Origin of the sequence: Salinicola sp. JS01, from assembly GCF_030284585.1 — a bacterium.
Classification (GTDB): Bacteria; Pseudomonadota; Gammaproteobacteria; order Pseudomonadales; family Halomonadaceae; genus Salinicola.
Genome location: NZ_CP127244.1, coordinates 2863268 through 2978610, shown reverse-complemented (window position 1 = coordinate 2978610; position 115343 = coordinate 2863268). Strand labels below are relative to the sequence as shown.

98 protein-coding genes and 2 pseudogenes (2 of these 100 running past the window's edge) are annotated in these 115343 nt (G+C 65.7%); 55 read left to right on the top strand and 45 right to left on the bottom strand.

The features are described 5' to 3' along the window. Positions 1–705 carry the 5' portion of a CoA-acylating methylmalonate-semialdehyde dehydrogenase gene (locus QO259_RS13645; RefSeq protein ID WP_285950367.1) on the bottom strand. 795 nt of this gene lie to the left of the window's left edge, so 705 of the gene's 1500 nt are visible here — the first part of the coding sequence; its start codon is at positions 703–705; its stop codon lies off the left edge, out of view. A 235-nt stretch (positions 706–940) separates the two neighbouring features. On the opposite strand from QO259_RS13645, the gene QO259_RS13640 reads away from it, so the two are divergent. Beyond that, on the top strand, positions 941–1915 hold the full coding sequence (locus QO259_RS13640; RefSeq protein ID WP_285950366.1) for a LysR family transcriptional regulator: 975 nt from the start codon (positions 941–943) through the stop codon (positions 1913–1915). A 21-nt stretch (positions 1916–1936) separates the two neighbouring features. On the opposite strand, the gene QO259_RS13635 is transcribed toward QO259_RS13640, so the two are convergent. After that, positions 1937–2317: a tautomerase family protein gene (locus QO259_RS13635; protein ID WP_285950365.1), complete on the bottom strand. Its 381-nt coding sequence runs from the start codon at positions 2315–2317 to the stop codon at positions 1937–1939. A 108-nt stretch (positions 2318–2425) separates the two neighbouring features. Between QO259_RS13635 and QO259_RS13630 the strand changes: the two genes are divergently transcribed. Together QO259_RS13630 and QO259_RS13625 are read left to right on the top strand one after the other, a co-directional pair. After that, on the top strand, positions 2426–3313 hold the full coding sequence (locus QO259_RS13630) for a LysR substrate-binding domain-containing protein (protein ID WP_207032633.1): 888 nt from the start codon (positions 2426–2428) through the stop codon (positions 3311–3313). Positions 3314–3489: 176 nt separating this feature from the next. Continuing rightward, complete coding sequence (locus QO259_RS13625; RefSeq protein ID WP_353057330.1) at positions 3490–3771, top strand: amidase family protein; 282 nt, start codon at positions 3490–3492, stop codon at positions 3769–3771. A 21-nt stretch (positions 3772–3792) separates the two neighbouring features. On the opposite strand, the gene QO259_RS13620 is transcribed toward QO259_RS13625, so the two are convergent. Next, positions 3793–4695: a LysR family transcriptional regulator gene (locus tag QO259_RS13620; RefSeq protein WP_285950364.1), complete on the bottom strand. Its 903-nt coding sequence runs from the start codon at positions 4693–4695 to the stop codon at positions 3793–3795. A 138-nt stretch (positions 4696–4833) separates the two neighbouring features. On the opposite strand from QO259_RS13620, the gene QO259_RS13615 reads away from it, so the two are divergent. Then, entirely contained in the window at positions 4834–5589 is a 756-nt protein-coding gene (locus tag QO259_RS13615; protein ID WP_285950363.1) for an SDR family oxidoreductase, read from the top strand. 7 nt (positions 5590–5596) lie between these two features. Here the strand turns inward: QO259_RS13615 and QO259_RS13610 are convergent, their stop codons facing one another. From QO259_RS13610 to QO259_RS13595, 4 genes and pseudogenes are all read right to left on the bottom strand, one after another. Further along, on the bottom strand, positions 5597–6838 hold the full coding sequence (locus tag QO259_RS13610) for an MFS transporter (RefSeq protein ID WP_285950362.1): 1242 nt from the start codon (positions 6836–6838) through the stop codon (positions 5597–5599). A 259-nt stretch (positions 6839–7097) separates the two neighbouring features. Then, the gene (locus QO259_RS13605; protein WP_285950361.1) at positions 7098–9095 is read right to left on the bottom strand and encodes a methyl-accepting chemotaxis protein; all 1998 of its coding nucleotides are present in this window, start codon (positions 9093–9095) and stop codon (positions 7098–7100) included. 341 nt (positions 9096–9436) lie between these two features. Beyond that, a complete protein-coding gene (locus QO259_RS13600; RefSeq protein WP_285950360.1) occupies positions 9437–10507 on the bottom strand; it encodes a 2,3-butanediol dehydrogenase in 1071 nt (356 codons plus the stop codon). Between the two features lie 30 nt (positions 10508–10537). Then, positions 10538–12338: pseudogene (locus tag QO259_RS13595) on the bottom strand (NAD(P)/FAD-dependent oxidoreductase). A 369-nt stretch (positions 12339–12707) separates the two neighbouring features. On the opposite strand from QO259_RS13595, the gene QO259_RS13590 reads away from it, so the two are divergent. Together QO259_RS13590 and QO259_RS13585 are read left to right on the top strand one after the other, a co-directional pair. Then, positions 12708–14828, top strand: a complete 2121-nt coding sequence (locus tag QO259_RS13590) for a sigma-54-dependent Fis family transcriptional regulator (RefSeq protein ID WP_285950359.1) — start codon at positions 12708–12710, stop codon at positions 14826–14828. Positions 14829–15058: 230 nt separating this feature from the next. Continuing rightward, the gene (locus QO259_RS13585) at positions 15059–16300 is read left to right on the top strand and encodes a M48 family metallopeptidase (protein ID WP_285950358.1); all 1242 of its coding nucleotides are present in this window, start codon (positions 15059–15061) and stop codon (positions 16298–16300) included. Between the two features lie 63 nt (positions 16301–16363). On the opposite strand, the gene QO259_RS13580 is transcribed toward QO259_RS13585, so the two are convergent. Next, complete coding sequence (locus QO259_RS13580; RefSeq protein ID WP_285950357.1) at positions 16364–16825, bottom strand: winged helix-turn-helix transcriptional regulator; 462 nt, start codon at positions 16823–16825, stop codon at positions 16364–16366. Positions 16826–16967: 142 nt separating this feature from the next. On the opposite strand from QO259_RS13580, the gene QO259_RS13575 reads away from it, so the two are divergent. The 6 genes from QO259_RS13575 (at position 16968) to QO259_RS13550 (ending at position 22896) form a co-directional block, all read left to right on the top strand. Next, positions 16968–17579 (top strand): NAD(P)-dependent oxidoreductase, encoded by a 612-nt coding sequence (locus tag QO259_RS13575; protein WP_207032593.1) that lies wholly within the window; start codon positions 16968–16970, stop codon positions 17577–17579. A gap of 127 nt (positions 17580–17706) precedes the next feature. Then, a complete protein-coding gene (yghU, locus tag QO259_RS13570; RefSeq protein ID WP_285950356.1) occupies positions 17707–18567 on the top strand; it encodes a glutathione-dependent disulfide-bond oxidoreductase in 861 nt (286 codons plus the stop codon). A 227-nt stretch (positions 18568–18794) separates the two neighbouring features. Then, positions 18795–20150, top strand: coding sequence for a dicarboxylate/amino acid:cation symporter (locus QO259_RS13565; protein WP_285950355.1), 1356 nt, complete (start codon positions 18795–18797; stop codon positions 20148–20150). A gap of 50 nt (positions 20151–20200) precedes the next feature. Further along, positions 20201–21382 carry an N-methyl-L-tryptophan oxidase gene (gene solA / locus QO259_RS13560; RefSeq protein ID WP_285950354.1) on the top strand — a complete coding sequence of 394 codons (1182 nt, stop codon included), beginning with the start codon at positions 20201–20203 and terminating at the stop codon, positions 21380–21382. Next, entirely contained in the window at positions 21379–21861 is a 483-nt protein-coding gene (locus QO259_RS13555) for a nucleoside deaminase (protein ID WP_285950353.1), read from the top strand. Before solA ends, QO259_RS13555 begins: the two co-directional genes overlap by 4 nt. Positions 21862–22476: 615 nt before the next feature. Further along, positions 22477–22896, top strand: coding sequence for a transcriptional regulator (locus tag QO259_RS13550; RefSeq protein ID WP_207032576.1), 420 nt, complete (start codon positions 22477–22479; stop codon positions 22894–22896). A 20-nt stretch (positions 22897–22916) separates the two neighbouring features. Here the strand turns inward: QO259_RS13550 and QO259_RS13545 are convergent, their stop codons facing one another. After that, on the bottom strand, positions 22917–23048 hold the full coding sequence (locus tag QO259_RS13545; RefSeq protein WP_285950352.1) for a hypothetical protein: 132 nt from the start codon (positions 23046–23048) through the stop codon (positions 22917–22919). Positions 23049–23227: 179 nt separating this feature from the next. On the opposite strand from QO259_RS13545, the gene QO259_RS13540 reads away from it, so the two are divergent. Continuing rightward, on the top strand, positions 23228–24691 hold the full coding sequence (locus QO259_RS13540; RefSeq protein ID WP_207032572.1) for a catalase: 1464 nt from the start codon (positions 23228–23230) through the stop codon (positions 24689–24691). 180 nt (positions 24692–24871) lie between these two features. Here the strand turns inward: QO259_RS13540 and QO259_RS13535 are convergent, their stop codons facing one another. The 7 genes from QO259_RS13535 to QO259_RS13505 all read right to left on the bottom strand — a co-directional run bounded on the left by QO259_RS13535 (position 24872) and on the right by QO259_RS13505 (position 35629). Continuing rightward, the gene (locus QO259_RS13535) at positions 24872–26524 is read right to left on the bottom strand and encodes a methyl-accepting chemotaxis protein (protein WP_285950351.1); all 1653 of its coding nucleotides are present in this window, start codon (positions 26522–26524) and stop codon (positions 24872–24874) included. A 300-nt stretch (positions 26525–26824) separates the two neighbouring features. Then, positions 26825–28465, bottom strand: coding sequence for a methyl-accepting chemotaxis protein (locus QO259_RS13530; RefSeq protein ID WP_285950350.1), 1641 nt, complete (start codon positions 28463–28465; stop codon positions 26825–26827). Between the two features lie 241 nt (positions 28466–28706). Further along, positions 28707–30263, bottom strand: a complete 1557-nt coding sequence (locus tag QO259_RS13525; RefSeq protein ID WP_285950349.1) for a methyl-accepting chemotaxis protein — start codon at positions 30261–30263, stop codon at positions 28707–28709. Positions 30264–30716: 453 nt separating this feature from the next. Continuing rightward, on the bottom strand, positions 30717–32348 hold the full coding sequence (locus tag QO259_RS13520) for a methyl-accepting chemotaxis protein (RefSeq protein WP_285950348.1): 1632 nt from the start codon (positions 32346–32348) through the stop codon (positions 30717–30719). A 334-nt stretch (positions 32349–32682) separates the two neighbouring features. Then, positions 32683–33795, bottom strand: coding sequence for a nucleoid-associated protein (locus QO259_RS13515; RefSeq protein ID WP_285950347.1), 1113 nt, complete (start codon positions 33793–33795; stop codon positions 32683–32685). 74 nt (positions 33796–33869) lie between these two features. Further along, on the bottom strand, positions 33870–34631 hold the full coding sequence (locus QO259_RS13510) for an ABC transporter permease (protein WP_035470535.1): 762 nt from the start codon (positions 34629–34631) through the stop codon (positions 33870–33872). After that, positions 34628–35629, bottom strand: coding sequence for an ABC transporter ATP-binding protein (locus tag QO259_RS13505; RefSeq protein WP_285950346.1), 1002 nt, complete (start codon positions 35627–35629; stop codon positions 34628–34630). The genes QO259_RS13510 and QO259_RS13505 overlap by 4 nt, the downstream gene beginning before the upstream one ends. Positions 35630–35867: 238 nt before the next feature. Here QO259_RS13505 and QO259_RS13500 point away from each other — a divergent pair, with 238 nt between their 5' ends. After that, positions 35868–36482, top strand: coding sequence for a BPSL1445 family SYLF domain-containing lipoprotein (locus QO259_RS13500; RefSeq protein WP_207032547.1), 615 nt, complete (start codon positions 35868–35870; stop codon positions 36480–36482). 96 nt (positions 36483–36578) lie between these two features. Here the strand turns inward: QO259_RS13500 and QO259_RS13495 are convergent, their stop codons facing one another. Further along, complete coding sequence (locus QO259_RS13495) at positions 36579–37307, bottom strand: YebC/PmpR family DNA-binding transcriptional regulator (protein ID WP_207032537.1); 729 nt, start codon at positions 37305–37307, stop codon at positions 36579–36581. Between the two features lie 245 nt (positions 37308–37552). Here QO259_RS13495 and dbpA point away from each other — a divergent pair, with 245 nt between their 5' ends. The 3 genes from dbpA to QO259_RS13480 all read left to right on the top strand — a co-directional run bounded on the left by dbpA (position 37553) and on the right by QO259_RS13480 (position 40991). Then, on the top strand, positions 37553–38968 hold the full coding sequence (gene dbpA, locus QO259_RS13490) for an ATP-dependent RNA helicase DbpA (protein WP_285950345.1): 1416 nt from the start codon (positions 37553–37555) through the stop codon (positions 38966–38968). A 43-nt stretch (positions 38969–39011) separates the two neighbouring features. Beyond that, the gene (locus QO259_RS13485; RefSeq protein WP_207032535.1) at positions 39012–39869 is read left to right on the top strand and encodes a PA4780 family RIO1-like protein kinase; all 858 of its coding nucleotides are present in this window, start codon (positions 39012–39014) and stop codon (positions 39867–39869) included. Positions 39870–39983: 114 nt separating this feature from the next. Continuing rightward, the gene (locus tag QO259_RS13480) at positions 39984–40991 is read left to right on the top strand and encodes a zinc-dependent alcohol dehydrogenase family protein (protein WP_285950344.1); all 1008 of its coding nucleotides are present in this window, start codon (positions 39984–39986) and stop codon (positions 40989–40991) included. A 120-nt stretch (positions 40992–41111) separates the two neighbouring features. Here the strand turns inward: QO259_RS13480 and QO259_RS13475 are convergent, their stop codons facing one another. Further along, on the bottom strand, positions 41112–41954 hold the full coding sequence (locus QO259_RS13475) for a transporter substrate-binding domain-containing protein (protein ID WP_285950343.1): 843 nt from the start codon (positions 41952–41954) through the stop codon (positions 41112–41114). Between the two features lie 284 nt (positions 41955–42238). On the opposite strand from QO259_RS13475, the gene QO259_RS13470 reads away from it, so the two are divergent. The 4 genes from QO259_RS13470 (at position 42239) to QO259_RS13455 (ending at position 45030) form a co-directional block, all read left to right on the top strand. Beyond that, positions 42239–42781 carry a DinB family protein gene (locus tag QO259_RS13470; RefSeq protein WP_285950342.1) on the top strand — a complete coding sequence of 181 codons (543 nt, stop codon included), beginning with the start codon at positions 42239–42241 and terminating at the stop codon, positions 42779–42781. 90 nt (positions 42782–42871) lie between these two features. After that, positions 42872–43774 (top strand): mechanosensitive ion channel family protein, encoded by a 903-nt coding sequence (locus QO259_RS13465; protein ID WP_285950341.1) that lies wholly within the window; start codon positions 42872–42874, stop codon positions 43772–43774. A 255-nt stretch (positions 43775–44029) separates the two neighbouring features. Further along, positions 44030–44647 carry a hypothetical protein gene (locus QO259_RS13460; protein WP_207032521.1) on the top strand — a complete coding sequence of 206 codons (618 nt, stop codon included), beginning with the start codon at positions 44030–44032 and terminating at the stop codon, positions 44645–44647. Positions 44648–44739: 92 nt separating this feature from the next. After that, positions 44740–45030 carry an antibiotic biosynthesis monooxygenase gene (locus QO259_RS13455; RefSeq protein WP_233076541.1) on the top strand — a complete coding sequence of 97 codons (291 nt, stop codon included), beginning with the start codon at positions 44740–44742 and terminating at the stop codon, positions 45028–45030. A 273-nt stretch (positions 45031–45303) separates the two neighbouring features. Here the strand turns inward: QO259_RS13455 and QO259_RS13450 are convergent, their stop codons facing one another. Continuing rightward, complete coding sequence (locus QO259_RS13450) at positions 45304–46203, bottom strand: LysR family transcriptional regulator (protein ID WP_285950340.1); 900 nt, start codon at positions 46201–46203, stop codon at positions 45304–45306. Positions 46204–46303: 100 nt separating this feature from the next. Between QO259_RS13450 and QO259_RS13445 the strand changes: the two genes are divergently transcribed. The 9 genes from QO259_RS13445 to QO259_RS13405 all read left to right on the top strand — a co-directional run bounded on the left by QO259_RS13445 (position 46304) and on the right by QO259_RS13405 (position 56433). Next, complete coding sequence (locus QO259_RS13445; RefSeq protein WP_285950339.1) at positions 46304–47884, top strand: NADH-quinone oxidoreductase subunit L; 1581 nt, start codon at positions 46304–46306, stop codon at positions 47882–47884. Continuing rightward, complete coding sequence (locus QO259_RS13440) at positions 47884–50388, top strand: YbcC family protein (RefSeq protein WP_285950338.1); 2505 nt, start codon at positions 47884–47886, stop codon at positions 50386–50388. The genes QO259_RS13445 and QO259_RS13440 overlap by 1 nt, the downstream gene beginning before the upstream one ends. A 645-nt stretch (positions 50389–51033) precedes the next feature. Further along, the gene (locus QO259_RS13435) at positions 51034–51876 is read left to right on the top strand and encodes a hypothetical protein (protein WP_285950337.1); all 843 of its coding nucleotides are present in this window, start codon (positions 51034–51036) and stop codon (positions 51874–51876) included. A 122-nt stretch (positions 51877–51998) separates the two neighbouring features. Further along, entirely contained in the window at positions 51999–53126 is a 1128-nt protein-coding gene (locus QO259_RS13430; RefSeq protein ID WP_285950336.1) for a hypothetical protein, read from the top strand. A 76-nt stretch (positions 53127–53202) separates the two neighbouring features. Continuing rightward, the gene (locus QO259_RS13425) at positions 53203–53580 is read left to right on the top strand and encodes a hypothetical protein (protein ID WP_285950335.1); all 378 of its coding nucleotides are present in this window, start codon (positions 53203–53205) and stop codon (positions 53578–53580) included. 187 nt (positions 53581–53767) lie between these two features. Then, on the top strand, positions 53768–54244 hold the full coding sequence (locus QO259_RS13420) for an HIT family protein (protein WP_285950334.1): 477 nt from the start codon (positions 53768–53770) through the stop codon (positions 54242–54244). Between the two features lie 91 nt (positions 54245–54335). Then, complete coding sequence (locus tag QO259_RS13415; protein ID WP_035470087.1) at positions 54336–54959, top strand: LemA family protein; 624 nt, start codon at positions 54336–54338, stop codon at positions 54957–54959. 52 nt (positions 54960–55011) lie between these two features. Further along, positions 55012–55779: a TPM domain-containing protein gene (locus QO259_RS13410; protein WP_285950333.1), complete on the top strand. Its 768-nt coding sequence runs from the start codon at positions 55012–55014 to the stop codon at positions 55777–55779. 18 nt (positions 55780–55797) lie between these two features. Further along, positions 55798–56433: a TPM domain-containing protein gene (locus QO259_RS13405; RefSeq protein WP_285950332.1), complete on the top strand. Its 636-nt coding sequence runs from the start codon at positions 55798–55800 to the stop codon at positions 56431–56433. A 144-nt stretch (positions 56434–56577) separates the two neighbouring features. On the opposite strand, the gene QO259_RS13400 is transcribed toward QO259_RS13405, so the two are convergent. Further along, entirely contained in the window at positions 56578–57993 is a 1416-nt protein-coding gene (locus QO259_RS13400; protein ID WP_285950331.1) for a DEAD/DEAH box helicase, read from the bottom strand. 351 nt (positions 57994–58344) lie between these two features. Between QO259_RS13400 and QO259_RS13395 the strand changes: the two genes are divergently transcribed. The 3 genes from QO259_RS13395 (at position 58345) to QO259_RS13385 (ending at position 60182) form a co-directional block, all read left to right on the top strand. Beyond that, entirely contained in the window at positions 58345–59499 is a 1155-nt protein-coding gene (locus QO259_RS13395) for a glycerophosphodiester phosphodiesterase (RefSeq protein WP_285950330.1), read from the top strand. A gap of 108 nt (positions 59500–59607) precedes the next feature. After that, positions 59608–59901, top strand: a complete 294-nt coding sequence (locus QO259_RS13390; protein ID WP_035474190.1) for a cupin domain-containing protein — start codon at positions 59608–59610, stop codon at positions 59899–59901. A 68-nt stretch (positions 59902–59969) separates the two neighbouring features. Next, the gene (locus tag QO259_RS13385; RefSeq protein ID WP_285950329.1) at positions 59970–60182 is read left to right on the top strand and encodes an SEC-C metal-binding domain-containing protein; all 213 of its coding nucleotides are present in this window, start codon (positions 59970–59972) and stop codon (positions 60180–60182) included. Positions 60183–60200: 18 nt separating this feature from the next. Here QO259_RS13385 and QO259_RS13380 read toward each other — a convergent pair whose 3' ends face one another. Next, positions 60201–61118: a LysR family transcriptional regulator gene (locus QO259_RS13380; RefSeq protein ID WP_285950328.1), complete on the bottom strand. Its 918-nt coding sequence runs from the start codon at positions 61116–61118 to the stop codon at positions 60201–60203. Between the two features lie 263 nt (positions 61119–61381). Here QO259_RS13380 and QO259_RS13375 point away from each other — a divergent pair, with 263 nt between their 5' ends. From QO259_RS13375 to QO259_RS13340, 8 genes are all read left to right on the top strand, one after another. After that, complete coding sequence (locus QO259_RS13375) at positions 61382–62902, top strand: ABC transporter substrate-binding protein (protein WP_285950327.1); 1521 nt, start codon at positions 61382–61384, stop codon at positions 62900–62902. Between the two features lie 173 nt (positions 62903–63075). Further along, complete coding sequence (locus tag QO259_RS13370) at positions 63076–63993, top strand: ABC transporter permease (protein ID WP_285950326.1); 918 nt, start codon at positions 63076–63078, stop codon at positions 63991–63993. Positions 63994–64003: 10 nt separating this feature from the next. Beyond that, a complete protein-coding gene (locus tag QO259_RS13365) occupies positions 64004–64951 on the top strand; it encodes an ABC transporter permease (RefSeq protein WP_285950325.1) in 948 nt (315 codons plus the stop codon). Next, positions 64951–65973, top strand: coding sequence for an ABC transporter ATP-binding protein (locus tag QO259_RS13360; RefSeq protein WP_285950324.1), 1023 nt, complete (start codon positions 64951–64953; stop codon positions 65971–65973). Before QO259_RS13365 ends, QO259_RS13360 begins: the two co-directional genes overlap by 1 nt. Continuing rightward, entirely contained in the window at positions 65970–67010 is a 1041-nt protein-coding gene (locus QO259_RS13355) for an ABC transporter ATP-binding protein (protein WP_285950323.1), read from the top strand. The genes QO259_RS13360 and QO259_RS13355 overlap by 4 nt, the downstream gene beginning before the upstream one ends. A 54-nt stretch (positions 67011–67064) precedes the next feature. After that, positions 67065–68489 (top strand): M20 family metallopeptidase, encoded by a 1425-nt coding sequence (locus QO259_RS13350; RefSeq protein ID WP_285950322.1) that lies wholly within the window; start codon positions 67065–67067, stop codon positions 68487–68489. Then, positions 68486–69664: a M20 family metallopeptidase gene (locus tag QO259_RS13345; protein WP_285950321.1), complete on the top strand. Its 1179-nt coding sequence runs from the start codon at positions 68486–68488 to the stop codon at positions 69662–69664. The genes QO259_RS13350 and QO259_RS13345 overlap by 4 nt, the downstream gene beginning before the upstream one ends. 267 nt (positions 69665–69931) lie before the next feature. After that, the gene (locus QO259_RS13340) at positions 69932–70309 is read left to right on the top strand and encodes a diacylglycerol kinase (RefSeq protein WP_035474178.1); all 378 of its coding nucleotides are present in this window, start codon (positions 69932–69934) and stop codon (positions 70307–70309) included. A 25-nt stretch (positions 70310–70334) separates the two neighbouring features. Here the strand turns inward: QO259_RS13340 and QO259_RS13335 are convergent, their stop codons facing one another. Further along, on the bottom strand, positions 70335–70931 hold the full coding sequence (locus QO259_RS13335; RefSeq protein ID WP_285950320.1) for a nucleotidyltransferase family protein: 597 nt from the start codon (positions 70929–70931) through the stop codon (positions 70335–70337). Further along, entirely contained in the window at positions 70921–71892 is a 972-nt protein-coding gene (locus QO259_RS13330; RefSeq protein ID WP_285950319.1) for an XdhC family protein, read from the bottom strand. The genes QO259_RS13335 and QO259_RS13330 overlap by 11 nt, the downstream gene beginning before the upstream one ends. Before the next feature lie 598 nt (positions 71893–72490). Here QO259_RS13330 and QO259_RS13325 point away from each other — a divergent pair. Continuing rightward, on the top strand, positions 72491–72967 hold the full coding sequence (locus QO259_RS13325; protein ID WP_285950318.1) for a MarR family winged helix-turn-helix transcriptional regulator: 477 nt from the start codon (positions 72491–72493) through the stop codon (positions 72965–72967). Between the two features lie 54 nt (positions 72968–73021). On the opposite strand, the gene QO259_RS13320 is transcribed toward QO259_RS13325, so the two are convergent. Continuing rightward, positions 73022–74179, bottom strand: coding sequence for an SIR2 family protein (locus QO259_RS13320; RefSeq protein ID WP_035474172.1), 1158 nt, complete (start codon positions 74177–74179; stop codon positions 73022–73024). Between the two features lie 62 nt (positions 74180–74241). Continuing rightward, the gene (gene nadC, locus QO259_RS13315; RefSeq protein WP_285950317.1) at positions 74242–75126 is read right to left on the bottom strand and encodes a carboxylating nicotinate-nucleotide diphosphorylase; all 885 of its coding nucleotides are present in this window, start codon (positions 75124–75126) and stop codon (positions 74242–74244) included. 140 nt (positions 75127–75266) lie between these two features. On the opposite strand from nadC, the gene QO259_RS13310 reads away from it, so the two are divergent. Together QO259_RS13310 and QO259_RS13305 are read left to right on the top strand one after the other, a co-directional pair. Then, positions 75267–75455, top strand: coding sequence for a hypothetical protein (locus tag QO259_RS13310; RefSeq protein WP_035474170.1), 189 nt, complete (start codon positions 75267–75269; stop codon positions 75453–75455). Positions 75456–75457: 2 nt separating this feature from the next. After that, positions 75458–76930, top strand: coding sequence for a sodium:solute symporter family protein (locus tag QO259_RS13305; protein WP_285950316.1), 1473 nt, complete (start codon positions 75458–75460; stop codon positions 76928–76930). On the opposite strand, the gene QO259_RS13300 is transcribed toward QO259_RS13305, so the two are convergent. After that, entirely contained in the window at positions 76925–78136 is a 1212-nt protein-coding gene (locus QO259_RS13300) for an MFS transporter (protein WP_285950315.1), read from the bottom strand. The two genes, QO259_RS13305 and QO259_RS13300, sit on opposite strands and share 6 nt — an antisense overlap. A 213-nt stretch (positions 78137–78349) precedes the next feature. Here QO259_RS13300 and QO259_RS13295 point away from each other — a divergent pair, with 213 nt between their 5' ends. Then, positions 78350–79744: a carbohydrate porin gene (locus tag QO259_RS13295; protein ID WP_285950314.1), complete on the top strand. Its 1395-nt coding sequence runs from the start codon at positions 78350–78352 to the stop codon at positions 79742–79744. On the opposite strand, the gene QO259_RS13290 is transcribed toward QO259_RS13295, so the two are convergent. Beyond that, positions 79734–80717, bottom strand: coding sequence for a GlxA family transcriptional regulator (locus tag QO259_RS13290; protein WP_285950313.1), 984 nt, complete (start codon positions 80715–80717; stop codon positions 79734–79736). The two genes, QO259_RS13295 and QO259_RS13290, sit on opposite strands and share 11 nt — an antisense overlap. Positions 80718–80957: 240 nt before the next feature. After that, on the bottom strand, positions 80958–83144 hold the full coding sequence (katG, locus tag QO259_RS13285; RefSeq protein ID WP_285950312.1) for a catalase/peroxidase HPI: 2187 nt from the start codon (positions 83142–83144) through the stop codon (positions 80958–80960). A 271-nt stretch (positions 83145–83415) separates the two neighbouring features. On the opposite strand from katG, the gene glnE reads away from it, so the two are divergent. From glnE to QO259_RS13270, 3 genes are all read left to right on the top strand, one after another. After that, positions 83416–86361, top strand: a complete 2946-nt coding sequence (gene glnE / locus QO259_RS13280) for a bifunctional [glutamate--ammonia ligase]-adenylyl-L-tyrosine phosphorylase/[glutamate--ammonia-ligase] adenylyltransferase (RefSeq protein WP_285950311.1) — start codon at positions 83416–83418, stop codon at positions 86359–86361. Positions 86362–86507: 146 nt separating this feature from the next. Beyond that, positions 86508–87125, top strand: coding sequence for a YrbL family protein (locus QO259_RS13275; protein WP_285950310.1), 618 nt, complete (start codon positions 86508–86510; stop codon positions 87123–87125). A 28-nt stretch (positions 87126–87153) separates the two neighbouring features. Further along, positions 87154–87591, top strand: a complete 438-nt coding sequence (locus QO259_RS13270) for an acetyltransferase (protein ID WP_285950309.1) — start codon at positions 87154–87156, stop codon at positions 87589–87591. A 118-nt stretch (positions 87592–87709) separates the two neighbouring features. Here the strand turns inward: QO259_RS13270 and trhO are convergent, their stop codons facing one another. The 4 genes from trhO to QO259_RS13250 form a co-directional block, all read right to left on the bottom strand. After that, positions 87710–88651 (bottom strand): oxygen-dependent tRNA uridine(34) hydroxylase TrhO, encoded by a 942-nt coding sequence (gene trhO / locus QO259_RS13265; RefSeq protein ID WP_207032403.1) that lies wholly within the window; start codon positions 88649–88651, stop codon positions 87710–87712. Positions 88652–88800: 149 nt separating this feature from the next. Further along, entirely contained in the window at positions 88801–89334 is a 534-nt protein-coding gene (locus QO259_RS13260) for an FMN-binding negative transcriptional regulator (protein WP_285952779.1), read from the bottom strand. Between the two features lie 117 nt (positions 89335–89451). Then, positions 89452–90210: a GNAT family N-acetyltransferase gene (locus QO259_RS13255; RefSeq protein ID WP_285950308.1), complete on the bottom strand. Its 759-nt coding sequence runs from the start codon at positions 90208–90210 to the stop codon at positions 89452–89454. A 58-nt stretch (positions 90211–90268) separates the two neighbouring features. Further along, positions 90269–90739: a GNAT family N-acetyltransferase gene (locus QO259_RS13250; RefSeq protein ID WP_285950307.1), complete on the bottom strand. Its 471-nt coding sequence runs from the start codon at positions 90737–90739 to the stop codon at positions 90269–90271. 88 nt (positions 90740–90827) lie between these two features. On the opposite strand from QO259_RS13250, the gene pdxR reads away from it, so the two are divergent. After that, on the top strand, positions 90828–92333 hold the full coding sequence (gene pdxR, locus QO259_RS13245; protein ID WP_285950306.1) for a MocR-like pyridoxine biosynthesis transcription factor PdxR: 1506 nt from the start codon (positions 90828–90830) through the stop codon (positions 92331–92333). Positions 92334–92339: 6 nt separating this feature from the next. On the opposite strand, the gene QO259_RS13240 is transcribed toward pdxR, so the two are convergent. Then, positions 92340–93707, bottom strand: a complete 1368-nt coding sequence (locus QO259_RS13240; RefSeq protein WP_285950305.1) for a mechanosensitive ion channel family protein — start codon at positions 93705–93707, stop codon at positions 92340–92342. 133 nt (positions 93708–93840) lie between these two features. Next, the gene (locus QO259_RS13235; RefSeq protein WP_285950304.1) at positions 93841–94344 is read right to left on the bottom strand and encodes a YchJ family protein; all 504 of its coding nucleotides are present in this window, start codon (positions 94342–94344) and stop codon (positions 93841–93843) included. 284 nt (positions 94345–94628) lie between these two features. Here QO259_RS13235 and QO259_RS13230 point away from each other — a divergent pair, with 284 nt between their 5' ends. Beyond that, positions 94629–95342 (top strand): DUF3581 family protein, encoded by a 714-nt coding sequence (locus QO259_RS13230; RefSeq protein ID WP_035474140.1) that lies wholly within the window; start codon positions 94629–94631, stop codon positions 95340–95342. 137 nt (positions 95343–95479) lie between these two features. Further along, positions 95480–96349 (top strand): ion transporter, encoded by an 870-nt coding sequence (locus QO259_RS13225; RefSeq protein ID WP_285950303.1) that lies wholly within the window; start codon positions 95480–95482, stop codon positions 96347–96349. A 260-nt stretch (positions 96350–96609) separates the two neighbouring features. On the opposite strand, the gene QO259_RS13220 is transcribed toward QO259_RS13225, so the two are convergent. Further along, positions 96610–97641, bottom strand: a complete 1032-nt coding sequence (locus QO259_RS13220; RefSeq protein WP_285950302.1) for a histone deacetylase family protein — start codon at positions 97639–97641, stop codon at positions 96610–96612. Positions 97642–97924: 283 nt separating this feature from the next. Here QO259_RS13220 and QO259_RS13215 point away from each other — a divergent pair, with 283 nt between their 5' ends. Continuing rightward, a complete protein-coding gene (locus QO259_RS13215; protein ID WP_035474136.1) occupies positions 97925–98266 on the top strand; it encodes a zinc ribbon domain-containing protein YjdM in 342 nt (113 codons plus the stop codon). A 65-nt stretch (positions 98267–98331) separates the two neighbouring features. Then, entirely contained in the window at positions 98332–98823 is a 492-nt protein-coding gene (locus tag QO259_RS13210) for a GNAT family N-acetyltransferase (protein ID WP_207032364.1), read from the top strand. Between the two features lie 132 nt (positions 98824–98955). Here QO259_RS13210 and QO259_RS13205 read toward each other — a convergent pair whose 3' ends face one another. The 8 genes and pseudogenes from QO259_RS13205 to QO259_RS13170 form a co-directional block, all read right to left on the bottom strand. Beyond that, positions 98956–99744, bottom strand: a complete 789-nt coding sequence (locus QO259_RS13205) for an ATP-binding cassette domain-containing protein (RefSeq protein WP_207032363.1) — start codon at positions 99742–99744, stop codon at positions 98956–98958. After that, positions 99741–100799, bottom strand: a complete 1059-nt coding sequence (locus tag QO259_RS13200; protein ID WP_285950301.1) for an ABC transporter permease — start codon at positions 100797–100799, stop codon at positions 99741–99743. Before QO259_RS13200 ends, QO259_RS13205 begins: the two co-directional genes overlap by 4 nt. 231 nt (positions 100800–101030) lie before the next feature. Continuing rightward, a complete protein-coding gene (locus tag QO259_RS13195; protein WP_285950300.1) occupies positions 101031–102053 on the bottom strand; it encodes a sugar ABC transporter substrate-binding protein in 1023 nt (340 codons plus the stop codon). Positions 102054–102290: 237 nt separating this feature from the next. Beyond that, positions 102291–102743, bottom strand: coding sequence for a cyanase (gene cynS / locus QO259_RS13190; RefSeq protein ID WP_035474127.1), 453 nt, complete (start codon positions 102741–102743; stop codon positions 102291–102293). Positions 102744–102795: 52 nt separating this feature from the next. Next, a complete protein-coding gene (locus tag QO259_RS13185) occupies positions 102796–103608 on the bottom strand; it encodes a formate/nitrite transporter family protein (protein WP_285950299.1) in 813 nt (270 codons plus the stop codon). Between the two features lie 125 nt (positions 103609–103733). Next, complete coding sequence (locus QO259_RS13180) at positions 103734–104228, bottom strand: nitrite reductase small subunit NirD (RefSeq protein ID WP_285950298.1); 495 nt, start codon at positions 104226–104228, stop codon at positions 103734–103736. Continuing rightward, positions 104225–106812 (bottom strand): annotated as a pseudogene (gene nirB, locus QO259_RS13175) (nitrite reductase large subunit NirB). The gene QO259_RS13180 and the pseudogene nirB overlap by 4 nt, the downstream one beginning before the upstream one ends. Then, positions 106809–108119 carry an NAD(P)/FAD-dependent oxidoreductase gene (locus QO259_RS13170; protein ID WP_285950297.1) on the bottom strand — a complete coding sequence of 437 codons (1311 nt, stop codon included), beginning with the start codon at positions 108117–108119 and terminating at the stop codon, positions 106809–106811. Before QO259_RS13170 ends, nirB begins: the two are co-directional and overlap by 4 nt. Positions 108120–108738: 619 nt before the next feature. On the opposite strand from QO259_RS13170, the gene QO259_RS13165 reads away from it, so the two are divergent. Together QO259_RS13165 and cobA are read left to right on the top strand one after the other, a co-directional pair. Next, on the top strand, positions 108739–111606 hold the full coding sequence (locus QO259_RS13165; RefSeq protein WP_285950296.1) for a nitrate reductase: 2868 nt from the start codon (positions 108739–108741) through the stop codon (positions 111604–111606). Next, positions 111593–112501, top strand: coding sequence for a uroporphyrinogen-III C-methyltransferase (cobA, locus tag QO259_RS13160; protein WP_285950295.1), 909 nt, complete (start codon positions 111593–111595; stop codon positions 112499–112501). The genes QO259_RS13165 and cobA overlap by 14 nt, the downstream gene beginning before the upstream one ends. 130 nt (positions 112502–112631) lie before the next feature. On the opposite strand, the gene QO259_RS13155 is transcribed toward cobA, so the two are convergent. Both QO259_RS13155 and QO259_RS13150 read right to left on the bottom strand, forming a co-directional pair. Beyond that, positions 112632–113999 (bottom strand): NarK family nitrate/nitrite MFS transporter, encoded by a 1368-nt coding sequence (locus tag QO259_RS13155; protein ID WP_285950294.1) that lies wholly within the window; start codon positions 113997–113999, stop codon positions 112632–112634. 353 nt (positions 114000–114352) lie between these two features. Continuing rightward, positions 114353–115343, bottom strand: the 3' portion of a protein-coding gene (locus QO259_RS13150; protein WP_285950293.1) for a nitrate regulatory protein. Its footprint extends 284 nt past the window's final position; only the last 991 of its 1275 coding nucleotides appear in the window; the start codon falls outside the window, past its right edge; the stop codon is at positions 114353–114355.

Genomic DNA, 115343 nt, shown 5'->3' with positions numbered 1-115343 from the left:
GTAGACATACTCGGCGATCGGGGTCGAGCCGACGAAGCTGACCGCCTGCACGCGCGGGTCGGTGAGCAGGGTGTCGACTGCCTCCTTGTCGCCGTTGACCACGTTGAGCACGCCATCGGGCAGCCCCGCTTCGCTGAACAGCTCGGCGATGCGCAGGGTCGAGGAAGGGTCTTTCTCCGACGGTTTGAGTATGAAGGTGTTACCCGCGGCGATGGCGATCGGGAACATCCACAGCGGCACCATGGCCGGGAAGTTGAACGGGGTGATGCCGGCGCACACCCCGAGCGGCTGCATCAGCGAGAAGGAGTCGATGCCGGGGCCGACGTTGAGCGAGTGTTCGCCTTTCTGCAGATGCGGCATGCCGCAGGCGAACTCGACCACTTCCAGGCCGCGGGTCAGCTCGCCCTTGGCGTCCGAGAACACCTTGCCGTGCTCCTGGGAGATCAGGCGTGCCAGCTCGTCGCTGTGCTGCTCCAGCAGCGTCTTGTAGTTGAACAGGATGCGCGAGCGCTTCAGCGGTGAGAGCGTCGACCAGCTCTCGCAGGCGCGGCTGGCGGCGTTGATGGCGTATTCGACGTCATCGCGAGAGGCCAGCAGCACCTCCCCGGACTGGGCGCCGGTGGAGGGATTGAACACCGGGCTGGTGCGGGTCGAATTCAGCGCGACGCGCTGGCCATCGATGAAATGCGTGATGGGTGCAGACATGGGGCAGCGTCTCCGAGGCGTGAGTCAATGGGTCTGCGTGCGGCCAACGGGGGCGGCGGCCGGCACGGGAGTGAAAAAGTGTGCTGTGGAGTAGCCTGCGGCAGGAGCAGAGCGTCAAGCAATCCCGGTATGCTTAAGGTCACTAAAGCATTTGGTTAACCTTCGGCGCGTCGGCACCGACGCAGCGGCGGCGTAATGCGGGGCTGGGAAAAAGAACAAAGGAGAGGAGCGGGGCATGAGCCAGCGCAGAATCACGCTGATGGGGCAACTGGGCGACGTCGACCTGCGCCTGCTGCGGATCTTTCGCAAGGTGGTGGAGTGCGGCGGCTTCTCGTCGGCTGAAGTCGAGCTCAATATCAGCCGCGCGGCGATCAGCATGGCGATGGGCGACCTGGAGACCCGGCTATCGATGCGCCTGTGCCAGCGCGGACGCAGCGGTTTCCGGCTGACCAGCGAAGGGCACGACGTCTACGAGGCCACGGTGCAACTGCTGGCCGCGGTGGAAGACTTCCGTACCCGGGTCAACGGCCTGCACTCGCGCCTGACCGGCGAGCTCAACATCGGCATCACCGACAATCTGGTCACGCTGCCCGACATGCAGGTGACCGAGGCGCTGCGTGCACTCAAGGCGCGCGGCGACAACGTGCACATCAATATCCGCATGGCCCCGCCCAACGATATCGAGATGGCGGTGCTCGGCGGCAGCCTGCACGCGGGCGTGGTGCCGGAGCTCAAGCGCGTGCCGGGGCTCGACTACCTGGAACTGTACGAAGAGCAGTCGGCGCTCTACTGCAGCGACCGGCACCCGCTGTTCGCGTGCCAGGCGCCGAGCGTCGACCAGATCGCCGGCCACGACGCAGTGGTGCCCTCCTACGCCCAGACGCCCGAGATCAAGCGCGTGCACGAAGCGCTCAAGCCGATGGCCTCGGCCACTGATCGCGAGGGGGTCGCCTTTCTGGTGCTCACCGGCAGCTACATCGGCTTTCTGCCCACCCACTACGCCCAGCGTTGGAGCGATCACGGGCGCATGCGGCGCCTCGTTACGGACACTTCCGAGCACGCTACTCGTTACGAATATTCCACCCGCTACGAATATTCAACTCGCTACTATGCCATCACCCGCAAGGGGCGCCCGCCTAACCTGGTGCTGGAGAGCTTTCTGGAAGAGCTCGAGGCGTGTCTGGCGCGGACGCGGGGCGAGGCCGGTTAACGGGGCCGAACGCGGTCTGACCTAAGCGTACTGCATGCCGCCGTTACCGAAAGACCAGTTGTGGCGGTCTGTTTCGAGCAGATTGATGAAGACGTCTTCCGGCCTGAGTCCGGGGGACGCGCTGAGGTTTTGCGTCAGTTGTCGATAGAGCGCCTGCTTTTGAGCCGAATTGCGGGTGTTACTGCAGGCGATCTGTATGATCACCAGGTCCTGGCTTCGCGCGATGTCCAAATAGTCGGGGCTACAGTCGAAGTCGTCTTCATCGTGTTGGTGAACCAGAATGAAACGATCGCTTTCCGGCACTTCGAAGGCTTCGCGAAGCGCCGCGTAGACGCCGTCACGAATGGCTTGCAGATACGCGGCGTCTTTTCCACGGCGCAGTGAGATACGGACGAGTGGCATGATGATCTCCCGAAGAGCGAGGGTTGACGCCTTCGACATTAGCGCTTGACCATGATCCTTAATATCGAAATTAATAGGATTGAATATCCATGATTTCGGGATTTTGATGTGCGCCGAATTGCCTTTGATCCTGACGTATTGCGCAGCTTCGTCCTGGGGGCTGAGCTGGGTAGCTTCACCAAGGCTGCCGAGCGCCTGAACCGCTCGACCTCTGCCGTGAGTGCTCAGCTGAAACGCCTCGAGGAACAGACGGGTACGCCCCTGGTGAAGAAAGCGGGGCGTGGCCTGATGCTCACCGAACAGGGCGAGCTCATGTTGAGCTACGCGCGGCGACTGCTGGAACTCAACGACGAGGCTGCGGCGGCGATCTGTGGTGAGACGCTCGTAGGGCGTATCCGTCTGGGGTTGCAGGAGGATTTCGGCGAGCGTCTGTTGCCGGGGGTACTGGCGCGTTTTTCTCGCGCGCATCCGAACCTGCAGATCGCGGTGCGCGTCGCCAGCAACGGGCAGATGAAGGATGACATTACCCGGGGCCGTTTGGATCTGGCACTGGCCTGGCAGGGAGAGGGCGAGTTGCTCGATGGTGAGATGCTCACCCGCGTCCCCATGACCTGGATCGGCCCGTCTTCCGCTGACGGGCCGATGCCGCTTGCGGCGCCGCTGCCGCTGGTGGTGTTGGAGGGGCCATGTCTGCTGCGCCAGGCAGCCCTCGATGCCCTGGACAGGGCGGGAATTTCCTGGCGCATTGCGTTCAGCAGCGCCAGTCTCGCCGCCACTTGGGCCGCCATCGCGGCGGGGCTGGGCATCGGCCTGCGTACACCACTGTGCTTGCCCCCGAGCGTGCGTGTGCTGGAGGCATCGGCGGCCGGGTTGCCGGCGCTGCCGCATCTGGGACTCTCGCTCTACTGTGCCGAATCCGCCCCCACGCTTGCCGTCACCCGGCTGGCGGCGATCATCCGGCAGCATATTGAGGCGTTGCCTTTGGCTCGCTCATGAGTCCGCGTGCCGATTCATCCGGCCGTACCAGAAGTGGCGATTTTGGGGCGACAAGCTGTGCATCACGCCGCCCCATGATTGACTTCGGGTCGGCGTGGTTTATGGGCGTGTGGCCTAGCCTGAGGTGAGGGCGTCTGCCGGTGAGCGTGTCTCCTGGCGCTTGGCGGCGACACTGACTGCTGGTCACGCCCACGCTGCCGCTGGCCCCTTTCGCCGCCGGACACGAGGTGCCACCGGGAAGCGACTACGTCGACTGGGTGGATTGGACCCCGTTCAGCTACCCCTTCAACCTGACCCAGCAGCCGGCAGCATCCATGCCCTGTGGGCTCGATGATCGGGGCCTGCCGGTGGGGCTACAACTGGTGGGGCCACGCTATCGTGATGATCGGGTGATGGCGGTGGCGCGTCTATTGGAAACACGCTTGCCGCGTCTGACGCCACCGATGGCGCATGCATGAGAGATGGGCGCCGTCGGCCGCTCAGGCGGGAAAGCGCGCTGCGTAGAGCTCGCTCACCCAGTCGACGAACACCCGCACCCGAGCGGCGAGCTGGCGTCGCTGCGGGTAGACCGCCCACAGCGTCAGGCGCGGCTTCTCCCACTCGCTAAGTACCTCTTCGAGCACACCCTGGGCCAGCTGCTCCTCGATATGAAAGCGCGGTAGCTGGATCAGCCCGCAGCCCTGGCGGGCGGCTTCCACGTAGCTGCCGGCGTCGTTGACGGTGAGCCAGCCGCCGGCGGCGAATCCTTGTATTCGCCCGTCGATGCGCAGATCGAGGGTGTCGTCCGCGGCGTTGCTGCCGGAGAAGAAACGCACCACCTGATGATCACGCAGTTCATCCGGGTGGTGGGGCCGGCCGGCTCGGTCCAGATAGGCGGGGCTGGCGCAGATCGCTTGGGGCAGCTCGGCGAGCCGGCGGCCGATCAGGCTGGAGTCCACCGGTTCGCCGGCGCGTAGGGCGCAGTCGATGCCTTCACCCACCAGATCGACGCGGCGGTCGCCGCTGGTCAGCACCACATCTAGCTTGGGATAGCGTGCGCGAAACGCCTGGATATGGGGCAGTACGATGTGCCGCGCGTGCACGCCGTGCATCTCGACGCGCAAGGTGCCGGCCGGGCTTGCGGCGACCGGGCCCAGCGCCGCCTCCGCCTCTTCGAGTTCGGCGAGCAGCTGTACGCAGCGTTCGTAGAAGGCCGCGCCCTCCGGGGTGGGGTGCACCTGACGCGTGGTGCGCGCCAGCAGACGGGCACCCAGACGCGCTTCGAGCTGCTGGATGGCTAGGGTGGCTGTGGCGCGTGGGATGCCGAGGCCGTTGGCGGCGCGGGTGAAGCTGGCGGTCTCGACGATACGGGTGAACAGCGTCAGGGCGTCGAAGCGGTCCATGGTGATTGTTATGTCAGATTGAATGGTGTTGCCAGTATAGCGGTGATTATTTCCCGCGGATGAATCTCGATACTGGTGCCGCAGGCAATACCCCTGTCGGACATACGTCCCTGATATCGCTATCCAAGGAGCCAGATCATGCGTCATGCCAATACCCCACATACCGATCAACGGGTGGCCATCGTCACCGGCGGTTCCCGCGGCATCGGCCAAGCCGTATCGCTGAAGCTGGCGGCCGACGGTTTCGCCGTGGTGGTCAACTATGCCGGTAATACTCGGCGCGCCGAGGAGGCCGTCGCAGAAATAGAAGCCGCGGGCGGCCGGGCGCTGGCGGTACAGGCCGATATCGCCGACCCGGTGGCGGTGGAACAGCTGTTCGCGGCCACCCATGAAGCGTTCGGTCGTCTCGACGTGGTGGTCAATAGCGCTGGTGTGCTGGAGATGGGGCAGGTGACCAGCGACAACCTGGCGATTCTCGACCGTACCCTGGCGACCAATCTGCGTGGCAGCTGGCTGGTGATGGCCAGAGCCGCCGAGAGCCTCAGCGAAGGCGGGCGCATCATCGCCTTCTCGTCGTCGGTGCTGGGCAAGTCGTTCCCCGGCTATGGCGCCTATATCGCCAGCAAGGCCGGCGTCGAAGGGCTGGTGCGGGTACTCGCCAACGAGCTGCGCGGGCGCGGGATCAGCGTCAACGCCGTGGCACCGGGGCCGGTGGCCACCGAGATGTTTCTTGCCGGCAAGAGCGACGAGCAGGTCGCCAATATCGCCGCGCTGTCGCCGTTCGAGCGCCTGGGTGAGCCAGAGGAGATCGCCGATGTCGTGGCCTTCCTCGCCGGGCCCCAGGGGCGCTGGGTGCATGGCCAGATCCTGCGCGTCAACGGCGGCATGGTGTGAGCGCGATTCAGGTCGTCTCTTGGGTGGGCTGACGCTGGCGACGGCGGTGCGTTTCGAGCATCAGGCGTGCGCCGATCGCCGCGGCGACGAGCCCTGACACGGCGCCCACCCCGAGGGCCCAGCGCGGGCCGGCGTGATCGGCAATGGCGCCGACGATGGGTGCACCGACCGGCGTGCCGCCCATGGTCACCGCGATCCGCAGCGCCATGATGCGCCCGCGCATCATCGGTTCGGTAGCGAGCTGCATCAGCGCGGTGGCCGCGGTCATGAAGGTCAGCGCGGAGAGGCCGATGAGCGTCAACGCCGCGGCGAACAGATAGGCGTTGGGGGCGAACGCTGCCACGCCACAGAAGAGGCCGAAGCTCAGGGTGGCGATGCACAGCAGGCGTATCCGCGGGCGCTCGCGCCGGGCGGCGAGCAGCGCGCCCACCACCGAGCCGACCGCCAGGCAGGAGGTCAGGAGCCCATACTGGCCGGCATCGCCGTGGAAGACGCTGACCGACATGGTCGAGATATAGATCGGGAAGTTGAAGCCGAAGGTGCCGATCAAGAACAGCATCAGCAGGATCGCCATCAGGTCCCGGCGCCGCCACACGTAGCGAAACCCCTCGGTCAGGCCGCCGGCCTGGCTCGGTGGACGCGGGGTCGGGTAGAGCTCGCCCACGCGCAGCAAGCATAGCGACCCCAGCACCACGGCAAACGAGATGGCGTTGACGATGAACACCCAGCCGGTGCCGATCGCTGCAATCAGCAAGCCGGCCACCGCTGGGCCCACCATGCGTGCGGCGTTGAACGAGGTGGCGTTGAGCGCCACCGCGTTGGAGAGGTACTTCTCGCCGACCAGATCGTTGACGAAGGTCTGGCGCGCCGGGGCATCGAAGGCGCTGACGCAGCCCAGCCCCAGGGCGAAGGCGTAGACCTGCCACAGTGTGACCACGCCGGTGAGGGTGACCACACCGAGCCCCAGCGCGAGCAGGCCGAGCAGCGCCTGAGTGAGCAGAATCAGGCGGCGCCGGTTGCAGCGGTCGGCGGCGTAACCGGTGAGGGGCAGCAGCAGTAGCTGGGGGCCGAACTGCAGCGCCATGGTGATCCCCACGGCGCTGGCGTTGTGCTGGGTCAGCACGGTGAGCACCAGCCAGTCCTGGGCGACGCGCTGCATCCAGGTACCGGTGTTGGAGATCAGTGCGCCGGCGGCCCACAGGCGGTAGTTGTAGACCCTGAGCGACCGGAACAGCCGTTTGTCGCTCATGGACGGAGCTCTTGCGGTGGCCCGCGCCGTGGCACGTGTCGGTTTACGTGGGCGGGATGGATAGTCGAGGCCGGCCGGCCCGATACGGGGATGACGATGGTACGGCACTCCTTGTCGTTCGCGACCTGGCATTCACGAACCCGGACACGTCACTGTGTCCGGGGCGGCGACCGACTGAGCCGGCCGCTGGGTCGAGTCTCTTATCACTATTCCGTTATCACTAGTCCGTTATCACTATTCTCTTATGAGGTTATCAGAATCACGCGATGGCGGCTTGCGCGAGTGCCTCGCGGCGGGGGCGCTCGGCGCGCGTCTCGGATAGCGCGGTGGGCATCGGCTGCCCATCGTCGCCGAGGCTGAAATGCTCGACCCTGACCACCATGTCGCTGGCCTGTTCGTTCAGCGAGCGGCTGGCGGCGGCGACCTGTTCGACTAGAGCGGCGTTGTGCTGGGTGACCTCGTCGAGCTGCGCCATGGCCTGGTTGATCTGCTCGATACCGCCGGACTGCTCCGTGGCGGCATGCGAGATATCCGTCACCAGCGACGACACCTGATCGATGCGCGCGACGATCTCGGTGAGGGTGTCGTGGGTCGTCGAGACCAGATCGTTGCCGCTGTCGATGGTGGCGACGTTATGGGCGATCTGCTCGCGGATCCGCTGGGCCTCGCCGGCACTGCGGCTGGCGAGTTGGCGTACTTCGCTGGCGACCACGGCGAAACCCTTGCCGTGCTCGCCGGCGCGGGCGGCTTCGACCGAAGCGTTCAAGGCCAGCAGGTTGGTCTGGAAGGCGATGTCGTCGATGGCGCCGACGATGGTGGTAACGGTCTGGTTGGCACTGTGGATGGCCTGCATGGCGTCGCGCGCCTGATTGGCGATGCCCTGGGCCTGGACGGCCTGTTCGGCGACCTGGGTGGCCAGGGTTCGCGCCTCGGCGGCGTGCTGGGCGGTGTTGTGCACTGTCGAGGTGATCTGTTCCATGCTCGAGGCGGTCTCCACCAGCGATGCCGACTGCTCTTCGGTGCGTTGGGCCAGGTCCTGATTGCCCTGGGCGATCTCATCGCTGGCCCGATCGATGGAGCGGGCATTGCCGCGAATCCCGGCGACCAGGGTTTGCGTTTCCTCGGTGGCGCGATTGAACGCCCGATAAAGGCTAGCCAGTTCGTCGCTGCCGCTTGCCTCGAGACGCTGCGTCAGGTCGCCGCCGCGGGCGTTGATGGCCTGCAGGTTACGCGTCAGCGGCCCGAGGATACTGCGCACGACGAGCAGCGCCAGCGTCAGGGTGAGCAGCAGAACGCCCAGGGCCACGGCGATGTAAACCCACAGGGCGATGCGTGCCGCGGCGCGTAAGTGATCGGCCTGCTCGAGAATACCGGATGCCGCGGCGTCCTCGGCCTGCTTCAGGCGGTCGAGCTTGACGGTCTGCCAGTCGAACCACTGCTGCGGGTCGACGCCGAAGCCACCCTGGCTGGCGCGATCGATGACGAGCTGGCGCAACTTGTCGAGGCGCTCGATCTCGGGGCCGGAAAGCGCCTGACGGTAGCGTTCGACGAGTGCCGGGCGGGCCAGCACCTGGAAGCTGTCCAGGGATGCGGCTTCGGTGCCCAGCAGGCGCAGGAAGCGGCGGTAGGTGGCGTCCGCCATCCGGTCGGCGGCGAAGGTATTGGTCAGCAGGGCGCGTTCGATCCCCGCCAGGTCCTTGGCTTTCAGCAGTTCATGGTAGGCGGTCAGGCGTCTGGCGATATCGGCATTGCTGGTCTGGTGGGCGAGCTGGCCGGCCAGCCTTATCAGCGCATTGTCGACCCCGGTGTAGTAAGACAGGGCCTGGGCGAGCGGGACCTTCAGGGTATCCACGCGTTGGCGCATGGCCGAGAGTTCGCCGAGATCCCTCTCCGCCTTGGTGAGGCTGTCGTCGGCTGCCTGACTGAGCTGCTGGCGGTCGATCGTGGTCAGCGTGTCGAGTAGGCGAGTGACTTGCTGATCGGACGCGCTGCGCTGTGTTTGCAAACGCTTGCCGAAACTTTCCCCCTGGCTGCCGAGGAAACCAGCGGTCATCCCGCGTTCGCGCTGCAGCTCGTGTACCAGATTGCCCGCCTGCTGGGCTAGCGAGGTGAAGGTATGGAGCCGGTCCATGCCCGTTGCGACCCGTTGGCGATCGATCGCGCCGTCGACGGCGAAATAGAGCATCGCCAGGATGGGGAGTGCGAGCACCAGCAGGAATTTGCCCTTCACCGAAAGGTATTGCACGACTTGCCTCATGATAGAGATTCCCTATTGTTTTTCAGCTTTTGGATATGGCGGTAGGGAGAGGCGTGCTTATCGTTTTTATGAGTATTTGTTTGTTTTTTTGACTGCTATCGGCTGGATTTTTGAACACTTGAACCGGTCCAGCTTCGCGCGTCATTCGCGAAGGTCGCGACTGATGCGCATACAGGGCGGTAGGCGTATCTCGGAGTGTGGCCAAGAGCGATGCGCGGAGCGCCCAGTGGGCGGAATGTGCCCACGCTAACGGCGAGAGAAGCGTAGCAGCGGCGAATGCTGAGGATGGGCGAGCGTGGCCTCGCTCCACACGCCAAAGCCACGCCCGTCGGTGCCTCGGCTCAGGCGCTGGGGTTTACCAGGATCTTCACCTGCGCCTTGTCGGCGAGTAGCGCCTCGAACCCCTGGCTGACCACGTCATCCAGGGCGATGCGCGCGGTCACCAGATCCTCGGCGCGGTAGTAGCCCTGCTGCATCAGCGCGATCACTGCGGGGTAGATATGGCGATAGGCGATGATGCCCTTGAGCGTGCGCTCCTGGATCACCAGTTGGTTGGGATGGATCGCCGCCTCCGACTCCCAGATGCTGACGATCACCGTCTCGCCACCGGCGTGGGTGCTGGCGATCGCCTGGTTGAGTACGGCGGGCAGGCCGGTGACCTCGAAGGCGATGTCGAAGCCGCCGTTACTGGCCGCCATGAGCCGCTCGACGATGTCGCCTTCCGTGGGATCGTGCACGACCGCGCCCAAGTCGCTGGCGCGCTGCTTGCGCGCGGCGGAGACCTCGACTGCGTGAATCGACGCCGCGCCAGCGGCCTTGAGCGACTCGATCACCATCAGCCCGATCGGCCCGGCGCCGAACACCACCGCGCTGTCACCCGCCTTGAGCGAACTCTGACGCACCGCGTGCAGGCCGACCGCGGCGGGCTCGACCAGCGCGCCCTGCTCGAAGGAGAGCCCATCGGGTAGCCGATGCACCATGTGCTCGCCGACCACGGTGTACTCGGCGAAGCCGCCGCCACCGCCGGAGAGCCCGTGGAAGCCCAGCTGCGGGCTCAAGTTGTAGCGCTCCATCAGATAGGCGCCGTCGCGGTGGGGCGAGAGAATCGGCTCGATCGCCACCCGGTCGCCCACCGCCACCCGGGTCACCGCGCTGCCCACCTCGACCACCTCGCCGGCGAATTCGTGACCCATGACGATGGGCGCCTGGTCGTGACTCAACGGGTGTGGCGCATCCACCGGAATGAAGATCGGCCCGGCGGCGTACTCGTGCAGGTCGCTGCCACAGATGCCACAGGCGGCGACCTTCACCTTGACCTGGTGCGGGTCGTCCAGGATCGGAACCTCGATCTGTTCGACGCGAATATCGCGCGCCTGGTACCAGCGGGCCGCCTTCATGTGCTGTTCACTCATGACGTCTCTCCTGCTGCTGTGGTTTGGCGATCACGCCAGGTGATGGACCGGCTGCAATCCGTAGACCGGTGTCTCGATACCTTCGAGACGTGCCTTCAGCTGCAGCGCCAGATAGTGCGAGTAGTGGCGTGACTGGTGCAGGTTGCCGCCGTGGAACCACAGCGCCGGCTGCTGGGTCGGCTTCCACATGTTGCGCAGCTCGCCCTCCCAGGGGCCGGGGTCCTTGGGGGTGTCCGAGCCCATTCCCCAGCACTTGCCGACCTTGTCGGCGACCTCCTGCGAGATGATCTTGGCCGCCCAGCCGTTCATCGAGCCGTAGCCGGTGGCGTAGACGATCAGATCGGCGGGCAGCTCGCGGCCGTCGCTCAGGCTCACCGAGTGGCGGTTGATCCGGGCCACGTCGACCCCGCTGCAGAGCTTGATCTCGCCGCTGGCGACCAGTTCGCTGGCGCCGACGTCGATGTAGTAGCCGGAACCGCGGCGCAGGTACTTGAGAAACAGGCCCGAATCGTCGGCGCCGAAGTCGAGCAGAAAGCCCGCGCGTTCGAGACGCCGGTAGAAGTCGGCGTCCTGCTCGCGGATGGCGTCGAAGGCGGGGCGCTGGAAGTCGGGCAGCAGGCGGTAGGGGATCGAGGCGAAGATCAGGTCCGCCTTGTCGGTGGTGATGCCATTGGCCCGCGCCTCCTCGGAGTAGAGCGGGCCGAGGGCGTGCTGCATCAGCGAGTCGGATTTGACGATATGGGTCGAGGAGCGCTGCACCATGGTGACGTCGGCGTCGTTCTCCCACAGCGCGGCGCAGATGTCGTGGGCCGAGTTGTTGGCACCCACCACGACGACCTTTTTGCCGCGGTAGGCATCCGGCCCCGGGTGCTGGCTGGAGTGGTGCTGCTCGCCGGCGAAGTCCTCGGCCCCGGGAAAGTGCGGCACGTTGGGGACGCCGGACATGCCGGTGGCGAGCACCAACTGCTTGGGCCTGAGCGTCAACGGCTCACCGTCGCGCACTACCTTCACTGTCCATTCACCGCTGGCTTCGTCGAAGCTGGCGCTCTCGCACTCGGTACTGGACCAGTAGTTGAGCTCCATTACCCGGGTGTACATACATCTCCAGCCAGTCGCCGATCTTGTCCTTGGGCGCGAACACCGGCCAGTTGTCCGGGAAGGGCAGATAGGGCAGGTGGTCGTACCACACCGGGTCGTGCAGGCACAGCGACTTGTAGCGCTTGCGCCAGGCATCTCCGGGGCGTTCGTGCTTGTCGATCACCAGGGTCGGCACGTTCATCTGGCGCAGACGCGCGGCGAGGCCGATGCCACCCTGGCCGCCACCGATGATCAGACAGTAGGGCTGGCGGGTGATGCCCAGCTCGGCGGCTTCGCGCTCACGCGCCTCGCGCCAGGTCTCGCGCGTCTTGTTGGCGCCGTGCTCGGCACCCTTGGGGCGGTTGCGGCCGCGCGGCTCGGGGTAGTCCTGGAGCGCCTGCATCGTGGTCAGCAGGGTCCAGCACTGGCCCTCCTTGAGGCGCAGCAGCCCCTTGCCAGTGGCGACCCCGGTGGCAAAGGTGAACCAGGCTTCGATCACACCGTCGCTCTCGCTGGCTTCGCCGTCGAGCTGCCACTGGCTGGGGGCGGTACGCGCCAGGGCGGCCTCGAGCATCGCGGCGATCTCGGCGCGGCCCTCCAGGGTCTTCAGATTCCAGGTGAAGGCGACCAGGTCGCGCCAGTAGCCGTCGGCACGAAACAGCGCGGTGGCGCGCGGAATATCCCCGGCGCGCAGGGCGGCGTCGAAATCCGCCAGCCACTGTGCGGCCTGCTGGGTCGGGGTAGATGCGGGCATGGTCTGCTCCTGTTATTGCTATGGGATGTGGCGCACAGGGCGCTCGGCTCAACGCTTTGCAGCGCGCGTGCCAGACCGTGCTAGTGCTTTGGTCTTATGATTCAAGTGGCTGATAAAAAGGCATTTTGCGGGAAGGGCGGTCAGGTCGAGGGCGCGGCACGAGCGCGCCGATGGTGCGGGTGTAACGCCGGGGCGTCATAGCTGTAACGTCGCCTGTGACAGCTGTCACGTCGGGCAGTGCCGCTGCGACCAACGGACAAGGGCGTCAGCCAGCCGCGAGAGCGTAGTCTGGAGACCGGACTGGCCGTCGCGCGCCGGCTTGGCGCACAGGCGCGGGCTGGCAGCAGGCCATCGGCAGGAGGCGTCGGTATGGAACTCGGCTTGACCAAGGCGGGCAGGTTCGAACAAGCGCAGCGTCAGCACATTGCGGCGGTGGCGCGTCTGGGTGAGGGGCGCGAGGCGTTGGCAGGGCGCGAGATCATCCAGCGCTCCTGGCGGCGCTGCGTCGATGATTACCGGCTCGACCCCAGCCGCCCGCAGCCGGTACGCGTGCTGACCCAGGAGGCGCTGGTCGACTCGCGCGAGCCGGTCGATGAGCTCCTGTATGTGGCCCGGGCCGGGGTCGACCAGCTCTTCGCCCAGGTCGCGCCGATGGGCTATGTCCTGCTGCTGACCGACCGGCACGGAGTCACCGTCGACTTCCGCGGTCATCCAGCGCAGGATGCCGCGCTGCGTCGCGCCGGGCTCTATCTCGGCGCCGACTGGGACGAGCGCCATGCCGGCACCTGCGCCGTAGGCACCTGCATTCATGAGTCGCGCGCCCTGACCTGCCATCAGCGTGAGCACTTCGACGCTACTCACATCGCGCTCACCTGTACCGCGGCGCCGATTCATGACCCCCAGGGGCGGCCTATCGCGGTGCTCGATATCTCGGCGCTGCAGTCACCGCGTGGCCTGGAGAGCCAGAGCTTTGCGCTGCCGCTGGTCACGCTCTATGCGCGGATGATCGAGGACGCCTACTTCCTGCATCGCTACCGCGATACCACCATCCTGCGCTTCGATACCACCCGTGCCTTCGTCCATTTCAATGGCCGCGGGCTGCTCGCCTTCGACCCACAGGGGCGGGTGCTCGCCGCCAACGGCGAGGGCCGGGCGCTGATCGACGCCCACGCCCGGCGCACGCCGCCGGCACCGATCTGGGTGACCCAGCTGTTCGAGGCCGAACTCGATGATCTGCTGGCGCTACCGCGCTGCGAGCCGGACCAGCTGCGCGCCCTGCGCCTGCGTGCCAGCGGCGATATCCGCTTCGCTGCGCTGGTCGAGCCGCGTGGTGGGCGTGCGCGGCAGCGTGACGCGGCGACGACCGGCACCATGAGAGACATGGCAAGTGGCATCGCGACGGACATTGCGAGGGACATTGCGACGGACATGGCGACGGACATGGCGAGTGACGTCGCCACCGCGTCCCACGATCGGGTGGCGCCCATCTCGACGCCGGCGCTGGATCGCCTGGCGGGGGACGACCCGGCGATGCAGCGGCTGCTGGGCCTGGCCCGGCGGCTCTGCCGGCAGCCGCTCAATGTGCTGATCCGAGGCGAGACCGGCACCGGCAAGGAGCTGCTGGCGCGCGCGCTGCACGCCAGCGGCGACCGTGCCGGAGGCCCCTTTGTCGCGGTCAACTGCGCGGCGATACCCGAGTCGCTGATCGAGAGCGAGCTGTTCGGCTATCTGCCCGGGGCCTTTACCGGCGGCAACCCCAAGGGCATGCGCGGTCTGATCCCGCAGGCCGACGGCGGCACGCTGTTCCTCGACGAGATCGGCGACATGCCGCTGGCGCTGCAGAGCCGTCTATTAAGGGTGCTGGCGGAGCAGGAGGTGATGCCGCTGGGTGCCGAGCGGCCGGTCAAGGTGGCGCTGCGGGTGGTCACCGCTACCCATCGCGACCTCGCCGCGCTGATCGCCGAGGGCCGCTTCCGCGAGGATCTCTACTACCGCCTCAACGGCGCCGAGCTGGTGTTGCCACCGCTGCGCGAGCGCGCCGACCGTCGCTATCTGATCCAGCGTCTACTCGCCGCGCTGGGCGCCGAGCAGGGCGTCTCGGCACCTCTGCGTGGCGACGCCATGAACGCGCTGCTCGACGCCCCCTGGCCGGGCAATGTGCGCCAGCTCAAGAGTGCCTTGGCATTCGCCCTCGCCACCCGCGAGGGGGAAGCGATCACCGTGCACGACCTGCCCGAGGGCTGCCGCGCCGATCGGGGCGCAGCGCCACACTTCTCCCCGACATCGGCGACACCCACGACGCCCCCGTTGAGGCATGACAGCGACGACGCGCCGACCGAGGCCGAGTCACTGGCGCGTGCTCTGGCCCAGGCGGGCTGGAACGTCAGTCAGGTGGCGCGCCAGTTGGGCGTGTCGCGGCCGACGCTCTACCGGCGCATGCGCCGCCATGGGCTCGTCCCGCCCAACCGGCGCGAGGCGCTCGGCGACTGAGGCGCAAGCCTTTCGGCGACTCACTGACGCTTCGATGTCATCGTTCGTCGCGCTCGCCGCCGCGTCACCATTTTGCCCTGGAATATTGCCCAAAGCTCGGGATACGATTCAGCGCGGTGCGATATGCCGCGCTCGCTTGGGTGCTTCTCATACGCGGCTGATGACGATTCTGGTGGTGTCTCCGAGCCGACGCCGCCACTCAAAAAGAATACGAAAACAAGGGAACATTGATGCAATTTTCTCTGATTTATCCGGGGGAGCGGCGACGCTTCGCTGTGCTCATGGTGATTGCCGTCACGCTTTGGGCGTTGCTCTTTGTCGCGTCGCTGGGCTTGGTATTGGTCTATCTGTTGTTCATCTGGGTGGGTGCTCTGTTCGTGCAGTCTGCGTTCATCTCCACGATCCGTGGCAATGGGGTTCGCATTAGCGCGCAGCAGTTTCCGGCGCTGGCGGCGGATGTCGAAGACTGCTGCCGGATCGTGGGCATAGAGCGGCCGCCGGAGGCCTATCTGCTGCATGCCGATGGGCTGTTCAATGCGCTCGCTACCCGCTTCCTGCGTCGCCACTATGTGGTGCTTTACTCCTCGGTGGTCGATGCGCTGGAAGATCGTCCGGAAGCGCTGCGCTTCTACATCGGTCACGAGCTGGGGCATATCCGGCGCGGGCATCTGAGTAAAGGGCTCGTGGTCGCGATCGCGGCCTGGTTGCCGCTGCTGGGCGCTGCTTACCGCCGCGCGTGCGAGTACACCTGCGACCGGCACGGGCTGGCCTGTTGCCCGGACCCGGACGCGGCCTTCGCCGCCATGTCGGCGCTGGCGGCTGGCGGTTCGCGCCACGCCAACCTCGATCTCGAGGTGTTCGCCGCCCAGCGCCACGACGTCAAGGGGTTCTGGGCCTCGCTGAACGAGCTGATCGGCGACTACCCCTGGACCGCCAAACGGGCCCACGCGATTCTCCAGCTCGCCCGGGGTGAGACGCCTTCGCAGCCACGCCGCCATCCGCTGGCCTGGTGTTTCGCGGCATTCTGCCCGCGGGTTCCCGGGCTCGGTGGCGCCGGTGCGCTGGTGTTCGTGGTGATCATCGCCGTCGCGGCGGTGTTCGGCGTGCAGGCGTTTCAGCAGTATCAGGCCAAGGCGCAGTTGACGCGCTTCATCGAACAGACCGACCCGGATCGGGAAGCGCTCACCGCTTTTGCGCTGCGCGAAATGGAGTGGCCCTCGACGCTGGATCAGTTGGGGATCGTCAGCCGCCACAGCGATACCGCCGTACCGGCCACGCTCGAACTCGGCAGCGAGGGTGAGCTCGAATACACCTTCGCCGGCGGTCGGCTGGCGGGCCAGAGCCTGACCTTGAACCCTTACCCGCGCTTCGACGCACAGGACGAACTCGACGGCATGACCTGGGTCTGCATGAGTGACACCCTGGTGCCGGACCCCGTACCCGAGCACTGCCTCGGGGAGACGTCGCCTTAGATCCCCTCTCCTTTTAGACCACCTCTCCCGAGCGCCGGCCAATGACCGCGTATTCTCCGGCGCTCAGCGCTCTATAGCTCGCTGGTAGCGCTCGCGCGCTGCGTTCACTTCAGGCTGATGCTGTTCGGCCCAGGCGACCAGGGCGGCGACCGGCGTCAGCAGCGAGCGGCCGAGATCGGTCAGGGTGTATTCGACCCGAGGAGGTACCTCCGGGTACACCGTTCGCGTCACCAGGCCATCCTGCTCGAGCTGCTTGAGCGTGCGCGACAGCATCTGCTTGGAGATATCGCCGATCTCCCGCAGTAGCGCATTGAAGCGGCGGGTGCCGGGGGCCAGGCACTCTAGCACCAGTAGGCTCCACTGATCGCCGATCCGGTCGAGCACGTCGCGGATCGGGCAGGGCTGGGCGAACGTCTGCGTCTCGGAGACGTCGGGTGAAGGCGTATCTGACGGGAGCGCTCGGTCGCTCGTGGGGTGTCTCCTCGTGATCGGGATGGCGACCGGAATCTCGATAATGGCAGCCATGGCGGTGGTCATAGGTCAGTCGGGTGTGACCGGGTCAGGCCGGCGTGACTTCTTGTGAGAGGGGTAAAACTCGCATAGATTCTGCTTCACGGTCCAGTTTGTAGACCCATGTCCTCTACTCGACTCATCGAAGGAAGAACCCATGGCCAAGATTGCTCTGATCGGTGCCTCCGGTAATGCCGGATCGCGCATCCTCGCCGAACTCGCCGCCCGCGGCCATCAGGTGACGGCGATCGCCCGCCACCCCGAGAAGATCGCCCAGCATGAGGGTGTCTCGCCGGTCGCCGGCGATGCCAACGATCGCCAGGCGCTAGCGGCGCTGCTCGCTGGGCACGACGCAGTGATCAGTGCGGTGCATTTTGTCGCCAGCGACGTCGAGACGCTGCTCGGCGCGGTTCGCGATGCCGGCGTCAAGCGCTATCTGGTGGTCGGCGGTGCCGGCAGCCTGGAGGTGGCGCCCGGTCAGCGGCTGATCGATCAGCCGGACTTCCCCGAAGCCTACCGCGCCGAGGCGGCCCGAGGTGGTGAATTCCTCGAGCGGCTGCAGGCGGTGACGGATCTCGACTGGACCTTCCTCTCGCCGTCCGCCGAATTCGTGCCCGGCGAGCGTACCGGCCGCTTCCGGCTGGGGCAGGATACGCTGCTGACCTACGCGGAGGGCTCACGCATTTCGTTCGAGGACTATGCCATCGCCCTGGTGGACGAGCTGGAAACCCCGCGCCATATACGTCAGCGCTTCACCGTCGGCTACTGAAAAGCGCGATCGAGGATGGCCGTGGGCGTGGCGCTTCGATCACCGCCCCTCGATCGCAGGCCATTAACCAGCTACCTTTCTTCACACAGGCGCTTCGCGCGCTATCGACCAAGAGTGGAGAAGTTGCATGAGTGACACTGGCTATACGCCCCCCAAGGTCTGGGAACCCAAAGAGAGCGGCGGCAAGTTCGCCAGCATCAACCGTCCGGTGGCCGGGCCCACCCACGAGAAAGCGCTGCCGGTGGGCAAGCACCCGTTCCAGCTCTACTCGCTGGCCACCCCCAACGGGGTCAAGGCCGGGGTGATGTTCGAGGAGCTGCTGGCACTGGGCAAGGACGCCGAGTACGACGCCTGGCTGATCAATATCGGTGAGGGCGATCAGTTCGGCAGCGGCTTCGTCGAGGTCAACCCCAACTCCAAGATCCCGGCGCTGATGGACTACAGCGGTGACAAGCCGCTGCGGGTCTTCGAGTCCGGTTCGATCCTGCTGCACCTGGCGGAGAAGTTCGGCGCCTTCCTGCCGCAGGACACCGCCACGCGGGTGGAAACTCTCAACTGGCTGTTCTGGCAGATGGGCAGCGCGCCCTATCTGGGTGGCGGTTTCGGCCACTTCTACGCCTACGCGCCGGAGAAGCTGGAGTATCCGATCGACCGCTTCACCATGGAGACCAAGCGCCAGCTCGACGTGCTCGACCGGCGTCTGGCCGAATCGCGCTATCTTGCCGGTGACGAGTACACCATCGCCGATATCGCCAACTGGTCCTGGTATGGTCAGCTCGCCCTGGGACGGCTCTACGATGCGGCGGAGTTCCTGCAGGTCGAGAGCTACACCCACGTGCAGCGCTGGGCCAAGGAGATCGACGCACGCCCGGCGGTGCAGCGCGGGCGGATGGTCAACCGTACCTTCGGCGAACCGTCCAGCCAGCTCCACGAGCGTCACGACGCCAGCGATTTCGATACCCGCACCCAGGACAAGCTCGGCGGTTGAACCCACCGCGTGTTCGCTGACGACCCGGCCTCCTGGCCGGGTTTTGCGTATCCGGGGCTGCGATCCCGAAGCCGGTCAGGGTTGACTGCCTAGATTGGCGATCGGCGTTGGCGGCCGGGTGGAATATACGTCGATAATGTATCCATACGGTCAGCGGCTCGGCTGTTGCGTGCCGCTGCGGTCCGCCTCTCGCGGGACGCTCGTCATCCCACCATCAAGGCTTGCTCATGACGTCACTCTTTCGCGCTTATCTCGATGCTTCTCTGATTCTGCGTGTCACCATCGCCCTGGTGCTGGGCCTCGCTGCCGGCCTGCTGGGCGGCGAAACCCTGGCCGCCTGGGTGGCGCCGCTGGGCGATCTGCTGCTGCGCTTGCTCAAGTTCCTGATCGTGCCGATCGTGCTGTTCACGCTGATCGTGGGGATCAATCAGGCCGAGCTGGGGCGGCTCGGGCGCATGGGTGGCAAGGTGTTCGTCTACTACGTGGTGACCTCGGCGCTGGCGATCGTGGTCGGGCTGGCCGTTGCCTCGCTGCTCTCGCCGGGCAGTGGCATGACCCTCGATGACAGCGCCAGCGTCGCGGTCCCGGAGAACCCCGGTATCGTCAGCGTGCTGCTGTCGATCGTGCCCAGCAATATCGTCGCCGCGCTGGCGGAGCCCAATCTGCTGGGGATCATCTTCACCGCCTTCGTGTTCGGGATCGCGCTGCTCAAGCTGCGTCAGCGCGGGGCGGCTTTCAAAGATGCGGCCCTCGAGGACGCGGCCCAGGCCGACGGCGATGGTCGTTCAGATGAAAAGCCCCGGGCCGATGAACAGGCTCGGTCCGATGAAAAGAACCAGGGCGAGCTGGCGGAGAAGCTCTATGGCGTGATCGAAGGGCTCAACGCGATGACCATGAAGGTGATGGCCGGGGTGCTGCAGTTCGTGCCGATCGGGGTCTTCGCCATCGTCACCGGCACCGTGGCCAAGCAGGGGCTGGGCACGATTCTCTCCCTCGGCAGCATGGTGCTGGTGCTCTACCTGGCGCTGGCCGTGCATCTGCTGCTCTACTGCGTTCTGATGAAGAGCTTCGGGGTGCCTCTCGGGGCCTTCTTCCGCGAGGCGCGCACGCCGATGGCGACCGCCTTCGCCACCCAGAGCAGCAGCGGCACGCTGCCGCTGACGCTCGACGCGGCGCAGCGTCTGGGGCTGCCGCGCAGTCTCTACGCCTTCAGCCTGCCGCTGGGGGCGACCGTCAACATGGACGGCGCCGCGATCCGTATCGCGATCTCGGCGGTGTTTGCCGCCAACGTGGCGGGTATCCCGCTCGATCTCACCGACATGCTCGAGATCGTGCTGATCGGCACGCTGACCTCGATCGGTACCGCCGGGGTGCCGGGGGCGGGTATCGTGATGATCGCCACGGTGTTCGCCCAGGTCGGCCTGCCGATCGAGACGGTGGCGCTGCTGACCTCGATCGATGCGCTGGTGGGCATGGGCTGCACCGCGCTAAACGTCACCGGTGACCTGACCGGCAGTGCGATCATTGCGCGTAGCGAAGCGCGCTCGAGCGACGCGGCGGTGGCTCAGGAGTCGGCGGCCTGACGTCGGATAGGCCCACGCCGTCCCCCGGTTGTGAAAGGACAAGATAAGGCATGACACAGGTGACACACTCGGAGCTGCTGATCATCGGTGGCGGCAGTATGGGGCTGGCGGCGGCCGATCATCTCGCCGCCAGCGGGGTGGAGTCGGTACAGGTGCTGGATGCCCACGACCCGCCCCACGATCAAGGCGCCCATCATGGCGAGACGCGGCTGATCCGGCTCGCCTATGGCGAAGGCGGTGGCTACGTGGCGCTGGCCCAGCGCGCCTGGGCGGGCTGGCAGCGGCTCGAGCGCGAGACCGGCGAGTCGCTGCTGTTGCCGACCGGGGTGCTCAACCTCGGCCCGGCGACCGCGCCCTTCATGCGTCAGGTCGCGGCCAGCGCGCGCGACCATGCGCTGCCGCTGGAGCAGCTCGATGGCCCCGGGGTGGCGCAGCGGTGGCCCGGCTGGCGCGGCGGGCGTGGGGCGCTGAGCGAGACCCATGTCGGCGCCTTCGAGGCGCGTGCCGGGGTGCTGCGGGTCGAGCGTATCCTCGCCTGCTGGCGCCAGCGTCTCGCGCGTCAAACCGGCGTGGCCCTGGCCACCGGCGCACGGGTGGTCGCGCTCGAGGCGCTACCGGCGGGCGGTTACCTGGCCCGCTGCGCCGATGGCCGCTGTTTCGGCGCCCAGCGCGTGCTGGCGGCCTGCGGCCAGCATCTGGCCGGTCTATTGCAACCGCTGGGGGTGACGCTGCCGCTGACCCGGGTGCGCAAGACTTTCGCCTGGTACAGCGCGGATGCGCGCTATCAGCGCGAGCGTTTTCCGGGCTTCAGCCTCACCGACGACGAACTGGGCATCTATTACGGTTTTCCCGATATCGACGGTGCCGGGTTCAAGATCGGCCGCCATGACGCGGGCCAGCCGCTGGCGCCGGGAGAGCCGCTGCTGGCGTTCGGCGAGCATCCGGATGACGTCCCCGAGCTTGCGCAGGTGATCGCGCGCTATCTGCCCGGCGTCGGGGCGCTGCGCCACGGCGCCGTATGCCAGTACATTCGGACTCCCGACGAGCACTTCCTGATCGACGAGCCGCTACCGGGGCTGGTGGTCGCTGGCGGTTTCTCCGGCCACGGCTTCAAGTTCGCGAGCGTGATGGGCGAAGTGCTCGGCGAGTGGCTATCACGCGGCACGCGGGCGCCCGAACTTGCCGCCTTCGGGCTGGCACGCTTTTCCATCCCCAGTGAGGAGAACGCATGAGTGATAGTGATATAGACCAGGCGCGCTTCCTGGCGCGCGCGGTGGCCTTGGCCGAGGCTGCGCTGGAGGCCGGCGACGAGCCCTTCGGCAGTGTGCTGGTGAGTGACGCCGGCGAGATATTGGCCGAGGATCGCAATCGCATCTCCGGCGGCGATGCCACCCGCCATCCGGAGTTCGCTCTGGCGCGCTGGGCGGCGGAGAATCTCTCCCTCGAAGCGCGCGCCGCGGCTACCGTCTACACCTCCGGCGAGCACTGCCCGATGTGCGCTGCGGCGCACGGCTGGGTGGGGCTGGGGCGGATCGTCTACGCCAGTTCGGCAGCGCAGCTGATGACGTGGCTCGGCGAGCTGGGCCAGGCGGTGCCACCGGTGGCGCCGCTGCCGATCACCGCGGTGGTCCCCGGGCTCCAAGTCGAGGGGCCCGTGGCCGGGTTCGACCAGCAGGTACGTGCGCTGCATCGGCGTCGTCACGGCCACTGACGGCCATGCTTTTCCTCGGGCCGGCGATCTGCCGGCCCGATACGACTGAAGTCATTCCCTCCTGCGGCCGATGAGCCTTAATGGCCTATCGGTTCTTCAGCCTGGCGATCTGTGGGCTCGCTCCCGGCCTTTTCGTGAGTCGTCCAGATCTCGATGAAGGCGACCTGATGGCGATATCGCGTGGAGCTTTGTCAGCGATACGCCGCCACTCTGTCAGCAATACGCCAGCACTCTGTCAGCGATACGCCAGAACTCTGTCAGCAATATGCCAGCACTGTTTCGATCGTTGTGCTGCCAACTCTCCCGCTGATGCTTGCGACGAAGTCGCGGATTTGTGGTGTCTACGTTAAATCTCTCTAAGCTGACGAACGCGTCACGCCGCACCTTCACCTGCAACCAGGACTGACCGGCGCTGGATGAGCGCATGCCGTATCGGGGGACGCTGTGACAGAACAAACCTTCGTCGCGGTGAGAACGCTCTCGCATCGCAGTCACGGTGCATCAGTGGGCGCCGGGCAGCGCGCCTATGAGCCGTATCTTCGTTTAATCGACACTTTAATGACTGGTTAAACAGAGATGCAACTGAATTTTAATTAATGGTTCAAGTTATCTCACATGGATGAAAAGACCTTGTTTGCCGAGCGCTTGAAAGCGGCACTGATCTCGGCTGGGTACGAGCCACGCCCCTCGGTACTGGAGCGGGAGTTCAATCTGCGCTACTGGGGCTCGCCGATGACGTTCCAGGGCGTCAGGCGGTGGCTACGCGGTGAGTCGATCCCTGCCCAGGACAAGCTTCAGGTGCTGGCAGGGTGGCTAGGGTTGGAGCCGCACTATCTGCGCTACGGCGCCCGAGCCTGCGATGGCTCGCAGCCGCCCCAGGCGACCTGGGCGATCGCAGTCGGCGGCGAGGAGGACGAGGTGCTGCGGGTCTACCGCGGTTTGCCTGACGAGCAGCGTCAGCTCCTGCGTCAGGTCATTCTCACCTTTGCCCGCGCCAGCGGCCTGGAACCGGACCTTTCAGAGCTGTCGTCCTGAGCGCGTCGATCGTCGCTTGATCACGCCCGGCGTATCGCCCGGTAGCTGGTCTCGCTGGTCTCGCTGGTCTCGCTGGTCTCGGCAGCGCCGGTCTCGCCGGTGCTGGCATCAGCAGCGCTGGCATCAAAAATGCCGGCATCGACAGTCGGCATTGGACAGTCCGGCGCGTGGGGTTCTATACCTTCAAGCTGTCCCCGTTTGGTATCGCCCTGATATCGCCACGACTGTTTCCTGGTCCTGACCCAGAGTCCGTGGTCGAGTCGAGGGCCCACGGCGGAGATGTGAGGCGACGCGATCATCGCGTCGCCGCGTCGAACAGGGAGAGATCAACGTGACCAGCGACAACCGCAAGCCGACGACGACGGATGCCGGCATCCCCGTCTCGAGCGAAGAGAATGCGCTCTCGGTGGGCCCGGATGGCCCCATCGTCATGCATGATCATTATCTGATGGAGCAGATGGCGGCGTTCAACCGTGAGATGATCCCGGACCGTCAGCCCCACGCCAAGGGCGGCGGCGCCTTCGGTCACTTCGAGGTGACCCAGGATGTCAGCCGCTACACCAAGGCCAAGTTTCTGCAGCCGGGCAAGAAGACAGACATGGTGGCGCGTTTTTCCACCGTGGCGGGGGAGAGCGGTAGCCCGGATACCTGGCGCGACCCGCGCGGCTTCGCGCTGAAGTTCTATACCGAGGAAGGCAACTTCGACATGGTGGGTAACAATACCCCCGTGTTCTTCGTACGCGATCCGATGAAGTTCCAGCACTTTATTCACTCGCAGAAACGCCGTGCCGACAACGGCCTGCGCGACCACGACATGCAGTGGGATTTCTGGACCCTGGCGCCAGAATCGGCCCACCAGGTGACCTGGCTGATGGGTGACCGCGGCGTTCCCGCCACCTGGCGCCACATGAACGGCTACTCCAGCCATACCTACATGTGGGTCAACGCCGAAGGCGAGCGCTTCTGGGTCAAGTATCACTTCAAGACCGACCAGGGCATCAAGTGCATGACCCAGGAGCAGGCGGATCAGATGGCCGGCAGCGATGCCGACTACCACCGTCGCGATCTGTTCGAGGCGATCAAGCGCGGCGACTACCCGACCTGGACCCTGCACGTGCAGGTGATGCCGTTCGAGGAGGCCAAGGATTACCACATCAACCCGTTCGACCTGACCAAGGTCTGGCCACACAGCGACTATCCGCTGATCGAAGTCGGCAAGATGACGCTCGACCAGAATCCGACCGATTTCCACAGCGAGATCGAACAGGCTGCCTTCGAGCCCAACAACATGGTCCCGGGTACCGGGCTATCGCCGGACAAGATGCTGCTGGCGCGTTCGATCTCCTACGCCGATGCTCATCGCGCCCGGCTGGGGGTCAACTACAAGCACATTCCGGTCAATACGCCGCGCTGCCCGGTGCACAGCTATAGCAAGGGCGGCGCCATGCGCATGCACAACGCCAGCGACCCGGTCTACGCGCCAAACAGCAAGGGCGGTGCCAAGGCCGATCCGCAGCGTTACCCGGAAGATGCGGTATGGTCCGCCGACGGGGAGTTCGTGCGCACGGCCTATACGTTGCGCCCGGCCGATGACGACTGGAGTCAGGCCAACGACCTGGTCAACAAGGTGATGGACGACGCCGCGCGTGATCGTCTCGTCGACAATATCGTCGGCCATGTCTCCAACGGGGTCGAAGAGCCGGTACTGTCGCGGGTGTTCGAGTACTGGAAGAATGTCGATGCCAAGATCGGCGAGCGCGTGGAGGCGGGCGTGAAGGCCAATCGCGGGCGTTGACCCCGGCCGCTGGGCGCGGCTTGCGCGGCGCCGGCGTGAACCCCGCGTGGCAAACACAGCGGCCCCGTCCTGATGGACGGGGCCGCTGTCTATGGTGCTCTTGTCTCTAGCGCCGTTGTCTGTGATGTGGTTGTCATCGTGTCCAGTGTGCTGGCGTCTCACCGAGACGCCAGCGCAGCGTCAGAAGCTGCTCCACTCCTCGACTTCCGCCGACGCTTGGTGCGATGACTGTCGCGAGACCTGGCGCGTGGCCGGTTTCGCCTGAGGTTGTGGAGCGCTCAGTGCGGCAGTGGCGCTGCCGATGGCGCGCTGGGCAGCCTTCCGAGAGCCATCGTCATAGCCGCGGAAGAAACTGATCTCCTGCGCCAGCATTTCGGCCTGATTCTGCAGGGTGCCGGTGACAGTAGTCGACTCTTCGACCAGGGTAGCGTTCTGCTGGGTCACGCTGTCCATCTCGCCCACCGCCAGGTTGATCTGCTGGATGCCGGTGGACTGCTCGCGGCTGGCGACGGCGATTTCGGACACCAGGTCGGTGACCTTCTCGACGTTGGTGACGATCTGCGCCAGGGTCTCACCGGAGCGATTGACCAGCTCCGAGCCGCGCGCCACGCGCTGGGCGCTCTCGGAGACCAGCTGCTTGATCTCGCCGGCGGCGTCGGCGCTGCGGCTGGCGAGCTGACGCACTTCCTGGGCGACCACGGCGAAGCCGCGGCCCTGTTCGCCGGCACGCGCGGCCTCGACCGAGGCGTTGAGGGCGAGCAGGTTGGTCTGGAAGGCGATCTCGTCGATCATACCGATGATATTGGAGATCTTCTTGCTGGAGGCGTCGATCTCGCGCATGGCGCCGATCGCCTCGTCGACCACCTCACCCCCTTGCTTGGCCTGGGTGCTGACTTCGCTGGCTAGGGTATCGGCCTGACCGGCGTTGTCGGCGTTCTGGCTGACGGTGTTGGTGATCTGCTCCAGGGCCGAGGCGGTTTCCTGCAGGCTGGCGGCCTGCTCCTGGGTACGCTGGCTCAGGTTCTCGTTGCTCGCGGCCAGTTCACCGGAGATCGACTCCACGTTACGGGCGTTCTGCGCCACCTCGCGGATGACCCCGGTGAGCTTGTCACGCATGGCGGCCATGGCGTCCAGCATACGGCCGAACTCGTCGCGGTAGCGGGCGTCGAGCCGCACGCCCAGGTTGCCCTCGGCCAGCGCGGTGGAGAAATCGGTGGCTTCCTTCAGCGGGCGCAGGATGCCGCGGGCCAGCCACCAGCCGATGGCGATGGCGATCAACAAGGCCACGAGAATGGCGGCGATGATGATCATGCGGCCGGTCTGGTAGTTATCCAAGCTCTGCTGATAGCGTGCCAGGGTCTCTTTGCGGGAAGCGTCATAGAGTGCGGCGATCGGTGCGTAGAGATTGGCGTAGCTCTGACTTATCTCGCTTTCCGAGGGATTCCCGCCACCCATTAAATTTTGCTGATGCTTCAGCGCCTGGATGAAATTTTCCGCCTGCTGGCGCTGCTCATCGTTGGAGATCAGCTTGGGGTAATAACGGTTCCAGGCGGCCATACCGCGCTCGCGGTTAGCCTCTACATCACGATGCTGCTCGGCCGAGAGTTCCTGGCGACGAGACACTGCGAATATCGTGCGGTTGTCGCTGATCGTTGCTCTAAGCGTGGATAGCTCGATCATCGACTGCACGTTTCTCTCGACGATCGAGCGCATCGACTCCTGCGTCTGGCTGTTGCTGATAACGCCTTGGACGCCGATCGCGATCAACAGCGCGATCAATACGCCCAGTGCCACGACGAGCCTGGCCTTTACGCTTTTTCCTATGACTGACATGCATGATCACTCGCTGGGGTATTGCCGTCCATGGGCCTCACCAACATGGCCGATGGGACGGTCCGCCTACAACTATCGGCGGATAGCGAGATAGATTGAATTAGGCTATTAGCGTTCGGTTTCTCGTGAAACCAAAGAGAGTCCTGGCGTCACGGCTGGCGTTCTGTGTGCGTGCTCGATGCGCTGACAGTCAGGGCATATCGTCGGGGCCCGATCCTCCGGCAAGGTGGCTGTCGGAGGATCGGTTTTACCCATTGGCGCATCGGATAAGCGGGGAGCGATGCGCCGGTGACGCGAGCGTCAGAAGCTGCTCCACTCCTCGACTTCCTCGGAGGCCTGACGCGGCGGTTGACGCTCGGCGGTTGCCGGCTGGCGCTGCGGAGCAGCCAGGCTGGCGGTGCCTCTGTCGGTGGTGCGTTTCGCAGGGTGGTGGGCACCATCATCGTAGCCGCGGAAGAAGCGCACCTCTTGGGCCAGCAGTTCGGCCTGAGACTGCAGATTCGAGGTCACGGTGGTCGACTCCTCGACCAGAGTGGCGTTCTGCTGGGTCACGCTGTCCATTTCGCCCACCGCCAGGTTGATCTGCTGGATGCCGGTGGACTGCTCGCGGCTGGCCACGGCGATCTCGGACACCAGGTCGGTGACCTTCTCGACGTTGGTGACGATCTGCGCCAGGGTCTCACCGGAGCGATTGACCAGCTCGGAGCCACGGGCCACGCGCTGGGCGCTTTCGGAGACCAGCTGCTTGATCTCGCCGGCGGCGTCGGCGCTGCGGCTGGCGAGCTGGCGCACTTCCTGGGCGACCACGGCGAAGCCGCGGCCCTGTTCGCCGGCACGTGCAGCCTCGACCGAGGCGTTGAGGGCGAGCAGATTGGTCTGGAAGGCGATCTCGTCGATCATGCCGATGATGTTGGAGATCTCCTTGCTGGAGGCGTCGATCTCGCGCATGGCGCCGATCGCCTCGTCGACCACTTCACCGCCTTGCTTGGCCTGGGTGCTCACTTCGCTGGCGAGGGTATCGGCTTGGCCGGCGTTGTCGGCGTTCTGGCTGACGGTGTTGGTGATCTGCTCGAGTGCCGAGGCGGTTTCCTGCAGGCTGGCGGCCTGCTCCTGAGTGCGCTGGCTCAGGTTTTCGTTGCTCGCGGCCAGTTCGGCGGAAATCGACTCCACGTTACGGGCGTTCTGCGCCACCTCGCGGATCACCCCGGTGAGCTTGTCACGCATGGCGGCCATGGCATCTAGCATGCGCCCGAACTCGTCGCGGTAGCGAGTGCTCAGGCGTACGCCCAGGTTGCCTTCGGCCAGCGCGGTGGAGAAGTCGGTGGCTTCCTGGAGCGGGCGCAGGATGCCGCGGGCCAGCCACCAGCCGATGGCGATGGCGATCAACAGGGCCACGAGAATGGCGGCGATGATGATCGTGCGGCTGGTCTGATAGTCCGCCACGCTCTGTTGATAGCTCGCCATCGTTTCTTCGCGTGCCGAGCGGTAGAGCTGGGTGATGGTGCCGTAGAGGCCCGCGTAGCCGGCGTCGATCTGCGCATCGCTGGCGTTGCCACTGTCGAGCAGGTTGCGCAGCGCCTGGCGCTGCTGGACGTAGGTAGCGGCCAGCTCGCGCTCGGTATCGGTGGAGATCAGTGTGGGTGAATAACGGTTCCAGGCGTCATCGGCACGCTGACGGTTCTTCTCGATCTCCTGGCGCTGGGCGTCGGAGAACGTGTTGCCTTTGACCTTGCCGAAGAGGGTGCGGTTATCGCCGGTGGCGCTGCGCACCGTGGAGAGTTCGATCATCGCCTGGACGTTCTCGTCGACGATCGAGCGCATCGCCTCCTGGGTCTGGCGGTTGCTGAGCACGCCCTGTACGCCGACCGCGATCAAGAGTGCAATCAATATGCCCAACGCCAAGACCAGCCGGGCCTTGACGCTCTTTGCGATTATTGACATCTGTGCTTCCTCGCTAGTGTAGTGCCTTCCTTGGGTCGCCATGTCGATACTGCATATGGCACGGTCCATCTATGACTATCGGCGAGCCGTGAGAGAGGTTGAGTGAAATTCGCAGGATTCGATTTTTTTCGTGAATTTATGTAATTTTTTCGTAAATTCTTCTGGCTTCGGTTGCGCTATACACCGGCAGATGGCGCCGGTAGGTGGCGGCGCCGGGGTTGTTGAGGCCAGGTTGTTGAGGCTACGTCGCCGGTGAAGCAAGGCGAGCGTGCATGCCTTGCGAATGCCCAGAGGCTTCTTCGAAGCCATGGAAGAAGCTCACCCCCTGGGTCAGTTGCTCGGCCTGGGCCTGGAGGCTGGAGGTCACCGTGGTCGACTCCTCGACCAGAGTGGCGTTCTGCTGGGTCACGCTGTCCATTTCGCCCACTGCCAGGTTGATCTGCTGGATACCGGTGGACTGCTCGCGGCTGGCGACGGCGATTTCGGACACCAGATCGGTGACCTTCTCCACGTTGGTGACGATCTGCGCCAGAGTCTCGCCGGAGCGATTGAACAGCTCGGAACCACGGGCCACGCGCTGGGCGCTTTCTGAGACCAGCTGCTTGATCTCGCCGGCGGCGTCGGCGCTGCGGCTGGCAAGCTGACGCACTTCCTGGGCGACCACGGCGAAGCCGCGGCCCTGTTCGCCGGCACGCGCGGCCTCGACCGAGGCGTTGAGGGCGAGCAGGTTGGTCTGAAAGGCGATCTCGTCGATCATGCCGATGATATTGGAGATCTGCTTGCTGGAGGCATCGATCTCGCGCATGGCGACGATCGCCTCGTCGACCACTTCACCGCCTTGCTTGGCCTGGGTGCTCACCTCGCTGGCGAGGGTATCGGCCTGGCCGGCGTTGTCGGCGTTCTGGCTGACGGTGTTGGTGATCTGCTCCAGCGCCGAGGCGGTCTCCTGCAGGCTGGCGGCCTGCTCCTGGGTACGCTGGCTCAGGTTTTCGTTGCTCGCGGCCAGTTCACCGGAGATCGACGCTACCGTGCGTGCGTTGTGCGAGACGTCACGGATTACCTCGGTGAGCTTGTCACGCATGGTGGCCATGGCATCCAGCAGGCGCCCGAACTCATCCCGGTAGCGGGTACTCAGGCGCACGCCCAGGTTGCCTTCGGCCAGGGCGGTGGAGAAGTCGGTGGCTTCCTGGAGCGGGCGCAGGATGCCGCGTGCCAGCCACCAGCCGATGGCGATGGCGATCAACAGGGCCGCGAGAATGGCGGCGATGATGATCGTGCGGCCGGTCTGATAGTCCGCCAGACTTTGCTGATAGTTTGCCAGCGTCGCCTTGCGTGACGAGAGATAGAGCTGAGTGATGGTCTTGTAGAGGTCGGTGTAAACCGTGTTGATCTGGGTATCGCTGGCGTGGTCGCTGTCGACCAGTTGGCGCAGGTCTTGCAGTTGCTGAACGAAGACTTTCGCGTTCTGGCGCTGCTCATCGCTGGAGATCAGTTCAGGAGAGTAGCGATTCCAGGCATCATCGACGAGTTTGCGATTCTTCTCGATCTCCTGGCGCTGGGCGTTGGAAAAAACGTTGCCTTTGACCCTGGCGAAGAGGGTACGGTTGTCGCCAGTGGCGCCCCGTATCGTGGAGAGTTCTATCATCGCTTGCACATTGTCATCGACGATCGCGCGTATGGCTTGCTGGGTCTGGTGGTTGCTCACGATTCCCTGTACGCCGATGGCGACCAGCAGGAGGATGATCAGGCCCAGCGCCAGACAAAGGCGGGCTTTTACGCTATGTAGCGCACTTCTCATTTTCTCTTTCCTATATAAGTAATCTGACGGGCAGGAAATACGCGGCAGGCCTCGCAGTGCCGCGAAAAGCCTATCGGCCGTATTCAATTATTGTTGAGCATTTATTTAATAAAGGTGTCTTATCTAAATTAGAGATCCCATTAAAATTGTTGGTTTAATTATATTTAAATAATCATATTTTAATATATTAACTTTTTTTGGTGGGGCAGAAGCATGCCTAGATTGACGACACGTCTCACTGGCGACGACGAATGGCATGCGCGGAGCGCATAGACAATGTGAGGGCAAAGGACGAGGTGGAGAGGGGTAGATGAGGAATAGGTGAAGAGGAGGAATAGGTGAAGGGGAGGAATAGGTGAAGGGGGAGATGCAGCGAGGCGGAGGCGAAAGAGCGACGAGGAGGCCAGCGTATCCTCCATCGTTGGGGGATACGCTGGCGTGAAAGCGCGAGTGTCAGAAGCTGCTCCACTCCTCCACTTCCTGGGTGGGCTGGCGGCGCTGTGGCTGGGAATGGCGCTGTGGCTGACGCGGCTGCGTGGCCGGTGAGGCAAGGCTGGGGCGCACGCCGCGCGGCTGCGCTTGGCCTGCTTCGAAGCCGCGGAAGAAGCTGATTTCCTGCGCCAGCATTTCGGCCTGATTCTGCAAGGTGCCGGTGACGGTAGTCGACTCTTCGACCAGGGTAGCGTTCTGCTGGGTCACGCTGTCCATCTCGCCCACCGCCAGGTTGATCTGCTGGATACCGGTGGACTGCTCGCGGCTGGCGACGGCGATCTCGGACACCAGGTCGGTGACCTTCTCGACGTTGGTGACGATCTGCGCCAGGGTCTCACCGGAGCGATTGACCAGCTCGGAACCACGGGCCACGCGCTGGGCGCTCTCGGAGACCAACTGCTTGATCTCGCCGGCGGCGTCGGCGCTGCGGCTGGCGAGCTGGCGTACTTCCTGGGCGACCACGGCGAAGCCGCGGCCCTGTTCGCCGGCACGCGCGGCCTCGACCGAGGCGTTGAGGGCGAGAAGGTTGGTCTGGAAGGCGATCTCGTCGATCATGCCGATAATATTGGAGATCTTCTTGCTGGAGGCGTCGATCTCGCGCATGGCGCCGATCGCCTCGTCGACCACTTCACCGCCTTGCTTGGCCTGGGTGCTGACTTCGCTGGCTAGGGTATCGGCCTGACCGGCGTTGTCGGCGTTCTGGCTGACGGTGTTGGTGATCTGCTCCAGGGCCGAGGCGGTTTCCTGCAGGCTGGCGGCCTGCTCCTGGGTACGCTGGCTCAGGTTCTCGTTGCTCGCGGCCAGTTCGGCGGAGATCGACTCCACGGTGCGTGTATTGTTCGCCACCTCGCGGATCACGCCGGTGAGCTTGTCACGCATGGCGGCCATGGCGTCCAGCATGCGCCCGAACTCGTCGCGGTAGCGGGCGTCGAGGCGCACGCCCAGGTTGCCCTCGGCCAGGGCGGCGGAGAAGCCGGTGGCTTCCTTTAGCGGGCGCAGGATGCCGCGTGCCAGCCACCATCCGATGGCGATCGCCAGCAGCAGGCTGATACCGATGGCCGCGAAGACCACGTAAAGGCTGGTGCGGTAGTCCGCCACACTCTTCTGATACTCGGACAGCGTCGTTTCGCGTGCCAGGCGGTAGAGCTCGGTCACGACCTTGTAGATCTCGGTATAGGCGGCGTCGATTTCGGTTTCCGCGGCGCCGCCATCCACCAGTTGGCGCAGCTTGGTCAAGGTGTCGAGGTATTCGCGCGATAGTTTCTGCTCTATCTCGGTGGTGGCGAGTTCCGGGTAGTAGTGCCCCCAGGCTTCATCGGCACGCTGACGGTTATCGGTGATCGCCTGGCGCTGGGCCGGTGTCGGCTCGGCGCTGCCGATCTTGCCAAAGATGGTGCGATTGTCGGCAATCGCGGCTCTGACCGTCGCGAGCGTGATCATCGTCTGGGTGTTGTCTTCGACGATACTCTGCATGGCCTGATGGGTCTGACGGTTGCTCATGATCCCCTGCACGCCGATCGCGACCAGCAGCAGGATGATCAAGCCCAATCCCATGCATAGCCGGCCCTTGACGCTGTGTAGCGCACTTCTCATGTTCGTTCCCCCGAGTGGATACGCTTCTAGGTTTTGTCCTGGAAGTCGGTAGGCAGCACGCGGCATGACACTGCTGCTTAAGGCGTATATCGGCGGAATGTAATTATGGTTTAAGACAACTTTAATTAAGTAGTTTGCGAATCATTGCTCGCGCCATCGATCGCGGTGGAGAACTGACGACCCTGAGGCTCAGCGCGATAAACGAGCAGGGGCAGGCGCTGCCGGCCCGCTTGGCAGGAAGGAGAGCAGGGGGATAACTGGGGAGTGCGAGAGAGTTGCGCCACAAGGCCCGGCGGGTCGCCGGGCCAGGAAGGGGCTTCGGGCTTTCGTACCGTTACTGACCGCGCTGCTTGATCTGATCCTTCAGCTGTCCCGGGATCTGCTTGATGATCAGGCGCTCGCGCTCTTCGTCATACTCGATGCTGTTGCCCAGCAAGTGCGAGTCGAAGCTGATCGAGACGCCGGTGGCACGGCCGGTGAAGCGCTTGAACTGCTGCAGCGTGCGCTTGTCCGGCGGAATCTCGGCGGCCAGCCCGTAGTCCTGATTGCGGATGTAGTCGTAGAACGCCTTGGGCTGGCTCTCGTCGACCAGCTCGGAGAGCTCGTCCAGCGTGATCGGCTCACCGCGCTTGGCCTGGGCGTTGGCGTAGTCGATCAGGGTGGTGGTCTTCTCGCGGCTGGCCTCCTCGTTGAGGTCTTCGTGCTCGACGTAGTCGCTGAAGGCCTTGAGCAGGGTGCGGGTCTCGGCGCTGGCATCGACCCCTTCGCGGCAGCCGAGCCACTCACGGAAGGCTTCGCCGGTCTTCTTGCTGCCGCGGTCCTGCACGTGGGCGATGTACTGACGCGACTCGCCACGCTGCCACTGGGTCAGATCGATACGCGCCGCCAGCATCAGTTGGCCGAGATTGAGCTGGTCGACCTCGACCACCTGGCCTTGCGCATCGAAGCCGTAGCCGTGGCGCTGATGCAGCAGCGCCACGGTCAGAAACTCCGTCTCGCCCTGGCGATTGTGCACGCACCAGAGCTGGCCGCCGACGGAGAGCTGGGCGTCGACCAGCGCCAGCAGATCCTGCGCCGCCTGGGTGGTGAAGTCGGTGAAGTTCAGCTCGCCGCGACGATAGCGTGTCAATTCGGCGGCGAAGCGCGAGGGCGGCATCGGCGCGGCTTCAGGGGTAGCCTGAGCACCGACCTGGGCGTCGGGCGTGAACGGGGGCGCCTCGCTCTCTTGTGCCCCAGGCGCTTCGTCCTCGTCGCTGGCGTCGGCTGCCGTCTGGGGTTCCGAAAAGTGCCCCCAGGCCTTGGGCTTGGCGTGAAAGCTCTGATTCAACGCGGCCAGCAGCGATTCCGCGGCGTCACCGGTGGGCAGCGCTTCGCCGGCGGTGAGGGTTGCAGGGCTGTCGTCGCCACGCTTGTCGATGCGGTGGGCGCAGGCTTGCAGTATGGGCATGGGGACCTCGACGCGGTGGATGACACGCCCCGACGCTGCGGTGGCAGTGCCGGGGGCGGATTGGGTTCAGGCGCTCACGGACGCAGCCGGTAGCCGGTGCGGAAGATCCAGTTGACCACCGCCAGGCTGACGGCCAGGAACACGAACACCATGATCAGGCTCGCCGTCACGCTGACGTCGCTGATGCCGTAGAAGCTCCAGCGGAAACCGCTGACCAGATAGACCACCGGATTGGCCAGGGTGACCGCCTGCCATACCTCGGGAAGCATGTCGATCGAGTAGAAGCTGCCGCCGAGGAAGGTCAGCGGGGTGATGATCAGCAGCGGCACCAGCTGCAGCTTCTCGAAGCTGTCCGCCCAGATGCCGATGATGAACCCGAGCAGGCTGAAGGTGATCGCGGTGAGCACCAGAAACAGCAGCATCATGAACGGATGCAGAATGTGCAGGTCGACGAAGAAATTCGCCGTGCCCAGGATCACCAGCCCCAATACCGCCGACTTCGAGGCGGCGGCGCCGACATAGCCGAGCACGATCTCGAAGTACGAGATCGGTGCCGACATCACCTCGTAGATGGTGCCGGTGAACTTGGGGAAGAAGATGCCGAAGGAGGCGTTGGAGACGCTCTGGGTGAGCAGCATCAGCATGATCAGCCCGGGCACGATGAAGGCCCCGTAGCTGACCCCTTCGACTTCCTGGATACGCGAACCGATCGCGGCCCCGAAGACGACGAAGTAGAGCGAGGTGGAGATGACCGGGGATACCAGGCTCTGCAGCAGGGTACGGCCGGCCCGGGCCATCTCGAAACAGTAGATGGCGCGTACGGCTTGGAGATTCATTGGCGCTCTCTGACCAGGTTGACGAAGATCTCTTCCAGCGAGCTCTGCTTGGTGTGCAGATCCTTGAAGCGAATGCCGGCGGCTTCGATGTCGTTGAGCAGAGTGCTGATCGGCACCTGCCCCTGGGCATTCGGGTCGCTGGCATCGTAGGTGTAGACCAGCACGCTGCCCGCTTCGTCCAGCGACAGCGGGTAGTGCGCCAGTGCCGGCGGCACGCTGGCCAGCGGCTGCTGTAGCTGCAGGGTGAGCTGCTTGCTGCCTAGCTGGCGCATCAGCGCCTGTTTCTCTCGCACCAGCACGATCTCGCCGCGGTTGATGACGCCGATCCGGTCGGCCATCTCCTCGGCTTCCTCGATGTAGTGGGTGGTGAGAATGATGGTGACGCCGCTGGCGCGCAGCTCGCGGACCACCTCCCACATGTCGCGGCGCAGCGCCACGTCGACCCCGGCGGTGGGCTCGTCGAGGAACAGGATCTCGGGCTCGTGGGCCAGCGCCTTGGCGATCAGCACGCGGCGTTTCATGCCGCCGGAGAGCGTGATCAGCTTGTTCTTGCGCTTGTCCCAGAGCGACAGCGACTTCAGCACCCGTTCGATATGGGCGTCATCGGCCTTGCGCCCGAACAGGCCGCGGCTGAAGCGTACCGTGTTCCAGACGGTCTCGAAGGCGTCGCTGGTCAGCTCCTGCGGTACCAGGCCGATCTTGGCGCGGGCGGCGCGGTAGGCGCTGACGTTGTCGTGGCCGTCCACCTTGACCTGGCCGGTACTGGCGTTGACCAGACCGCAGATGATGCTGATCAGGGTGGTCTTGCCGGCGCCGTTGGGGCCGAGCAGGGCGAAGATCTCGCCACGTCGGATCTCGAGGTCGATCTGCTTGAGCGCTTCGAAACCGGAGTCGTAGCGCTTTGAAAGCCCGGTGATCTCGATCACCGGCGCAGGCTCGGCGGCGGGCGCGCTAGTGGCCGCGGCCGGGGATGACGCTGTGGCTGTGGGGTGACTCATGAGTGGCAACATCGTGGCGTGAAAGGTGACTATTGTAGGCGAAAACACGCCTGGGCTGGACCCGTGCGCGCGAGCCGCCCGGCAGATGCAGACAGGCGCAATGGGCAACGGTCGTCTATAACGAGACTGTCATACACGACGATGTCACAGACCGCTGACGTGCCGGCGCCCGTACCGGTGCGGTTCGCTGGTACTCTTCGCGCGAGCCGCTCGCGTCATCCAGCCAGGAGGCTTATCCATGCCACGCTCCACACCCCGTTTCATGTCGCTTTCGACTCTCACCAGCCGCACCAGCGTGCTGCTGCTCGCCGCCATGCTCGGCACTACGCTGCTCTCGGCGTGTACCACCACCACACCACAGGATCGCGAGAGCCAGCGCGCCGAGCGTCGCCAACTCGATCAGGACGTGAGCAACACCCTCGACCGGCTCTATCGCGTGGCGCCGCAGTCGCGGTCTCTGGTAGATCAGGCCAAGGGTGTGCTGGTGTTCCCCGGCGTGCTCGGCGCCAGCTTCATCGTCGGCGCCAGCCACGGCGAAGGGGAGTTGCTCATCGATGGCGCCAAGGCCGGCTACTACACCACCACCAGCGGCTCGATCGGCTTCCAGGCCGGTGCCCAGTCCCAGGCGGTGGTCTATCTGCTGATGACCGACAAGGCGCTCAACCGCGTGCGCAGCGACAACGACTGGTCGGTGGGTGCCAGTGCCGGGGTGGCGGTGGCGGATATCGGCGCCAATGGCCAGATCACCAATAACACCGCCAATCAGGAGGTGATCGCCTTCGTCATGAACAACCAGGGGCTGCAGGGCGGCGTCTCGCTCAACGGCGCCAAGATCTCCAAAGAGCGCCCGTAATGCACTGAGCCGGCGCCATGTCCCGCGCCCGCCGCTTAGTCGGCGGGGGCTCGGGTCATGGCGCCGGCTCACATCAGCGCCCTAAAGACGTGCCGTTCAGGCGTCTTCGGGCAGCTCGGCGTTGTGATACACGTTCTGCACGTCGTCGAGGTCGTTGAGCATGTCGATGAAACGCTCGAACTGGGCGACGTCGTCGCCTTCCAGCGGTGTGGTCGTCTGCGGCAGGAACTGGATCTCGTCGGCCTCGAAGTCGATCTCGCCGAAGGCGTCGAGCAGCGCCTGCTTGGCCTTGGCGTACTCGGTATGCGGGGCGAACACGGTGATCCGGCCCGCTTCGCTCTCGATGTCGGTGACATCGACATCGGCTTCCATCAGCGCTTCGAGCACCGCTTCCTCGTCATCGCCGGCAAAGGCGAAGATCGCGCAGTGATCGAACATGTGGCTGACCGTGCCCTGGGTGCCGATCTTGGCCTTGTTCTTGGTGAAGCAGCCGCGCACGTCGCCGTAGGTGCGGTTGGGGTTGTCGGTCAGGCAGTCGACGATGACCATGCAGTTGCCCGGGCCGAACCCTTCGTAGCGCGCGGTGGAGAAGTCCTCGCCACCGGCCCCGGAGGCCTTGTCGAGCGCCTTGTCGATGACGTGAGAGGGCACCTGGTCCTTCTTGGCCTTCTCGATCAGGCCGCGCAGGGTCAGGTTGCCGTTGGGGTCGGTACCGCCCGACTTGGCGCAGACGTAAATCTCGCGGCCATACTTGCTGTACACCTTGGTCTTGGCGGCGGCCGTCTTGGCCATGGATTCCTTGCGGTTCTGGAAGGCCCTTCCCATCAGTCACACCTATCAGGTTGTCTACGAACAGGTTGTCTAAGATCAGCTTGTCTACGATGGCCGCGATTTTACTCAACCTGGCGGGGATGTTGCAGGTTTATTTACGCTTCAGTACTTGTTCCGCAGCGGGATACCGACGCGCCGCGGAGGTCTCTGGTATCCTGCCGCCCTTCGATGACCGCCATTGCGCGGCGCCACACGCGGCGGGAAGGCCGCGATTCGCCACCTTCACAGGAATTCCGCTCGTGTCCGACACCGCGACCTCCACCGACTTCAGCACGCTGGCTCTGAACCCGGCGCTCAAGCACAACCTTGACTCGCTGGGCTACCACACCATGACGCCGATTCAGGCGCTGGCGCTGCCGCCGATCCTCGCCGGGCGCGACGTGATCGGCCAGGGGCGCACCGGCTCCGGCAAGACCGCTGCCTTCGGACTCGGCCTGCTCCAGGCGCTCGATGTCGCGCGCTTCGAGGTGCAGGCGCTGGTGCTCTGCCCGACCCGCGAGCTGGCCGACCAGGTCGCCGAGGAGCTGCGCCGGCTGGCGCGGCAGCTGGCCAACGTCAAGATCCTGACCCTGTGCGGTGGGACGCCGATGGGCCCGCAGCTCAACTCGCTGGCCCACGGCGCGCACGTGGTGGTGGGCACGCCGGGCCGGCTCGAAGCGCACCTGCGCAAGGGCACGCTCGATCTGAGTGCGCTGCGCGTGCTGGTGCTCGACGAAGCCGACCGCATGCTCGACATGGGCTTTCAGGAGGCGCTGGAGACGATCGTCGCGGCCACGCCACGTTCACGCCAGACGCTGCTGTTCAGCGCCACCTACGCCGACGCCGTGCGCCCGGTCGCCGAGCGCATGCTGCGCGACCCGGTCAGCCTGAGCGTGCCCGAGACCCACGGCCGGGAGAGTATCCACCAGCACTTCCACCGGGTCGCCGACGACGCCGCACGGCTGCCGGCGCTGATGCGCCTGCTGCGCCACTATCGGCCACGCTCGAGCATCGTCTTCTGCAATACCCGCCAGGAGACCGAGAGCGTGGCGCAGGCGCTGGCGCAGGCGGGATTCAGCGCCGAGGCGCTACACGGCGAGCGCGACCAGCGCGAGCGCGACCGCCTGTTGATCCGTTTTGCCCAGGGCAGCCTGTCGATCCTGGTCGCCACCGACGTGGCGGCGCGTGGTCTGGATATCGACGCCCTCGATGCGGTATTCAACTACCAGCTGGCGCGGGAGCTCGAATCCCACGTGCACCGGGTCGGGCGCACCGGCCGCGCCGGCGAGCAGGGCACGGCCTGCACCCTGGTGAGCGAACGCGAGACCTATCGTCTGGAGCGGCTGGCGGAGCTGCTCGCCGAGCCGCCCGAATTCGAGCCGCTGCCCGCGGGCGGCGACGAAACGCCGTTCCAGCCGGCCATGGCCACGCTCGAGATCGACGCCGGCAAGCAGCAGAAGATCCGCCCCGGCGATATCCTCGGTGCCCTGACCCGCGGCGGCGACGCCGAAGGCATCGAGGGCGGCCGGGTCGGCAAGATCAAGGTGACCGATCGTGCCGCCTTCGTCGCGGTGGAGCGGGAGATCGCGCGCCAGGCCCTGGCGGTGTTGAACGCCGGCAAGTTGAAAGGGCGGCGCTGCCGTGCTCGTCTGGTGGTCGATGCCGGTGGTCGGTGATGATGGTCGACAACACAGTGGAAAGCGCTGAGAGCGAGGCCGCATGAAGATACCCAAGCGATTGCAGCCGCTGGTGGAGGATGGCCTGATCGACGAGGTCGTCAGCCAGCTCATGAGCGGCAAGGAGGCCCAGGTGTTTGTCGTGCGCTGTGGCGACGAACTGCGCTGTGCCAAGGTCTTCAAGGAGGCCAAGAGCCGCAGCTTCAAGCAGGCGGTGACCTATCAGGAGGGGCGCAAGGTGCGCAACAGCCGCCGCGCCCGGGCGATGTCCAAGAAGACTCGCTACGGTCAGCGCGAGCAGGAGTCGGCCTGGCTCAATGCCGAGGTCGATGCGCTCTACCGCCTGGCCGATGCCGGGGTGCGCGTGCCCCAACCCCACGGCTTCGTCGATGGCGTGCTGCTGATGGAGCGCATCGCCGATGCCGACGGCGATGTCGCCCCGCGGCTGGATGATGTCGAACTCACCCCCGAGCAGGCACTCGACTATCACCAGCGCCTGATCGGCGAGGTGGTGCGCATGCTCTGCGCCGGGCTGGTCCACGGCGATCTGTCGGAATTCAATATCCTGGTCGGCGCCGAGGGGCCGGTGATCATCGATCTGCCCCAGGCGGTGGATGCCGCCGGCAACAACAACGCGCCCTGGATGCTGGTGCGCGACGTCGACAACCTGCGCCACTACTTCGGCCGCTTCGCCCCGGAGCTGCTCGCCACCGATTACGGCAAGGAGATCTGGGCCGCTTACGAGGCCGGCGAGCTGCACCCGGAGAGCGTGCTGACCGGGCGCTACACCCCGGACGCCACGCGGGTCGATGTCAGCGACGTGATGCGCGTGATCGATGCCGCCCGCGAGGAGGCCGCCGAGCGCGACGCCCGCCAGCAGGAAGACGCCGACGACTGGTGAGGCGGGAGCAGGGTGAGGTGTCTACACTGGGGGCACATCGTCATGGGGTCATCACGCTACGTCCACCACCCCATGTTCGTTACCTCATGTTCATGACTTCAGGAGGCTGATTGTATGCAGGTCGTTCATCTGGCTGCCCCCGGCGGGCTCGACAAGCTCTCTCTCGCTACCAGCGACGCCCCCGGTGCTCCCGGGCCGGGCGAGATCCGCGTGCGCATCCACGCCAGTTCGCTCAACTTCCATGACTACATTGTCGCCAGCGGCGGCTCGCCGGCCGAGGATGGGCGTATTCCCATGTCCGATGGTGCCGGCGTGGTCGAAGCAGTCGGCGAAGGTGTCGACGAGTTCGCGGTCGGCGATCACGTGGTCTCGACCTTCTTCCCCCACTGGCTGGAAGGGCCGGCGCGGGTCGCCGACTTCAAGACCGTGCCCGGCGACGGCGTCGACGGCTACGCCCGCGAGCAGGTAGTGCGCCCCGCCCACTGGTTCACCCTGGCCCCGGCCGGCTACAGCCACGCCGAAGCCGCCACCCTGACCACTGCCGGGCTCACCGCCTGGCGCGCCCTGGTGGTCGATGGCGGCCTCAAGCCGGGGGACAGCGTGCTCACCCTGGGCAGTGGCGGCGTCTCGATCTTCGCCCTGCAGATGGCCAAGGCGATGGGGGCGCAGGTGATCGCCACCTCGTCGTCCGATGCCAAGCTCGAACGGCTGCGCGAGCTGGGCGCCGATCACACCATCAACTACCGCGACGAGCCCGAATGGGGCAAGCGGGTCCAGGCCCTGACCGACGGGCGTGGGGTCGACCATGTCATCGAGGTCGGTGGCCCCGGCACCCTGCCACAGTCGATCGATGCCGTGGCGATCGCTGGCCATATCGCGCTGATCGGTGTGCTCACCGGGCGCGGTGGCGAAGTGCCCACCGCCAAGCTGATGGCCAAGCAGGCCAAGCTGCAGGGGCTGATCGTCGGCAGCCGCCGCGATCAGATCGAGATGATCCGCGCCCTCGAGGTCAACGGTCTCAAGCCGATCATCGACCACAGCTTCGGCCTCGGCGAGATCGCGGATGCCTTCCGTCATCAGGAGTCGGGCAAGCACTTTGGCAAGATTTGCCTCGAATTCTGAGTGTTCCCCGATAGGTGCTAGTCCGCCACCTAACGATAACGCCGCCGGAGGCCTCCTCCGGCGGCGTTGTCGTTGTAGCCCCGCGTATTGGCGAGGGGCCGGCGCTCAGCGCTGTTTGCCTCACTTGCGTGAGGGCGGGCGCAGGTCGTAATCGAAGTACTGGTGCATCAACTTCAGGAAAGTCCCATCGGCATAGACGCTATCCAGCGCCTGGTCGAAGGCCGCTGCCAGGGCTTCGTCCCTTGGGCGTACCGCGATGGCGTTGCCGCGGCCGAAGATCGACTCCGGCCGATCGATACGCGGGCCCACCTGCACGAACTGGCTGTCCGGCTTGCCGAGTTCCAGCGCATCCAGCGCCACCGGATAGTTGAGGAAGGCCAGGTCGAGCCGCTGTGCTTCCAGGTCCAGGGCCACATCGGCGGCGGTGGCATAGCGCTGAACATTGAGCACGTCGCCGTAACGCTGGGTGATGTAGCTATCCTGGGTGGTCCCGCGCTGGACGCCCACGCTCAGCCCCTTCAACGAGGCGGGGTCGTCGAGATCGATCGTCGCGCCGCGGCGCGCCACCCACACCTTGGGCGACATCGCATAGGGGCGAGTAAAGCGCACCTGACGCTCCCGCGCCGGGGTGATGCGCATCGACGACATGATGGCATCGTACTTGCGCGCCAGCAGGCCGGGGATGATGCCATCCCAGCCCTGGACCACCCACTCGCAGTCGAGCTTGGCGCGCTGACACAGGATATTGCCGAGGTCGATCTCGAAGCCTTCCAGCTCACCGGCGGCGTTACGATACTCGAACGGCGGATAGGGCACGTCGACGGCGATGCGCACGTGCTGCCCGGCTTCGGTCTGGGTGGCGGCGCTGGCGGTGGGAGCGGTGAATAGCTGCGCGGTGAACAGCGCCACGGCGGAGAGCGCCAGACAGGCCATGCCGCGAGAGGCGAAGAAGCGTGGTGTCACGGAGAGATCCTTGAAGTTGTGCGGTTGTTATCGGTGCGATGCGATTGTTGTTGGCGCGGGGCGGCATGCGCCCCACCCGGACAGCGTGCCGCAAGCCGCCCGTGATGGGAAGATAGGCGCGGGCCGTTGTTCTCGACGAGGCGCTTGGCTACTGTCAGAGAAAGGCCACACCCGAAGGCCATGGGCCGGCGCCGCGGGGCGTAGTGACGTGCCACGGCACGACCGGTGTTCTCCTAGCCGTCGGTGCTCTCATCCCCATCGATTCTATTTGAGAAGAATCCGCGATGAAGCTGAAAGATCATTTTGGGCTGATGGCTACCTACAATCAGTGGATGAACGAGAAGATTTATGAGGCTGCGGGGCGTCTCTCTGCCGCTGATCTCGCCAAGGATCGTAGGGCCTTTTTCGGCTCCCTTCTGGGAACGCTGAATCATCTCGTCGTTGCTGACATCCTCTGGCTCAAGCGGTTTGCTGAACATCCCGCCTGCTCGATCTCGTTACGCGAGGTGGTTGATCTGCCACAGCCGACCGGCCTGGATCAGATTGTCTTTGACGACCTCGAGCGTCTGGCTGAGCGCAGGGTTTGGCTGGATCAGAAAATCATCGGTTGGATAGCCGGCTTGTCTGACGAGGATCTGGATATCATCCTCACCTATCGCAATAGCAAAGGGGTGACTTTCCACAGGCGGTATTCGAGCCTGATTCTTCATTTTTTCAATCATCAAACCCACCATCGCGGCCAGGCATCTACCTTGTTGTCACAGGCCGGCAAGGATATTGGTGTCACCGATCTGCTGGCGCTGATTCCGGATGAAGCTCATGTATGACCCGCCGCGTCGGTTGGGCGATGTTTCCCTGGCTGCACGGCACCAATATTGCCGCGCCGCTGTATATTTTGATGGATTGGGGCCTTCTAGATGAAGTCAGTATTCGATAGCGTCCCTTCGGACTTTCGGCTTTTGGCCATACTCGTCACCATTCTGTTCATTTCGGCCCTGGTGAACTGGGTCCTGATGGCGATCATCAATCGGGTGGAGTCGTCCAAGTTGGCCACGGCCTCCGTCGACAAGACCGCGCTCAACTTCGCCAAGCGTCTCATCTCTGTCGTGATCTATGGCGTCGGCATTGGCGCATGCCTGACGCGTATCCCCGAACTCGATATCGTGGGTCACTCGCTGCTGACGGGGGCGGGTATTCTGACGCTGGTCGGCGGTCTGGCCTCACAGCAAGTCCTGGGGAATATCGTCAGCGGTTTCATGATCGTGTTCTTCCGCCCGTTCCGGATCGGCGACCGAATCACGGTCTCCGGTAACTACACCGGTACGGTCGAAGACATCACCCTGCGAGAAACCATCCTCCGAGATGCCGAGAACAACCGTATCATCATCCCGAATTCACAGATCAGCAGTGAGGTAGTGGTCAACGCCAATCACACTGACAGTAAAATCTGCAAGATCATCGAGGTAGGGGTCGGCTACTCATCGAACCTGGAACAAGCCATGGCGATCATGCAAGACGCGATCGTCAAGCATCCGCTGGTCATTGACCCGCGCACAGCAGAGCAAATACGAGATGAGGCTCCGATCGTTCCGGTGCGAGTCACGGCGCTGGGTGATTCCTCCATCACGCTCAGAGCGTGGGCCTGGGCGGATGGTTCTGCCAATGGCTTCGTATTGCAATGCGACAGCTATGCCAATGTGAAACGCCGGTTCGATGAGGCGGGCATCGAGATTCCCTTTCCCCAGCGAACTATCTCGTTCGCTGAGGGGGCGCGGCTCCAAACGACCATCGACGACTCGGATGAAAGGCGTGGTCGCTAAGTGGAATATGTCGAAATTTTCCAGACAATGACCAGGGTTTTAGCCGTTTTTCTGAGAAACAAGGTCGGCTTTCTCTTGTCGGTGCATGAGTGTTAGTAGTGAAGTCAAGGAGGTTATAGAGCCCTCCGGGTTGATTGAAGTTGAATGCAAGCTTTCTGCTACACGGGTCGCTTACCTCAAAGAGTGGTTCTTCGAGTGATGTCGACGTCTTGGAGTCGCTTTTTGCGCCATGTTAGGCTGCCTAAGGGGTTGATTTTGGAGAATTTTAACTATTTTGCTCTGATGTATCTAAATGACTGGTACTGGTGGGACAAGCCGTTTTCTGAACGCATCGGTGGCTCCGATAAGGATGATAGCCTCGAGGCTTTTCATGAGGCTGCGAAGTACTACAAAGTCACGAGGAACTTCTCTGGCTTAAAAAATGAAAAGCGTCTAGCCACGGCTGAGGCTTTGGTGCTGGACGTGAAGAGGCCCATTAGCGCGAATGACGCCTGTGAAACTGTGCGAGCTCTTGCCGCAAGTTTTCGAGAAAAATACGGAAAGACTGCCATTTCCGCCGCCTCAAAGCTTCTTTGGCTTCGATTTAAATCACCCATAATTATTTTCGATGGCAGGGCAGTTGCTTGGTTGCGAGCTAATAAATACAAGGTTCCTCACGGCGCTAGCTACGATACCTACTGCGAGAAGTGGTTGTTAGCTTTTGATAGGCATGAGGAAAGGGTTCGAGAGGCATGCGAAGGTCTAATTGATGTCAAGCAATACTCTTTGGTTGCAGAAGAAAATTATGATGAATTAGAGGGGGTGATAAGGCAGCGGTGGTTTTTGGAAAGAGTGTTTGATAAGTATCTTTGGTTTAATGCTGCGGGTGGGTGATTGCTGTATTTGCTAGGGCGTCTTCGCTAATCTTAATTCTGTAACGTATGTGGAGTGTGGTCTGAATGATTGCTAGAGAATGGAAATGTCGAGTGCCCGAGATCCACAGTGAAGGGTTCACGAGCTACCTTTACGAAACGGGCATCAAGGATTCATCCGCAACGCCGGGCTTTTGTGGTGCTCAGATTTTTCGCCGCTCTCATGTAGGGAAAGTCGAGCTCACTCTCATTACTTACTGGGACGACCTGAAGTCAATAGAGGCATTTGCGGGTGCCGATATTTCCCAGGCGCGCTTGTACCCGGAAGATAAAGTTTATGAACTTGAGCCTGATCTTTCGGTACAGCACTACGAGGTCATCGAGCATCAGGTGTCGATTGGGTAGAGGCGGGCGAGCGTTTTTTGACAAGACGCGTAAATTCCGCCGCGGTCCACGCTCCTCATCGAATTGACGTTACCTGGTGCGGCTGCACCTCGACGGTGGCAGAAAGGCCCCGCAAGTGCCTATCTATCTTTGCTGGTGCCTGCCGGTCGGGTTCGCCTGTATTCAATGACCACAGCTGCTCTTGCACATCATAACCAGCCCTGAGTCAGACCTCTGACTCGGGGCTTTTTATTGGTTCTTCACGGGAACCCGGCGCTATTTTTCCGACATGGTCTACGCCATATCTCCCAGTGGCCGGGCCAGCAGCTCCGAGACCACCCCCGGCATGAACTCCCGCGGCAGGGTGATGGCGTAGAAGTTCTCGAACACGTTGGGGAGCTGTTCCAGGCGTGCTAGCCGCCCCTGCTGTAGTTCGTCCTTGACTACCACCTCCGGCAGCACGCTCAGCGCGCCGCTGTCGCGGGCCAGCAGGCGTAGCATCGCCATGTCGTCGGCTTCGGCGAGGATCTTCGGCCGGTACTGGTAGAGGCTGCAGTGGCCGTCGAAGGCACGGCGGATCTCGTGGTGTTCGCCGGGCAGTATCCAGCGGCTGTCTTCGAAGCCGGTGGGGAAGGGTGTGCCCGGGGCGGTGCCGGGCGGGCCGATGATCGAGAGCGGTTGGCGTGCCAGTAGCTGGCTCTGCCAGGCGGCGGCCTGCGAATGCGAAGACGGTAGCTGGGTGTTGGTGAGCACCACGTCGAGTTCGTGACGGGCCAGGCCATCCAGCAGGTCGGCCATGCCGCGGGCGTGCAGGCTGAAGTGCACCCGCTGCTCGGGCTGATGGAGCAGAGGGGCGACGAAGCTCTCGATGAAGTTACGCGACATGGTGGAGAGCGTGCCGATGCGCAGGCGCTGGTACTCGGGCTCGATACCGCGGCTGATCAGCGACTCCAGCTCCTCGCCCTTGGTGAAGATCGCCTCCGCGTAGTTGAACACCCGGCGGCCCGCCTCGGTCAGCACCAGGGCGCGGTTGCGGCGTTCGAACAGCGGCTTGTCCATCCGTTCTTCCAGCTTGCGGATCTGCGCCGAGAGAGCGCTCTGGGAGAGGTGCAGCGAGTCCGCCACCTGGGTCAGCTTGCCGTCGCGGGCCACGCGCCAGAAGTAGTAGAGGTGATGATAGTTGAGCCGGCTCATTTCGTTCTCTTTTGTAGAACCATCGGTCAATTAATATCTATTTTAATTAAAAATCGCTTCGCCGGATACTGCACGCTCCACGGATCAGCGGAGCCCTCTCATGCACGGCAACGAGCCATTTTTCATCATCCTGCTTACCCTGGTGCCGCTCGTCCTGGCGCTGGGGGCCGTGGTCAGCGCCCGCGGCGCCACCGCGCGGGCCTGGCGCATCGGCCAGGTCACCACCAGCGTCAGCGTGCTGCTGGCAGCAGCGCTGCTGGTGCTGGGGTTGGTGCACGGCCTGCCGGCACTCGCCGGCTGGTGGCAGAGTGGCATGCTGCAACTGTGCATGCTGGCGCTGGCCAACTTCATCTCCTTCGTGGTGGTGCGCTACAGCGCCACCTACCTGCAGGGTGAGCCGCGCCAGCGGCGCTTCGTCACGCTCGTCCAGGCGCTCTTCGCCGCGGTCAGCGTGGCGGTGCTCAGCGATCATCTGCTGCTGTTCCTGTTCGCCTGGCTGGGCATCAGCCTGGCCATGCACCAGCTGCTGATGTTCTACCCGGACCGCCCGCGTGCCGCCCTGGCAGCGCACAAGAAGTTCCTCTTCGCCCGCGCCGCCGAGCTCTGCGCCGCAGTTGCTTTCCTCATCCTCTACCTGGAACACGATAGCGCGCGGATCAGCGTCATCACCGCCGCCTATGCCGTACCCGGCCACGCCCTGACCCTCGCCGATCAGGCCGCGGCCTGCTTGATCGGGCTGGCGGCGCTGATCAAGTGCGCCCAGCTACCGCTGCACGGCTGGCTGATCCAGGTGGTGGAGGCGCCGACCCCTGTCTCGGCGACGCTGCACGGCGGGGTGATCAACCTGGGTGGCTATCTACTGCTGCTGTTCTCGCCGCTGCTGCTGCAGTCGGCGCCGGCCCAGGCGCTGGTGCTGGCGGTGGCCGGTGTCAGCAGCGTGCTGGCGGCACTGGTGATGATGACCCGCGTCAGCGTCAAGGTGCGCCTGGCCTGGTCGACCAGCGCCCAGATGGGCCTGATGCTGGTCGAGATCGCCCTCGGGCTGACCGAACTGGCGCTGCTGCACCTGCTCGCTCACTCCTGCTACAAGGCCTACGCCTTCCTTAGCTCCGGCGAGGCGGTGGCGGAGGATCTGCTACGCCGCCAGGCCCCGGCCCGCAGCCCCTCGCCGGGCCAGTGGCTCGCCGCCTTTCTGATCAGCGCCGCGCTGGTGAGCACGGTGGTGGTGCTGGCACGCAGCCTCAGCGATTCGCCGGCCTTCGCCGCCTACAGCCCCTGGGTGCTGGTCACTTTGGCTCTGAGCGTGATGCTGGCCGAGCGCCGCAGTGAGCGTAGCGCGGGCGCCCCCGGCAGCTTCCTCGGCCTGGCCGTGCTGGTGGTGCTCGCCTATGTCGGCCTCAAGATGCTGTTCGTCACGCTGCTGCCCGCCACCGGGCACAGTGTCTCTCCCTGGGCGGATCTGTGGGTGAGCGTGCTGTTCGTGCTGCTCTTCGCCGGCTACTGGCTGCAGCGCCATGGGCTGCACTACCGCGCCTCGCAGACGCTCAACCGCTACTGCTACGCCGGCTTCTACCTCGACGAATGGGTCACCCGTAACACCCTCAAGCTCTGGCCCCACGCGCTGCCCGGCCGGATTCAGGCCAAGCAGCATCACACTGTCTCTCGCGGGAGTTTCCAATGATGAGTCTCGATACCTCTCGAACCGCACGGCTGGCCGACGCGAGCGACGCCATGCCGCTCATCGAGCCCCAGATCGCGGCGCTGGATCGCGCCTGCGCACGCATCGCCCCGAGCTGGCCGCTGGATCGGCTGATCGCAGTGAGCCCCTACTGGACCCAGCGCGGGGAAGACGCCGCCACGGTCTCGGCGCGCCTTTCGGCGCTGGGCAATGTTCACGGCCTGATGCCGCCGAGCCACTATCTGGCGGCGTGGCAGCGCGGCGAGATCACCGAGGCGCACCTGAGTGAGGCCGCCGCACGGCTCGACTACCACGGCGCCTACCGCAATCTACTGGCGGTGGTCGACGAGCTGAGCCGGCTGCCCCACTGGCACAACATCAGCGATCTGATCGATGCCCGCCGTGACCGTCAGCACCAGATGGCCTGGCGCGACGAGATCACCCATCAAATCAGCCAGTTCTGCGCCGCCTACTATCAGGCGGACGGGCCGCTCAACGCCGAACGCTTGCACGCGCCCCGCGGCAAACGGCTCTACCAGCACTGGCGCGAGATGACCCTCGAGGATCGCGGCATCGCCATCCTGATGGGCGAACCGCGGCTGCGGCGCTACTTCCAGACCCTGCCGGAGAGCGAAGAGGGGCTGTTCCAGGCAGCCATTGCCGAGCTGGACGTCGCCACCGGGCATCTCGAGAGCTACGCCCAGGCGCTGCTGCTCGATATCAACGGCTGGGCCAGCTGGGTCGCCTATCAGGATTGGCAGCAGGGGCTGGATGCCTCCGCCGGTGAGGGGCAGGAGGCGCATCAGCGCGAGGGCGAGCGCCCGCCTTCGGACATGCGCAGCCTGCTGGCGATCCGCCTGGCCTGGGAGCTGGTGCTGTGGCGCTATATCGGGGCGGAGCAGCCGGAGCAGGCCGAGCGCCTGAATCGGCTGTGGCACGCCGAGCTGGTGGAGCTGCCGACGCGCATCGAGCGCCACCAGCGTGCCCAGCAGCCGCTATGGGTGTGGCAGCTCGCCAGCGAAATCGCCTACCAGCAGCCGCTGCATCATGCGCTGCGGCAGGCTGCGGGTGTCGCTTCAGGCAATACGCAGACGCCGCGGCTACAGGCGGTGTTCTGCATCGATGTGCGCTCCGAGCCGATGCGCCGGGCGCTGGAGCGCCAGAGCCCGGCGATCCAGACGCTGGGCTTCGCCGGCTTCTTCGGGCTGCCGCTGGCGCACCAGCAGGGCGGCACCGCGCTGGCTCAGCCGCACCTGCCGGGGTTGCTGGCACCGCAGGTGATGCTCAAGAGCGAACCGAACACGGGAACGACACACACCGCGCAACGGCTGAACTGGCAGGCGCGCCTGCAGGAGTGGAGCCGCACGGCGAGTGCTAGCTTCACCGCGGTGGAGGCGGGCGGGCTGCTCTATGCCGGCAAGCTGCTGCGCCGCTCGCTCGAAGCCAAGTCCCGGCGCCAGCCGCTCGCTATGGATACGCTGAGCTGGCACTGGCGCGGCAGCGGTGAGGCGCTGAGCCTGGCCGACAAGGTCGCGCTTGCCCGCAGCGTGTTGGTGGGCATGGGGCTGACCGAGCACATCGCCTCGCGGGTACTGCTGGTGGGGCACGGCAGCCACAGTAGCAACAACCCGCATGCCGCGGGGCTCGAGTGCGGCGCCTGCGGCGGCCAGTCCGGGGAAGTCTCGGTCCGCGCCCTGGCGCGGCTGCTCAACGACCCCGCGCTGCGCGAGGCGCTGGCCGAAGATGGACTGGTCATCCCCCAAGAGACGCGCTTCGTACCGGCGCTGCATCACACCATCACCGACCGGCTCGAACTGCTGGAGGCCGAGACGGACGCCCACGTGCTGGGTGAAGAGATGCGCACCTGGCTCCAACGGGCCGGCGAGCAGGCCCGGCGCGAGCGCGCCCCGCAGCTCGGCCTCACGGCCGATACCCCCGAACTCGAGCAGACCCTGGACCGCCGTGGTGCCGACTGGTCGCAGACCCGCCCGGAGTGGGGGCTGGCCAACAACGCCAGCTTCATCGCCGCCCCGCGGCGCTGCACCGCGCTTCTCGATCTCGCCGGGCGCAGCTTCCTGCACGACTACGACTGGCGCACGGATAGCGACTTCGCCCGGCTGGAGGCGATCATGACCGCACCGCTGGTGGTCGCCCACTGGATCAACATGCAGTACAACGCCTCGGTCACCGATAACCGCAAGTTCGGCAGTGGCAACAAGGTGTTGCACAACGTGGTCGGCGGGCATATCGGCGTGTTCGAAGGCAACGGCGGCGATCTACGTATCGGTCTGCCGCTGCAGTCGCTGCATGACGGCGAGCGCTGGCGTCACGAACCGCTGCGCCTGAGCGCCTACCTCGCCGCGCCCCCGGAGGCAATCGCCGAGATCGTCGCGCGCCACGAGGCGCTGACCTCGCTGACGCACAACGGCTGGCTGCATCTGTTCGCGCTGGATGATCATAGCGGCGAAGTACTCGCTTACCGTGGAGGGCAGTGGGTCAGTAGCTAAAGGTAAGCGTCGGCTGAAAAACTCGCCGCATCATAAAAAGCCCCGGGCCAGAACACTGGCTCGGGGCTTTTCTCTTTTCGGGATGTTTTCACTGAGCCGGCATCCGCTTGCGTGGTGCAGTGCTCGCGGGCTGAATTTCAAAGCGGCAAATGATGCGTCTATTGCGACACACAACGTTTTGCATCTGTCATGATGAGTGAATAATCTTGTTGTTAAAGCCCGATGACATGGCCAGGTGAGATTGTCTCTTAGCTGAATGCTAGCACTACTGCATGAATGGCAAGCCGCCATCACCCATGCCTAGGTAGGGGCGGTAGCGTGGTCAGGCATTAAATTCTCTCGGTGCGCGGGCTGTAGCGTTTTACCTGCATGATGGCTTTCACACGATCCATCAGCTTGGGTGGTCTGCTCTGCGCATCCATACGTTGATGCCCGAGTTGCTGTGTTTCTATACAGCTTCATTGGCTCTGACAAGATGCGCAAGCGCGCGAATTCGGCATAGGTAGCCGAGCTGTTGTGAAAAAACAGTTTTATCAATGGGTTAGGTAAAAAATGGTGTGCTCGATGATGTTGTTGAGCGTGCTAGCGCGTTCAAGTCACTAAGCGAGCGCGCTGTATAATTACTGTTAGGCATTAAGGATGAGCATGGGGAAATATAAGTGGGGAAAAAAGCGCTTTGATATGCAAGGTGGCTTGCCGCGTTTATACCTGAGCGAAAAACACGAAAATATCGTTAAGTGGATGATTCGGGTGTTTGCCGGTGTAGGTGTTCTTCTAAGTATCTTTACGTTTGAGTGGTATGTTGGTTTGGCTATAGCTGTTGTCCTATTTTTAGTCGATTGGTTTTTGGAGCGAACCCTCTTTTATTATTCCTCTGTGCACATTAGCGATATGATTGTGGATTATGAACCGGATCAATGGGTTGCCACTGTTGTGGTTTCTGTAGGCCATCCGCAAGATCCAAAAAGTACAAAAATTATCGGTATATGGCTAAAAACACAGGAATATGCAGAGAAATATTTTAGCGTTCTACATAGTTGGACAGGCCGAGAGGATAAGGAACAAGGAGACTTAAGGTTAAGTTTTGTTGTGGATGAGGATATGTACTACGTTTTCATTTACTGTGATCCTGAAAGAGAGTCATTAAAATTCACAACCAAGAATATTGAAGATGAATATAAAGCAGAGAAGCACGGCAAAGAGCACTTTCCGTTAATTGTCCAGCAAGTTTTATGCAAAGGGTTCGAAACCACGAATGGGTTTGCACTTGGTATGTTTCTAGATAGTAATCCGCCGGGAAAGGAGTTTATTTTAGCTCCTTATATAAGCTCTCCAAATGGTCAGGAGCCAATTCCTGCGGAAGGTATTGATCCAGTTTATATGTCCAGTTACAAATTTAAAATCCCAGACCAGTTAGATGATGATGATTTTGAGTTCTACCACTGGCAGAGAATAGTGGAAAGAAAGTCAATAGGAAAAAATGCCTGACAAGTGCCATTGATTCGGACAATTTTTGCGTTGCTTTTTTCGTGCTGAAACCATAGCACAAAACACAACGCTCCAAGTCGCCTGTTATGGTGGGCGTTGGACGAAGTTTAATCGCTGAGAATATGACGACGCTAACTAAAGATATTCAAAAGAAAGAAGAAGAGCTTTCTTCGCGGCTTGAAGATATGCGCGACGAGGCGTTGGTTCGCTTTTCCCAGATCGTTGGTCGCGAATCGAACGTTCATCAAATGCATGCTCACATTGGCAGAAATAATAATACTTTTGTCGACAGTGTTCGGATGCAGTTTCACTCTCCAGAAGACTTTATCGCTCGATGGCTTAATGGGCTAACACAACAAGTGATTGAGCGGAAAGCGGATATCGCCCGTCGTCGCCATTTTGGGGATCGCAAGCGGACAGAAGAAATAATTCCAGAGATGCTTCAGGACGAGCTTCTCCATGATTACATTCATCGATTCTTAGAGAGAAATTTCTACCGTAATTTTGAAGCACGAGTTAGAGCAAAGCCCGACCAAAACCTTTGGCAAGTCTGGTTTGGTTCGGGGAAGCTGGTCTGGGGGCTTTTGATCTCACCGGCACATCGTTTTGGCGAATGGACAAATGATAAGAGTCAGATGCGACGTGAAAATTATGCATACTGGACCGTAGAACATGTTTTGGAGACTGGCTTGATAGCGCCAGAAAGTGAAGAGCCTGTGACGTTTCCAGACGTTCAGGCGTTCCTGACCTTTTACCAAACGGTATTGGCTCGCGTTTCTAATTCTGAGTATGAGCAAGCGATTTCAATGCGATACCTGGACTATATCAGAGAAAGCGACTCTCCAGGCGCTGTGCCTTTGTTAATCCCGGAGCTTAGGTACGCAGGTAAAGAGATCAAGCACCTTTATCGCTTGGACTTTTCAGTACTTAACCCATACACCATGAGAATGGTCGGCTTTGAAATAAGCCCGGCTTCTTCGCATATGTCGATTGCAGGGAGTGCTAAAAAAACTCAAAAGACACTCAACGAAGAGCTTTCAGCGAAATGGAGTAAAGAAGCAGACAAGCGCAACGCTTATTTTGAAAAGTACGGCATAATAACCGTCACTTTTACCGACACAGATTTAACTGACATAGATCAGTGTTGGGGGTGTATAAAAGATATCCTTGAGGAAAGGTCTGCTGGACCATTGACGGTAGAGGGTGCCGAACGGGAGCTACAAGCTGCTTATGCCTTTGCGTCCGTCTAACAAATGCGTCAACGGAACCTGTTTTTTCCGGTGAGCTCCACAAATTGGCCCGTTACGCCGGGCGTTAGGTCTCATTATGGATAATCGTGCATTTAAAAGCCTTGAAGTGTTCCTGCAGAAGATTCCGGGTATCTCGCCTCCGCTTAGTCACGGATACTCGTCAGACGGTCAATGGTGGGTTAAGTTTACTATCGATATTGATAATCCATATTCTTGGCAAGTCGTGCAAGAGTTAGGTCATATATTGAATTACTTGTCGTTGAATGAGCGTCTCCCTACGGTATTTAAACCTGTTTCGCCACCGCCGTACTTGAATGGTGGTCCAAGAGATTTTTTATCTTGGGTAATTGAGTGCTCAGACAAAGATTTCAAACCCGGCGCTATTGCCAAATGGCTCGAAGGGCGCATGCCACAACCTGTTGATGATACAACGCAGTGGGAACTGGACGAGTAGTGAAATCTAACTAGTGGTTCAAACCGTTCGCTGCACTCGCTGGGACGCGCTAAAGCCTGTTCCTTAACCAAACTTTATGACTTCGCGCTTGGCCACCGGGCGTCTGCTCCCAAGGTGCCACGGCCCATCTTCTCCCTCATCGCCAGAGGTTGGTGCGTTCACACTGAGATGAAAGGACTAAACCCTTATGAGCTGCCTCTTTTGTGACATGGTGGCCGGGCGGGCGCCCTGTCACCGGATATGGGAGGATGAGCGGCATCTCGCTTTTCTCTCCATATTCCCCAATACCCGTGACTTCAGCGTGGTGATCCCCAAGGCGCATCACGGTAGCTATGCCTTCGAACAGGAAGACGCGGTGCTGCGTGAGCTGATTGTGGCGACCAAGCAGGTGGCCAGGCGGCTGGATCGGGCGCTGGCGGGCGTGGCCCGCTGCGGCATGTTCTTCGAGGGCTACGGCGTCGATCATCTCCACGCCAAGCTGTTTCCCATGCACGGTACCGGCGACGATGCGGGCTTCCAGCCGATCGAATCGCGGGTGGACAAGTATTTCGAGCGCTACGAAGGGTATCTCTCTTCTCACGACTACCAGCGTGCCGATGATGCCGAGCTGGCCCGGCTTGCTGCGTTTATTCGTGAGGCTGACAGCGGCGATCAGGGGGAATGAGTTGGCGAGATGTACAGCGTCCGCCGCCGCGGGTACGGTAGTGCCTCCTTATCCCTGATCCTTTCCTGACCTGTCTGCGAGAGCGTGTCTCATGTCCCATCCTGCTGATCCCCGTCGTTTTGCCGTGGCCTACTCGTGGCGCTGGCTGGCGCTTTTGTGTCTGGTGCTGGCCCTGTCGGGCTGTGGCGTCAATAACATCCCGACCCTGGACGAGAAGGTGAAGTCGGCCTGGGCCCAGGTGGAGAACCAGTACCAGCGCCGGGCGGATCTGATCCCCAATCTGGTCGAGACGGTGAAGGGCTACGCCCAGCAGGAGAAGGAGACGCTGACCGCGGTGACCGAGGCGCGCGCCAAGGCGACCTCGATCCAGGTCGATGCCGATACCCTCAACGACCCGCAGACGCTCAAGCGCTTCGAGCAGGCTCAGAGTCAGCTGACCGGGGCGCTGAGCCGGTTGATGGCGGTCTCCGAGCGCTATCCCGAACTCAAGTCCAACCAGAACTTCCTGGCCCTGCAGTCGCAGCTGGAAGGGACCGAGAATCGCATCGCCGTGGCGCGGCGTGACTTCATCCAGGCGGTGCAGGCCTACAACACCGAGATTCGCACCTTCCCGGGCAAGATCTGGCACAGCCTGCTCTACAGCGACATGCCGATCCGCGAGACCTTCGAGGCGACCAGCCCGAATGCCGACCAGGCACCCCAGGTCAAGTTCTGAGGTGCCGGTGGACGTTCGAGCCCGCCTTTTTCACTGCCACAGGAGCGCGCCCATGCGACACGCGATCTCGCTGACACTCGCCGTCTGGCTGGCGCTGTTCGCCGCGGTCGCGGTGGCAGCGCCGGATTTCCCCGAGCTCACCGGGCGCGTGGTGGACAACGCCAAGCTGCTCGATGCCGGTACCACGAGCCAGCTCGATGCGATGCTGAAGGCACATGAAGAGGCCACCGGCGAGCAGGTGGTGGTGGTCACGCTGCCCGATCTCCAGGGCGAAACCATCGAGCAGTACGGCTATCAGCTGGGGCGCCACTGGGGCATCGGCCAGAAGGGCGAGGACAACGGCGCGCTACTAATCGTGGCGATGGCCGAGCGCAAGGCGCGTATCGAGGTCGGCTACGGGCTCGAGGGCCGGCTGACCGATGCCCAGTCCTCGCGGATCATCAACCAAGTGCTGCTACCGGCGTTCAAGCAGGGCCAGTTCGCCGCCGGCATCGTCGATGCCAGCCGGGCGATCATCCAGACCCTGGGCGGCGACCCGGGAGCCCGCGCCAGCACGCCCAAGCCCCAGCGTGACGAGTCGCACCACCTGGGCGGCGCCGGGATCTGGTTCGGGCTGCTGTTCTTCATCGTCATGCTGATCGTGCGTGGCGGCGGAGGCGGTGGGGGGAGTCGCCGGCGGCGTCGGCGTGGCGCCATGGGCGGCGTGCTGCTGGGCGGCGGCCTGAGTGGTGGCTTCGGCGGCGGCTTTGGCGGCGGCGGCGGTGGCTTCAGTGGTGGTGGTGGCGGGTTCGGGGGCGGTGGCGCCTCCGGTGGCTGGTAACGAGCGAGGCGATGGCAGATGACGCTACTCAATGAACGTGAGCGGCAGCAGGTAGGCGAGGCGATCACCCGCATCGAACGCGATACCGACGCCGAGATCGTCACCGTGCTGGCGCGCCAGGCGGATGACTACACCTATATTCCGCTGCTGTGGGCCGGGCTGGCGGCGCTGCTGGTGCCGGGGGCGCTGGCGGTGGTGGCCAGCTGGCTGGGGCTGATCGCTGGCTTCGGCGCCTGGTCGCTGCTGCTGGTGCAGTGGCTGCTGTTCAGCCTGCTGGCGCTGGCGTTTCGCTGGCCGCCGCTGCTGACCCGGCTGATCCCGCGCCGGGTGCGCTTCTGGCGCGCGGCCAATCTGGCCCGGCGGCAGTTCCTGGAGCAGAACCTGCACCGTACCGAGGCCGGCACCGGCATGCTGATCTTCGTCTCGGAGGCGGAGCGTTACGTGGAGATCCTGGTCGACCACGGCATCTCCCAGCGGCTCGACGACGGCGAGTGGGGGCAGATCGTCGCGCGCTTCACCGCGCAGGTGCAGGGCGGGCGCACGCTGGCGGGCTTCCTCGACTGTATCGAGGCCTGCGGTGAGCGTCTCAAGGTTCACCTGCCGGCAACCCATGAGCGCAACGAGCTGCCCAATCGGTTGATCGTGCTGGAGTGAGTGGGCGAGCCGCCGTTACCTGGCGCTCGCGATCCGCTCATCCCTACTTTCATACCTCCATACCGGGCCTGAAACGCAGACGCCACCGCAAGTGCGGTGGCGTCTGTGGTTTAGCGTCTAGGGTTTAGCGTCCTAGCGTAGGGCTCAGCGGTTGCCGCTGGCCGCGCCGCCATTGCCGCTGCCGCGACCCCGGCCGCCCCGCGAGCGGCGACGCCGCGGTGCGGTCGACTCGTTGCCACGGTTCTCGCCGCTACGATTGTCGTTGCCACGGTTGTCGTTGCCGCGCGGCTCGCCGTTCTGGCGCGGGTTGTTGGCACTGCGCTGACCGCCGCTGCGCTGCGCCCCGGAACCGTTACGGTTGCCGCCCTGACGACGCGGCGGACGCGCCGGGCGACCTTCGTTTTCGTCGACCTTGGGGCCGCCGCCCGGCGTCGGCTCGAAGCCGCTGACCGTCTGGCTCTCCAGACGCTGGCTGATCAGCCGCTCGATGCCGGCCAGCTCCTTCTTCTCGTCCAGGCTCACCAGCGAGACCGCCTGGCCGCTGGCCCCGGCGCGTCCGGTACGCCCGATACGGTGGACGTAGTCCTCCGGCACGTTGGGCAGCTCGAAGTTGACCACCTGCGGCAGCTGGTCGATATCCAGACCGCGGGCGGCGATATCGGTCGCCACCAGCGCGCGGACATCACCGTTCTTGAAGTCGGCCAGTGCCTTGGTGCGCGCGTTCTGGCTCTTGTTGCCGTGGATCGCCGCGGCTTCGATGCCCTGGCCTTCGAGATACTTGGTCAGGCGGTTGGCGCCGTGCTTGGTACGGGTGAAGACCAGCACCTGCTGCCACTGGTGGGTCTCGATCAGGTGCGACAGCAGCGCCGGCTTGCGGCTCTTGTCGACCGGATGCACCCACTGGGTCACCGTGGCTGCCGCGGTGTTGCGCGGGGTCACCGAGACCTCCACCGGGTCGTTGACGATGCTCTTGGCCAGGTTGCGGATATCCTGGGAGAAGGTGGCCGAGAACAGCAGGTTCTGGCGCTTCGCCGGCAGCACCTTGAGGATGCGGCGGATATCATGGATGAAGCCCATGTCGAGCATGCGGTCGGCTTCGTCGAGCACCAGGACTTCGAGCGCTTCGAACGACACCGCCTTCTGCTGGTGCAGGTCGAGCAGACGCCCGGGGGTGGCGACAAGGATGTCCACGCCGGACTTCAGCTTGGCGATCTGCGGGTTGATCTTGACCCCGCCGAAGACCACGGCGCTGGTCAGCGGCAGGTGCTTGCCATAGGTCTCGACGCTTTCGCCGACCTGGGCCGCCAGTTCGCGGGTCGGGGTCAGGATCAGCGCACGCACCGGGCGGCCGTTGGGGCGCTGGGCTTGGGAAAGACGCTGCAGAATCGGCAGGGTGAAGCCGGCGGTCTTGCCGGTGCCGGTCTGCGCCGCGGCCATCACGTCACGGCCGTCGAGTACGGCAGGGATGGCCTGGGCCTGAATCGGGGAGGGGGTGTCGTAGCCTTCTTCGGCCACGGCTTTCAGCAACGGGGCGCTCAGGCCCAGTGAATCAAAAGACATTCGGTAATCTCTAGTCGCGGCGGATGGCGTAGCGAAGCGGCTACGCGCTGCCGGGGAAAAGCCAGTGCTGGCAGGTGCGCCGGTGGGGCGCCGATCAGATGGGTCGTCAGAGTTATCCGCTTCGCGTGACGACGGCCAGACAGGTCATGGCGATGGCCGGCAGCTTAACGTATGTCTGCGTCCACCGCTATCCCGGTCATGCTTCGCCGCTATCCTGGTCACGCTTCGTCGCGAACGCGGCCGTGGTGAAGCGCTACACTGGAGGGCTACGACGAGAGGATCTGTCGGCAAGAGGATCTGTCGTATGCGCACTGTGCGTGGCGCAAAGGTATCAAACAAGGAGAACAGGATATGTCGATTCACTGGAGATCCGCCCTGGCCCTGGGCGCGCTGAGCTTGAGTCTGGGCGCGAGCATGGCGCCGCTCGCCATGGCCCAATCCGCCACGCCGGGTGCGACGCTGTGCGCCAAGGTGCCGGTGCCCTGCAATGCGGTGATCGCGCACCGTGGCGCTTCCTATCAGGCCCCCGAGTCGACCCGGCCGGCCTATCTGCTGGCCCGCGATCTGGGCGCGGATTATCTCGAACTCGACCTGCAGCGCACCCGCGATGGCCAGCTGGTGGCCTTTCACGACAACACCCTGGGGCGTAACACCAACGTCGCCGAGGTCTTCCCCGAGCGCGCCGATGCGCCAATCTCCGCCTTCACCCTGGCCGAGCTCAAGCAGCTCGATGCCGGTAGCTGGTTCAATGCGCGCTACCCCGAACGGGCCCGCGACGCCTATGCCGGGCTCAAGATCCTGACCCTCGACGAGGTGATCGATATCGCCGAAGGCGGCGCCAACCATCCCGGGCTCTACATCGAGACCAAGGTGCCGGAGCAGTTCCCCGGGATCGAGCGCGATCTGCGCGACAAGCTCACGGCGCGCGGCTGGCTGGGGGAGGGCGCCGGCGCCTGGGCTCCGGCCGGCGATGGCGCGGTCAAGGTGGCCGACGGCAAGGCGCGGGTCATCCTGCAGACCTTCTCCAAGGCCAGCCTCGCGGCGCTGGAAGAGACCATGCCCCAGGTGCCGCGGGTACTGCTGCTGTGGCTGGGCGAGGGCGGTATCGACGCCGCGCCAAGCGACCCTCAGGGCGAGCACGAGAGCGACGCCGACTACTACGCGCGCCAGCAGGTGGCCTCGCCGGCGGCCTACCAGGCGTGGCTCGATGTCGCCAAGGCACACGGCGCCATCGGCGTCGGGCCCTCCACCGTGCAGCACGATCATGACGGGGCCTTCAGCAGTCAGTTCAGCTACATGGAGCTGGCGGCGCCGTGGATGGTCAGTCTGGCGCATGACGACGGCCTGCTGGTCCACGCCTACACCGTCGACGAGCCGGCGGATTTCGCCCGCTATCGCGACAACGGCGTCGATGGCTTCTTCACCAATCGCCCCGCGGCGCTGCTCGAGTTTCTCGGCCGTCCGGTAGGGGATCAGGGGGCGATTCTGACCCGCGAAGGGTTCTAGGATTCATAACCCCCCAGGCGCTGTCCGACGAGGAGAGCGCCGAGTCTTTACATTATCTTGCCGGGCACGCCACCGTGCCCGGTACTCGTTTTTCATGAGGTTCGTCATATGTTTACCGACCGCCCCCAGGCCCAGTCCAGCGTCCAGATCGACAATGCCCGCGTGCGTGTCACCGAGTGGCGTTTCGCCCCCGGCGCCGAGACCGGCTGGCACGTGCACGACTGTGACTACGTGGTGGTACCCCAGAGCACCGGCAAGCTCGACCTCGAGACGCTGGACGGCCACACCTTCTCGACGCTGGAGAGCGGCGTCTCCTACTACCGCGAGCGCGGCGTCGAGCACAATGTGATCAACCCCAACGACGAGGAGTTCGTGTTCGTCGAGATCGAACTCAAGGCCTGAGATGGCGTGGCGGGAGAGGAGGGCTTGGGAGATAATCGTCGCCTTTCTCCCCCTCACGAGTACTCGGTATGACCCAGCCCCACGTCCACGGCCCCGGTTGTGGCCACGATCACGCCCATGAACATGACCACGCCGCCGATGGCCACGTTCACGGCCCGCACTGTCAGCATCACCACCACACGCCCCAGGCGCCGGTGCGCAATGCGCTCAAGGATGTCGGGCGTAACGACCCCTGCCCGTGCGGTAGTGGGAAGAAGTTCAAGAAGTGCCACGCCGCTTGAAGTTCCGAGTGCGCCGCCTCAAGCCGGGGCGGCCATCGCCTGCTTGAGGTGCGCCACGAAGGCCGCCGTGGCCGCCGGCAGGGTGCGGTTGGTCAAGGTCTGCACTTCGATGTGGCGAGCGTCCATGCCGGCGTCGACGATAGGGATTGCCACCAGCCGCTGCTGAGCAAGCCGCTGGCGGATGGAGAGCTCTCCGGCGAGCGCGATGCCGCCACCGAAGATGGCGCAGTTGAGCATCGACTCGATGTAGTTGCTGGTGAACACCGAGGCGAAGATCAGATTCTGCTGGCCACAGCAGATATCGAACAGCTGGCGCAGAGTGGTCTCCGGCGGCGGCAGCAGCATGGCGTGGGGCTGCAACTGGGCCAGCTTGAGCTGTTGCCGGCCGGCCAGCGGATGGTCGGGGGACATCAGCGCCAGGATCGGCGAGCGCTGGCGATGCTCGACGCGCACGTCGGGCTGCGGCGCCAGGCTGAAAGTGAGCCCGATATCCACCTCGCCCTCGCGCACCTGGCGCGTCACCTCGGCGGGTGAGGCCACGTTGAGCCGGAACAGAATGCCGGCGTAGGCGTGGCGGAACTCGGCGATCGCCTTGGGTAGAAAATCGACCGCGAATCCCTCCGAACTGGCCAGCCGCACGGTGCCGCGCTGTAGCCCCCGCAAGCCCTGGATCTCGCCCACCACGCGCTCGCTCTCCAGCTGCTGGCGCCGTGCATGCAGTGCCAGCAGCTCACCCGCCGCGCTGGGGATCATGCCGCGGGCGCGGCGCTCGAACAGTTGGGTGTCGAGCTCGGTCTCGAGCCGTGTGATCTGACGGCTGATCGCGGAGGCGGCGACGTTGAGATGGGTCGATGCCTCACTGATGGACCCCCACCTGATCACCGCCAGGAAGTAGCGCAGGGCGGTCTCCTGCAACGCGCGATGGGAGCTGGCCATAGTGTGTTGCCCTGTTTTTATTAAGGTTTGCCGATACGGCAAGGATGCCATCGAAACATGATACTTGCGGCATGTTTTTCCCTTCGATAGCTTGATTTTCAAGCGCCATCTCGAGCGAGATTGCTCGCCGGCGCTTCTGACTCATCACCCGACGGCACCCATCAAGGCATTCAAGGCGACAGCTAAAAACGACAGCCAACAAGCGACAGCCAATAAACAGACGACAGCATCAACGACGACAGTAACAACAAGACGAGGTCGATATGCGCTCCACCACCGTGCCCCATCGCGTGCTGGTCGGCACCACCCTGTGCTGCCTCTCGCTGCCCGCCCTGGCCGGCAAGGCCGACGACACCCTGGTCTACGCTTCCGATACCGAGCCGGAGAACGTCAGCCCCTACCACAACAACGTGCGCGAAGGGGTGATCCTCTCGCATCTGGCCTGGGATACCCTGATCTACCGCAATCCGCAGACCAATCAGTATCAGCCGCAGCTGGCCACCGAGTGGCACTGGGTCGACCCCACCACGCTGGACATGACCCTGCGCCAGGGGGTGACCTTCCAGAACGGGGAGCCGTTCGATGCCGACGACGTGGTGTTCACCTTCAACTACGCGGTCTCGCCCGACTCCAAGGTGGTCACGCGCCAGAACGTCGACTGGATCGAGAGCGTCGAGAAGCTGGGTGACTTCCAGGTGCGCTTCCATCTCAAGCAGCCGTTCCCGGCGGCGCTGGAGTATCTCTCCGGACCGACACCGGTCTATCCCGATCAGTACTTCCAGAAGGTCGGCCTGGCCGAATTCAGCCGGCATCCGATCGGCACCGGCCCCTATCGCATCACCGAGGTGAAACCGGGGGAGGGGGTCAAGCTCACGCGCAACCCGGACTACTTCGCCGACAGCCCGCTGGGCCAGCCGAAGATCGGCAACATCGAGTTCAAGGTAATTCCCGATCAGGACTCCCGCGTGGCCCAGCTGATGACCGGGCAGGTCGACTGGATCTGGCGTGTGCCGGCGGATCAGGCCGAGCAGATGCAGGGCATGCCGGGTATCACCGTGGCCAGCGGCGAGACCATGCGGGTCGGCTACATTTCCTTCGATGCCGCCAACCGCGAGGCCTCGCCGCTGAGCAAGCTCGAGGTGCGCCAGGCGATCAACTACGCCATCAACCGCCAGGGGATGGCCGACAATCTGGTGCGCGGAGGCAGCCGGCCGCTCTACGCGCCGTGCTTCCCGGCCCAGTTCGGCTGCGAGACCCAGGACGTGGTCCAGTACGCCTACGACCCGGATAAGGCGCGCGCGCTGCTGGCGGAAGCCGGCTACCCGGACGGCTTCGAGATCGATCTCTACGCCTACCGCGAGCGCGACTACGCCGAGGCGATGATCGGCGACCTGCGCAACGTGGGTATTCGCGCCAATCTGCGCTTCATGACCTCGGCGGCGCTGCTCGATCAGCAGCGCAGCGGCAAGACCGACATGTCGTTCAAGACCTGGGGCTCCTACTCGGTCAACGACGCCTCGGCCTTCACCAGCGTCTACTTCGGCGGCGGTGCCGACGATCTGTGGCAGGACCCGCAGGTCGAGTCCTGGCTCGAGACCGCCGACACCTCGACGGACCCCGAGGTGCGCCGCGAGAACTACCGCCAGGCGCTGGCGCGGATCTCCCAGCAAGCCTACTGGGCGCCGCTGTTCTCCTACTCGACCTACTACGCCTACACCTCGGATCTGAACTTCACCCCCTACCCGGACGAGCTGCCGCGCTTCACCGAGGCGAGCTGGAAGTGACTCGGCTGTCGTGAGGCCGCGCCCCGGTCAGCGCCGGGGCGTTCGAGAGCCGTCGCGACGCATCGGGTGACGAGATGAAGTGTGATGAGAGAAGGGTGACGAGAGCAGGTTGACGCAAGCGTCGGCGCGAGCGTCGACAGGCGTCAGGAGAGACGGGGAGAGGCGTTCAGCTTATGGGCACATTCATCGTGCGCCGCCTGTTGGTGGCGCTGGGCGTGGCACTGACCATCTCGGTGGTCAGCTTCATGCTGCTGCATCTATCGGGGGATCTGGCGACGTCTATCGCCGGGCCCGAGGCGACCGCCGAACAGGTCGCGCAGATCCGTACCGAGTACGGGCTCGATCGCCCCATCGTGAGCCAGTATCTCGACTGGCTGGGCGGGGCGCTGCAGTTCGATTTCGGGCGCTCCTACTACTACCAGAGCACGGTGGTCGAGCTGATCGTCGAGCGCATGCCGATCACCCTGACCCTGGGCGGCCTGGCGCTGGGGCTGGCGGTGTGCATCTCGATCCCGCTCGGGGTGGTCGCCGCGCTCAAGCGCGATAGCTGGGTCGACCGCCTGGCGCTGCTGTTCGCGGTGGTGGGGCAGGCGATGCCCAGCTTCTGGTTCGGCCTGACCCTGATCGTGGTCTTCGCGGTCACCCTCAAGTGGCTGCCGGCGGCGGGCAGCGGCGGGCTCGAGCACTTCATTCTGCCGGCGATCGCACTCGGCTACTACGCCACCCCGGCGATGATGCGCCTGACCCGCACCGGCATGCTCGAGGTGCTGGAGTCGGACTATATCCGCACCGCCCGGGCCAAGGGGCTCTCCACCATCGCGGTGATCTTCAAGCACGCCCTGCGCAACGCCATCATCCCGGTGGTGGCACTGGCCGCGGTGGAGCTCGGCTTCATGCTCGGCGGCTCGGTGGTGATCGAGTCGGTGTTCTCCCTCGGCGGGCTGGGCCAGCTCGCCTGGGACGCCATCTCGCGCAATGACTACCCGGTGGTGCAGGCGGTGGTGCTGATCATCGCGCTGTTCTACATCGTGCTGACGCTGCTGGCGGATGTCGCCAATGCGGCGCTCGATCCGCGCATCCGCACCCGCTGAGGAGCCCGCCATGACCGTTTCGACTTCGACCCCGACGCGCTCCTCGCGGGCACCCGCCGCCGGCGGCCGTGCCCGTGCGCTGAGCGAAGTACCGCTGCCGCCCCCGGCCTGGTCGCGGGTGACGCGCAAGGTGTTCGGCCACCGCGGCCTGGCGATCGGCCTGGTGTGTGTCGGGCTAGCGGTGCTGATCGCGCTGTTCGCCCCGCTGCTGGCCCCCCACGACCCCTATTTCCAGGACATCTCCAACCGCATGGTGCCGCCGGTCTGGCACGACAAGGGCAACTGGGATCACGTGCTGGGTACCGACAAGCTTGGGCGCGACTATCTCAGCCGGCTGATCTACGGCACCCGCATCTCGCTCGTCATCGGGCTGGTGGCGGCGCTGATCTCGGGCGTGATCGGCACCACCCTGGGCGTGCTCGCCGGCTATTTCGGCGGCCGCGTCGATGCCTTCATCAGCTACATCATCACCACCCGCCTGGCGATGCCGGTAGTGCTGGTAGCGCTAGCCCTGGCCTCGCTCACCGGCGGTTCGCTGACCACGGTGATCGTGCTGCTGGGGCTGCTGCTGTGGGACCGCTTCGCGGTGGTCTCGCGCTCGGTGACCCAGCAACTGCGCGATGCCGAGTACGTCTATGCCGCGCGCACCCTGGGCTGTTCGCTGCCCTACATCCTGCTGCGCGAGGTGCTGCCCAACATCGCCGGGGCGCTGATCGTGGTGATCACCCTGGAGATGGCCCACGCCATCCTGCTCGAAGCGACGCTGTCGTTTCTGGGCATGGGCGTACAGCCGCCGCTGCCTTCCTGGGGGCTGATGGTCGCCGAGGGCAAGGCCTACATGTTCTTTCAGCCGTGGGTGATTGCGATTCCCGGCGTGGCGCTGTTCGTGCTGGTGCTGGCGATCAATCTGCTGGGTGACGGATTGCGCGATCTCAACGCACCGGGAGGGCGCCACTGATGCCACTACTCGATGTCCAGGACCTGCGGGTCGATCTGCCGGTGGAAGCCGGCACTCTGCACGCCGTACGCGGTATCGACTTGAGCGTCGAGCGCGGCGAGATGCTGTGCCTGGTGGGGGAGTCCGGCTGCGGCAAGTCGATGACCTCGCTGGCGCTGATGGGGCTGCTGCCGCGGCGCGCCCGGCTCAGCGCCGGGCGTCTAGATTTTGACGGCGAGTCGCTGACGGCGCTCTCCGAGCGGCGACGCGGCCAGCTGCGTGGCCGCCGCATGGCGATGATCTTCCAGGAGCCGATGACCGCGCTCAACCCGGCTTACACGCTGGGCAATCAGCTCTGCGAGGCGTTCCTGCGCCACCGCCTGGGCAACCGCCGCCAGGCCCGCGAGCGCGCCATCGAACTGCTCGAACGGGTCGGCATCAGCGCCGCCGCCGAGCGTCTGGCGCAGTACCCGCACCAGCTCTCCGGCGGTCTGCGCCAGCGCGTGATGATCGCCATGGCGCTGATGTGCGACCCCGATCTGATCATCGCCGACGAGCCCACCACGGCGCTGGACGTGACCATCCAGGCGCAGATCCTGCGCCTGCTGCGCGAGCTGCAGCAGGAGCTGGGCACCGCGGTGATCTTCATCACCCACGATCTCGGCGTGGTGGCGCGGATCGCCGATCGTGTGGCGGTGATGTACGCCGGTGAGGTGATCGAGACCGCGCCCACCCAGGCGCTCTACGCCAACCCCAGCCACCCCTACACCCGCGGGCTCTTGAGCTGTATTCCGGCCCCCGGCAAGACCCCGCCCGGAAGCCGCCTGCAGGCGATTCCCGGGGTGGTGCCGAGCCTGGTCGGCGAGGTCGAAGGCTGCGCTTTCCGCAACCGCTGCCCGCTGGTGCGCGAGGGGCAGGTCGATGCCGCGCGCTGCGAGCGCACGCCCGAGCTGCGCCAGCTCGTCGGCGCCCATCAGGCGCGCTGCCATTACGCGGAACACCGCGCGGCCACGCGCGTCGTCCAACCGGAGCTGAGCCCATGAACGCGCTATCGTCCCCCGGCGCACTGGCCGATCAGGCTGGCGCCCATACAGGCACCGAAACAGACAGCGACATCGATACCATGCCGGCGCTCGAGCTGTGCGCACTCTCCAAGCGCTACACCCTGGGTGGCGGGCTGTTCAAGCGCGGCCGTGCGCTGCAGGCGGTGAGCGAGGTCTCGCTGGCGATTCCGCGCGGCCAGGTGATGGGGCTGGTCGGCGAGTCCGGCTGCGGCAAGAGCACCCTGGCCAAGATGCTGCTGGGGCTGGCAACGCCCAGCGCCGGCGAGGTGCGCGTCGACGGCCGCCCGCTGGGGGACGCCGGGCAGAAGGCGCTGGCGCGGCATATTCAGCCGATCTTCCAGGACCCGTATTCGTCGCTCAATCCGCGCAAGCGGGTGGCGGCGATCGTCGAGCTGCCGCTGCGCGTGCACGGCATCGGCACCCCGCGCGAGCGGGCCCGGCGGGTCGCCGAGACGCTCGATCTGGTGGGCCTGCCCCAGCGCGCCGCGACGCAGTTTCCGGGCCAGCTCTCCGGCGGCCAGCGCCAGCGCGTGGCGATCGCCCGGGCGCTGATCATGCGCCCGGACATCGTGATCTGCGACGAGCCCACTTCGGCGCTGGATGTCTCGGTGCAGGCGCAGATTCTCAATCTGCTGCTCGATCTCAAGCAAGAGTTCGGGCTGACCTATCTGTTCATCAGCCATGACCTGGCGGTGGTCGAGCATCTGGTCGACCGGGTCGCGGTGATGTATCTGGGGCGGATCGTCGAGGAGGGCAGCCGCGAGCAGATATTCGCCGCCCCACGCCACCCCTACACCCAGGCGCTTTTGGCCTCGGCGCTGACGCCGGAGCCGGGGCTGGGGGTGCCGGACATCGGCCTGGGCGACGTCATGCCCGACCCCAGCAACCCGCCCAGCGGCTGCGCCTTCCACCCGCGCTGCCCCAAGGCTCAGGCGCGGTGTCGCGAGAGCCGCCCGGTGCTCACGGCGGAAACCATCGGTGTCAGCCGCGCCGCCTGTCACTTCGCCTCGGCCTGAGCAGGGCACATCAGGACGTTAGGGGTGATTTTTCAGTCTATTCGAGGACACTGCATGTCACGTCAACAAGCGCTCGCCAGCGTCTATAAGGGATTCGACGAGGGCGAGTTTCGCCGCCAGCTGGCGGCTCGGGTCGCGGTGCGCAGCGATAGCCAGAGCGGTGAAGGCGAGACCGAGCTGGAGCGCTATCTGCGCGAGTGCATCATTCCCGAGCTCGAGCGGCTCGGGTTCACCTGGGAGATCGTCGCCAACCCGGAGCCGGGCTACGGCCCGCTGCTGCTGGCCGAGCGTCGTGAAGCCGAGGCGGCCCTCTGCGTGCTCAGCTATGGCCACGGTGACGTGGTCCGCGGCTACGATGACCAGTGGCGCGAGGGGCTCTCGCCCTGGCAGCTGACGGTGGAGGGGGAGCGCTGGTACGGCCGCGGCACTGCCGACAACAAGGGCCAGCACAGCATCAACCTGGCCGCACTGGCGGCGGTCATCGAAGCCCGCGGCGGGCGCCTGGGTTACACCGTCAAGCTGGTGCTGGAGATGGGCGAGGAGACCGGTTCCCCGGGGCTCAAGGCGGTCTGCGCGGCCTACCGTGAGCGTCTGGCCGCTGACCTGTTCATCGCCTCCGACGGCCCGCGCCTGGCGGCGGATGCGCCGACCCTGTTCCTCGGCTCACGTGGGTCGTTCAACTTCGACCTGCGCCTGCGCGCACGCGAAGGCGCCCACCACTCGGGCAACTGGGGCGGCGTACTCTCCAATCCCGCCACGCGCCTGGCCAACGCCTGGGCCTCGCTGGTCGATGCCGATGGCCGGATTCGGGTGGCGGGGCTGCGCCCACCGGCGATTCCCGCGGCGGTGAAGCAGGCGCTGACGACGCTGGAAGTCGGCACCACGCCGGGCGACCCGGCGCTGGCCGAGGGCTGGGGCGAGCCGGGGCTGACGCCCGCCGAGCGGCTGTTCGCCTGGAACACCCTGGAGCTGCTGGCGTTCAAGGCCGGCAACCCCGAGGCGCCGGCCAACGCCATTCCCGGCGAGGCCTACGCCCACGCCCAGCTGCGCTACGTGGTGGGCAGCGATCAGGAGCACTTCCTGCGCCACCTGCGCCTGCATCTCGATGCCCACGGCTTCGACGATGTCGAGGTGAGTACGGCGCGGGTATCGCAGATGCGCGCGACTCGGCTCGATCCTGACGACCCCTGGGTCGGCTGGGCGCTGGACTCGATTCACGCCTCCAGCGGCAAGACCCCGACGCTGCTGCCCAATCTGGGCGGCTCGCTGCCCAACGATGTCTTCGCCGAGACGCTCGGGCTGCCCACCCTGTGGGTGCCGCACTCCTATCCGGCATGTTCGCAGCACGCCCCCGACGAGCACGCCCTGGCCAGCATCCTGCGCGAGGGGCTGGGCATCATGGCCGGGCTGTGGTGGGATCTGGGCGAACAGGGCGCGAGCGTGCATGCCGCACGCCAGGCAATGAGGAGAGGCGTATGAGTGCGACTGACCACGAGGCCCGCCTGGCGCAGGCCTTTGACTGGCTGGCGGATCAGCAGGAGGCGATGGAGGCGTGCCTGGAGACGCTGGTGAACATCGACTCCAACAGCTACGACAAGGCCGGGACCGATGCCGTCGCCGACGCCATCGCCGGCTGGTGTGAGGCCGATGGCATCGCGTTCGAGCGCACGCCGCGTGAAAGGTCCGGCGACATTCTCCAGGCGCGCCTGCCGGCGGCCGGCGCCGGCAATGGCGGGCACGTGCTGCTGATGGGGCATCGCGATACCGTCTTTCCGCGTGGCACGGTGAGCGAGCGCGGCTACACCCGCCAGGGCGATCTCGCCTTCGGCCCCGGGGTCGCCGACATGAAGGCGGGGCTGGTGCTCAATCTGTTCGTGCTGCGGGCGCTCAAGCGTGCCGGCGGGCTGCCATTCGCAGTGCACGCGCTGTTCACCGCTGACGAGGAGATCGGCTCGCCGGACGGCACCGCGTTCATCCGCGCCGCCGCCGAGGGGGCGCGGGCGGTGTTCAACGCCGAACCCGGGCGGGTCAGCGGCAACGTGGTGACCGCGCGCAAGGGCGGTGCCGCCTTTCGCATCGAGGTCAGCGGGCGCGCCGCCCACTCGGGGGTGAGCCATGCCGATGGCGCCAGCGCGATCGAGGCGCTGGCGCGCAAGATCGTCAAGCTGCACGCGCTGACCGACTACGCCAGCGGCGTGACCACCAACGTCGGGGTGATCGAGGGCGGCGTGTCGCGCAATACCGTGGCGCCGGCGGCGAGCGCGCAGCTCGACACCCGCTTCGTCGACAACGCCCAGCGCGAAACGCTGTTCCAGGCGATCGCGACGATCGTCGCCGAAGAGGAGGTTCCCGGCACCCACGCCACGCTCACCCAGACCTCCGGCTTCCTGCCGCTGGAGCCTGCGATGAGCGCGGCGCTGTTCGCCCGCTACCAGGCCCAGGCGGCGCGGCTGGGCTTCGCCGTCGAGGGCGAGTTCACCGGCGGCTGTTCGGATGCCGGCACCACCGCCAGCCTGGGCGTACCCACGCTGTGCGGCACCGGCCCGGTCGGGGCCAAGATGCATACCGACGAGGAATACTGCCGGCTGGAGACCTTTGTGCCCCGGGCCCAGGCCGTGGCGGCGACGATTCTCGATCTGGCCGCTGACGAGTGAGGGGCAAGGCTAGCGGCGACTGAGTCGCACGCTCTCTTGCCGCTCTCTTGCCTCCCTCTTTCCGTCCACTATTCAAGTAATCTTCGCCATCGCCGACGCCACCCACGGGTGGCGTTTTGCCCGTGGCTGGCGGTGCCGTCGTCAGGCGCCTCTGCTACCATCGTCGATACTTTTCTCGACGGCCGAGCCCGCTGTGCCGGTTCGCTCGTCGACGCTCACTTCGTTCTCGATCGAGGGCGGTCGTCGTGGCGACCGCGACAGGTTCCGATGAAATCAAGTTCGCGCAAGACCGGCTTTCGCCACCTGGTTCACTCCACCGGTTACTCGCTCAAGGGGCTGGTCGCTGCCTTCCGCAACGAGACCGCCTTCCGTCAGGAACTGGCGCTGTGTGCGGTGCTGGTGCCGTTCGCCTGGTGGATTGGCAAGAACCCGGTGGAGTGGCTGGTGCTGGTGGGTAGCTGTGTGTTCGTGTTGATCGTCGAGCTGCTCAACAGCGCCGTGGAGACGGTGGTCGACCGTATCGGCCCGGAGCACCACGAGCTTTCCGGGCGCGCCAAGGATATCGGCTCCGCCGCGGTGATGTTGGCGCTGGGCATGGCCGCTACCACCTGGGGCCTGCTGGCGTGGGACAAGTTCGCTGGCTGAGGCGCGCGGTACTGCCAGACTCCGCCTAGCCTGGCAGGTCCTGGGGCCGGTCGACGTCGCGCCAGATGCCAGGATCGTCTAGCTCGAGTGTGACCACCGCGTGGCGGTGCCGGGTGACCACGTCGCGGGCGCCTTCGCCGGTCTTTAGCTGGGCCAGCTCCGGCCACCAGCGGCGGCCGAAGATCACCGGGTGCCCGCGCTGCCCGGCATGATGGGGTATGACGATCGCCGTGGTGCTGGCCCGGGCGTTGAGGCGCACACAGCTCGCCGCGTTCAGCCAGGGCATGTCGCCGAGGATCACCGCCGCAGCGGTGGCATCCGGCGCGCACACCAGCAACTGACGAAAGGCGTCGCCCAGGCTCGCGCCCAGCCCGTGGGCGGCCGCGGGGGCGCTGAGCAGCGGAGTGTCCGGTGCCAGGCCTAGGGCGGCGGGGGCTTCACCCGGTCGCAGGACCACGTAGTGGCGCGGATAGGCCGCGGCGGCCGCCGCTACGGTAGTCGCGAGCAGGGTGCGGCCGTCGGCCAGCGGTTGGCGGCGCTTGTCGCTGCCGAAGCGGCGACCGACTCCCGCCGCCATGACCAGCCCGACCAGCTCGCCCGTCAGCCTGGGTTCAGAGCGCATCGCGCGCCTTGCCCCGGCGTATCCGCAGCACGTCGGCGACCACCGAGAGGGCGATCTCGGCCGGGGTCTTGCTGTCCAGATCGAGGCCGATCGGCATGTGCAGCCGGGCGATGTCGTCGGCGCTCAGCCCGCCGGAGCGGGCCAGGCGCTCGGCGCGCTTTTGCGAGGTGCGCTTCGAGCCCATGACGCCGATGTAGAACGCCGGAGTGCGCACCGCCTCGATCATCGCCAGATCGTCGATCCGCGGGTCGTGGGTCAGCGCCACCACCGCGGTGGCCGCGTGGCAGGCGCCGCTGGCGATGAACAGCGAGGGCAGCACCGCCTGCACCTCGACCCCGCTGACGGCAAAGTCGCGCCGCGCCTCCTCACGTGGGTCGCACACGATCACCTCGAACCCCAGCGCCTGGGCGAACTCGGCGCAGAAGCGCGACACCGGCGAGATGCCGGCGATGATCAGGCGCAGCGCCGGGCCCAGACGCAGACGCACCTCGTCGCCCTCACGCGCTACCCGCGGGCCGTTTTCGGTGGCGGTGGTAAAGCGCCGCCGGCCGCTGGGCAGATCGATCACCCGCACCAGCGAGCGCTGGCCGAGCAGAGTCGCGTGCATCACTTCCAGTTGGGTCAGGGTCTCGGCATCCGCCGGCAGCCGCTCCACCAGTACGTCGAGAATCCCGCCGCAGGGCAGGCTCACCTGGGGCGACTCGTCGGCGCCCTCGCCGTAGCGCACGACTTCGAGCGGGTCGTTGAATTCGCCGGCGGCCACCCTAGCGAGAAAATCCTCTTCGACGCAGCCGCCGGAGAGCGAGCCGACGTGGCTGCCGTCGGCTCGGGCCACCAGCAGCGAGCCGGGCTCGCGCGGCGACGAGCCAAAGGTGGCCAGCACGCTGCACAGCCACACCGTCTCGCCGGCGTTGGCCCAGCGCAGCGCGGTGTCGAGCACTTGTAGATCGAGGTGTTGCATGAACTTGGGAATCCTTTCCTGCGCTGGCGTCACCTAGGCACCGTATGAAAAGTACTGCGCTCGCCCATGCGTCGTTAAAAATCGGCTGGAGCGCCAGCCCGGTCAAAAATGCTCATTTACACCCCGTAAACTCCGCGTTTTCGCCGATTTTTGCCTTGCCTGGCCTTCGCTCGTCGATTTTTCAGACAGCACCTAGGCGATCGCCGCTTCCTGAGGACGCTGCGCGGCATCCGCTCAACGCTGGGATGGGCGGGGCGGCGTGCGTCGAATGGGCGTGTAGCTTACATAATAGTCTAGGCACATGACCCCGACGCTGCCCTCTGTGCCCGTCGACTTTTCCTACACGGCCTAGGCCGATGGCTTACAGAAATGGGGGTAAAAACCTTTTATTATTCCGGGTGAGTTGCACACTTATTCGACAATCATCCTGGCGTCGCGGCCAGGCGCCGACGCATGCCGGTGCCCGAGTGGCAGCCAGCGCCAGGGAAGGGTGCCAGCGTGGCGGCGGTCTAGCCGAGCGGACGTGGGCGGTTCTGCCGCTACCGACGATGGCCAGACGCGCCCGCCGCGACGACCGGGAATCGGGGAGCCAGACGCCATGCTGCATTACCATTCGGCAGCCACAGGGATTACCACAGACGAGGCCTACGGCGCCCAGGAACAGATCGACTTCTGCGAGCAGGTCGGTCATCTGCTGCGTCGGGCCTACCAGCGCCACACCGCGATCTTCCAGCGCGAAAGCTGCGACGAGCAGTTGACGCCGATCCAGTTCGTGACCCTGAGCAAGCTCGCCGAACGTGGGCCCAGCGCGCTGAGCGAGCTGGTGCGCTTGACCGGGATCGATCCGGCGACGATCCGCGGCGTGATCAAGCGTTTGAAGGCGCGTGACTGGGTGACGCTGACCTCGGACCCGCGCGATCAGCGCAAGGTGATCGTCGAGCTCACCGACGCCGGGCGCGAGTTGCTGGCGGCGATGACTCCGCGCGCGCTCAAGGTCTCCGAGGAGACCATGGGCAGCCTCAACCCGGCCGAGCGCGTGGCGCTGCTGCATCTGTTGACCAAGATCAACGCCTGAACCCGGTCGTCATCCGGCTGGCGCTCATCTCCACCGTCAGGTAATCGGCGGGGCTCAAGTGGCCCCGCTGACCTGGGCGCAGAAATCCTCGAAGCGGCCGCTGTAGTAGTGCTCGCGCGGCCAGCCGATACGCGGCAGATAGAAGAACATCTCTTCCAGCCGCGACTTGATGGTGGCGTGGTTCTTGGTGTCGATGACGAAGACATGCTTGCCACGAGCGTCGTGCGGGCTCTCCGCCAACTGGCGCAGGATGAAGCGCACCAGTGAATCCTCCTGCGGCATGCTGTAGCCCACCACCACCAGCACGTCGGTCTCGCGCAGTAGCCTCACCGCCTTGGGGAAGACCTGATGGAAGTAGGGCTCGTCGTAGTCCTGCACCTGGGAGGGCAAGATCAGCAGCGGCGGCTCCTGACGAATCTCGGCATCGCTGCGCCGGCGATACTCGAAGTCGAACCCCTCCAGCGTGGGCAGAATCTCGAACCCGCCGTTGATCTTGATCACGTTGCGGTCGACCGTGCGCGGCAGGTGCTCCCAGATGGTGCCGCCGCAGATGCGCTGCGGCGTGACCCCGCGATAGAGCCGGCCGAAGACCGGCGCCTGCTGGCGGTAGACGCGTTCGAGAATGGTCTCGATGGTGAAGTCGTAGTTGGTGGTGAGAAAGTGATAGAGCGGCCACGCCTCGCCCAGCCCGGCGCGGTCGGCGCGATCCTCCAGCGCGGCGAAGAAGTCGGTGATCGCGCGCTGTTCGGCGCTGATCTCGGTGGCGCTGAAACGCAGCGTGGTGTCGTCGACGTTGTGGATATCACAGGCGGCGGTGAAGCGGCGCATCACCAGGGTGCGCAGCTCATGGATGCTCAGGCGCAGGTTCTGGTCATCGAAGTAGCGGTTGCGGATATCCGGGTAGCGCACCTGCATGTCGAGCACGTAGCGCAGGTTCTTGAAGCGCTCGAAGTCGAGATGGCGATAGTCCTCCCAGCCGATCACGTGCATCACGTGCTGCAGGTTGGGGAAGTCGCGGATATCGTCGAGATCGATGGCGAACAGTTCGCCGTCGGTGGGCGAGCGTCGGTCCCACGCCTTGGAGAAGCCGGCGCCGCACCAGAAGGTCACCACCGGCGGCTTGCGCGGGCCGTTGGCGTCCGCCAGCAGCTCGTCCATCAGTCGGCCGAAGGCCGCCACGGTGTCGGCGTTGTTGATGCCGGTACTCGACATTCACCCCTCCTGTCGGGCTTGCGGGTTTGGCGACCCGGGCGAGCTGCACCGGGCCGGCCGGATCACGCCGCTGGCGCGCTGTCGTCGTCGAGGCCGATATCCACCGCCGGCGCCGACTGCGTCAGCCGCCCCACGGAGATGAAGTCGACACCGCTTTCGGCGATCTCGCGGATGGTTTCCAGGCGTACCCCGCCGGAGGCCTCGAGCAGCGCGCGCCCGGCGACCTCGCTCACCGCCCGGCGCATCTCGGCCGGCGGCATGTTGTCGAGCATGATCACGTCGGCCCCGGCTTCCAGCGCCTGGGTGACCTGGTCGAGGCGGTCGCACTCCACCTCGATGCGCGTGAGGATCGGCAGCTGTGCCCGGGCGCGGGCGACCGCGGCGGCGATGCTGCCGCACACCGCGATATGGTTGTCCTTGAGCATCACCCCGCTGTCGAGCCCCAGGCGATGGTTGCGGCCACCACCGCAGGCGACCGCGTGCTTCTCCAGCATGCGCAGGCCTGGGGTGGTCTTGCGCGTGTCGACCAACTGGGCGCCGGTGCCGTGGATACGCTCGACATAGCGCGCGGTGAGGGTGGCGATGCCGGCCAGGTGCTGGATCAGATTGAGCGCGGTACGCTCCACCGTCAGAATGCTGCGGGCCGGGCCGGCCACGTGCATCAGCGGCGCGCCGGTCTCGACATCCTCGCCGTCGGCCGCGGCCGGGCTGACCGCGATGCGCGGGTCGTAGCAGGTGAAGGCGCGGGCGGCGGCGGTGACCCCGGCCAGGCGCATCGGTTCGCGTGCACGCATGACGAAGTGGCCCGTGGCGTCGGCGTCGATCATCAGCGTCGCGGTCAGGTCGAGATGGCCGATATCCTCAGCCAGAAAGGCGCGCAGCTGGGTCTCCAGGCGCAGGGGGTCGAGTTGCCAGCCGTGGGGCTGGGCGGCCCGCGTCGTGGTCATGCGGTGTCTCCTTGGGGCAGGTGCGGCACATCGGCGGCACATCGAAAGCTGTCGCCAAGGGTAGCGCACTCGGGGCCGGGATTTCCGAGTAATATCACGCGTGGTTGACGCGACATAACCAATGACAACGAGGGGGCGCGATGCGTACACGGGGCTGGAAATGGGTGGTCTGGGGGCTGGTGCTGGCCTGCTACGTGGTGCCCTATGGGCCGCTCGGCGGGGTGCGGGCGTGGTACGGCAGCTTTCTCTTCTGGGCCCTGGTGGGCGTGGCGGTGATCGTCTGCAACGTGATGATGACCCGCGACTTTCGTGACGGCCCGGAGGCGTGAGCATGAGTCTGCAACTGATCTGGACGGCGGTGGCGGTCTATCTGATCGCGGGGCTGGCGATCGCCTGGCTGTCGCGCAGCGCCGCCACCAACGGCAGCGGCGTCGACATGAGCGGCTACTTCCTCGGCAATCGCCGCATGAACGGCTTCGTCTCGGCGCTCAGCTACAGCGCCACCACCTACAGCGCGTTCATGATGGTGGGGCTGGCGGGGCTGACCTACGCCGGCGGCGTGGGTGCCTTCGGCTTCGAGATCGTCTACTTCGCCGGGGTCTCATTGGTGGCGATCTTCGGCCCGCGCTTCTGGGCGGTGGGCAAACGCTTCGGCTATGTCACCCCCAGCGAGATGCTCGGCCATCGCTATGCCGACCGCCGGGTTGCCGTGGTCACCGCGGTGGCCAGCTGCCTGTTCCTGATCCCCTACGCCGCGGTGCAGCTCGCCGGGGTCGGCTATCTGCTGGCGGGCATCAGCGGCGGGGCGATCCCGTTCACCACCGGTGTGGTGGTGGCGACGCTGCTGGCGATACTCTTCTCCTACATCGCCGGCATTCGTTCGGTGATGTGGACCGACTCGCTGCAGGCGCTGTTCATGATCGTCGCCTCCACCCTGGTGGCGCTGCTGGTGGTGCACTCGCTGGGCGGCTTCGGGGCACTGTTCGACACTCTGGCGGCCGAGCATCCGGCGGCGCTGACGGTGCCGGGTCCGGGGCTGTTCAGTCTGACCACCTTCCTCGGGCTGACCATTCCGTGGTTCTTCTTCAGCCTCTCCAACCCGCAGGTGAGCCAGCGGTTGTTCATGCCTGCCTCGCTCAAGTCGATGCGTCAGATGCTGATCGGCTTTCTGGTGTTCGGCTTCATTTACACCCTGGTCTCGGTGCTGTGGGGCTTCTCCGCGCTGGTCGCCTTCCCTGACCTGAGCCAGTCGGATCTGGCCACGCCGACGCTGCTGGCTTCCACCCATGTGCCGCCGCTGCTCGGGGTAGTGGTGATGGTGGGCATTCTGGCGGCGGCGGTGTCGACCATCGACTCGATCATGCTGACGCTCTCCTCGATGCTCTCGCGGGATGTCTATGCCAACCTCGCCGAGGGCGCCAGCGAGGCGCGCCAGCTGCGGGTCGGCAAGTGGGTGCTGCCGCTCATCGCGGTGCTGGCGTTTCTCTTCGCCGAGCTGCAGCTGAGCCTGATCGCGGTGCTGTCGGTGGCGGCTTCCACCGGGCTGGTGGTGATCGTGCCGGCGATCATCGGTGCCTTCTACTGGCGCCGCGGTACCGCTGCCGGGGCGCTGGTGAGTATCCTGGTCGGCGGCCTGGCGGTGATCGCGCTCTATCTCAGCGGGGCCAAGCCGCTGGGGCTGCCGCCGGGGATCTGGGCGCTGCCGCTGGCGAGTGCGCTGTTCGTCGGGATGAGCCTTTGCGGCCGCGCACCGAGCGAGCGCGCCGAGGCGTTCCTGGCCGCGGCGAATGGCACGCGCTCATGAGCCGTGGCGGGTCGCCCGCGCCGCACGCAGGGCAATCACCAGCAGCAGCGCCACCGCCGGCAGCAGCCAGAGGTTGAGCTGCTGCCAGCCGAGCCAGGCGTTCAGCGGGCCGGCGGCCAGGGCCGAGAGGCTGGTCAGGGCGAACACCGCGCAGTCGTTGATGGCCTGGGCCCGCGGCGCTTCACCGCTCCGATAGAGGGTGGTGAGCCAGGCGCTGGCGGGCAGGAAGGTGAAGTTCCAGCCCAGGCCCAGCAGCCCCAGGCCGAGGGCGAAGGCCCACACCGCCGGCGTCAGCCAGGCGCACAGCAGGCTGGCCAGCAGGCACAGCGCGCCGATGGCGATCATGCGCGCATGGCCCAGGCGCCGGGTCAGGCGTCCGGTGATGAAGGAGGGTGCGAACATCGCCAGCATATGCCACTGGATGACCCCGGCGACGGCACCGAAATCGTGCCCGGCGTGGCTCATCGCCAGCGGTGTCGCGGTCATCGCCAGGTTCATCACCGCATAGCCCAGGGCGGCGCAGGCGATCGCCGCCGGCAGCCGCGGCTGGCGCAGCAGCTGGCCCAGCGCGCGTGGCGGCGGCAGCGGGGTGGCCCGCATTGCCACCGGCGCGAAGCGCAGCGTCGTCAGCAGCCCCAATGCCGCGAGATAGAGCCCCCCGAGACCCATGAAGCTGCCCAGGAAGGGCGTTGCCAGGGCATCCCGCAGGTGCTCGGCCAGCCAGGGCCCGGCCAGCGCCGCCACCACGCCCCCTGCCATGACCCGGCTCAGCGCGCTGTCGCGCAGCGGCTCGGGGGCCGCCTCGAGTGCCGCGAAACGGTAGAGCATGCCGACGCCGATACTCATGCCGATGGCGAAGGTGCCCAGATTGAACAGGCCGAAGTGCGCCCGCACCAGCGCCAGCAGACAGGCGGCGATGCCCGCCAGCCCGACCAGATTGCCCAGCACGAAAGTGCGCTTGCGCCCCAGGCGTGCGGTCAGCCAGCCGGCGGGCAGGGTGGCGGCGGTCAGCCCGAGTAGCTGCAGCGCCACCGGTAGCGTGCTCCAGTTGGCGCTGGGCGCCAGACGCGCCCCGATCAGCGGCGAGGTGGCGATCAGCAGCACGTTGCCGCTGATCAGCAGTGCCTGGCACAGGGTCAGCCCCCACACGGTGGGCGGCAGGCGTGGATGACGTGCAGATCGATTGGCGAGGGCGGGGGGGCGCATGGGCGGCTCCTGAAGGTTCAGGCTGTCAGTGTCCGCTGCCCGAGTTGGGTCGACAATGACCGCCATGCCACCCAAAACGACCCGCGAGCTCGGTTCCCGTCGGTGTAGCCATTCCTACGATAATATTAGACGACAAGGGTATTTCCGTTGCCTATTCCTCGGACTATGATAAAGCGCTTATCGATAACGCGCTAATCAACGGCAGGGCGGATCATGGACCAGACTGGGCAAGGCATGGACGAGGCAGCGTATGGCACCACAGGCAAGGCAGAGGGCGCAGCGCTGAGATTACCGCTCGCCGGAGAGCGTCAGCCGGCTCGCGGGCGGCGCTGGCGGCTGCCGCTGGCGGCACTGGCGCTGGTGGCGGGCGCGCCGGCGGCCCAGGCCTATTCGGCCTTCGCCGCGGATTCGCCGCATCTGTTCGGCGATTGGGGCGGCCAGCGCACGGCGCTGGAAGCAGCCGGGGTCAGCTTCGACTTCGACTATGTCGGCGAGGCGGCGACCATTCTCGATGGTGGCTACCGTGACAGCCACGTGACCAAGTACGCCGACCAGTTCGCGCTGGGCGCCAATCTCGATCTCGAGCGCCTGCTGGGCATTCCCGATGCCGAGTTTCAGGTGACCCTCACCGACCGCAATGGCCATAGCGTCAACGACCGCCTGAGCGACCCCGGTGCCACGGTGGGCGGCTCCAGCGTGCAGGAGGTCCAGGGCCGCGGCCCGGTCACACGCCTGACCCAGTTCTGGTATCGCCAGCGCTTCTTCGACGATGCGCTGTCGATCAAGCTGGGGCGTATCCCCTTCGGCGATGATTTCGCCACCATCGACAGCCATTTCCAGAACCTGGCCTTCGGCGGCGCCCAGCCGGGCAACTGGGGCAATGACATCTACAACTGGCCGATCTCGCAGTGGGCGGCGGTGGTCCGTGCCAATCTCGCCGCCGACTGGTACCTCCAGGCCGGTGTGTTCAATCTCAACGACAGCAACCTCGACAACGACCACGGCCTGGACCTGCACCACAGCGGCACCCAGGGCACGATGTACCCCATCGAACTGGGCTACACGCCGACCCTTGGTGGCATGGCCGGTACCTACAAGCTCGGCTTCTACACCCACGACGTCGACAATCGCGCCTATGGTGACGGCCCCGCGACGCGCACCAGTGACACCAACACCGGGCTCTACTATGTGATCCAGCAGCGGGTGACGACCCGTGGCGGCGACGCCAAGCGCGGTCTGACGCTTTTCAGCATGGGTAACACCAACCACGGCGATACCGCGGGGATCGATCGCTATGTCTCGATCGGTGCGACCTACCAGGGGCCGTTCGACGCCCGCCCGCAGGACGATGCCGGGATCGGGCTGGCCTATCTGCACGTCAATGACGACGTCAACGACTACATCGACTACTACAACGCGACCCCCGCCGGCTCGCTCACGCCGCTGCCGCGCCAGGGCCACGAGTACGACGCCGAGCTCTACTACAGCGTCAACCTGACGCCTTATCTGACGCTACGCCCCAACCTGCAGTACGTGGCCAACCCGTCAGCAGTGGATTCGGTCGACAATGCGTGGGTGTTGGGGACCACGGTTCAGGTCAGCTTCTAGACACTGCATGAGAAGTACTGCGCTCGCTGGGACCGAAGCGGGCGCGGTAGAGGCTCGGCGGCAGCCCGTAGTGGCGCTGGAACAGCCGCCTGAGCTGCTCGCTGCCGCCCAGTCGGCAGTGTTCGGCGATACGCGGCAGCGGTGCCGCGCTCTCGGCCAGCAGCCGCCGCGCCTCCTCCAGCCGCAGGCGGGTGAGGAAGTCGCCCGGGGTCATGCCTAGCTGGCGCCGGAACAGGCGCTGGAAGTGGCGCGGCGTCACCGCCATGCGCGCGGCCAGCGTCTCGGTATCCCACGCGGCCAGCGGGTCGCCGATCACCGCATCGACCACCTGGCGCAGGCGCCCTTGGCTGTCGAGCTGGCAGCGCAGGCCTTCGCTGAACTGGGCCTGATCGCCGGGCCGGTGCAGGAACATCACCAGCTCCCGCGCCACCTGGCCGGCCAGCGCCTCGCCCTGATCGGCGGCGACCAGGGCGAGGGCCAGGTCGATCCCCGCGGTGATGCCGGCACTGGTGTAGATACCGCCGCTGCACAGATAGAGCGCCTCGGCGCGCACCTGGATGGCCGGGAACTCGGCAGCCAGACGTGCGGCGTGGCGCCAGTGGGTGGTGGCCTGGCGCCCGTCGAGCAGGCCCGCCCGGGCCAGGGCGAAGGCGCCGGTGCAGATCGAGCCGACCCTTGGCGTGCGCGCGGCGCGGGCGGCCAGCATGTCCAGCGTGGCGCGGCTCAACCGATGCACGCCGTGGCCGCCGGCGATCAACAGGGTGTCGCCGGCGGGCGTGGTGTCGAGGGCGTGGGTCGCGACCAGCGTCATGCCTCCGTTAGTGACCACGGGCCCGGGCTCGGTGGCGAGCAGGCGCAGCCGATAACGGGGCTCGCCGGCGGCTTCGTTGGCGCTGGCGAAGACCTGCCATGGGCCGCTGGCATCCAGTAGCTGGCAGTCGGGGTAGACGAACAGATCGAGCGTCTGGGTCATCGACGGCTCCCGGCGGTGAGTGGCCAGTCTCCGCCGTCACCGAGAGGTCGGCAAGGACGACTGGCCCACCGAAAGCGACACTCGACGAACGTGACACTCAAGATAAGCGACATTCGCTGTTGTCACCGACCCCAATGCGATGACTCGAAGCGTAACCGCCTGGGCCGATTGAGAGACAAAAAAACGCCGCCGGAGGCGCTCCGGCGGCGTTGTCTAGCGGGGCAGACGCTACGGTCGCGCTCAGGCGAGGTCGAAGCGGTCCAGGTTCATCACCTTGGTCCAGGCGGCGGCGAAGTCGTGGACGAACTTCTCCTGGGCATCGTCGCTGGCATAGACCTCGGCCAGCGCGCGCAGCACCGAGTGCGAGCCGAAGATCAGGTCGTTGCGGGTGGCGGTGTACTGAAGCGTCCCGTCGCTGCGTGAACGACCTTCGAACAGCTCGGCTTCGGCATCCACCGCGCTCCACTCCGTGCTCATGTCGAGCAGATTGACGAAGAAGTCATTGCTGAGCACACCGGGGCGCTGGGTGAACACGCCGTGGTCGGCACCGTCGTGGTTGGTGCCGAGCACGCGCAGGCCACCGATCAGTACGGTCAGTTCCGGGGCGGTCAAGGTCAGCTGCTGGGCCTTATCGATCAGCAGCGTCTCGGTGGGCACGTTGAGCTTGCCGCGCTTGTAGTTGCGGAAGCCATCGGCCAGCGGCTCCATCACGCTGAAGGCGTGGATATCGGTCTGATCCTGGCTGGCATCGACCCGGCCCGGAGCGAACGGCAGGCTGAGCTCGACCCCGGCCGCCTTGGCCGCCTGCTCGACGCCGACATTGCCGGCCAGCACGATCACGTCGGCCAGCGAAGCCTTGCCGGAGGCCGCCTGGATCGCCTGCAGCTTGGGCAGCGCGCCGGCGGCGATACGGTTGACCGCCCAATCCTTCTGCGGGGCCAGGGCCAGACGGGCACCGTTGGCGCCGCCGCGCTTGTCACCGCCGCGGAAGGTCGAGGCCGAAGCCCAGGCGGTGCCGACCAGTTCGGCCACCGACAGCCCGGCATCGGCGATCTGCTGCTTGAGCGTGGCGATATCCGCGGCGCTCGGCTGGTGGCTCGGCGCCGGCAGCGGGTCCTGCCAGACCAGCTCTTCCTGCGGCACTTCGGGGCCGAGATAGCGCGCCTTGGGCCCCATGTCGCGATGGGTCAGCTTGAACCAGGCGCGGGCGAAGGCGTCGGCGAACGCCTGCGGGTCCTCGAGGAAGCGGCGCGAGATCTTCTCGAACTCGGGGTCGAAGCGCAGCGTCAGGTCGGTGGTGAGCATGGTCGGCTTGCGCTTCTTGGCCGGGTCGAACGGATCCGGAATCGACGCCTCGGCATCCTTGGCTTCCCACTGGATCGCGCCGGCCGGGCTGCGGGTCTGCTCCCACTCGTAGTTGAACAGGTTCTCGAAGAAGTAGTGGCTCCAGCGCGTCGGCGTCTGGGTCCAGACCACTTCGATCCCCGAGGTGGTGGCGTCGGCACCCACGCCGCTACCGTGGGCGTTGTGCCAGCCGAAGCCCTGGGACTCCAGCGGCGCGGCTTCCGGGTCGGCGCCGATCGCTTCGGAGGGGCCGGCACCGTGGGTCTTGCCCAGGGTGTGGCCGCCGGCGATCAGGGCCACGATCTCTTCATCGTCCATCGCCATGTTGCCGAAGGTGGCGCGGATCGCCGGCGCCGCCGAGATCGGGTCGCCGCTGGCGTTGGGGCCTTCGGGGTTGACGTAGATCAGTCCCATCTCGGTGGCCGAGAGGGGGTTGTTGGCCAGGGTCGCCGGATCGCGATGGGTCAGCCACGCCTTCTCGTCGCCCCAGTTGACGTCGAGGTCGGGCTCCCATACGTCCTCGCGGCCGCCGGCGAAGCCGAAAGTCCGGAAACCGGAAGACTCCAGCGCCACGTTACCGGCGAGCACGATGAGATCGGCCCAGGAGATGTGCTGGCCATACTTGCGCTTGACCGGCCACAGCAGACGACGCGCCTTGTCGAGACTGACGTTGTCGGGCCAGCTGTTGAGCGGGGCGAAGCGCTGCTGGCCACGCCCGGCGCCGCCGCGACCGTCGACCAGACGATAGGTGCCGGCGCTGTGCCACGCCATGCGGATGAACAGGCCGATATAGGAGCCCCAGTCCGCCGGCCACCAGGCCTGGGATTCGGTCAGGGTCTTCTCGATATCGGCCTTGAGCGCGGTGTAGTCGAGTTTGGCGAACGCGTCGCGGTAATCGAAATCGCCGTCCAGCGGGTTGGAGCGCTCGGAGTGCTGGTTGAGCAGGTCGACACGCAGCTGATTCGGCCACCAGTCACGGTTGGTGGTGCCGCCACCGGCTGCCTGGGCGGTACCGCCGCCGTCGCTGACGGTGGTGCCGGACTGGCCGGAAAACGGGCACTTGGATTCGGCTTGTTGTGACATCGTCTCTCTCACCTCTATGTTCTCATCGGTCGCGTAACGCCCCTGGCCGGATCTTCCCCGGCGCTGCCCCCTTGACCGCGTGGCGATGCGCGCAGTGCACCTCGGCTCGGGCTGGCATCGAGATTACGATGCGCCATTCGATAACAGAAATTAAATACTGAAACGACGACGATAACCTTTGCCTATAGCAAATGGACTGGCGTCTCCCCGATTGGGCTGGGCGCCGGCTGCGGTTATGCTGGGCGAGCCCGCTTTTCATCGGAGTGTTTTCATGTCCCTGCCCGCCGACTGGTTCCCCGCTCTACCGATCCCGGAGGCGCTGAGCGCCGCCCATGCCGAGGTGCTGAGCGCACTCGAGGCGGCGTATGCCCGCGGTGACGAAGCGTCTCGCGAGGTCTGGCTGGGCCTCGACGAGGGGCAGCGGTGCACGCTGGTGCGTACCTGTCTGCTCTCCGAGTTCTTCCGCGAAGGGCTCTGCGCGCATCCCGAGCGCCTGGTCGAGTGGCAGCAGAGCGGCGAGCTGGAAGCGCCGCTATCACCCGCGGCACTGACCCAGGCACTCGCCACACAGTTGGAGGCGGCGACGGACGAGAATGCGCTGCACGCCGCGCTGCGCCGGTTCAGACAGACGCACATGCTGGCGATCGTGTGGCGCGACCTCGCCGGGGCCGAGATGTGGCAGACCGCACAGGCGGTCTCGCAACTGGCCGAAACCTGCCTGGAAGGGGCGCTTGCGTGGCTCGAAGCCTTCTACGCGGGGCGCTGGGGAACGCCGCAGGCGCGCGCCGACGGCACGCCGCAGCGCCTGGTGGTGCTGGGTATGGGCAAGCTCGGCGCCGGTGAGCTCAACCTCTCATCGGATATCGATCTGATCTTCGCCTTTCCCGAGAAGGGCACCACCCAGGGCGGTGAGCGCGCCTACGATCACCAGCAGTACTTCACCAAGCTGGGGCAGAAGCTGATCGCCGCGCTCGACGTGATCACCGCCGACGGTTTCGCCTTCCGCGTCGACATGCGCCTGCGCCCGCTGGGCGACGGCGGGCCGCTGGTCGGCAGCTTCAACGCGCTCACCGCCTACTATCAGGATCAGGGGCGTGAGTGGGAGCGCTACGCCATGCTCAAGGCGCGTCCGGTCGCCGGGGACCGCGAGGCGGGGCAGGCGCTGCTGGCGTCACTGGCGCCGTTCATCTATCGCAAGTATCTCGATTTCGGGGCGATCGAGTCGCTGCGCGAGATGAAGGCGATGATCCACCGCGAGGTGAAGCGGCTGGGGCGCGACGACAACATCAAGCTGGGCCGCGGCGGTATTCGCGAGGTGGAGTTCGTGGTGCAGGCGTTCCAGCTGATCCGCGGCGGCCGCGATACCGAGCTGCAGGTGACCTCGCTGCGCTTGGCACTGAGACGGCTGGTCGAACTCGAGTTGCTGCCGCCGGCGGTGGTCGACGAGCTGCATGACGACTATGTCTTCCTGCGCGATCTGGAGCATGCGCTGCAGGCGCGCCACGACCGCCAGACCCAGCAGCTGCCTGAAGAGAGCGAGGCGCGCGCGGCGCTGGCCATGGCCATGGGCCTGGCGGATTGGGCCGCGCTGAGGGCCTCGCTCGATGCCTGCCGCGAGCGGGTGCGCGGCCACTTCGACGCAGTGGTGGCCGACCCCCAGGAGGAGTCGGACGCCGACGATGAGATGCCGGATCAGGCGCGGCTCGAGCGCTGGAGCCAGCTCTGGCGGCGCGAGCTGGACGAGTCCCAGGCCCAGCAGATGCTGGAGACGGCGGGTTTCACGCTGCCCGATGCCTGGCGCCGGCTCAAGGCGTTCCGCGACTCGCGCGGGGTGCAGGCGATGCAGCGGATCGGCTTCGAGCGCCTCGAAGCGGTGATGCCGCTGCTGCTGGAGGCGGTGGCCGAGAGCGCCACGCCGACCACCGCTCTGGAGCGCGTGCTGCCGCTGATCGAAGGGGTACTGCGGCGCACCGCCTATCTCTCGCTGCTGCGCGAGAACCCGCAGGTGCTGCCGGGGCTGATCCGGCTGTGCGCGGCCAGCCCCTGGATCGCCGAGCAGTTGGCGCGCCATCCGATCCTGCTCGACGAGCTACTGACGCCGGATACGCTCTACTCGCCCGCCGACAAGACACGCCTGGCCGACGAGCTGCGCCAGACCCTGGCGCGGATCCCCGAAGAGGACGAGGAGAGCTGGCTCGACGCCCTGCGCGTGTTCAAGCAGACACAGGTGCTGCGGGTCGCCGCCTCGGACATCGCCGGGGCGCGGGTATTGATGAAGGTCAGCGACTATCTCACTGCGATCGCCGAAGTGATCCTCGACAGCGTGCTACAGCGCGCCTGGCGCTCTCTCACTGCGCGCTACGGCGAGCCGCGCCCGCGGGAGGGCGCGGACAAGGCCGAGTTCCTGATCGTCGGCTACGGCAAGCTCGGCGGCATCGAGCTGGGCTACGGCTCGGACCTGGATCTGGTATTTCTCTACGACGCCGCATCCCAGGGCGCCACGGATGGCGCCAAGGCGATCGACAACGTGGTTTTCTTCACTCGGCTCGGCCAGCGCATCATCCATCTGCTCACGGCGACCACCCCCAGTGGCACGCTCTACGAGGTCGACATGCGCCTGCGCCCCTCGGGCAATGCCGGGCTGCTGGTCTCCTCGCTCGACGCCTTCGCCGACTATCAGCGACGCGAGGCCTGGACCTGGGAGCACCAGGCGCTGGTGCGGGCGCGGCCGGTGGCCGGGGACGCGGCGCTGGCGGCCTCCTTCGAGGCGGTGCGCCGCGAGGTGCTGGGGCGCGAGCGCGAGCCCGCCGAGCTGCGCCGGGCGGTGGCCGAGATGCGCGCCAAGATGCGCCAGCATCTGGGCAGCGCGGCCGGCGAGACGGAGACTTTCAATCTCAAGCAGGATGCCGGTGGGCTGGTCGATATCGAGTTTCTGAACCAGTACGCGGTGCTGGCCTGGGCCTGCGCCACCCCGGCGCTGCTGGAGGTCACCGACAACATGCGCTTGCTGGACGCGCTGGCAGAGAGCGAGCGCCTGCCCGAGGATGACGTGCGCGAGCTGCAGGCGGCCTACCTGGCCTACCGCGATGCCAGCCATCGTGCCGCCCTGGCCAAGACCGGCAGCGACGTGCCGGCGGCCGATTTCGAGGCCGAGCGTGCCCGGGTCCAGGCGCTATGGGCGGCATGGATCGAGACGGAAGACGCGGCGCAGGGGTGATACCGCGCCGTGGGCGAGGCGCTTGGTGGAGCAGGGCGATAGCAGGCTAAGTTTTTTTGCCAACCTTTAAGGAAAACAGCGTTTGATTAAGATATGATTAAACACTGATGATACCTGTTACTGCCCTGCGCCCTGGAGCGACCCCCATGGTTTCTCTCTCCCTCACCCCTGAACTTGCCCACGGCAACGACCGGGCGGTCTATCGGCACCCCGCCGAGGCCGGACGCTGCATCAAGGTACCGCGCTTCCCCGATCGCGGTAGCCAGCAGAACGAGCGCGAGAAGAGCTACTTCGAGGGGCTCAAGCGGCGCGGCGTTCGCGACTGGCGCTACGTGCCGGAGTACTTCGGCACGGTCACCACCGATCTCGGCGAGGGGCTGGTCTTCGGCCTGGTCACCGATGCCGATGGCTCGCTGTCGCTCAATATCCGCCAGTTCCAGCAGCATGGCGACGCCGACTGGCTCTCCACCCAGGCCTTCGTCGACGAGCTCGAACGGCTCTATCACTATCTGCGTGACAACTGGATCGTACCCTCTGATATCAACGACCGTAACGTGGTGTGCCAGCGGCGCGCCGACGGCAGTATTCGGCTGTGGCTGATCGACGGTGTCTCCAACCCCGACTTCATGCCGCTGGCCAATATCTGGCCGTGGTTCGCGCGGCAGAAGGTCGACCGCCGTATCCGTCGTTTCTATCACCGGCTGCACGAGTACGGTTTCATTGCCCGGGCGCAGCGGGACGCGCTGCTGGCGAGCCTGCCTTAGGGTCCGACGAGTTTCTGGAATATCGACGATGCGTTTGAGAACCGCGAATGTCGCTGACTATCCGCGCCTTATCGAGCTATGGGAGGCGTCGGTGCGGGCGACCCATGACTTCTTGGCCGAGCAAGATTTGCAGGCGCTGAAGCCATTGATTTTGAATCAATATTTTGACGCGGTGTGCTTGACGGTAGCCTGCCGTGACGAAGATGACATCGTCGGTTTTGTGGGTGTGGCTGATGCCAATGTCGAGATGTTGTTCATTGCGCCGGACTGCCGGGGCCAAGGCGTGGGGACGCTGCTGCTGAAGCATGCGATCGATCAGCAGGGCGCGACGGCTGTAGACGTCAATGAGCAGAACCACGCGGCGCTGAGCTTCTATCGAGCTCGGGGCTTCGGCATAGGCGGCCGTTCACCGTTGGATGGTCAGGGTAAGCCCTATCCGCTACTGCATCTGCAATTGAACGCCTGATTCAGCGTGCAGGACATCTCAGCCATGGGCAGCGTATAGGCTCGACGATATGGCATCGGCCGCCCGATAAAACGCCCTCCGAGTGGAGGGCGTTTTGCGTCTCGCTGGTCGGAGCGGCTCAGCTCGGCTGGCGCGGGTCGCGGCCGATGGGGTGCGGCTCGTTGCGCGCCTTGGCCAGTTCGATCTGGCGCTGGCGCTCGCGCGCGCCGGCTCGGGTCTTCTCGGGCAGTGAATCCCAGCAGTGCGGGCAGCTGATGCCCGGCACATAGTGCTCGGAGGCCTGATCCTCGGCGGAGATCGGCATGCGGCAGGCGTGGCACTGGGCATACTCGCCCTCGCTCAGGTCGTGGCGCACCGTGACCCGGTTGTCGAACACGAAGCAGTCGCCGCGCCAGCGCGTGTCGGCCTCCGGCACCTTCTCCAGGTAGTTGAGAATTCCGCCCTTGAGGTGGAACACCTCCTCGAAACCTTCACCCAGCATGAAGCTCGACGCCTTCTCGCAGCGGATACCGCCGGTGCAGAACATCGCGACTTTCTTGTGCCGGCTGGGGTCGTAGTGCTGACGCACATAGTCGGGGAACTCACGGAACGACTTGGTCTGCGGGTCCACCGCGCCCTCGAAGCTACCGATCGCCACTTCGTAGTCGTTGCGCGTATCGATCACCAGTACCTCGGGGTCGTCGATCAGCGCATTCCACGCTTCCGGTTCGACATAGGTGCCGACACGTGCGTTGGGATCGACGCCATCCACGCCCAGGGTGACGATCTCGCGCTTGAGCTTGACCTTGGTGCGGTAGAAGGGCTGCTCGTCGCAGTAGGACTCCTTGTGCTCCAGCGCCGTCAGGCGCGGGTCGCGCTTGAGCCAGGCGAGCAGCGCATCGATCCCGGCACGGCTGCCGGAGACTGTGCCGTTGATGCCTTCGGCAGCGAGCAGCAGGGTGCCCTTGACGTCGAGACGCTGCATCTCTTCGAGCAGCGGTTCGCGCAGGGCTTCGAAGTCGTCGAGCGTGACGAAGCGATACAACGCCGCGACCACGATCGGTTGATCGGTAGAGGACATGCCATAACTCCTGGTAGTCGCCCACGTAAAGGGCGGACCGGGTCGTGAAGGGGGGCGCGGATGGCGGGCAAGCGCGACACCGGAATGAACGCCGCGCATTTTACGCCGCTGACCGGCGAGGTCCAGCGGTGCGGGGGGCCGGGCGCTGATCAGTGGCGTTCATCGGTCTCTCTCCATCCACTCAGGCAGCGCGCCGTGGCCTCGTCGAAGCCGCGCTCGTCGACCAGGCCGCGCTGGATCGCCACGCGTTCGGCATCGGATTTGTGCTGGCTCGCCTTGTGCTGGCCGTCGAGCCGCTCGATCACCAGCTCGACGCCGACGATGCCGCGGCACAGGCCGTCGATGAAGCCTGCTGGTGCGTCCTCGATCGACCAGGGGCGGGCGCGATCCTTTTCGAAGTGGTCGGTCAAGGCGGCCACGGTGTCACGCAGCCAGCTCGCGTCGTCGATCAGGCGTAGCGTGCCGTGGGCGTGGACGACCTGATAGTTCCAGGTCGGCACTACGCGGCCGTGCTCACGCTTGGCGGGATACCAACTGGGGGTGATATAGGCCTGGGGGCCATGGAAGATTGCCAGTGCCGGGCGGTGCGCGGCGCCAGCGACCAGCGGGTTGGCGCGCGCGACGTGGCCACGCAGCACACCCAGGGGTGCACCCTCGCGCTCGGCTAACCGCAGCAGCGGCAGGTGATCGGCCAGCCAGCCGTCGGCATCCTGGGTGATCAGGGTGGCGAAGGGGGGCGCGTGCCATGGCGTCCAGCGCGGTGCTGTCGTCGAGTCGAAAGGGCGGCGGTCGGTGCATGCTCAGGCCCTTGCCGAGACGTCGAGTGGCGCTCGGAAACGCGTCAATGGCTGGCGCTGGGCCCCCGCCGGGGTGAAGTTATCCGGGGCGAGCCACTGCTGGTGCGCGGCGTGAAGCGCGGGCCACTCATCATCGATCACCGAGAACCAGGCGGTATCGCGGTTACGCCCCTGGACCACCCGGTGCTGGCGGAAGACGCCTTCGAAGCGCAAACCGAGGCGTTCGGCCGCCCGGCGCGAGAGGGCGTTGAGCGCGTCGCACTTCCACTCGAGGCGCCGATACCCCAGGGCGAAGCTGTGCGCCATCAGCAGCATCAGCGCTTCGCTGGAGAGCCGGCTGCGGGCCATGCGCGGCGAGAAGTTGAGATGGCCGATCTCGATCCGGCCGTCGTCGGGCACGATGTTGAGATAGGTGGCCATGCCCACGGCCTGGTCATCCTGGGGATCGATGATCGCGTAGCACCAGGGGTCCTGGCCCGCGCTCATGGTCTGCAGCCAGCGGCGGCAGCCGGCCTCGTCGGCGAACGGGCGGCCGCCGAGATAGGTCCAGCGCGCTTCGCCCTCGCGGTCATCGGTGAGGGCCGGATCGGGATGGCGCCACGCCTGCCACAGCGAGGCCGCGTGGCGGGGCGCGTCGAGCGGCTCGAGCCGGCAGTAGCGCCCCGTCAGCACGCTATGGTCTGGGCGATGCGCAGGTTGCCAGGCGGCCACCGGCAGACCAATCGGCTGGCCGTGGCGGTTCTCGGTGCAGGAGGGTGGCATCGGGGGGCCCTTCGGTAGTGGAGCGGTGGTCAGCAGTCCGCATTCAACAGTTCGTTATTCAACAGTCCGTATTCAACAAATAGGTGAAGAAGGCCTCGTCGCGCTGCCAGCCGAGGGCCTGATAGCGCGACTGCGCGGTGTGGTTCTCGACCTGGGTCCGCAGCATCAACTGGGGCACGCCGTGGTCGCGGGCGAGCTGGCGCGCCGCCCGCAGCAGATCGCTGCCCATGCCCTGGCCGCGCGCCTCGGGGGCGACGAACAGATCGTTGAGGATCCAGCGCACCGCCAGGCTGGTGGTCGAGGGCACCGGAAACAGCTGCACGAAGCCGTGGGCGCTGCCCTGGGCATCCAACGCCAGCAGCAGATGGGCGTCGCCGTTGGCGAAGCGCTGGGTAAGAAAGGCACGCGCACCCTCCAGGTCTCCGGGCTGTCGATAGAAGCGCCGGTAGGCGTCGACCAGCGGTGTCAGCTCGGGGATATCCGCGGCGGTGGCGAGGCGAATCGGGGTCGCGAGATCGAACGTTGGCATGCTGGGCTCCGGGGCAGTGACTTGGGGTCAGTGTGGCGGCATAGTGGTTCCCCGGTAAGAGCCAGTTATCACCATATTGGGGGAACCAGTGTCGGCATCCCAGGCGCATCAGCTGTGGATCATCGAAGCGATCGGCTTGAAGCTCGCCGCATCGGCGTCTCATAACGATTCCCCCAACGCTTCCCTCACGCTGGGCCAGCGGCTCTATGCGGCGCTGCGCGAATCGATCCAGAGCGGGGCGCTGGCGACGGGTAGCCAGTTACCGGCATCCCGGCGGCTGGCCGCGGCGCTGGGGATCGGACGCAACACGGTGCTGGGGGCGGTGGAGCGACTCGTGGCCGAGGGATTTCTCCAGGCGCGACCGGGCTCGGGGGTGTTCGTCGCCGAGTGGCAACCGCCGCCGCCGGCCCCACGTGGCGGGAGCGACGTGCTGCCGCCACTCTCCGAGCGTGGCACACGCATTCTCGATTTCGAACGCACCCTGAGCGGCCGCCATAGCGCCTTCGCGCCCGGTGTTCCGGCGCTGGATCGCTTCCCGCGGGAGCGCTGGCAGCGGCTGCTGCGGCGCCACCAGCAGCGTGCGCCGATGGCGTGGTTCGACTACCAGAGCCAGGGCGGGGTGAGTGCGCTGCGCGAGGCGCTGTGCGATTACCTGCGGCTGTCGCGCTCGGTGCGCTGTCACCCGGGGCAGATTCTGATCACCCAGGGCGCCCAGCAGGGCTTCGAGCTGGTGGCCAGGCTGCTGGCGGATGTCGGCGATACGCTGTGGATGGAGGAGCCCGGCTACGGCGGTGCGCAATCCTGCTTCGTCTCGGCCGGGCTCGCGCTCGAACCGGTACCGGTGGACGCCGAAGGGATGAACGTGGCGGCGCTGGCGGCGGACACGCCGGCGCCGCGGCTGATCTATGTCACGCCGTCTCACCAGTACCCCTGCGGGGTGACGCTGCCGTTGGCCCGGCGCATGGCGCTGCTGGCCCTGGCCCGGCGCCACCGGGCGTGGATCATCGAGGATGACTACGACAGCGAGTTCCGCTATGCCAGCGCGCCGATCGCCTCGCTGCAGGGGCTGATCGAGGAGGCTCCGGTGATCTATGTGGGCACCTTCAGCAAGGTGCTCTATCCGGGGCTGCGCCTGGGCTATCTGGTGCTGCCGGAGGCGCTGGTCGAGCCGTTCCGACGCGCCAACGCGCGCCTGCACCGGGAAGGGCAGTACCTGGTTCAGGCGGCGCTGGCCGACTTCATCGGCGAGGGGCACTTCGCGCGCCACGTGGCACAGATGCGCGAATGCTATCGCCAGCGCCAGGCCGCGCTGCGCGAGGCGTTGGCGCCGGCGGTGGCGCGTGGGCTGGTGCTGTCGGCGGGGCAGGCGGGCATGCACCTGGTGGCACGGCTCGACACCCTCGATGAGGAGCGCACGCTGGTCGAGCAGGCCGCGGCGGCGGATATTCTGCTTTCGCCGCTATCGCAATACTATCTGCGTGCGCCCGTGCAGGCCGGGCTGGTACTCGGCTATGCCGGGGCGACGCCGGCGGAGATCGCGCGGGCGGGCGGATGGCTGGCGCGGCGCTGGTTGGCCCTGCGCGGGGCGGACTGAGCCGGTTCAGGCATCGGCATCGCCCGTGCCGGCGTCATCCTCGCTCGGCCCGGGGCGAGCACGGGTGCGACGAGCGCGGGTGTCACGATCCTTCTCTATGCCACGTGTTTCTTCGCCCCGTGTCTCTTTGCGATGTGTTTCTTCACCATGCGTCTCGCCACCGGCTGCGCTGTCCGCCTGGTCGCCACCGTGCGCGGCCGACCCCGGCTCGGCGTCACCGTCGCGACGTATGCCGACGCCCTCGGGCAGGTAGAGCCGGGAGGCGGGCAGGGCCAGCTCGGCGCCATGCTTCTCGATGATGTCGCGCACCTTGAGCAGGATCTCCTGCTTGATCTCGTGGAAGCGCTGCCAGTCGGTCTCGCGGGTGAAGGCATAGAGCATGATCTCCAGCGCGTACTGACCGAAGGTGGTGAAGTTGACCGTGATCAGTTCGTCCTGGTCGATCTCGTCGTGGTGCTTGAGCAGCTGGCGGATATCGCCAGTGATCGCTTCGATGGCGCCGGCATCCTGATAGCGCAGGCCCACGGTCTCCCACAGCCGGCGGTTGACCATGCGCGTGGGGGTTTCCACCGAGATCTGGCTGAACCAGGCATTGGGCACGTAGAGCGGTGGTCCGGCGAAGGTGCGGATGGTGGTCAGGCGCCAGCCGATATCCTCGACCATGCCCTCGATCTCGCGGTCGGGGGAGCGAATCCAGTCGCCGACCACGAACGGCTTGTCCAGATGGACCACCATGCCGCCGAAGAAGTTGGCCATGACGTCGCGCGCGGCGAAGCCGATCACCAGACCGCCGAAGCCGCCCATGGCAAGGATGCTCGACATCGACACACCGAGTATCTGCAGCCCGATCAGGATCAGGGTGACGATCAGTACCGCGCCGACGATCTTGGTCAGTGCCGATGCCGAGGTTTGATCCACCGGCCGCGCCCGGCAGTTGACCGGCGGAAACACCAGGCGCTGTTCGAGTCGCCGGATCAGGCGGATGCCGCTCCAGGCCAGCAGCAGCAGGGTGATCAGGGCGCCGCTCTTGAACAGGAAGCCGGTGAGTGCGGTGACCCCGAGATGCGCGCCGATCACTCCGGTGCCGATCATCAGTGCGCTGATCCAGATCCACCAGCGCAGCGGCAGGCGCAGGGCGTGCAGGAAAGGGTCGTCCCAGCGCCGCGGCGAGCGCACCAGACGCTGCTCCAGTCGGCCGAGAACGAAGTAGAGCACCAGGTCGGCGACTGCGGCGAGCAGCACGATGGCGATCGGCAGCAGGATCCACCCGGGCAGGCCGAGCCAGTCGCTCAGGCGCTGCTGCAGGTGGACCAGGGTTTGCGTAGAGAGTGCCTGTGTCGAGAGTGTCTGCGTCGCGTCGTCCAGAGTCTTCATCTGCCTGCGGTATCTGCCATCGTGTCTGCCGTCCTGGGCCCCATGGGGGCGAGGGGGAACGGCGGCGCGTATCGAGTAAGCAGCCTAGTTCCGCACGGGCGCGCCTGCCAGCGTGCGCCTTCCGCATCTCGGCTCAGGGGTGACAGCAGCGCTTGGCCTTCTTGCCGCTGCCACAGGGGCAGGGGGCGTTGCGCTGGGGGGCGTTGCCCGCGGCGACGGGGTCGATCTCGCCGTCCAGGTAGCGCCAGCGCCCCTGGCGACGACGGAAGCGCGAGCGCTCATGAAGCACCGACGCCGAAGCGCCGGATATCGCGTTCAAGGGCCGGTAGTGCGCCTTGAAGGTGACCGTGCCCTGGCTGCCGCGGGTACTGCTCTCAAGGATCTCCAAGCCCAGCCAGTCGCAGTCGCGCTGGTCGAGCAGCTCGGGTGTCAGAGTGTCACGGGTATCCGGGTCCCAGGTGTGATACAGATAGTGTCCGAGGTTGCCGATTGCAAAAGCCGAATAACGCGAACGCATCAATGCCTCGGGCGTGGCCGGCAGCGTCTCACCGCGATGATGCGGCTGGCAGCAGTCGGCATAGCCGAGGCCACTGCCGCAGGGGCAGGGAAACGTCGCGGGCGGCGTGGTCTGGGGCATGGCGGCATCCTGGTGGGCGCGGTGATCGAATCCGGGGGCTGTCGTGACTGGGCGCAGAGCTCTCGCGGCGCGCGCCGAAGGCCTTCGCCAACATCGTTCGCTGCGGCGTCTCTTGCTGCGCTAACGACACGATGTCGTGGCCGCGATGGGAATCTCGCCGGACCCTGAGCTATTATTTGTCGCAAAACGTTAATGCGGCGCTGAACTTGGAGATGGCTTGTGGTAAAAAGCGCGTCTTGATCAATGCTCCGGAGCCAGTCACTCGACGTGTAGGTCGATTGCCCATGTTTCTCGACGAGTTTCATTCTACCGACGCCGGCCACTTTTGCATCTCTGCGGAGCAGGCCAGCCGGTTCGCCCGCGAAATCGCCGGCGATTACAATCCGATCCACGACCCCTGTGCGCGGCGCTTCTGCGTGCCCGGCGATCTACTGTTCGCGCTGGTACTGTCGCACTACGGGCTGTCGCAGCGGATGACCTTCCACTTCTGTGGCATGGTCGGCGACCGCGTGCCGCTGCACTTCGTCGAGGATGGTGCCGGCACGGTGAGCGTCGAGGACGCTGCCGGCAAGCAGTACCTGCGCGTCGAGCGCGAGGGCTGGACGCTGCGCGACCCGGCTACGGTGGAGACGTTTACCCGGCGTTACGTGGCGTTTTCCGGGCGCAATTTCCCTCACTATCTGAAGCCGCTGCTCGAAGACAAGGGCGTCATGTTCAACCCCCAGCGCCCGCTGGTGATCTACGACAGCATGGGCTTCAGCCTCGAAGACCATGACCCCTGTGACCTCGATCTCGAGTTCGCCGGGGCCGAGCTCGACGTCAAGGGCAAGCGCGGCGAGGCGCTGCTCGAGTTCCGCATGCGCTGCCAGGGGCGTGCGGTGGGTACCGGCTCCAAGAAGCTGGTGATCAGCGGCTTGCAGGCCTACGACGCGGAGAAGATGGAGACCTTCGTCACCAACTTCACCCAGCTCAAGGCCGCCAACCCCTGCTCCGCCTGACGGGTGAGCGTGGCCCGAGCGTGCCTGCCCGGCTTCGGTGCCAGCCTGCGCGGCTTGGGCGCGAGCCGCTCGGCGTCGGCTGACGCGCTCGCGGCGCTGACATTTCCATCGTCATCGTCATCGTCAGCGGATGATCCATGAAACAGCACGTCTCTCCCTTCCAGCTCTTCGTGCTGGCGATGTCGTTCTACGTGCTCGCGGCACTGTTCGCGAGCGCCTTCCTGACCCTGCCACCGGAGATCGAGCGGCTGATTGGCTACCTCGACTATGTCGTCTGCGCCGTCTTCTTCATCGATTTCTGTCTGCGCTTCCACCGTGCACCGAACAAGTGGCGCTATATGCGCTGGGGCTGGCTCGATCTGCTTTCATGCATCCCGGCCGGTTGGTTCCAGGCCGCGCGCCTGGCGCGGGTCGTACAGGTGTTGCGCATTCTGCGCGCGCTGCGTTCGATGGAGCTGATCTGGCAACTGCTGTTTCGCAACCGCGCCGAAGGGGTGCTCGCCTCCGTCGCCACCGCGACCGTCCTGCTGGTGGTGGTGAGTGCGGTGACCGTACTGCTGGTCGAGGCCCCCGATCCGCACAGCCCGATCAACACCGCCGAGGATGCGCTGTGGTGGGCGATCGTCACGGTGACCACCGTCGGCTATGGCGACTACTATCCGGTGACCACCCTGGGGCGTGTCGTTGCGGTGCTGCTGATGGTCTGTGGGGTAGGGCTGTTCGGTAGCTTCGCGGCCTATGTCAGCTCGCTGTTCGTCGAGGATCAGGGCGAATCGGAGTCGCGCCAGCACAAGGCCAACCGGCGCATGATGCGTCACATGATCGAACAGGTCAGTGAGCTACAGGCCGAGATCGAGGCGCTGCGCGGCGAGCTGCGCACGCATCGCCAGGAGCTGGAGGCCAGGCATGTGCCTTCCGAGACGCCTGCTGGATCTTCGCATGACGCTCGGCCAGCGGACGACTCGCCTTCAGAGGAGGACCCGGCCCAAGGGCCTCAGCAGCGATGACCGCGATATGCGGGTGTTGTATTGCGCGTGAAATATAAGGGTGCTAATCTATTCCTCGTTGAATAGAGCATCGATTGCGAATTACTCGGTAATCGTCGTCCTATTAGCAGTCGTTCGAGTCGCGTCTGAGACGCATCTCCTAGGTAACACCCCGCCTCGCCCGCGCATCCCCCCTCTTGCGCGGGTTTTTTTTATGCCTGAAAGTTTTATGCCTGAAAGGGGGGCCATCAGCCTTGAATGGGGCACCTCAGGACGACGTATCAGCCAGCGTCGAAGCCGCTGAGCACATTGACCACGTTGACCCCGATCTCTTCCACCGCGTAGCCACCTTCGAGCAGGAATACCGTGGGCAGGCCGGCGCGCTTGAGCAGGCCGCCGTAGTCGCTGAAGTCCTCGCTTGCGAGGGTGAACGAACTGATCGGGTCCTGGGCGAAGGTATCGACCCCCAGGGAGACGATCAGCAGCTCGGCGCCGAACGCCTGAATGCGCGCCAGGGCGTCTTCCAGCGCCTGGCGCCAGCGCGGGTAGTCGGTGCCCGGCGCCAGCGGGTAGTTGAGAGTGAAGCCCTCGCCGCGGCCGCTGCCGGTCTCGTCGGCATAGCCCAGGTAGTAGGGGAACTCCAGCGCCGGGTCGCCGTGGATCGAGGCGAACAGCACGTCGTCCCGGTCGTAGAAGATCTCCTGAGTGCCGTTGCCGTGATGGAAGTCGACATCGAGAATGGCGACCCGCGCGACACCTTGGTCACGGGCGTGCTGAGCGGCGATCGCGGCATTGTTGAAGAAGCAGTAGCCGCCGAACTGATCGCGGGCGGCGTGGTGGCCGGGTGGGCGGCACAGCCCGAAGGCGCCACCGCCGTGGGCCAGCACCTGGTCGGTGGCGGCCAGCGCGATGTCCTTGCTCGCCAGCGCGGCGCGGAAGGTACCGGCGCAGACCGAAGTTTCCGCCGCCAGCGCGTAGTAGCCGAGACGGCCTTCGAGATTCTCGGGAATACGGTCGCCGCGCAGCGTGCGCGCCGGCCAGATACTGGGGATCGGCTCGCCGCCGTGGCCTTCGGCCTGCCAGTTCTCCCAGAGGGTTTCCAGGAACTCGACATAAGCGCTGTCATGGATCTCGAGCACGCCGTCGAGCCCGCGGCGCTCGGGCTCACGTACCTCACCCAGGGCCGCCGCATGAATCCGCGCGAGAATGATCTCCACCCGTTCGGGACACTCGAAGGGCGTCACCAGCTGGCCGCCGTGCAGTTCGCTGCGGGGATGGCGGAGCTGGGTATCGGCGGTATGGAAGGTCAGCATAGGGACTCCTGTGGGCGGGTGAAGACACGGCAGACGCCGAAAAAGGGATACCGGTCGCGCGCGACCGGTGCGCCCAGCATAACCCGGGCAGGCCTCGCCGTGCGGCTCGCTGACACCGATCCGGGCGCGCGACAAAGCGTCGCTGCCGGCCTGCGGCGCTGGGCAGGGGCATGAGCGGGGATTACAATCGCGCCTCCAACAGCAAGACCGCCCCTGCGCACGCCTACCTCGATGTCCTCTACCTGGATGTCATGAGGGCGTCGCCATCGCCATGGATCTCGATATGAGTCAGTTGCCCCCCTGCCCGCAGTGCGCCTCGATCTATACCTACGCCGACATGCGCCTCTACGTCTGCCCCGAGTGCGGTCACGAATGGTCCGGTGAGGCCGAAGAGGAGAGCACCAGCGACACGCCCGCGATCGTGGATGCCAACGGCACGCCGCTGGCCGACGGCGACAGCGTCACCGTGATCAAGGATCTCAAGGTCAAGGGCTCCTCGCTGGTGGTGAAAGTGGGCACCAAGGTCAAGAGCATCCGCCTGGTCGACGGCGACCACGATATCGACTGCAAGATCGAGGGTATCGGCGCCATGAAGCTCAAGTCGGAATTCGTCAAAAAGGCATGAGCCGAGGCCAGCCGCCGGAGCTGGCCGTGCTAAGGTCGGACATCCCACGCCACCAGGAGTCGAGGATGTCTCAGCCACTGCCCGAACTGCGGCGCCTACGCCCGGATTCTCCCCATCTCGATACGCTGGCGCGCTGGACCTACGCCGCCTGGGGCGCGCTCTATCCCGAAGAGAGCTGGCCGCAGTGGCGTGATCACCTGCGCCGGCAGTGCGGTGAGCAGGGCGTGCCCTCGGTGTTCGTCGCCATCGCCGAGGAGGCGGGACGTGAGATTCCGGTGGGTACGGCCAGTCTCACCGAGAGCGATCTGGACTCGCGTCCCGAGCTGACACCGTGGCTGGCCTCGGTGTTCGTGCCGCCGGCGTGGCGCGGGCGGGGAATCGCCTCGGCGCTGGTCGAGCGCGTGGCCGAAGAGGCGCGCGTGGGCGGCTGCCCCGGCTGCTATCTGTATACGCCCGACCAGCAGGCGCTCTATGCCCGCCTGGGCTGGCAGACGCAGGAAGAACTCGACTACCGCGGCGAGCGGGTCACCCTGATGTGGCGTGATTGTGGGGCATGAACGCCGCGCATGACCCTCATGCGTGGCTGTCGCGCGTGGACGTGGAGCGTGTACGTGAAGCGTGGACGAGTCGCGTGACGGCCGGCTCGATTTGCCGCCGCCATCGCGCCGCCCGATCTGACCGATACCCTCTCAGGCCGCCAGCCCCGCCTCCGGCGGTGCCTTGGCGCCGGTCATGATGGCCACGGCGTCCGAGGGCGAGATCGCCTTGGGGTCGACCACCGCGATACGCCGGCCGAGCCGGTGGATATGGATCCGGTCGGCCACCTCGAAGACATGCGGCATGTTGTGGGAGATCAGGACGATCGGTAGACCGCGCGCTTTGACCTCGCGGATCAGATCCAGCACGCGGTTCGACTCCTTGACGCCCAGCGCGGCGGTGGGCTCGTCCATGATGATCACCTTGGCCGCGAACGCCGCGGCGCGCGCGACCGCCACGCCCTGACGCTGCCCACCGGATAGCGTCTCCACCGCCTGGCCGATGTTCTGAATGGTCAGCAGACCCAGCTCCGCGAGCTTGTCGCGGGCGAATGTTTCCATCGCCTGGCGATCGAGCATGCGCAATACCTTGCCGAGCACGCCCTTGCGGCGAATTTCTCGACCCAGAAACAGGTTGTCGGCGATCGACAGTGCCGGTGACAGCGCCAGCGTCTGGTAGACGGTCTCGATACCGGCGTCGCGAGCTTGTATCGGCGTGGCGAACTGCACCGGCTGGCCGTCGAGCCGAATGTCGCCCGAATCGGGGATGACCGCGCCGGAGAGCGCCTTGATCAGCGTCGATTTGCCGGCGCCGTTATCGCCGATGACGGCGAGGACTTCGCCGGGATAGAGATCGAAATCGCTGTGGTCAAGCGCGGTGACCGGGCCGTAGCGCTTGGTCAGACCGCGGGCTGAGAGGATGGGTTGGGTTGTCGTCGTCATGCTGAAGCCTTCCGAATCCATTGGTCGGTTGCGACCGCGATGATGATGAGCGCCCCGACGGTGAGCTGTGTCCACTGCGGGTCGGTGCCGAGCAGCCGCAGCCCGAGGGAAAACACGCCGACGATCAGCGCGCCGAACAGGGTGCCCAGAATCGACCCACGCCCGCCGAACAGCGAAGTACCGCCGATCACCACGGCGGTGATGGCATTGATGTTCTCCAGTTGGCCCGCCTGCGGCGATACCGAGCCGATACGCCCGATCAGGGCCCAGCCGGCCAGGGCGCAGATCAGCCCGGTGACCACATATACCGACACCAGCACCCGCCCGGTACGAATGCCCGCCAGCATGGCTGCGTGCTTGTCGTCGCCGACGGCGTAGACATGCCGCCCCCAGGCGGTCTTGTTGAGCGCGTACCACAGCAGGGCGGAGATCACGAGCATGAGAATCACGCCGTAGGTGAAGACGGCATGACCGATATGGAAGGTGTTACCGAAGAGATGCAGGATGGGCGCGGTCTGGTCGATGTCCTGGCTGCGCACCGTCTCGTTGCCTGAATAGATGAAGGTGATCGCGCCGAAGATCGACCAGGTCCCCAGCGTGACGATAAAGGGGGGCAGCTTCACCCGGGCGACCAGTAGCCCATTGACCAAACCGCAGAGCCCGCCGGTCGCCAGCCCGGCGAGCACCGCGACGAACCCCGGTACGCCGTAGTGCATGGCGAACTGGCCCATGACCACCGAGCTCAGCACCATGATCGCCCCCACCGACAGATCGATGCCGGCGGTGAGGATGATCAGCGTCTGGCCGGCGCTGACGATGCCGGTGATGGCCACCTGCTGGAGGATCAGGGTCAGGGTGAATGCCGAGTAGAACTTCGGGCCGAGGAGCGCGGCGAACACCACGGCCGAGACGGCCACCACGATCATCGGTACGGCCGCCGGGTTGGCGTGCAGGAAGTGCTGAAGACGCTGGGCGGGCGTGTGCCGATGCGTATCGGACGGCTGTACCGCGCCGTCGGATGGCGCCGCCCGCGCCGAGCCGGATGCATTACTCATATAGCTGCTCCTTGCGACTGGGCGCGGATTCGCGCGCATCTCCACTGGAATCGATGCGTAGCGTGTCGAAATTTGATGGAACCGGTTGTCATCACGGTCAACCGCTTACCCGTTGGGCGCATGGGAGTTCTGATCGATGGCTATCCATCAGATGGCAATCCCTGACGCGCCGGCATGGTGCTCGTCACTGCCGGCGCATGGCCATGAAAAGCCGTCGCTCTTGGCGTGGCGCTAGCCCCAGCAGCGCTTCAGGCCTTCCTCGGTACTGATCGAGTCGACGCCTTCGACCGGATGGTCGGTGACCAGATTGACCCCGGTGTTGATGAAGTCCAGCCCTGGGCTGTTCTGGGGTTTCTCGCCGGTGTCGACGTAGGTCTTGACCGCCTCGATGCCTTTCGCCGCCATCAATAGCGGGTACTGCTGTGACGTGGCGCCGATGATGCCTTCCTGGACGTTCTTCACCCCTGGGCAGCCGCCATCGATGGAGACGATAGTGGCCTGATCCTGCAGCCCCACCGCTTTGAGAGCCTGATAAGCGCCGGCCGCCGCAGGTTCGTTGATGGTGTAGACCAGGTTGGTGCTCGGGTCCTTCTGCAACAGGTTTTCCATCGCCGTGCGCCCACGATCTTCGGCCCCGTAGCTCAGGTCGTGGCCGACGATGCGCGGATCGTCTTCGTCACCCCAGCGGTTGGGGTCCTTGATATCGATGCCGAAGCCCTGCATGAAGCCCTGATCGCGCTGTACCCCCACCGAAGGCTGGCTGACCGCCAGATCCAGGAATGCGATATGAGCTTGCTTATCGCCCATGTGCTGCTTGGCCCACTCGCCGATCAGCTTGCCGGCTTCGACGTTGTCGGTGGCGAAGGTGGCATCGGCGGCGCTGGTCGGCTGCAGCTTGGTATCGAGGGCGACGATCATCAGGCCGGCCTGACGCGCCCTCTGGATCGCGGGAAGGATTGCCTTGGTATCGGAAGGGGTGATCAAGATGCCGTCGACGCCATCGGCGATGCAGGTCTCGATGGCCTCGACCTGGCCCTGATTGTCGCCATCGTACTTACCGGCGTAGGTCTTCAGCGTGACGCCCAGTTCGGCCGCCTTCTGTTCGGCGCCTTTCTTCATGGTCACGAAGTAGGGGTTGGTATCGGTCTTGGTGATCAGACAGGCGCTGACATCCTTGGCGAAAACGGGGGAGGCGAGTAGCGCGGCACTCATCGCGCTGCAGCACGCCAAAGAGTGGATCCAGACTTTTTTCATCGAAAACACCTGTGTCGCGATCGAGTGTGGTTACGTTGTCACGGTGACTCGGTCCGGCTCGCTGGGCGGCCAGATACCCGACGGCACAGGTTCGATTTGGCTTTTTGTGTGATTTTTTGTAAATAAGGCAAAGGTCTCGTAACAAATGGTATGAGAAATCTCCTACTAACCCCTCGTTGAAGAATTGTTGGGTGCCGGCCTCCCCGCCGGCATGCGCGTAGGCCGGCGGGCTTCGCCTCACCAGCTCTTATAGGGCAGGAACTTGCCGTTCAAGGTCACCACCACCCGATCTCCCTTGGGATTTTCCTCTCGCTCCACTGCCATCTCGAAGTCGATGGCGCTCATGATGCCGTCGCCGAACTTCTCCTGGATGACGTCCTTCAGCGTCGGTCCGTAGACGCCGACGATCTCGTAGAGCCGGTAGATCAGCGGGTCCTGGGGAACGGCCTGATCCCAGGTCTTGGTGGGGAAGGCTTCGAGTGCCGCCACCACCTCGTCAGCGAGTTCCTCTTTCAGGTCCAAGGCCTCGGCGATCCGGCGCGCGCTTTCCGCGGGGGCGCTGTTCATGCCGTAGCAGGCCGAGGCGACCCACACCGGCGAGTGGCCGCTGGCCGCGGCCAGGTCGTCCCAGCTCAGGCCCTGGCGCGCCTTGGCGGCCATCAGCGTGTGGTGCATTTCCAGCTTGTCCATGGGGTGTCTCCTGGGGTCGATACGTGTGCCGCCGTCGCCGGCGGCGGGTGGGTCAGATCAGGTCGCGCTTGGGGCCGGTACGCACATGGGTGGCGTAGAGGGTCAGACCGGTGAAGGCGATACCGCCGGCCAGATTGCCCAGCACCGTGGGGATCTCGTTCCAGATCATGTAGTCCATGACCGAGAAACCGCCGCCCATGATCATCGCCGAGGGGAACAGGAACATGTTGACGATGGAGTGCTCGAAGCCCATGTAGAAGAACAGCATGATCGGCATCCACATCGCGATCACCTTGCCGCTCACCGAGGTGGAGATCATCGCGCCGACCACGCCCATCGAGACCATCCAGTTGCACAGCATGCCGCGCACGAAAATGGTGAACCAGCCGGCCAGGCCGTACTGGGCGTAGCCCAGTGTGCGCGCTTCACCGATACCGGCGATCTTTTCGCCCACCGCGCCGGGGCCGATGGAGAAACCGTAGGTGAGGATGAAGGCCATCATCAGCGCCACCGTCAGCGCGCCGCCGAGATTGCCCAGAAAGACCCAGCCCCAGTTGCGCAGCACCCGCTCGACGGTGACGCCCTGGCGCCGGTCCAGCAGCGCCAGCGGGGTCAGCATGAACACCCCGGTGAGCAGATCGAAGCCCATGAGATAGAGCATCACGAACCCCACCGGAAACAGGATCGCGCCCACCAGCGGCTGGCCGGTCTGCACCGTGATGGTGATCGCGAAGGCCGCGGCCAGGGCCAGGATGGCACCGGCCATGTAGGCGCGGATCACCGTGTCGCGGGTCGACATGAAGATCTTGGATTCGCCGGTGTCGACCATCTTGGTGACGAACTCGGCGGGCGTGAGATAGGACATGGGGCTTTCCTCGCTTGTCGTGATTTGTCGTTGTTGTGAATCGTCGTTACAGGAAAAGCGTTTACTGCTGGGTCCAGCCAGTTGCACCGGGCGCGTGCGGCAGTCGGTCGTGACGACCGCGGCGCTCAGGATCGGGTATCCGCCTCGAGCAGCACGACGTCATCGCCACGCAGGGCGACGGGCCAGGTCTGCAGGCGCTGTTCGGGGTGCTCCAGACAGACCCCGTCACGCAGCCGGAAGTGCTGCTTGTAGAGCGGCGAAGCGACCACTCGCTCACCCTGGAGCTCGCCGATGATGCCGCGCCCGATCACATTGGCCCCCGAGAAGGGGTCGCGGTTGTCGACGGCGTAGAGGCGCTCGCCGGCAGCGTCCTCGGGCTGCCTGGAACGATCGTCGGCAGCGTCGGGCCGACTGGAAAGGCCGGCAGCGTCTTCGGGCTGCCTGGAACGACCGTCGGCAGCGTCGGGCCGACCCGGTAAATAGAAAATCGCGATCTGATGGCCCGCGTACCAGGCCACCACGCCCGAGTGCGCCACCAGATCGGCCCGCGTGCAGAGGCGCACGCAGTGTGGCAACGAGCGTTGCGCCGTGGGCGATGCCGCCAGGGTCGAGAGGCTCATGAGCTCACCTCCACCGCCAGCGAGGCGATCTCTTCGTCACGCGCCGGACGTGGCTGATCACGCTCCTCCACGCTGACGATATCGGGGTCGGGGCGTTGGTCGTTGACGAAGGTGCGGAAGCGCTTGAGCTTCTCCGGGTCCTTGAGCGCGCCGGCCCACTCGCACTCGTAGCGGTCGACCACCTGCTGCATCTGCGCCTCCAGCTCGGCGCCCAGGCCGAGGCTGTCTTCCAGGATGACCTGCTTGAGATAGTCGAGGCCGCCGTCGAGGTTCTCGCGCCACACCGAGGTGCGCTGCAGCTTGTCCGCGGTGCGGATGTAGAACATCAGGAAACGGTCGATGGTGCGCAGCAGCGTGGCATCGTCGAGATCGGTGGCGAACAGCTCGGCGTGGCGCGGGCGCATGCCGCCGTTGCCGCAGACGTAGAGGTTCCAGCCGTGCTCGGTGGCGATCACCCCGACATCCTTGCTCTGCGCCTCGGCACATTCGCGGGTGCAGCCGGAAACGGCGAACTTGAGCTTGTGCGGCGAACGCAGGCCCTTGTAGCGATTCTCGATGGTCAGCGCCATGGCGACACTGTCCTGCACGCCGTAGCGGCACCAGGTGCTGCCGACGCAGGATTTCACCGTGCGCGTCGACTTGCCGTAGGCGTGACCGGTCTCGAAGCCGGCCTCGATCAGCTCGCGCCAGATCTCGGGCAGTTCGTGGAGCTGGGCGCCGAACAGATCGATACGCTGGCCGCCGGTGATCTTGGTATAGAGCGCATACTTCTTGGCCACCGCGCCGATGGCGATCAGCTTGTCCGGGGTGATTTCGCCGCCGGGGATACGCGGCACCACCGAGTAGGTGCCGTTCTTCTGCATGTTGGCCATGAAGGTGTCATTGGTGTCCTGCAGCGGAATCAACGACGGCTCGGCGATCGGCGCGTTCCAGCACGAGGCCAGGATCGAGGCTACCGCCGGTTTGCAGATGTCGCACCCCAGATGCCCCTTGCCGTGGCGCGCGTGCAGTGCCTCGAAGCTCTCGATGCCCTCGACGCGCACCAGGTCGTAGAGCTCCTGACGGGTATGGGCGAAGTGTTCGCACAGGCTCTTGTCGACAGCGATGCCGCGGCTTTCGAGTTCATGGTCGAAGACCTGCTTGAGCAGCGCGGTGCAGCCGCCGCAGCCGGTGCTCGCCTGGGTCTCGGCCTTGAGCGACGCGAGATCGGTGCAGCCCTGGGCCACCGCCTGGCACACCGCGCCCTTGGTCACGTTGTGACAGGAGCAGATGGCGGCGCTCTCCGGCAGCGCATCGGCCCCCAGCAGCGGCGCGCCCTCGCCCTGGGGCAGGATCAGGCTGGCGGGGTCGGCGGGGAGGGGAATGGCATTCTGCACGTACTGCAGCAGGGTGTCGTAGTAGCCGTTGTCGCCCACCAGCACCGCGCCGAGGGCGCGCTTGCCGTCGGCGGAGACCACCAGGCGGCGGTAGCCGTGGCCTGCCTCGTCGATGAAGCGATAGCTCACCGCCCCCTCGGTGGTGGCGTGGGCGTCGCCGATCGAGCCGACGTCGACGCCGAGCAGCTTGAGCTTGGTCGACATGTCGGCGCCGCTGAAGGGTTCACAGACATCGTCCAGACAGCCGGCGACGGTGCGCGCCATGGTGTAGCCGGGGGCGACCAGGCCGAAGATCCGGCCGTTCCACAGCGCGCACTCGCCGATGGCGAAGATCGCCGGGTCGGAGGTGACGCAGGTGTCGTCGATGACGACCCCGCCGCGTTCGCCGACCGCCAGGCCGCACTCACGCGCCAGCCGGTCCTGCGGGCGGATACCGGCGGAGAACACGATCAGATCGGTCTCCAGCCAGGTGCCGTCGGTGAAGCTCATGCGATAGCGGTGATCCTCGCCGGCCACGATCTCGCGGGTGGCGCGATCCACGTGCACGCCGACGCCGAGCGCCTCGATTCGTGCCCGCAGCGCTTGGCCGCCCTCGGCATCGAGCTGCACCGGCATCAGGCGCGGCGCGAACTCGACCACATGAGCCTCCAGCCCCAGCGACTTGAGCGCGTTGGCCGCTTCCAGCCCCAGCAGGCCGCCGCCGACCACCACTCCGCGGGGGCCTCGCGCTGTGCCAGCGACGCCGCCGCGGCACGAATCTGGTCGAGGTCATCGAGGGTGCGATAGACCAGCCGGGCGTGGCCGCTGGCGTCCTCCGCCGGGGTCGGAATCGGCGGCACGAAGGGGTAGGAGCCGGTGGCCAGGATCAGGCGGTCGAAGGGGTAGCGGCCGACGACGCTGACCACCTCGCGCCTCTCGCGATCGATCGCGCTGATGCACTCGCCCAGGCGCAGCTCGATGCCGTGGCGGGCGCAGAAGTCGGCATCGCCGAGCGCCAGTGATTCGGCATCGCTGCCGCCGAAGTAGTCGGAGAGATGCACCCGATCGTAGGCGCGGTGGCGCTCCTCGCCGAACACGGTGATCGCATAGTGCTGGTGAAGGTCACGGGCGACCAGCTGCTCGAGGCAGTAGTGGCCGACCATGCCGTTGCCGATCACGATCAGGCGTGCCGGGGCATCGGCTGCCGGTGTGGTAGCGTCGCGTATCATGCCGCTTCCTCCTGGGTCGGTTGGGCCTCTGTGGCCAGGTGGCGTTCGATATCGCGCGGGCCGAACAGCAGTGCCTCGCGACAGAGAGACAAGGGCGTGCCCGCCTGGGCCAGGGCGAAGAGCGCCGGGCCGGCGGCGGTGTCGCCGTAGAGCAGGGCGCCGATCAGACGCGAGTCGCGCAGCAGCAGCCGGCGATAGTCGCCATGTTCGGCGTCGGCATAGGTGAGTACCTCGGTGGCGGCGTCCTCGGCTTCGGCCGGGCCGAAGGCGTAGAGCGAGACGCCGGCGACCTTGAGCCGGGTGGCGCAGTCGTGCCGCTCATAGCCGGGCGTGGTGGGCTGGCCCGGGGCGTCGGCGCACAGATGCGCGGCGAGCACCTCGACCTGCTGCCAGATGGGTTCCACCAGCCCCACGGTGGCGCCCTCGAATTCACAGCACTCCCCCAGCGCATGGATGCGGGGGTCGCTGGTGGTGAGGTGGGCATCGACGCGAATGCCGCGAGCGACGTCGAGCCCGGCGCATCTGCCCAGCTCGCTGTGGGCCTCGATGCCGGCGGCGATGACCACGCAGTCGGCGGCCAGCCGGCGGCCGTCGGCGAGGGTCACCGCGCAGACGTTACCCACGGCGTCGCCTTCACAGCGCGCCAGGGTGACGCCGGTCAAGAGCGTCAACCCGCGCTGGGCCAGGGCCTGCGCCAGCCAGTCCGCGGCGGTGCGGTCCAGCTGCCGGTTCATCAGCCGTTCGCTGCGCTGCAGCAGGGTCACCTCGAGGCCGCGCCGGCGCAGGCCCTCGGCGGCTTCCAGGCCGAGCAGGCCGCCGCCGACCACGATGGCTTTGCTTCCCGGGGGCTGGGCCGCGAGCCAGTCGGCGTCGTCGAGCGTGCGGAAGGCGCCGACGTTGCCCAGTTCGATGCCCGGAATCCGGGGCATCGCCGGGTGCGAGCCGGTGGCCAGAATCAGGCGGTCATAGGCAAGACGCTCGCCCGTTTCCAGCGTGACCTCGCGGGCGGCGCGGTCGATGGCCGTGACGCGCTGGCCCAGGCGCTCGCTGACGCTGACGTTGCCGCGCGTCTCGGCGATCTCCAGATCCAGCGCCGGCCGCGCGATCTCTCCGGCCAGCCAGGGCGACAGCAGCACCCGGTTGTAGGCGGCGGCACGCTCTTCACCGATCAGGGTGATCTGGACATCGAGGAGGCAGCGCGTGCGCAGCGTATTGAGCAGGCGATGTCCGGCCATGCCATTGCCGACGATGATCCAGCGCCGGGGGCCTGTGTTCAGGGGCTCGGCAGGCTGTGCGATCTCTCTCATCTCGTCCTCCCTTGGCGGCGGGTAAGCCCCATACAACGCAAAAAGGCGCCTGATGACGCGAAGGAGAAGCTCCGCGGCATCAGGCGCCTTTGCCTGAATCTGAATGGGCCTGAATCTGGATCGGTTAACACGCAGCGCGACCGCCGTTGGCCGCTGCTGCGTTGATCCAAGCGAAGCGCATGCCAGCGTGCCGATATCACCGCCGATTCAGTGGGTTGATATCAGGGAGGAGAGGGCGGCAGCGGGTCTCGGCAAGCGAGGTTGAGCCTTGACGGTGCAGCGACCGCGTCGACTGCACCATCAGTTGGCATCGGCGTGCGTCAGATCGCGCCGAGTACGCCGGTTGCGCCTCGTCGAGCGGGGTAGGGTATTGATAAAAAGGCAAAAACGTCGAAAAGGCGCGGTTATTGCGGCGTAAACGAGCAGTGGCGCTGTCGCCCGCTGCGGCGGGCATCGACGCTGCCGACACGCGGCCAACGCGAGCCGCACGACCGTGACACAGTATCCGTGGGCTCGAGGCAGGGCACGCGGTACGGGCAACGAGGCCCGACACCAGGCTACGGCTTGGGGTCGGGCCTTTTTTGTGCCCACTGCTGTTGGCGCATCGAGGGAGGAGTCCATGCCGCTATCTCGAACTGCATCTCAACCCACCTCGCAAGCGACGCCCCGAGCCGCTGGCGCCGGCGACGTGATGGGTGAGGGCACCGACACCTGCCCGCCTTTTAAGGGCACCACGACTTGCCCGTCTTCCAATGGCACCACCACTTGCCCGCCTTCCAAGGGCACCACAACTTGCCCTTATTGCGGCGTCGGCTGTGGTGTCGATATCACCTTCAGCGACGGCAAGCCCTCGGCGGTGGCGGGGACGCGCAGCCATCCGGCCAATGGCGGGCGGCTGTGCGTCAAGGGGAGTGCGCTGCACGAGACGCTGGGCCTTGACGGGCGGCTGCTGTATCCGCAGGTGGATGGCCAGCGGGTCGACTGGGACAGCGCGCTCGATACCCTCGCCGAGCGGTTGGCGGCGACCCAGCGCGAGCATGGCCGGCAGTCGGTCGCGGCCTATCTCTCCGGCCAGCTGTTGACCGAGGATTACTACGTCGCCAACAAGCTGTTCAAGGGCTTTTTGGGCACTCCCCACGTGGATACCAATTCGCGGCTGTGCATGGCCTCGGCGGTGAGTGCCTACAAACGCGCCTTCGGGGCCGACGCCGTGCCCTGCTGCTACGCCGATCTGGAGTGTGCCGAGCTGGTGGTACTGGTGGGCGCCAACCCGGCCTGGAATCATCCGGTGTTCTACCAGCGGCTGAAGGCGGCCAAGCAGCGCAATCCGCTGCTGCGGGTGGTGGTGATCGACCCGCGGGTCACCGACAGCTGCGAGATCGCCGATCTCTATCTGGGGATCGCCCCCGGCAGCGATGCGCGTCTGTTCACTGGCCTGCTGGCGTGGATGGCGGCCAGCGGGCGGCTCGACCGCACCTACCTCGCACGCCATACCCAGGGGTTCGAACAGACCCTGTCCGCGGCGCGGGAAGACGATGTCTCGCTCGCGGCCATCGCCGCCGACTGCGATATCGACCCGGAGCGCCTGGAGACCTTCTACTACTGGTTCGCCAGCCAGCTGCACGTGGTCACGCTCTACTCCCAGGGTATCAACCAATCGAGCAGCGGCAGCGACAAGTGCCAAGCGATCATCAACTGCCATCTGGCCGGCGGCAAACTGGGCCTGCCCGGCGCCGGGCCCTTCTCGATCACCGGCCAGCCCAATGCCATGGGTGGGCGCGAGGTCGGCGGTCTGGCCAACCAGCTGGCGGCGCACATGGATTACGACTCGCCCGGGGCGATCGACCGGGTGACCCGTTTCTGGCGCACGCCGGGGCTGACGCCGAGCCTGCCCGAAGGGCCGGGGTTGAAGGCGGTGGCGCTGTTCGAGGCGATCGAGCGCGGCGAGATACAGGCGCTGTGGATCATGGCCACCAACCCGGTGGTCAGTCTGCCGCGGGCCGACCACATCAAGCGCGTTCTGGCCGCCTGCCCGCTGGTGATCGTCTCCGACTGCCTGGCCAACGCCGAGATCCTGGAGGTGGCGGATATCGTGCTGCCGGCCACCGGCTGGTCGGAGAAGGATGGCACCGTGACCAACTCGGAGCGCTGTATCTCGCGCCAGCGCGGGCTGCTGCCGCCACCGGGGGAGGCACGCCACGACTGGTGGGCGCTGAGCCAGGTCGCCGCCCGCCTGGGTTACGCCGAAGCGTTCGCCTACCGCCATCCGGCGCAGATCTTCGCCGAGCATGCCCGGCTCTCGGGGTTCGAGAACGGTGATAGCACTGCGGGCGCGGCAGAGGCCGATAGCCCCTGGCGGGTCTTCGATATCTCGGGTCTGGCCGATCTCGACCGCGAAGGCTACGACGCCCTGGCGCCGATCCAGTGGCCGGTCAACGCAAGCGCTCCGGCGGGCACGCCGCGGCTGTTCGTGGATGGCCGTTTCGCCACGCCCGATGGTCGCGCACGGCTACTGCCGGTGCGCCCCCGCGCCCCGGCACAGGCGCTCACGGCGCGCTATCCCCTGCGTCTCAACACCGGCCGCATCCGCGATCAGTGGCACACCATGACGCGTACGGCCCGTGCGCCACGCTTGATGAATCACCGCGCCGAGCCGTTCGTCGAGATCCACCCGCGGGATGCCGCCGACGCCGGCATCAAGGATCAGCAGCTGGTCGAACTGGCAGCACCCGGTGGGTGCTATCGGGCCCGTGCGCGCCTGGCCAAGGCGCAGCGCCGTGGCGAGCTGTTCGCACCGATGCACTGGAACGCGGCCTTCAGCGGCCGTGCCAAGGTCAATGCGCTGATCCAGGCCCACGTCGACCCGCTCTCCGGGCAGCCCGAATCGAAGCACGGCGCGGTGGCGCTGCGGCCGCTGCCGTTGACCTGGGAGGCGACGCTGCTCGTCGCCGACGATCTGGCGATGAGCATCGACCCGCGCCCCGGCTGTGACTACTGGGCGCGCATTCCGCTCGCCAACGCGCTGCGCTGGCAGCTCGGCGGTGCCCCGGAGAGCGCCGGTCGTGACTGGTTGGCGTGGCTGGCGGCCGAGCTGCCGGTGGCGGTCTCCCAGTGGAGCTGTGACGCCGCCCAGGGGAGGCTGCGCGCCAGCGGTATCGAGGCCGGCCGGCTGCGCTGGTGGCTGCTGGTCGGGCCGCCGGCGTCGCTGCCCGCGCTGCACTGGCTCGAACAGCGCTTCGCCCGCGGGCTTGAGGGCGATGACCGCCGACGTGTCCTGGCCGGCTGCGACAGTGGCGCCGAGGATGACGGCACCATCGTCTGTAGCTGCCATCAGGTCGGCCAGCGGCGCATCGTCGCCGCGATCCGTGCCGGCGATACCAGCGTGGAGGCGCTGGGGGCGCGGCTCGCCTGCGGCACCCAGTGCGGCTCCTGCCAACCCGAATTGAAAGCGCTGATCGAAGAGGAGAGCGCCCATGTCGATGCCTGAACTCAGTATCCACGATTCCCGTTTCGGCGCCCGCTGGGCGCGGCTGTGGCAGCGCGGTCGCCAGTGGCTGAGGCCGGAGACAGCGCGCGGCGTCGACCTTGCCGGCGTCGGTGCCGTTACCCCAACCGCCGGTCCCTACGGGCGTGTCAGCCTGGTCGGCGCCGGCCCTGGCGCCGCGGACCTGTTGACCCTGCGCGCCGCCCGGCGGATCGCCGAGGCCGAGGCGGTGGTCTACGACCGCCTGGTCGGCGACGACGTGCTGGCGCTGCTGCCGGCGGGCTGCGAGCGCTACTACGTGGGCAAGGCGCGTGGCCACCACAGCGTGCCCCAGGCGGAGATCGGCGCGCTGCTGGCGAGACTGGCCGCTGCGGGCAAGCGGGTGGTGCGCTTGAAGGGGGGCGACCCAGGGGTCTTCGGTCGCATGGGCGAGGAGCTGGCGGCAATCGCCACGACCCGAGCCGAGGTCGAGATCGTCCCCGGGCTCACCGCCGCCTCGGCGGCCGTGGCGGCCATGGGTATCCCGCTGACCGACCGCGCCCACGCCCAGCAGCTGCGCTTCGTCACCGCCCAGCTCTGCCGGGAGCAGGGCACGCCGGACTGGGCCGCGCTGGCGCGGCGCGACGAGACGCTGGTGTTCTACATGGGATTGTCCAAGGTGGCGGCGATCTGCCACGGTCTGCGCGCTGCCGGCCTGCCCGATGACTGGCCGATGATGCTGATCAGCCACGCCTCGCTGCCCGAGCAGCAGGCGCTGGTGGGCACCCTGGCGGACATGCCCGCACGGCTGGCCGAGTCGCCCCTGCCGTCGCCCTGTCTGATCGTGGTGGGCAGCGTGGTGGCGATGACCCACACCTCGCCCGCCGCGCCGAGGGTGATGGCGACGCGCGTCGAGTGATCGTGCCGGATACCTGGCCCGTTACGCGGGCCGGGGGACTGGCGATGGTAGCGATGATAGACGTGGTGAAAAGAGCGATACCCACAGCGCGGGCCCGATCGGCCCGCGCTGTGGGGTCTGGCGCACGTGCTCAGTGGGTGGCCAGGGTGTTCGGTGTGTCGTTGGGTGTATGGCCGCGACGGCTGTCGGCCTCGCGGTAGGCCGTGCACGCTTCGTCTTCCGCCGCGGGGCTGAAACGGATCGCCCAGGTCGCCAGTGACACCAGGCTCACCGTGACACCCAGATAGAAAAGCCCCTGCTGATAGGTGAGCGCCTCGCTGCGGAACAGGAAGCCCGCGGCCACCGCGCCGGCGTTGCCGCCGGCCCCGACGATGCCGGCCACCGCGCCCAGGGCGCGCGGGTTGACGAAGGGCACCACGCCGAAGGTGGCGCCCTCGGCCATCTGCACGAACAGGCTGAAGACCAGCATGATGGCGATGGCCACGGCGAGCGTCTGCATCTGGGCAAAGCCCATCAGCGCGATACCCTCGCACAGCATGGCGACGAACAGCCAGCGTACCCGCCCCTTGAGGCCGCTGCCGCGGGCGAACAGATCCGAGAACACGCCGCCCAGGGTGCGTGCGAACAGATTCATCAGTCCGAACAGCCCGGCGATCAGCCCGGCGGTGGCGAGGTCGAGGTCGAACTGATCGAAGAAGTAGATGGCGGCGATGTTGTTGATCGTCAGCTCCACCCCGAAGCAGGCCGCATAGACCACGAACAGCGCCCAGACGCGCACATCCTTGATCGCTGCCATGAAACTCTGGCGGGCGCCGTGGGCCCGATCCGCGGCGGGCAGCTCGCCGCGCGCGCGCAGCTCGCTGAAGTTGCCGTCAGGGGCATCCTGGGTGAAGCGGTAGTAGGCCAGCCCGGTCAAGAAGAGCACGATACCCGGCACCACCATGGCCAGGCGCCAGCCGAGCGTTTCGCTCACCCCCAGCATCAGGATGCCGGAGAACACCAGCGGCATCAGGATCTGGGTGGTGCCGCCGCCGAGATTGCCCCAGCCGGCGGTGGTGGCGTTGGCGGTGCCGACCACGTTGGGCGCGAACATCACGCTGGTGTGGTACTGGGTGATGACGAACGAGGCGCCGATCGCGCCGATCGCCAGGCGCGCGAGCAGGAAACTCTCGAAGCTGTCGGCCAGGCCGATCGACATCACCGGCAGCGAGCCCAGGCAGAGCAGCCAGGTGTAAGCCTTGCGTGGTCCGATACGGTCGCACAGCAGACCGATGGCGAGCCGCACGATCACGGTGATCGCCACCGAGGCGATGATGGTGTTGCCGATCTGGGTCTTGGTCAGCCCCAGGTCGTCACGCACTACTGCCATCAGCGGGGCGATGCCGAACCAGCCGAAGAAGCAGACGTGAAAGGCGAACCAGGAGAGGTGAAAGGCTCGCATGGGCGGGGTCGAGAAGCTGAAGAGTCGAATCCGATTGGCTTTGTGTCGAATGTCCATTGGGGTGAGGTGCTCCGCAGTCGTCGCGCGAATGTCGCGGGGGAGAACGCAAAACGGCGCCCATCATCGATTCATGCCGTGCACGAATCGATGATGGGCGCCGTTGCCCGATCTGTTGCCGACCCTGTCTGGGTCAGTACGCCAGGGGATACCTGAGCGCGAGCCGCCGTTGGCCCGCCATGAGAGACGAAGCAGGCCGGGTGCCAACATGGCGGTAGTCGAGCAAAATCAATCGGCTGACGCCTACGGCTCTAATTTGCCTGGGTGTCTTGGCGGCTTTGCCGGCAGATATTGGTGCAACCGCGCGCGCGCCTGCACCAGGGCAGGCGCGGGGCGGGCCAGGCGCCTTGGCATTACCCCTGCGGGTCGAACATCTCGACCACTTGAATGACGTTGCGCGCCACCTCGATCAGCGGCTTGCTCTGATCCATGGCGGTCTTGCGCAGCAATCGGTAGGCCTGCGCCTCGGAAAGCTGCTGATGGGTCATCAGCAGGCCCTTGGCGCGTTCGATCTCGCGTCGCTCGCGCAGTGCCTGGCGGGTGCTCTCGAGCTCGTCGCCGATACGCTGCAGGCGTGCGTTCTGGGCCTGTACCAGCTCGACCAGCGAGCGGTTGAAGCGCGACTCGATGGTGTCGAGGGTGAGCGCGCCGGTGGGCGCCTGCTGCTGGGTGAACAGCGCCACCGGGCTGGCCCAGAGCAGCGCCTCGGGCAGCGCGTCGAGGCGTGCCGCCGTGTCGGTGGGCTCGGCCTGCTGCAGGCGCTGGTGGCAGCAGGCGCGCAGAGCGTCGAGCAGACGCGTCTCCTCCTCGTGCATGGCGTCGATGCGCTGGGTGGCGACGGCGTACCACTGCTCCCCGGGGTTGTCGAGCGTCCGCGCCAGCGGCGTATCGCTGCAGGCGAGCTCGCGCAGGGCTTCGAAGGTGTCGTGGAGCGGGCCGGACTGGAGCTGCTGCCAGCGGGCCAGGCTGTCGGGGCTGGTGAACTCGGCAAAGGTCGCGAAGCAGCGGTGCTGGCTGCCGATCAGCGTTGCCATGGTGTCACGATGGGGCGCGTCGAAGTGTGCCAGGGTGAAGCCGAGGGCGCCGCAGGCGCGCTCCTGGCCAGCCAGCTCCTTGCCCTGGATGAAATGGAACAGGCTCACCAGCCGACGCATGATGTCTGGGTCGCTGGCGGTATCGGCGGCCTCGAAGATCACCTGCAGCAGATGGCCGATCACCTGGTTGAAGGCGCGAAGGGTATCGTCTGCGCTGAGCTGCTGAGTGGCGATGCGCTGGCGCAGATCGGGCAGCGTATCCAGATCCTGCCACACCGCGGCGACGCTCAGCAGCATACGCACGTCGGCC

Excerpts from the sequence above, each read along its gene's own strand:
- QO259_RS13640 (WP_285950366.1), top strand. The coding sequence starts at position 941 with ATGAGCCAGCGCAGAATCACGCTGATGGGGCAACTGGGCGACGTCGAC.
- QO259_RS13635 (WP_285950365.1), bottom strand. The coding sequence starts at position 2,317 with ATGCCACTCGTCCGTATCTCACTGCGCCGTGGAAAAGACGCCGCGTAT.
- QO259_RS13620 (WP_285950364.1), bottom strand. The coding sequence starts at position 4,695 with ATGGACCGCTTCGACGCCCTGACGCTGTTCACCCGTATCGTCGAGACC.
- QO259_RS13615 (WP_285950363.1), top strand. The coding sequence starts at position 4,834 with ATGCGTCATGCCAATACCCCACATACCGATCAACGGGTGGCCATCGTC.
- QO259_RS13610 (WP_285950362.1), bottom strand. The coding sequence starts at position 6,838 with ATGAGCGACAAACGGCTGTTCCGGTCGCTCAGGGTCTACAACTACCGC.
- QO259_RS13605 (WP_285950361.1), bottom strand. The coding sequence starts at position 9,095 with ATGAGGCAAGTCGTGCAATACCTTTCGGTGAAGGGCAAATTCCTGCTG.
- QO259_RS13600 (WP_285950360.1), bottom strand. The coding sequence starts at position 10,507 with ATGAGTGAACAGCACATGAAGGCGGCCCGCTGGTACCAGGCGCGCGAT.
- QO259_RS13590 (WP_285950359.1), top strand. The coding sequence starts at position 12,708 with ATGGAACTCGGCTTGACCAAGGCGGGCAGGTTCGAACAAGCGCAGCGT.
- QO259_RS13585 (WP_285950358.1), top strand. The coding sequence starts at position 15,059 with ATGCAATTTTCTCTGATTTATCCGGGGGAGCGGCGACGCTTCGCTGTG.
- QO259_RS13580 (WP_285950357.1), bottom strand. The coding sequence starts at position 16,825 with ATGGCTGCCATTATCGAGATTCCGGTCGCCATCCCGATCACGAGGAGA.
- QO259_RS13575 (WP_207032593.1), top strand. The coding sequence starts at position 16,968 with ATGGCCAAGATTGCTCTGATCGGTGCCTCCGGTAATGCCGGATCGCGC.
- yghU (WP_285950356.1), top strand. The coding sequence starts at position 17,707 with ATGAGTGACACTGGCTATACGCCCCCCAAGGTCTGGGAACCCAAAGAG.
- QO259_RS13565 (WP_285950355.1), top strand. The coding sequence starts at position 18,795 with ATGACGTCACTCTTTCGCGCTTATCTCGATGCTTCTCTGATTCTGCGT.
- solA (WP_285950354.1), top strand. The coding sequence starts at position 20,201 with ATGACACAGGTGACACACTCGGAGCTGCTGATCATCGGTGGCGGCAGT.
- QO259_RS13555 (WP_285950353.1), top strand. The coding sequence starts at position 21,379 with ATGAGTGATAGTGATATAGACCAGGCGCGCTTCCTGGCGCGCGCGGTG.
- QO259_RS13550 (WP_207032576.1), top strand. The coding sequence starts at position 22,477 with ATGGATGAAAAGACCTTGTTTGCCGAGCGCTTGAAAGCGGCACTGATC.
- QO259_RS13545 (WP_285950352.1), bottom strand. The coding sequence starts at position 23,048 with ATGCCGACTGTCGATGCCGGCATTTTTGATGCCAGCGCTGCTGATGCC.
- QO259_RS13535 (WP_285950351.1), bottom strand. The coding sequence starts at position 26,524 with ATGTCAGTCATAGGAAAAAGCGTAAAGGCCAGGCTCGTCGTGGCACTG.
- QO259_RS13530 (WP_285950350.1), bottom strand. The coding sequence starts at position 28,465 with ATGTCAATAATCGCAAAGAGCGTCAAGGCCCGGCTGGTCTTGGCGTTG.
- QO259_RS13525 (WP_285950349.1), bottom strand. The coding sequence starts at position 30,263 with ATGAGAAGTGCGCTACATAGCGTAAAAGCCCGCCTTTGTCTGGCGCTG.
- QO259_RS13520 (WP_285950348.1), bottom strand. The coding sequence starts at position 32,348 with ATGAGAAGTGCGCTACACAGCGTCAAGGGCCGGCTATGCATGGGATTG.
- QO259_RS13515 (WP_285950347.1), bottom strand. The coding sequence starts at position 33,795 with ATGCCCATACTGCAAGCCTGCGCCCACCGCATCGACAAGCGTGGCGAC.
- QO259_RS13510 (WP_035470535.1), bottom strand. The coding sequence starts at position 34,631 with ATGAATCTCCAAGCCGTACGCGCCATCTACTGTTTCGAGATGGCCCGG.
- QO259_RS13505 (WP_285950346.1), bottom strand. The coding sequence starts at position 35,629 with ATGAGTCACCCCACAGCCACAGCGTCATCCCCGGCCGCGGCCACTAGC.
- QO259_RS13500 (WP_207032547.1), top strand. The coding sequence starts at position 35,868 with ATGCCACGCTCCACACCCCGTTTCATGTCGCTTTCGACTCTCACCAGC.
- QO259_RS13495 (WP_207032537.1), bottom strand. The coding sequence starts at position 37,307 with ATGGGAAGGGCCTTCCAGAACCGCAAGGAATCCATGGCCAAGACGGCC.
- QO259_RS13485 (WP_207032535.1), top strand. The coding sequence starts at position 39,012 with ATGAAGATACCCAAGCGATTGCAGCCGCTGGTGGAGGATGGCCTGATC.
- QO259_RS13480 (WP_285950344.1), top strand. The coding sequence starts at position 39,984 with ATGCAGGTCGTTCATCTGGCTGCCCCCGGCGGGCTCGACAAGCTCTCT.
- QO259_RS13470 (WP_285950342.1), top strand. The coding sequence starts at position 42,239 with ATGAAGCTGAAAGATCATTTTGGGCTGATGGCTACCTACAATCAGTGG.
- QO259_RS13465 (WP_285950341.1), top strand. The coding sequence starts at position 42,872 with ATGAAGTCAGTATTCGATAGCGTCCCTTCGGACTTTCGGCTTTTGGCC.
- QO259_RS13450 (WP_285950340.1), bottom strand. The coding sequence starts at position 46,203 with ATGAGCCGGCTCAACTATCATCACCTCTACTACTTCTGGCGCGTGGCC.
- QO259_RS13445 (WP_285950339.1), top strand. The coding sequence starts at position 46,304 with ATGCACGGCAACGAGCCATTTTTCATCATCCTGCTTACCCTGGTGCCG.
- QO259_RS13440 (WP_285950338.1), top strand. The coding sequence starts at position 47,884 with ATGAGTCTCGATACCTCTCGAACCGCACGGCTGGCCGACGCGAGCGAC.
- QO259_RS13435 (WP_285950337.1), top strand. The coding sequence starts at position 51,034 with ATGGGGAAATATAAGTGGGGAAAAAAGCGCTTTGATATGCAAGGTGGC.
- QO259_RS13430 (WP_285950336.1), top strand. The coding sequence starts at position 51,999 with ATGACGACGCTAACTAAAGATATTCAAAAGAAAGAAGAAGAGCTTTCT.
- QO259_RS13425 (WP_285950335.1), top strand. The coding sequence starts at position 53,203 with ATGGATAATCGTGCATTTAAAAGCCTTGAAGTGTTCCTGCAGAAGATT.
- QO259_RS13420 (WP_285950334.1), top strand. The coding sequence starts at position 53,768 with ATGAGCTGCCTCTTTTGTGACATGGTGGCCGGGCGGGCGCCCTGTCAC.
- QO259_RS13415 (WP_035470087.1), top strand. The coding sequence starts at position 54,336 with ATGTCCCATCCTGCTGATCCCCGTCGTTTTGCCGTGGCCTACTCGTGG.
- QO259_RS13410 (WP_285950333.1), top strand. The coding sequence starts at position 55,012 with ATGCGACACGCGATCTCGCTGACACTCGCCGTCTGGCTGGCGCTGTTC.
- QO259_RS13405 (WP_285950332.1), top strand. The coding sequence starts at position 55,798 with ATGACGCTACTCAATGAACGTGAGCGGCAGCAGGTAGGCGAGGCGATC.
- QO259_RS13400 (WP_285950331.1), bottom strand. The coding sequence starts at position 57,993 with ATGTCTTTTGATTCACTGGGCCTGAGCGCCCCGTTGCTGAAAGCCGTG.
- QO259_RS13395 (WP_285950330.1), top strand. The coding sequence starts at position 58,345 with ATGTCGATTCACTGGAGATCCGCCCTGGCCCTGGGCGCGCTGAGCTTG.
- QO259_RS13390 (WP_035474190.1), top strand. The coding sequence starts at position 59,608 with ATGTTTACCGACCGCCCCCAGGCCCAGTCCAGCGTCCAGATCGACAAT.
- QO259_RS13385 (WP_285950329.1), top strand. The coding sequence starts at position 59,970 with ATGACCCAGCCCCACGTCCACGGCCCCGGTTGTGGCCACGATCACGCC.
- QO259_RS13380 (WP_285950328.1), bottom strand. The coding sequence starts at position 61,118 with ATGGCCAGCTCCCATCGCGCGTTGCAGGAGACCGCCCTGCGCTACTTC.
- QO259_RS13375 (WP_285950327.1), top strand. The coding sequence starts at position 61,382 with ATGCGCTCCACCACCGTGCCCCATCGCGTGCTGGTCGGCACCACCCTG.
- QO259_RS13370 (WP_285950326.1), top strand. The coding sequence starts at position 63,076 with ATGGGCACATTCATCGTGCGCCGCCTGTTGGTGGCGCTGGGCGTGGCA.
- QO259_RS13365 (WP_285950325.1), top strand. The coding sequence starts at position 64,004 with ATGACCGTTTCGACTTCGACCCCGACGCGCTCCTCGCGGGCACCCGCC.
- QO259_RS13360 (WP_285950324.1), top strand. The coding sequence starts at position 64,951 with ATGCCACTACTCGATGTCCAGGACCTGCGGGTCGATCTGCCGGTGGAA.
- QO259_RS13355 (WP_285950323.1), top strand. The coding sequence starts at position 65,970 with ATGAACGCGCTATCGTCCCCCGGCGCACTGGCCGATCAGGCTGGCGCC.
- QO259_RS13350 (WP_285950322.1), top strand. The coding sequence starts at position 67,065 with ATGTCACGTCAACAAGCGCTCGCCAGCGTCTATAAGGGATTCGACGAG.
- QO259_RS13345 (WP_285950321.1), top strand. The coding sequence starts at position 68,486 with ATGAGTGCGACTGACCACGAGGCCCGCCTGGCGCAGGCCTTTGACTGG.
- QO259_RS13340 (WP_035474178.1), top strand. The coding sequence starts at position 69,932 with ATGAAATCAAGTTCGCGCAAGACCGGCTTTCGCCACCTGGTTCACTCC.
- QO259_RS13335 (WP_285950320.1), bottom strand. The coding sequence starts at position 70,931 with ATGCGCTCTGAACCCAGGCTGACGGGCGAGCTGGTCGGGCTGGTCATG.
- QO259_RS13330 (WP_285950319.1), bottom strand. The coding sequence starts at position 71,892 with ATGCAACACCTCGATCTACAAGTGCTCGACACCGCGCTGCGCTGGGCC.
- QO259_RS13325 (WP_285950318.1), top strand. The coding sequence starts at position 72,491 with ATGCTGCATTACCATTCGGCAGCCACAGGGATTACCACAGACGAGGCC.
- QO259_RS13320 (WP_035474172.1), bottom strand. The coding sequence starts at position 74,179 with ATGTCGAGTACCGGCATCAACAACGCCGACACCGTGGCGGCCTTCGGC.
- nadC (WP_285950317.1), bottom strand. The coding sequence starts at position 75,126 with ATGACCACGACGCGGGCCGCCCAGCCCCACGGCTGGCAACTCGACCCC.
- QO259_RS13310 (WP_035474170.1), top strand. The coding sequence starts at position 75,267 with ATGCGTACACGGGGCTGGAAATGGGTGGTCTGGGGGCTGGTGCTGGCC.
- QO259_RS13305 (WP_285950316.1), top strand. The coding sequence starts at position 75,458 with ATGAGTCTGCAACTGATCTGGACGGCGGTGGCGGTCTATCTGATCGCG.
- QO259_RS13300 (WP_285950315.1), bottom strand. The coding sequence starts at position 78,136 with ATGCGCCCCCCCGCCCTCGCCAATCGATCTGCACGTCATCCACGCCTG.
- QO259_RS13295 (WP_285950314.1), top strand. The coding sequence starts at position 78,350 with ATGGACCAGACTGGGCAAGGCATGGACGAGGCAGCGTATGGCACCACA.
- QO259_RS13290 (WP_285950313.1), bottom strand. The coding sequence starts at position 80,717 with ATGACCCAGACGCTCGATCTGTTCGTCTACCCCGACTGCCAGCTACTG.
- katG (WP_285950312.1), bottom strand. The coding sequence starts at position 83,144 with ATGTCACAACAAGCCGAATCCAAGTGCCCGTTTTCCGGCCAGTCCGGC.
- glnE (WP_285950311.1), top strand. The coding sequence starts at position 83,416 with ATGTCCCTGCCCGCCGACTGGTTCCCCGCTCTACCGATCCCGGAGGCG.
- QO259_RS13275 (WP_285950310.1), top strand. The coding sequence starts at position 86,508 with ATGGTTTCTCTCTCCCTCACCCCTGAACTTGCCCACGGCAACGACCGG.
- QO259_RS13270 (WP_285950309.1), top strand. The coding sequence starts at position 87,154 with ATGCGTTTGAGAACCGCGAATGTCGCTGACTATCCGCGCCTTATCGAG.
- trhO (WP_207032403.1), bottom strand. The coding sequence starts at position 88,651 with ATGTCCTCTACCGATCAACCGATCGTGGTCGCGGCGTTGTATCGCTTC.
- QO259_RS13255 (WP_285950308.1), bottom strand. The coding sequence starts at position 90,210 with ATGCCACCCTCCTGCACCGAGAACCGCCACGGCCAGCCGATTGGTCTG.
- QO259_RS13250 (WP_285950307.1), bottom strand. The coding sequence starts at position 90,739 with ATGCCAACGTTCGATCTCGCGACCCCGATTCGCCTCGCCACCGCCGCG.
- QO259_RS13240 (WP_285950305.1), bottom strand. The coding sequence starts at position 93,707 with ATGAAGACTCTGGACGACGCGACGCAGACACTCTCGACACAGGCACTC.
- QO259_RS13235 (WP_285950304.1), bottom strand. The coding sequence starts at position 94,344 with ATGCCCCAGACCACGCCGCCCGCGACGTTTCCCTGCCCCTGCGGCAGT.
- QO259_RS13230 (WP_035474140.1), top strand. The coding sequence starts at position 94,629 with ATGTTTCTCGACGAGTTTCATTCTACCGACGCCGGCCACTTTTGCATC.
- QO259_RS13225 (WP_285950303.1), top strand. The coding sequence starts at position 95,480 with ATGAAACAGCACGTCTCTCCCTTCCAGCTCTTCGTGCTGGCGATGTCG.
- QO259_RS13220 (WP_285950302.1), bottom strand. The coding sequence starts at position 97,641 with ATGCTGACCTTCCATACCGCCGATACCCAGCTCCGCCATCCCCGCAGC.
- QO259_RS13215 (WP_035474136.1), top strand. The coding sequence starts at position 97,925 with ATGAGTCAGTTGCCCCCCTGCCCGCAGTGCGCCTCGATCTATACCTAC.
- QO259_RS13210 (WP_207032364.1), top strand. The coding sequence starts at position 98,332 with ATGTCTCAGCCACTGCCCGAACTGCGGCGCCTACGCCCGGATTCTCCC.
- QO259_RS13205 (WP_207032363.1), bottom strand. The coding sequence starts at position 99,744 with ATGACGACGACAACCCAACCCATCCTCTCAGCCCGCGGTCTGACCAAG.
- QO259_RS13200 (WP_285950301.1), bottom strand. The coding sequence starts at position 100,799 with ATGAGTAATGCATCCGGCTCGGCGCGGGCGGCGCCATCCGACGGCGCG.
- QO259_RS13195 (WP_285950300.1), bottom strand. The coding sequence starts at position 102,053 with ATGAAAAAAGTCTGGATCCACTCTTTGGCGTGCTGCAGCGCGATGAGT.
- cynS (WP_035474127.1), bottom strand. The coding sequence starts at position 102,743 with ATGGACAAGCTGGAAATGCACCACACGCTGATGGCCGCCAAGGCGCGC.
- QO259_RS13185 (WP_285950299.1), bottom strand. The coding sequence starts at position 103,608 with ATGTCCTATCTCACGCCCGCCGAGTTCGTCACCAAGATGGTCGACACC.
- QO259_RS13180 (WP_285950298.1), bottom strand. The coding sequence starts at position 104,228 with ATGAGCCTCTCGACCCTGGCGGCATCGCCCACGGCGCAACGCTCGTTG.
- QO259_RS13170 (WP_285950297.1), bottom strand. The coding sequence starts at position 108,119 with ATGAGAGAGATCGCACAGCCTGCCGAGCCCCTGAACACAGGCCCCCGG.
- QO259_RS13165 (WP_285950296.1), top strand. The coding sequence starts at position 108,739 with ATGCCGCTATCTCGAACTGCATCTCAACCCACCTCGCAAGCGACGCCC.
- cobA (WP_285950295.1), top strand. The coding sequence starts at position 111,593 with ATGTCGATGCCTGAACTCAGTATCCACGATTCCCGTTTCGGCGCCCGC.
- QO259_RS13155 (WP_285950294.1), bottom strand. The coding sequence starts at position 113,999 with ATGGACATTCGACACAAAGCCAATCGGATTCGACTCTTCAGCTTCTCG.